The organism is uncultured Sphingomonas sp. (genome assembly GCF_913777625.1).
GTDB lineage: Bacteria > Pseudomonadota > Alphaproteobacteria > Sphingomonadales > Sphingomonadaceae > Sphingomonas.
The window spans coordinates 1-110,769 of sequence record NZ_CAJYTI010000039.1; the positions used below are offsets into that span (position 1 = coordinate 1).

General features: G+C 68.2%; 116 protein-coding genes and 2 tRNA genes (1 of these 118 only partly in view). 34 read left to right on the plus strand and 84 right to left on the minus strand.

Features of this window, described 5'->3' with window-relative positions; translation table 11 throughout:
• Positions 1-140: 140 nt before the first annotated feature.
• Positions 141-1,148 (plus strand): asparagine synthase-related protein, encoded by a 1,008-nt coding sequence (locus QZ814_RS17310; RefSeq protein ID WP_294334813.1) that lies wholly within the window; start codon positions 141-143, stop codon positions 1,146-1,148.
• Between the two features lie 198 nt (positions 1,149-1,346).
• On the opposite strand, the gene QZ814_RS17315 is transcribed toward QZ814_RS17310, so the two are convergent.
• The 9 genes from QZ814_RS17315 to QZ814_RS17350 form a co-directional block, all read right to left on the minus strand.
• Positions 1,347-2,882 (minus strand): Fic family protein, encoded by a 1,536-nt coding sequence (locus QZ814_RS17315; RefSeq protein WP_294334580.1) that lies wholly within the window; start codon positions 2,880-2,882, stop codon positions 1,347-1,349.
• 307 nt (positions 2,883-3,189) lie between these two features.
• Entirely contained in the window at positions 3,190-5,310 is a 2,121-nt protein-coding gene (locus tag QZ814_RS17320) for an Atxe2 family lasso peptide isopeptidase (protein ID WP_294334581.1), read from the minus strand.
• On the minus strand, positions 5,304-7,787 hold the full coding sequence (locus QZ814_RS17325; protein WP_294334584.1) for a TonB-dependent receptor: 2,484 nt from the start codon (positions 7,785-7,787) through the stop codon (positions 5,304-5,306). The genes QZ814_RS17320 and QZ814_RS17325 overlap by 7 nt, the downstream gene beginning before the upstream one ends.
• 166 nt (positions 7,788-7,953) lie before the next feature.
• Entirely contained in the window at positions 7,954-8,964 is a 1,011-nt protein-coding gene (locus tag QZ814_RS17330; RefSeq protein ID WP_294334587.1) for a FecR domain-containing protein, read from the minus strand.
• Positions 8,957-9,637, minus strand: coding sequence for a sigma-70 family RNA polymerase sigma factor (locus QZ814_RS17335; protein WP_365898918.1), 681 nt, complete (start codon positions 9,635-9,637; stop codon positions 8,957-8,959). Before QZ814_RS17335 ends, QZ814_RS17330 begins: the two co-directional genes overlap by 8 nt.
• 240 nt (positions 9,638-9,877) lie before the next feature.
• Positions 9,878-10,195 (minus strand): DNA-binding transcriptional regulator, encoded by a 318-nt coding sequence (locus QZ814_RS17340; protein ID WP_294334589.1) that lies wholly within the window; start codon positions 10,193-10,195, stop codon positions 9,878-9,880.
• A gap of 46 nt (positions 10,196-10,241) precedes the next feature.
• On the minus strand, positions 10,242-10,394 hold the full coding sequence (locus QZ814_RS19225) for a type II toxin-antitoxin system RelE/ParE family toxin (RefSeq protein WP_365898921.1): 153 nt from the start codon (positions 10,392-10,394) through the stop codon (positions 10,242-10,244).
• 12 nt (positions 10,395-10,406) lie between these two features.
• Entirely contained in the window at positions 10,407-11,735 is a 1,329-nt protein-coding gene (locus QZ814_RS17345) for an integrase arm-type DNA-binding domain-containing protein (RefSeq protein WP_294334591.1), read from the minus strand.
• Positions 11,736-11,899: 164 nt separating this feature from the next.
• Positions 11,900-11,992, minus strand: a tRNA-Ser gene (locus QZ814_RS17350).
• A gap of 161 nt (positions 11,993-12,153) precedes the next feature.
• Here QZ814_RS17350 and QZ814_RS17355 point away from each other — a divergent pair.
• On the plus strand, positions 12,154-12,936 hold the full coding sequence (locus QZ814_RS17355; protein ID WP_294334594.1) for a DUF1134 domain-containing protein: 783 nt from the start codon (positions 12,154-12,156) through the stop codon (positions 12,934-12,936).
• A 43-nt stretch (positions 12,937-12,979) separates the two neighbouring features.
• Here the strand turns inward: QZ814_RS17355 and QZ814_RS17360 are convergent, their stop codons facing one another.
• Entirely contained in the window at positions 12,980-14,305 is a 1,326-nt protein-coding gene (locus QZ814_RS17360) for a dihydroorotase (RefSeq protein ID WP_294334595.1), read from the minus strand.
• A 46-nt stretch (positions 14,306-14,351) separates the two neighbouring features.
• On the opposite strand from QZ814_RS17360, the gene QZ814_RS17365 reads away from it, so the two are divergent.
• The gene (locus tag QZ814_RS17365; protein ID WP_294334815.1) at positions 14,352-15,083 is read left to right on the plus strand and encodes a folate-binding protein; all 732 of its coding nucleotides are present in this window, start codon (positions 14,352-14,354) and stop codon (positions 15,081-15,083) included.
• A 6-nt stretch (positions 15,084-15,089) separates the two neighbouring features.
• Here QZ814_RS17365 and QZ814_RS17370 read toward each other — a convergent pair whose 3' ends face one another.
• The 21 genes from QZ814_RS17370 to QZ814_RS17470 all read right to left on the minus strand — a co-directional run bounded on the left by QZ814_RS17370 (position 15,090) and on the right by QZ814_RS17470 (position 30,837).
• Entirely contained in the window at positions 15,090-15,512 is a 423-nt protein-coding gene (locus tag QZ814_RS17370; protein ID WP_294334597.1) for a GNAT family N-acetyltransferase, read from the minus strand.
• Between the two features lie 121 nt (positions 15,513-15,633).
• Entirely contained in the window at positions 15,634-16,758 is a 1,125-nt protein-coding gene (locus QZ814_RS17375; RefSeq protein WP_294334600.1) for an OmpA family protein, read from the minus strand.
• Positions 16,759-16,859: 101 nt separating this feature from the next.
• Positions 16,860-17,366 (minus strand): DUF2793 domain-containing protein, encoded by a 507-nt coding sequence (locus tag QZ814_RS17380; RefSeq protein WP_294334601.1) that lies wholly within the window; start codon positions 17,364-17,366, stop codon positions 16,860-16,862.
• Positions 17,363-19,528, minus strand: a complete 2,166-nt coding sequence (locus QZ814_RS17385) for a phage tail protein (protein ID WP_294334602.1) — start codon at positions 19,526-19,528, stop codon at positions 17,363-17,365. Before QZ814_RS17385 ends, QZ814_RS17380 begins: the two co-directional genes overlap by 4 nt.
• Positions 19,528-19,914 carry a peptidoglycan endopeptidase gene (locus QZ814_RS17390; protein WP_294334604.1) on the minus strand — a complete coding sequence of 129 codons (387 nt, stop codon included), beginning with the start codon at positions 19,912-19,914 and terminating at the stop codon, positions 19,528-19,530. The genes QZ814_RS17385 and QZ814_RS17390 overlap by 1 nt, the downstream gene beginning before the upstream one ends.
• Complete coding sequence (locus QZ814_RS17395) at positions 19,911-20,717, minus strand: DUF2163 domain-containing protein (protein ID WP_294334606.1); 807 nt, start codon at positions 20,715-20,717, stop codon at positions 19,911-19,913. Before QZ814_RS17395 ends, QZ814_RS17390 begins: the two co-directional genes overlap by 4 nt.
• Positions 20,714-22,972 carry a DUF2460 domain-containing protein gene (locus QZ814_RS17400; protein WP_294334608.1) on the minus strand — a complete coding sequence of 753 codons (2,259 nt, stop codon included), beginning with the start codon at positions 22,970-22,972 and terminating at the stop codon, positions 20,714-20,716. The genes QZ814_RS17395 and QZ814_RS17400 overlap by 4 nt, the downstream gene beginning before the upstream one ends.
• Positions 22,972-23,529, minus strand: a complete 558-nt coding sequence (locus QZ814_RS17405) for a tail tape measure protein (RefSeq protein ID WP_294334611.1) — start codon at positions 23,527-23,529, stop codon at positions 22,972-22,974. Before QZ814_RS17405 ends, QZ814_RS17400 begins: the two co-directional genes overlap by 1 nt.
• Positions 23,522-23,713, minus strand: coding sequence for a phage tail assembly chaperone (locus tag QZ814_RS17410; protein ID WP_294334613.1), 192 nt, complete (start codon positions 23,711-23,713; stop codon positions 23,522-23,524). The genes QZ814_RS17405 and QZ814_RS17410 overlap by 8 nt, the downstream gene beginning before the upstream one ends.
• Complete coding sequence (locus QZ814_RS17415) at positions 23,713-24,027, minus strand: GTA-gp10 family protein (protein ID WP_294334616.1); 315 nt, start codon at positions 24,025-24,027, stop codon at positions 23,713-23,715. The genes QZ814_RS17410 and QZ814_RS17415 overlap by 1 nt, the downstream gene beginning before the upstream one ends.
• Complete coding sequence (locus QZ814_RS17420) at positions 24,024-24,431, minus strand: phage major tail protein, TP901-1 family (RefSeq protein ID WP_294334619.1); 408 nt, start codon at positions 24,429-24,431, stop codon at positions 24,024-24,026. Before QZ814_RS17420 ends, QZ814_RS17415 begins: the two co-directional genes overlap by 4 nt.
• Before the next feature lie 52 nt (positions 24,432-24,483).
• Positions 24,484-24,888 carry a DUF3168 domain-containing protein gene (locus QZ814_RS17425; protein ID WP_294334621.1) on the minus strand — a complete coding sequence of 135 codons (405 nt, stop codon included), beginning with the start codon at positions 24,886-24,888 and terminating at the stop codon, positions 24,484-24,486.
• Positions 24,885-25,094, minus strand: a complete 210-nt coding sequence (locus QZ814_RS17430; protein WP_294334624.1) for a hypothetical protein — start codon at positions 25,092-25,094, stop codon at positions 24,885-24,887. Before QZ814_RS17430 ends, QZ814_RS17425 begins: the two co-directional genes overlap by 4 nt.
• On the minus strand, positions 25,079-25,642 hold the full coding sequence (locus QZ814_RS17435) for a hypothetical protein (protein ID WP_294334626.1): 564 nt from the start codon (positions 25,640-25,642) through the stop codon (positions 25,079-25,081). Before QZ814_RS17435 ends, QZ814_RS17430 begins: the two co-directional genes overlap by 16 nt.
• A gap of 59 nt (positions 25,643-25,701) precedes the next feature.
• Positions 25,702-26,673: a phage major capsid protein gene (locus tag QZ814_RS17440; RefSeq protein ID WP_294334816.1), complete on the minus strand. Its 972-nt coding sequence runs from the start codon at positions 26,671-26,673 to the stop codon at positions 25,702-25,704.
• Between the two features lie 87 nt (positions 26,674-26,760).
• Entirely contained in the window at positions 26,761-27,129 is a 369-nt protein-coding gene (locus QZ814_RS17445) for an HK97 family phage prohead protease (protein ID WP_294334628.1), read from the minus strand.
• Positions 27,126-27,434 (minus strand): DUF6127 family protein, encoded by a 309-nt coding sequence (locus QZ814_RS17450; protein WP_294334630.1) that lies wholly within the window; start codon positions 27,432-27,434, stop codon positions 27,126-27,128. The genes QZ814_RS17445 and QZ814_RS17450 overlap by 4 nt, the downstream gene beginning before the upstream one ends.
• A complete protein-coding gene (locus tag QZ814_RS17455; RefSeq protein ID WP_294334633.1) occupies positions 27,431-28,531 on the minus strand; it encodes a phage portal protein in 1,101 nt (366 codons plus the stop codon). Before QZ814_RS17455 ends, QZ814_RS17450 begins: the two co-directional genes overlap by 4 nt.
• Positions 28,528-28,803 carry a hypothetical protein gene (locus tag QZ814_RS17460; RefSeq protein ID WP_294334634.1) on the minus strand — a complete coding sequence of 92 codons (276 nt, stop codon included), beginning with the start codon at positions 28,801-28,803 and terminating at the stop codon, positions 28,528-28,530. Before QZ814_RS17460 ends, QZ814_RS17455 begins: the two co-directional genes overlap by 4 nt.
• Positions 28,804-29,017: 214 nt before the next feature.
• Positions 29,018-30,337, minus strand: coding sequence for a terminase family protein (locus QZ814_RS17465; protein ID WP_294334637.1), 1,320 nt, complete (start codon positions 30,335-30,337; stop codon positions 29,018-29,020).
• Positions 30,334-30,837, minus strand: coding sequence for a hypothetical protein (locus QZ814_RS17470; RefSeq protein WP_294334639.1), 504 nt, complete (start codon positions 30,835-30,837; stop codon positions 30,334-30,336). Before QZ814_RS17470 ends, QZ814_RS17465 begins: the two co-directional genes overlap by 4 nt.
• A gap of 691 nt (positions 30,838-31,528) precedes the next feature.
• On the opposite strand from QZ814_RS17470, the gene QZ814_RS17475 reads away from it, so the two are divergent.
• Both QZ814_RS17475 and QZ814_RS17480 read left to right on the plus strand, forming a co-directional pair.
• Positions 31,529-33,616 carry an ATP-binding protein gene (locus QZ814_RS17475; RefSeq protein ID WP_294334642.1) on the plus strand — a complete coding sequence of 696 codons (2,088 nt, stop codon included), beginning with the start codon at positions 31,529-31,531 and terminating at the stop codon, positions 33,614-33,616.
• A 421-nt stretch (positions 33,617-34,037) separates the two neighbouring features.
• Entirely contained in the window at positions 34,038-34,556 is a 519-nt protein-coding gene (locus tag QZ814_RS17480) for a PEPxxWA-CTERM sorting domain-containing protein (protein WP_294334644.1), read from the plus strand.
• Between the two features lie 119 nt (positions 34,557-34,675).
• Here QZ814_RS17480 and dapF read toward each other — a convergent pair whose 3' ends face one another.
• Positions 34,676-35,623: a diaminopimelate epimerase gene (gene dapF, locus QZ814_RS17485; RefSeq protein ID WP_294334647.1), complete on the minus strand. Its 948-nt coding sequence runs from the start codon at positions 35,621-35,623 to the stop codon at positions 34,676-34,678.
• A 33-nt stretch (positions 35,624-35,656) separates the two neighbouring features.
• Complete coding sequence (locus tag QZ814_RS17490; RefSeq protein ID WP_294334649.1) at positions 35,657-36,322, minus strand: glutathione S-transferase family protein; 666 nt, start codon at positions 36,320-36,322, stop codon at positions 35,657-35,659.
• Between the two features lie 102 nt (positions 36,323-36,424).
• Between QZ814_RS17490 and QZ814_RS17495 the strand changes: the two genes are divergently transcribed.
• A complete protein-coding gene (locus QZ814_RS17495) occupies positions 36,425-38,917 on the plus strand; it encodes a DUF2339 domain-containing protein (protein ID WP_294334651.1) in 2,493 nt (830 codons plus the stop codon).
• On the opposite strand, the gene QZ814_RS17500 is transcribed toward QZ814_RS17495, so the two are convergent.
• Positions 38,910-39,353, minus strand: coding sequence for a DUF6456 domain-containing protein (locus tag QZ814_RS17500; RefSeq protein WP_294334653.1), 444 nt, complete (start codon positions 39,351-39,353; stop codon positions 38,910-38,912). The two genes, QZ814_RS17495 and QZ814_RS17500, sit on opposite strands and share 8 nt — an antisense overlap.
• An 89-nt stretch (positions 39,354-39,442) precedes the next feature.
• On the opposite strand from QZ814_RS17500, the gene QZ814_RS17505 reads away from it, so the two are divergent.
• The 4 genes from QZ814_RS17505 to epsC all read left to right on the plus strand — a co-directional run bounded on the left by QZ814_RS17505 (position 39,443) and on the right by epsC (position 42,822).
• Positions 39,443-40,006, plus strand: a complete 564-nt coding sequence (locus QZ814_RS17505) for a helix-turn-helix transcriptional regulator (protein ID WP_294334656.1) — start codon at positions 39,443-39,445, stop codon at positions 40,004-40,006.
• 69 nt (positions 40,007-40,075) lie between these two features.
• Positions 40,076-40,441: a hypothetical protein gene (locus QZ814_RS17510; RefSeq protein WP_294334658.1), complete on the plus strand. Its 366-nt coding sequence runs from the start codon at positions 40,076-40,078 to the stop codon at positions 40,439-40,441.
• Between the two features lie 127 nt (positions 40,442-40,568).
• The gene (locus tag QZ814_RS17515; RefSeq protein ID WP_294334661.1) at positions 40,569-41,867 is read left to right on the plus strand and encodes a dicarboxylate/amino acid:cation symporter; all 1,299 of its coding nucleotides are present in this window, start codon (positions 40,569-40,571) and stop codon (positions 41,865-41,867) included.
• Between the two features lie 4 nt (positions 41,868-41,871).
• Entirely contained in the window at positions 41,872-42,822 is a 951-nt protein-coding gene (gene epsC, locus QZ814_RS17520; RefSeq protein WP_294334663.1) for a serine O-acetyltransferase EpsC, read from the plus strand.
• A 9-nt stretch (positions 42,823-42,831) separates the two neighbouring features.
• On the opposite strand, the gene QZ814_RS17525 is transcribed toward epsC, so the two are convergent.
• The 8 genes from QZ814_RS17525 to QZ814_RS17560 all read right to left on the minus strand — a co-directional run bounded on the left by QZ814_RS17525 (position 42,832) and on the right by QZ814_RS17560 (position 48,474).
• Positions 42,832-42,907: transfer RNA gene (locus tag QZ814_RS17525), tRNA-Val, on the minus strand.
• A 61-nt stretch (positions 42,908-42,968) separates the two neighbouring features.
• The gene (locus tag QZ814_RS17530) at positions 42,969-43,913 is read right to left on the minus strand and encodes a hypothetical protein (RefSeq protein WP_294334665.1); all 945 of its coding nucleotides are present in this window, start codon (positions 43,911-43,913) and stop codon (positions 42,969-42,971) included.
• 140 nt (positions 43,914-44,053) lie between these two features.
• Positions 44,054-44,929: a hypothetical protein gene (locus tag QZ814_RS17535; RefSeq protein ID WP_294334668.1), complete on the minus strand. Its 876-nt coding sequence runs from the start codon at positions 44,927-44,929 to the stop codon at positions 44,054-44,056.
• 12 nt (positions 44,930-44,941) lie between these two features.
• Entirely contained in the window at positions 44,942-46,417 is a 1,476-nt protein-coding gene (locus tag QZ814_RS17540) for an NAD(P)(+) transhydrogenase (Re/Si-specific) subunit beta (RefSeq protein WP_294334670.1), read from the minus strand.
• A gap of 2 nt (positions 46,418-46,419) precedes the next feature.
• Positions 46,420-46,713, minus strand: a complete 294-nt coding sequence (locus tag QZ814_RS17545) for a proton-translocating transhydrogenase family protein (RefSeq protein WP_093297885.1) — start codon at positions 46,711-46,713, stop codon at positions 46,420-46,422.
• A 3-nt stretch (positions 46,714-46,716) separates the two neighbouring features.
• Positions 46,717-47,217: an endonuclease domain-containing protein gene (locus QZ814_RS17550; RefSeq protein WP_294334675.1), complete on the minus strand. Its 501-nt coding sequence runs from the start codon at positions 47,215-47,217 to the stop codon at positions 46,717-46,719.
• Complete coding sequence (locus QZ814_RS17555) at positions 47,214-48,335, minus strand: NAD(P) transhydrogenase subunit alpha (RefSeq protein WP_294334677.1); 1,122 nt, start codon at positions 48,333-48,335, stop codon at positions 47,214-47,216. The genes QZ814_RS17550 and QZ814_RS17555 overlap by 4 nt, the downstream gene beginning before the upstream one ends.
• 1 nt (position 48,336) lies before the next feature.
• Entirely contained in the window at positions 48,337-48,474 is a 138-nt protein-coding gene (locus QZ814_RS17560; protein WP_294334678.1) for an aa3-type cytochrome c oxidase subunit IV, read from the minus strand.
• Positions 48,475-48,635: 161 nt separating this feature from the next.
• On the opposite strand from QZ814_RS17560, the gene QZ814_RS17565 reads away from it, so the two are divergent.
• Positions 48,636-50,063, plus strand: coding sequence for a sigma-54 dependent transcriptional regulator (locus tag QZ814_RS17565; RefSeq protein ID WP_294334679.1), 1,428 nt, complete (start codon positions 48,636-48,638; stop codon positions 50,061-50,063).
• Here QZ814_RS17565 and folP read toward each other — a convergent pair.
• The 8 genes from folP to glmM all read right to left on the minus strand — a co-directional run bounded on the left by folP (position 50,048) and on the right by glmM (position 57,169).
• The gene (folP, locus tag QZ814_RS17570; protein ID WP_294334680.1) at positions 50,048-51,145 is read right to left on the minus strand and encodes a dihydropteroate synthase; all 1,098 of its coding nucleotides are present in this window, start codon (positions 51,143-51,145) and stop codon (positions 50,048-50,050) included. The two genes, QZ814_RS17565 and folP, sit on opposite strands and share 16 nt — an antisense overlap.
• Before the next feature lie 97 nt (positions 51,146-51,242).
• Complete coding sequence (locus QZ814_RS17575) at positions 51,243-52,373, minus strand: site-specific DNA-methyltransferase (RefSeq protein WP_294334681.1); 1,131 nt, start codon at positions 52,371-52,373, stop codon at positions 51,243-51,245.
• A gap of 251 nt (positions 52,374-52,624) precedes the next feature.
• Positions 52,625-53,194: a hypothetical protein gene (locus tag QZ814_RS17580; protein ID WP_294334682.1), complete on the minus strand. Its 570-nt coding sequence runs from the start codon at positions 53,192-53,194 to the stop codon at positions 52,625-52,627.
• 233 nt (positions 53,195-53,427) lie between these two features.
• A complete protein-coding gene (locus QZ814_RS17585; protein ID WP_294334683.1) occupies positions 53,428-54,054 on the minus strand; it encodes a ribonuclease HII in 627 nt (208 codons plus the stop codon).
• Positions 54,047-55,207: a bifunctional hydroxymethylpyrimidine kinase/phosphomethylpyrimidine kinase gene (gene thiD, locus QZ814_RS17590; protein WP_294334685.1), complete on the minus strand. Its 1,161-nt coding sequence runs from the start codon at positions 55,205-55,207 to the stop codon at positions 54,047-54,049. Before thiD ends, QZ814_RS17585 begins: the two co-directional genes overlap by 8 nt.
• 4 nt (positions 55,208-55,211) lie before the next feature.
• Positions 55,212-55,436, minus strand: a complete 225-nt coding sequence (locus QZ814_RS17595; protein WP_294334686.1) for a DUF1272 domain-containing protein — start codon at positions 55,434-55,436, stop codon at positions 55,212-55,214.
• 42 nt (positions 55,437-55,478) lie between these two features.
• Positions 55,479-55,763, minus strand: coding sequence for a hypothetical protein (locus QZ814_RS17600; protein WP_294334690.1), 285 nt, complete (start codon positions 55,761-55,763; stop codon positions 55,479-55,481).
• 65 nt (positions 55,764-55,828) lie between these two features.
• Positions 55,829-57,169 carry a phosphoglucosamine mutase gene (glmM, locus tag QZ814_RS17605; RefSeq protein WP_294334691.1) on the minus strand — a complete coding sequence of 447 codons (1,341 nt, stop codon included), beginning with the start codon at positions 57,167-57,169 and terminating at the stop codon, positions 55,829-55,831.
• Positions 57,170-57,240: 71 nt separating this feature from the next.
• Between glmM and QZ814_RS17610 the strand changes: the two genes are divergently transcribed.
• Complete coding sequence (locus tag QZ814_RS17610; RefSeq protein ID WP_294334693.1) at positions 57,241-58,482, plus strand: cation:dicarboxylase symporter family transporter; 1,242 nt, start codon at positions 57,241-57,243, stop codon at positions 58,480-58,482.
• A gap of 3 nt (positions 58,483-58,485) precedes the next feature.
• On the opposite strand, the gene QZ814_RS17615 is transcribed toward QZ814_RS17610, so the two are convergent.
• From QZ814_RS17615 to pgi, 5 genes are all read right to left on the minus strand, one after another.
• A complete protein-coding gene (locus QZ814_RS17615) occupies positions 58,486-59,229 on the minus strand; it encodes a hypothetical protein (protein WP_294334695.1) in 744 nt (247 codons plus the stop codon).
• The gene (locus tag QZ814_RS17620; protein ID WP_294334698.1) at positions 59,226-59,387 is read right to left on the minus strand and encodes a hypothetical protein; all 162 of its coding nucleotides are present in this window, start codon (positions 59,385-59,387) and stop codon (positions 59,226-59,228) included. Before QZ814_RS17620 ends, QZ814_RS17615 begins: the two co-directional genes overlap by 4 nt.
• A 54-nt stretch (positions 59,388-59,441) precedes the next feature.
• The gene (gorA, locus tag QZ814_RS17625; protein WP_294334701.1) at positions 59,442-60,788 is read right to left on the minus strand and encodes a glutathione-disulfide reductase; all 1,347 of its coding nucleotides are present in this window, start codon (positions 60,786-60,788) and stop codon (positions 59,442-59,444) included.
• A 228-nt stretch (positions 60,789-61,016) separates the two neighbouring features.
• Positions 61,017-61,322, minus strand: coding sequence for an alkylphosphonate utilization protein (locus QZ814_RS17630; RefSeq protein ID WP_294334703.1), 306 nt, complete (start codon positions 61,320-61,322; stop codon positions 61,017-61,019).
• Positions 61,319-62,815 carry a glucose-6-phosphate isomerase gene (pgi, locus tag QZ814_RS17635; protein WP_294334705.1) on the minus strand — a complete coding sequence of 499 codons (1,497 nt, stop codon included), beginning with the start codon at positions 62,813-62,815 and terminating at the stop codon, positions 61,319-61,321. The genes QZ814_RS17630 and pgi overlap by 4 nt, the downstream gene beginning before the upstream one ends.
• 105 nt (positions 62,816-62,920) lie before the next feature.
• On the opposite strand from pgi, the gene lepB reads away from it, so the two are divergent.
• The 3 genes from lepB (at position 62,921) to era (ending at position 66,004) form a co-directional block, all read left to right on the plus strand.
• A complete protein-coding gene (gene lepB, locus QZ814_RS17640; protein WP_294334708.1) occupies positions 62,921-63,784 on the plus strand; it encodes a signal peptidase I in 864 nt (287 codons plus the stop codon).
• 2 nt (positions 63,785-63,786) lie between these two features.
• A complete protein-coding gene (rnc, locus tag QZ814_RS17645) occupies positions 63,787-64,455 on the plus strand; it encodes a ribonuclease III (protein ID WP_294334710.1) in 669 nt (222 codons plus the stop codon).
• 640 nt (positions 64,456-65,095) lie between these two features.
• The gene (gene era / locus QZ814_RS17650) at positions 65,096-66,004 is read left to right on the plus strand and encodes a GTPase Era (RefSeq protein ID WP_294334711.1); all 909 of its coding nucleotides are present in this window, start codon (positions 65,096-65,098) and stop codon (positions 66,002-66,004) included.
• A 135-nt stretch (positions 66,005-66,139) separates the two neighbouring features.
• Here the strand turns inward: era and QZ814_RS17655 are convergent, their stop codons facing one another.
• From QZ814_RS17655 to QZ814_RS17670, 4 genes are all read right to left on the minus strand, one after another.
• Positions 66,140-69,064, minus strand: coding sequence for a TonB-dependent receptor (locus QZ814_RS17655; RefSeq protein WP_294334713.1), 2,925 nt, complete (start codon positions 69,062-69,064; stop codon positions 66,140-66,142).
• Positions 69,065-69,326: 262 nt separating this feature from the next.
• Positions 69,327-70,025, minus strand: coding sequence for a DUF6250 domain-containing protein (locus QZ814_RS17660; protein WP_294334715.1), 699 nt, complete (start codon positions 70,023-70,025; stop codon positions 69,327-69,329).
• 170 nt (positions 70,026-70,195) lie between these two features.
• Entirely contained in the window at positions 70,196-70,912 is a 717-nt protein-coding gene (locus QZ814_RS17665; protein WP_294334716.1) for a DOPA 4,5-dioxygenase family protein, read from the minus strand.
• A 35-nt stretch (positions 70,913-70,947) separates the two neighbouring features.
• Positions 70,948-71,466, minus strand: a complete 519-nt coding sequence (locus QZ814_RS17670) for a thioredoxin family protein (protein ID WP_294334717.1) — start codon at positions 71,464-71,466, stop codon at positions 70,948-70,950.
• Positions 71,467-71,735: 269 nt separating this feature from the next.
• Here QZ814_RS17670 and QZ814_RS17675 point away from each other — a divergent pair, with 269 nt between their 5' ends.
• From QZ814_RS17675 to QZ814_RS17690, 4 genes are all read left to right on the plus strand, one after another.
• Positions 71,736-72,377: a peroxiredoxin gene (locus QZ814_RS17675; RefSeq protein WP_294334718.1), complete on the plus strand. Its 642-nt coding sequence runs from the start codon at positions 71,736-71,738 to the stop codon at positions 72,375-72,377.
• A 4-nt stretch (positions 72,378-72,381) separates the two neighbouring features.
• On the plus strand, positions 72,382-73,182 hold the full coding sequence (locus tag QZ814_RS17680) for a gamma-glutamyl-gamma-aminobutyrate hydrolase family protein (protein WP_294334719.1): 801 nt from the start codon (positions 72,382-72,384) through the stop codon (positions 73,180-73,182).
• A gap of 129 nt (positions 73,183-73,311) precedes the next feature.
• Positions 73,312-73,710 (plus strand): DUF1801 domain-containing protein, encoded by a 399-nt coding sequence (locus QZ814_RS17685; RefSeq protein ID WP_294334720.1) that lies wholly within the window; start codon positions 73,312-73,314, stop codon positions 73,708-73,710.
• Entirely contained in the window at positions 73,707-74,804 is a 1,098-nt protein-coding gene (locus QZ814_RS17690; RefSeq protein ID WP_294334721.1) for an FUSC family protein, read from the plus strand. Before QZ814_RS17685 ends, QZ814_RS17690 begins: the two co-directional genes overlap by 4 nt.
• Here QZ814_RS17690 and QZ814_RS17695 read toward each other — a convergent pair.
• The 6 genes from QZ814_RS17695 to petA all read right to left on the minus strand — a co-directional run bounded on the left by QZ814_RS17695 (position 74,758) and on the right by petA (position 79,669).
• The gene (locus tag QZ814_RS17695; protein WP_294334722.1) at positions 74,758-75,906 is read right to left on the minus strand and encodes an AAA family ATPase; all 1,149 of its coding nucleotides are present in this window, start codon (positions 75,904-75,906) and stop codon (positions 74,758-74,760) included. The two genes, QZ814_RS17690 and QZ814_RS17695, sit on opposite strands and share 47 nt — an antisense overlap.
• A gap of 55 nt (positions 75,907-75,961) precedes the next feature.
• Entirely contained in the window at positions 75,962-76,303 is a 342-nt protein-coding gene (locus QZ814_RS17700) for a hypothetical protein (protein WP_294334723.1), read from the minus strand.
• Between the two features lie 86 nt (positions 76,304-76,389).
• Positions 76,390-76,932: an adenine phosphoribosyltransferase gene (locus QZ814_RS17705; RefSeq protein WP_294334817.1), complete on the minus strand. Its 543-nt coding sequence runs from the start codon at positions 76,930-76,932 to the stop codon at positions 76,390-76,392.
• Positions 76,932-77,768 (minus strand): cytochrome c1, encoded by an 837-nt coding sequence (locus tag QZ814_RS17710; protein ID WP_294334724.1) that lies wholly within the window; start codon positions 77,766-77,768, stop codon positions 76,932-76,934. The genes QZ814_RS17705 and QZ814_RS17710 overlap by 1 nt, the downstream gene beginning before the upstream one ends.
• A 14-nt stretch (positions 77,769-77,782) precedes the next feature.
• Positions 77,783-79,072, minus strand: a complete 1,290-nt coding sequence (locus tag QZ814_RS17715; RefSeq protein WP_294334725.1) for a cytochrome b N-terminal domain-containing protein — start codon at positions 79,070-79,072, stop codon at positions 77,783-77,785.
• Positions 79,073-79,084: 12 nt separating this feature from the next.
• Positions 79,085-79,669, minus strand: coding sequence for a ubiquinol-cytochrome c reductase iron-sulfur subunit (gene petA / locus QZ814_RS17720; protein WP_294334728.1), 585 nt, complete (start codon positions 79,667-79,669; stop codon positions 79,085-79,087).
• 204 nt (positions 79,670-79,873) lie between these two features.
• On the opposite strand from petA, the gene QZ814_RS17725 reads away from it, so the two are divergent.
• The 3 genes from QZ814_RS17725 to QZ814_RS17735 are packed head-to-tail and all read left to right on the plus strand — an operon-like array spanning position 79,874 to position 81,757.
• Positions 79,874-80,317, plus strand: coding sequence for a tRNA (cytidine(34)-2'-O)-methyltransferase (locus QZ814_RS17725; RefSeq protein ID WP_294334818.1), 444 nt, complete (start codon positions 79,874-79,876; stop codon positions 80,315-80,317).
• The gene (gene hemF / locus QZ814_RS17730) at positions 80,314-81,156 is read left to right on the plus strand and encodes an oxygen-dependent coproporphyrinogen oxidase (protein ID WP_294334730.1); all 843 of its coding nucleotides are present in this window, start codon (positions 80,314-80,316) and stop codon (positions 81,154-81,156) included. Before QZ814_RS17725 ends, hemF begins: the two co-directional genes overlap by 4 nt.
• Positions 81,157-81,160: 4 nt before the next feature.
• Positions 81,161-81,757, plus strand: coding sequence for a GNAT family N-acetyltransferase (locus tag QZ814_RS17735; protein WP_294334735.1), 597 nt, complete (start codon positions 81,161-81,163; stop codon positions 81,755-81,757).
• On the opposite strand, the gene QZ814_RS17740 is transcribed toward QZ814_RS17735, so the two are convergent.
• The gene (locus QZ814_RS17740) at positions 81,724-82,467 is read right to left on the minus strand and encodes a hypothetical protein (RefSeq protein WP_294334736.1); all 744 of its coding nucleotides are present in this window, start codon (positions 82,465-82,467) and stop codon (positions 81,724-81,726) included. The two genes, QZ814_RS17735 and QZ814_RS17740, sit on opposite strands and share 34 nt — an antisense overlap.
• Positions 82,464-83,309: a hypothetical protein gene (locus QZ814_RS17745; protein WP_294334737.1), complete on the minus strand. Its 846-nt coding sequence runs from the start codon at positions 83,307-83,309 to the stop codon at positions 82,464-82,466. The genes QZ814_RS17740 and QZ814_RS17745 overlap by 4 nt, the downstream gene beginning before the upstream one ends.
• Before the next feature lie 131 nt (positions 83,310-83,440).
• Here QZ814_RS17745 and lipB point away from each other — a divergent pair, with 131 nt between their 5' ends.
• The 3 genes from lipB to QZ814_RS17760 all read left to right on the plus strand — a co-directional run bounded on the left by lipB (position 83,441) and on the right by QZ814_RS17760 (position 85,269).
• Positions 83,441-84,085 (plus strand): lipoyl(octanoyl) transferase LipB, encoded by a 645-nt coding sequence (gene lipB / locus QZ814_RS17750; RefSeq protein WP_294334740.1) that lies wholly within the window; start codon positions 83,441-83,443, stop codon positions 84,083-84,085.
• 104 nt (positions 84,086-84,189) lie between these two features.
• Positions 84,190-84,411: a hypothetical protein gene (locus QZ814_RS17755; RefSeq protein ID WP_294334742.1), complete on the plus strand. Its 222-nt coding sequence runs from the start codon at positions 84,190-84,192 to the stop codon at positions 84,409-84,411.
• A 204-nt stretch (positions 84,412-84,615) separates the two neighbouring features.
• Positions 84,616-85,269, plus strand: coding sequence for a hypothetical protein (locus QZ814_RS17760; protein WP_294334744.1), 654 nt, complete (start codon positions 84,616-84,618; stop codon positions 85,267-85,269).
• A gap of 47 nt (positions 85,270-85,316) precedes the next feature.
• On the opposite strand, the gene queE is transcribed toward QZ814_RS17760, so the two are convergent.
• The 8 genes from queE to QZ814_RS17800 form a co-directional block, all read right to left on the minus strand.
• Entirely contained in the window at positions 85,317-85,949 is a 633-nt protein-coding gene (queE, locus tag QZ814_RS17765) for a 7-carboxy-7-deazaguanine synthase (protein WP_294334745.1), read from the minus strand.
• On the minus strand, positions 85,946-86,629 hold the full coding sequence (gene queC / locus QZ814_RS17770; protein ID WP_294334748.1) for a 7-cyano-7-deazaguanine synthase QueC: 684 nt from the start codon (positions 86,627-86,629) through the stop codon (positions 85,946-85,948). Before queC ends, queE begins: the two co-directional genes overlap by 4 nt.
• Positions 86,630-86,787: 158 nt before the next feature.
• Positions 86,788-87,216, minus strand: a complete 429-nt coding sequence (locus tag QZ814_RS17775) for a DUF3617 family protein (protein ID WP_294334751.1) — start codon at positions 87,214-87,216, stop codon at positions 86,788-86,790.
• An 80-nt stretch (positions 87,217-87,296) separates the two neighbouring features.
• Positions 87,297-88,223: an Hsp33 family molecular chaperone HslO gene (locus QZ814_RS17780; protein ID WP_294334753.1), complete on the minus strand. Its 927-nt coding sequence runs from the start codon at positions 88,221-88,223 to the stop codon at positions 87,297-87,299.
• A gap of 239 nt (positions 88,224-88,462) precedes the next feature.
• Positions 88,463-88,591, minus strand: coding sequence for a hypothetical protein (locus QZ814_RS17785; RefSeq protein ID WP_294334755.1), 129 nt, complete (start codon positions 88,589-88,591; stop codon positions 88,463-88,465).
• Between the two features lie 48 nt (positions 88,592-88,639).
• The gene (locus QZ814_RS17790) at positions 88,640-88,981 is read right to left on the minus strand and encodes a DUF6481 family protein (protein WP_294334757.1); all 342 of its coding nucleotides are present in this window, start codon (positions 88,979-88,981) and stop codon (positions 88,640-88,642) included.
• Between the two features lie 4 nt (positions 88,982-88,985).
• Entirely contained in the window at positions 88,986-89,204 is a 219-nt protein-coding gene (locus tag QZ814_RS17795; RefSeq protein WP_125977924.1) for a hypothetical protein, read from the minus strand.
• Between the two features lie 89 nt (positions 89,205-89,293).
• Positions 89,294-89,500: a cold-shock protein gene (locus tag QZ814_RS17800; RefSeq protein ID WP_093294641.1), complete on the minus strand. Its 207-nt coding sequence runs from the start codon at positions 89,498-89,500 to the stop codon at positions 89,294-89,296.
• A gap of 330 nt (positions 89,501-89,830) precedes the next feature.
• Between QZ814_RS17800 and QZ814_RS17805 the strand changes: the two genes are divergently transcribed.
• A complete protein-coding gene (locus QZ814_RS17805; protein ID WP_294334765.1) occupies positions 89,831-90,613 on the plus strand; it encodes a hypothetical protein in 783 nt (260 codons plus the stop codon).
• 146 nt (positions 90,614-90,759) lie between these two features.
• Here QZ814_RS17805 and argF read toward each other — a convergent pair whose 3' ends face one another.
• The 5 genes from argF to QZ814_RS17830 form a co-directional block, all read right to left on the minus strand.
• Positions 90,760-91,677, minus strand: a complete 918-nt coding sequence (argF, locus tag QZ814_RS17810; protein WP_294334768.1) for an ornithine carbamoyltransferase — start codon at positions 91,675-91,677, stop codon at positions 90,760-90,762.
• A gap of 148 nt (positions 91,678-91,825) precedes the next feature.
• The gene (locus QZ814_RS17815; protein WP_294334771.1) at positions 91,826-93,022 is read right to left on the minus strand and encodes an aspartate aminotransferase family protein; all 1,197 of its coding nucleotides are present in this window, start codon (positions 93,020-93,022) and stop codon (positions 91,826-91,828) included.
• Positions 93,023-93,153: 131 nt separating this feature from the next.
• On the minus strand, positions 93,154-94,572 hold the full coding sequence (locus QZ814_RS17820) for a patatin-like phospholipase family protein (protein ID WP_294334773.1): 1,419 nt from the start codon (positions 94,570-94,572) through the stop codon (positions 93,154-93,156).
• 68 nt (positions 94,573-94,640) lie between these two features.
• Positions 94,641-96,005: an HD domain-containing phosphohydrolase gene (locus QZ814_RS17825; RefSeq protein WP_294334776.1), complete on the minus strand. Its 1,365-nt coding sequence runs from the start codon at positions 96,003-96,005 to the stop codon at positions 94,641-94,643.
• 62 nt (positions 96,006-96,067) lie between these two features.
• Complete coding sequence (locus QZ814_RS17830; RefSeq protein WP_294334778.1) at positions 96,068-96,907, minus strand: ABC transporter permease; 840 nt, start codon at positions 96,905-96,907, stop codon at positions 96,068-96,070.
• Between the two features lie 52 nt (positions 96,908-96,959).
• Between QZ814_RS17830 and QZ814_RS17835 the strand changes: the two genes are divergently transcribed.
• The 3 genes from QZ814_RS17835 (at position 96,960) to QZ814_RS17845 (ending at position 101,201) form a co-directional block, all read left to right on the plus strand.
• Positions 96,960-97,673, plus strand: coding sequence for a GcrA family cell cycle regulator (locus tag QZ814_RS17835; protein ID WP_294334779.1), 714 nt, complete (start codon positions 96,960-96,962; stop codon positions 97,671-97,673).
• 214 nt (positions 97,674-97,887) lie between these two features.
• Positions 97,888-99,864: a DNA topoisomerase IV subunit B gene (gene parE, locus QZ814_RS17840; RefSeq protein ID WP_294334782.1), complete on the plus strand. Its 1,977-nt coding sequence runs from the start codon at positions 97,888-97,890 to the stop codon at positions 99,862-99,864.
• 131 nt (positions 99,865-99,995) lie between these two features.
• Positions 99,996-101,201 (plus strand): hypothetical protein, encoded by a 1,206-nt coding sequence (locus tag QZ814_RS17845; protein WP_294334785.1) that lies wholly within the window; start codon positions 99,996-99,998, stop codon positions 101,199-101,201.
• Between the two features lie 7 nt (positions 101,202-101,208).
• On the opposite strand, the gene QZ814_RS17850 is transcribed toward QZ814_RS17845, so the two are convergent.
• Positions 101,209-103,263, minus strand: coding sequence for a TonB-dependent siderophore receptor (locus QZ814_RS17850; RefSeq protein ID WP_294334787.1), 2,055 nt, complete (start codon positions 103,261-103,263; stop codon positions 101,209-101,211).
• A 49-nt stretch (positions 103,264-103,312) separates the two neighbouring features.
• Here QZ814_RS17850 and QZ814_RS17855 point away from each other — a divergent pair, with 49 nt between their 5' ends.
• Positions 103,313-104,470, plus strand: a complete 1,158-nt coding sequence (locus QZ814_RS17855) for a heparan-alpha-glucosaminide N-acetyltransferase domain-containing protein (RefSeq protein WP_294334789.1) — start codon at positions 103,313-103,315, stop codon at positions 104,468-104,470.
• Here the strand turns inward: QZ814_RS17855 and QZ814_RS17860 are convergent.
• The 3 genes from QZ814_RS17860 to QZ814_RS17870 are packed head-to-tail and all read right to left on the minus strand — an operon-like array spanning position 104,465 to position 106,090.
• Positions 104,465-104,725: a hypothetical protein gene (locus QZ814_RS17860; protein WP_294334790.1), complete on the minus strand. Its 261-nt coding sequence runs from the start codon at positions 104,723-104,725 to the stop codon at positions 104,465-104,467. The two genes, QZ814_RS17855 and QZ814_RS17860, sit on opposite strands and share 6 nt — an antisense overlap.
• Complete coding sequence (locus tag QZ814_RS17865; protein ID WP_294334791.1) at positions 104,704-105,273, minus strand: GNAT family protein; 570 nt, start codon at positions 105,271-105,273, stop codon at positions 104,704-104,706. Before QZ814_RS17865 ends, QZ814_RS17860 begins: the two co-directional genes overlap by 22 nt.
• Complete coding sequence (locus tag QZ814_RS17870; RefSeq protein ID WP_294334792.1) at positions 105,260-106,090, minus strand: TIGR00266 family protein; 831 nt, start codon at positions 106,088-106,090, stop codon at positions 105,260-105,262. The genes QZ814_RS17865 and QZ814_RS17870 overlap by 14 nt, the downstream gene beginning before the upstream one ends.
• 292 nt (positions 106,091-106,382) lie before the next feature.
• Here QZ814_RS17870 and QZ814_RS17875 point away from each other — a divergent pair, with 292 nt between their 5' ends.
• The 4 genes from QZ814_RS17875 to QZ814_RS17890 form a co-directional block, all read left to right on the plus strand.
• Positions 106,383-107,882, plus strand: a complete 1,500-nt coding sequence (locus QZ814_RS17875) for a CoA-acylating methylmalonate-semialdehyde dehydrogenase (RefSeq protein ID WP_294334793.1) — start codon at positions 106,383-106,385, stop codon at positions 107,880-107,882.
• A 187-nt stretch (positions 107,883-108,069) separates the two neighbouring features.
• On the plus strand, positions 108,070-109,215 hold the full coding sequence (locus QZ814_RS17880; protein ID WP_294334795.1) for an acyl-CoA dehydrogenase family protein: 1,146 nt from the start codon (positions 108,070-108,072) through the stop codon (positions 109,213-109,215).
• A gap of 292 nt (positions 109,216-109,507) precedes the next feature.
• Entirely contained in the window at positions 109,508-110,548 is a 1,041-nt protein-coding gene (locus QZ814_RS17885; RefSeq protein ID WP_294334819.1) for an enoyl-CoA hydratase/isomerase family protein, read from the plus strand.
• A 12-nt stretch (positions 110,549-110,560) separates the two neighbouring features.
• Positions 110,561-110,769: the 5' end (the start) of an enoyl-CoA hydratase gene (locus QZ814_RS17890; protein WP_294334797.1), read on the plus strand. The gene runs 568 nt beyond the window's last position; 209 of the gene's 777 nt are visible here — the first part of the coding sequence; its start codon is at positions 110,561-110,563; the stop codon falls past the right edge of the window.

Genomic DNA, 110,769 nt, shown 5'->3' on the forward strand with positions numbered 1-110,769 from the left:
CGCCAGAGACGACGATGATGCCAGCGTGGCCGCTCGGCTCCGCTGCGCTCCGCCTCCCGTCCACGCTGGCATCCGAGGCGCGTATCAACTAACTATACAACCGGACCGGACATCGCGGGCAGTCCAGCCTCGATTCGGCGATTGTCGCCTCCAGTCTCAAAGGGATGCGCGCGGACGTCATCGGCCTCAACCTTGTCGGAGACGATGCGGCAAGCGATGAGCGCCACTATGCGGCGCTGGCTGCCCAAGCGGCGAGTATCGACCTGCAGACCCGCCGCTTCGAGCTAGCGCGCATCGATGTCCGTAGCTCCGGCGCGGCGCATATGCCCTATCCGGTGCATCGCTGCTTCACCCAGGCGCAGGACGCGATCGCTGCGGAGATGGCGGCGGAATGGGGCGCTGACCGCGTCATCGACGGCGGCGGTGGCGACAATGTCTTCTTCGCGTCGCGTACTGTCGCCATCCTCGCCGACTGCCTCGCAACGCGGGGGCCGAACCGCAGCTTCTGGGACGCGGCGCGCGTGCTAGGCGATCTCGGACAGGCAGGAATCTGGACGCTGGCCTGGCGTGCGGCCCATCGCGCGTGGTTCCGCTCGCCTGCCCCGCGTCAGGCGCCGGCGATCGACTTTCTCTCGGACGCTGCGCGTGCCATCGTCCGCGACACACCGGCGCATTCCTGGTTCCTGCCGCCGCCCGGTATCCTGCCAGGCCGGGCGGCACATGTCGCATTGCTGGTTCCGGCGCAGAACCTGGTCGAAGCGGTCAACGCCCTGGCACCGCAGCATGCGGTCTCGCCGCTGGTCTCGCAGCCCGTCGTCGAGGCGTGCCTGCGCATCCCGAGCTGGCATTGGCTGGCACCGGGCCGAGACCGGGCGGTGGCGCGTCGCGCCTTCGAACCCGATCTCCCCGCAGCGATTGTCTCGCGCCGTTCGAAAGGCACGCCCACCGGCTTCGTCGCGACGATCTTCGACCGGCATCGGCCCGTCATCCGCGATATGCTGCTCGGCGGCCGCCTGGCCGCGTTGGGCCTGATCGACACGGGCAAGCTCGCCGAGGCACTCTCGTTGCCCGGCCCGGTGCGCGGCCTGCGCTTCGTGCGGATGATGGAACTCGTCGATGCCGAAGCGTGGGCAGCCGCCCAAGGCTGAAGACTGTTCGCGAACGCCAATCTGTCCCGCAGGACGCCGGACGGGGCAATGATGACGATCATCCGAGGGGGATATGCTGCCGTTTACGGATCACGAATTGAGGATGACAAAGGCTGGTCTGGCCTATCGCTTCCGCAGCACCGAACGGTTCCGAGCAACGGTGGCGCAGAAGATTCAGAGACGCGGCTGGGGTGCAGATCAATCCAAAAAGCTGAACGCATATGCTTGCTCGACTGCCGCGACTTCGTCGTCGTCGAGCGCAGCGAACTCGCGGGTCCGGGCGCGCCCGGACAGCCTGCCCTCGTTTTGTGCGAGGAAGCCGCGGAGCAGCTCGACCTGCGCGGCCGGCATATCCACGATCTGCTGAATGCGGTCGCTGAAGCGTTCGAAGCTCTCGAGGAAGCGTATCTCCTCCGGCATATCCTGCTCGATGACTTGCTCGACACAGGCGTAGAGAAACTCGGCATGCCGGGTCGTGTCAAAGAAGCGATAGAAGTCCGCAGTGTCGTTCAGCACGCGGAGATTGCCGTCCCCCGTCGGTTCCCAGCTGATGCACGGAAGCAGCGGCGCCGAATAGGATTCAAGCACCGCGCGATACTCGGCGATCCTGCGGTAGATGGCCACGCTCACAGGGAAAATCAGGCCGGGCGGATTAAAGTGCGCAAGCGCAAGCGCGTGGTGAAACAGCCACCGATGGAGGCGCCCGTTCCCGTCGACATAGGGATGGATATAGACGAAGCCGAACGCCAGGCAGGCAGCGGCTGCGACGGGGTCCATGCCGCCGCGAATGGCCCGCTCCGCATAGGCGATCACCCCTTGCAGCAGCGATTGCAGATCCTCGGCCCGCGCGCTGATGTGATCCGGGATGGGCATCTGCGTGTCGCGGTCATGGACCCCGACAAAGCCCCCTTCCTCGCGCAAGCCAAGACGCACGAAACGGTCATCGCCGATCACGATGCGTTGCAGGCGGTCGAATTCGGCAAGACTCAGCGGGCGCGTACCTGCTTGGGCGATCGCCTGCCCCCAGCGCGTTGCGCGGGTGCCTGACGGACGTTCCCCCTCGATCGCAAACGAAGACTTGGAATCGTTGAGCAGCAGGAACGCCGCCGCGCGCGCCAGCAAATCGGGCCGGACGCGACCGGCGGTTTCGCGCGCGCGCACATCGAATTGCCGCGCACGATAGGCGTCAAGCGCCTCGGTTCTGCGCACCATCGGACAGAAGCCAGGCGTTCCAGGCAGATTGTTGATGACCCTGTGCCGGGGCGAAGCTTCGCCCTTCGGGAGCGCGAGCTGGAGCGCCGGGTCCACGACGTCGACCGCACGGACCTTCCCAGCGTCGGGGAGTTCAAGCTTGGTTCCGGTGAGCCACTCGTACAGGAACCAGATTCGCCGCGCATAGGCGCCGGTCGGACTGGCCTCGACGATGGCAGCAATCTCTGCGGGCGGGACGGTACTGAACAGCCTCGCAAGAACAGCTAGATTAAGCCCTTCGTAGCGAAGCGCGAAGGTCAGCTGCGCGGCAAGCTCGAAGGCCGGCGCGTGACGCGGTGTAAGCATACGCCACTGGTCGCTGGAGAGCGGATGGTGCCGTTCGGCAATCGCTGTAAATCGGTCAGCAAGCGGAACCGCAAGATCGAAGCGTTCGATTAGGGCCGCGTAGCCGGCGAGAATGCCGGGCTCCGGCAAAGGAAGCGTGCGAAATTCGATCACCGGCTGTGAAAGCCATTCACGCATCCCAAATTCCTGTGAAAACCATCCTGGCAGCAGCTCGTGCTTCGCGAGAAGCATTCACAGCCTGCGAAATCCTATCACAGATCGACCAATTTGCGAAATTCATTCTCGGACAGCTGGTCTGGGCATGATAATGGCATCCTTCCAACTGAGCCTCTGGGGGAAACACTCGTCAGGAAGGAGCACTCGCCCTTTCCCGTGAACAGCCTCCCGAGAACATGCGAAAAATCGGGCAGAATCGCAGCTGAAGCGAGCAGAAGATTTTACAGCAAGAAATCGAAATTCGTCGACGAGCAGAGGGCACTTGCGCCTATCGAGTCGGCTTCGGCGGAAGCGTCGGCGGAGAGCCCGACCGCAGGGCGCGCCACCGGGCATATTGCGGGGCCTTGGCCACGTCGGGATCCTCCCGGTCCTGCAACCAGAAGGAGAACCAGTCGAGCGTGCGCGCATAGACGGCACGGCGATGAATCGGCTGCCACTTCACATGGTATTCGTCCGGGTAGACGTACATCTCCACCGGCTTGTTCTGCTCATGGAGGGCGCCAAAGGCTTCGAGCGCCAGTCGGAATTCATTGTCGGCAAGTTGCATCAGAAGCGGCGTATCGACGCGGGTGGCATTACGTGCCAGCGACATGTCACGCCAGAAAGCGGGATTGTCGTGGGTCGCTGGCGGATACCCCATGCCGCGCAACCATTCCGCCCAGGCGATCCCGCCATAGGTCGCGGTCGTATTGGGCTCCATGCAGCAGCTGCTGAGCGCGGCCGCAGCAAAGGCTTTGCTGTTGATCAGTGCGAACGCAACCGTGGTCGCGCCATCGCTGAGGCCGGTAATGCCGACGCGTTTGGGGTCGGCATAGCCTTGCTCCACAGCCATATGGACGCCGGCAAGTACCGACGACAAAAGGCTGCGGCGCTCGCCCCAATCCTTCTGGTTGGCGGCGTTGATGTCGTACCAGGTCTTGAGCTGGGGAAAGGCTGCAGCGAAAAAGCTCGGGCGTTCGGTGCTCAGCACGGCGATGCCGCGCTGGGCGAGCAGAAAGATCGGATACTCGTTGCCGGTACCGCCCCGCAAAAATCCGTCGCTGTGATACTGGACGACCACCATCGGCAGCCGCGTGCCGGGCGTGTAGCCAGGCGGGAGGACAAGATCGCCCCATGCCTCCAGCCCGAGATCGTTGCGCCACTTGAGACGGCGGACGGGGCCTAGACGGACACTGGCGAACTCGGGATTGGGATCGAAGATCGTTCGGGTAGCGCCCGTTACAGTGTTGATCGCGACCACCTTTCGCGGTGTGCTGCTATCCTCGCGCGTGCAGACCAGTTCGATACCGGCCATAACGCACCCGTGCAGCACATCAGTGGTGCGAAAAATGACAGCGGGAGGCGCGCCGCCTGGCTGCCAGCGATAGAGCGCCATGGCTTCCTTCGCCCACCCCTCACGACGCAAAAAGAGAACCGAATCGCCCTGCCACCAGAGCGAGAGGATACCGCCAGCACAAGCTTCCGCATCGCAGCGCTGCCTGCCGAGGCCGCCGGTTACGACCAATCGGGCAGGTGCGAGCGGCGAACTGTCCTGGCGCTCGAGCAGGGCTTTGCTACCGTCGGGCCCGACCGCCATTGGTTCGACGGGCATGTCGGCCGGAGCAGCTTGCGCGAGCGCAGCCTGGTCTGCCGGGTCCGCAGGCAGAATCGCGCCGGTGCGCAGATCGACCGCGTTTGTATCCAGAAGGTCGGTCGCGGGCATCAACGGTCGCGCCGAAATCTCCGGCGACACCCTGCGGTCGTAGAGCCATCCCGACTGACCCTCGCGATCGAGCGCCGCCTCCGTGTCGGCCGTCCCCTTCCGCGTTCCATAGAGCAACCGGGATCCATCGCTGCTCCACGCCACCGCTTCGACATCGACGGCGGCGTGCGTGACGGCACGCGCGCCACTGCCGTCCGCCTCCGCCACCCACCCCTGGGTTACGCTGGCATCACGCCGCAGATAGGCGATCCGGCGCCCGTCGGGCGACCAGACCGGCACGATCGTGCGGGTGGCGCCGCTCGGCAGATAATGGCCCCGCTGCACATCCAGGATCGTGATAAGCGCACCGCCCCGGTCAACCACACGCGGTGGTCCCTTCCCGGTCAGCCCGCTCACCACCACCACCCGGCAATAGCTGTTCGTGGCGAGATCGGCGCGGTTGACGATATAGGCGATACGGCTGCCGTCGGGGGACAGCGCGAACGGACTGGGTCCACTGAAGGATGCCGAATCGGGATCGCCGATTTCGCGGAGCTCGATAAGGTCTGCTGCCGTGAGGTCACGGGCTGCCGGGCGGATGCTGTCGTCCCCCGGCAGGGCCTGCTCGCAGCGCGACCAGGCGGTGGTCGGAAGCAGCGCACACCAGAGCGCAGCAACGAAACGCAGACAGAAGACCGGGCTCACCATGTGCGGGTGATCCCGAACGCGATCAGTCGGCCGACGGGTGAATAATTAGTCGAATCATAGGGCGTGTCATAGGGAATCGCGGTGGTGATCGGGTCCGGCTTGGCGTTGAACAGATTCTGCACCGACAGGCTGAACTCGAGACCGCCGAGCGGCGTACCGGGAGCAACCCGGTAGCGCGTGGTCAGGTCGAGCGTGGTCATCGACCCGATCCGCGGGGCCAGCGACGACCGCGTGTCGCGAACCATGCCGATATAATTCGCGTTTGCCGCCAGGGTGAGGCCACCACCGGTCCACGCCGCCGCCATCTGGCCCCGCCAATGGGGCGGATTGAAGATGCTGCCCGCAAGGTCATAGACGGGCTGGCTGGCGCTGAGCTGCTGGTCGCTTTCGAGATAGGCGAGGTCGAACGACAGGCGCAGATGTTGATCCCGTGCGATCGCTGCACTGTAGCTCGCCAGCACGTCGATGCCCCGCGCACGCTGCCGCCCGGCATTGAGGTTGGCATCGTCGACGATGGCGACGACGTTCGCAGGATCATAGGAAACGCCGGTAACGTTGAGGAACGTGCCCGCGCTGGCGATCGCCGCGGCCTGCGTTGCGGCACTGGGATTAATGATGATCTGGTCCCGATAGATCGGATTGCTGAGTGCCTGGGCAAGCAGCGTGATCGGCGCGACGATGCGGTCACGATACTGCACGTCGAAGTAACTGATCTCGAGGCTCGCTCCCGGCAGAACGCGGGGATGGAGTGCGAGAGTGCTCGACCAGGTCGTCGCCTTTTCTGGCTTTAGATCGGGATTGCCGCCCAGGATCAGGATCGCTCCCGCCGTCGCAGGCGTGCCGGTCGCGCCTAGCGATCGGGGCGGAAACAGATAGACGGCGCGCGGCTGATATTGCTGGTAGAGCGTCGGCGCGCGAAACGAGGTGCCCCAGCTTCCCTTCACGCTGATGTCGCGTGTTACCGCCCAGGACAGGCCGAGCTTCGGCGTCGCCACGTCGCCGATATCGGGGTAGCGCTCGTAGCGTAGCGCGGCGCTCGCATCGAGCCTGGTTACGAAGGGCAGATTCGGGGCCGGACCGATCAGCGGCAGGCTCAGCTCGCCAAAAGCGAACCAGTTATCCTGCGAGGCGGCCGTGTTGACCGCGCTCCCCGTCCCGACGAACCGCCGGAAGGCGATATCGCGATAGCCGCCGCCGACCGCGAGCTTGGCGATACCACCCGGCAGGCTGAAGAGATTGCCATTCGCATTGACCTCAAGCGACTTGGCGGTGTTGCGGTAGAAACTCGGACCGGAATCGCTGCAGACCGAGGCGGCGCACTCGAGCTGGTGATAGTCCACGCGCTCCTTGCCATAGGTACCGCCGAGCGCGATCTGCCAGCCGTCGAACCGGTCGAGCGTCAGCGTCGGCGCGACGCCGAAGGACTTGTCGACGGACGAAAAGGTTGCTTTGCCCTGATCGAGATTGCCGCCCGCGACCGTCGGGAAGGTCAGGTCGCTCCAGCGGATATTGTACAGCCCGTCGAGCGAGAAGGTCAGGCCGCCGCCCAGGTCCTGATGCCCGCTGGCGACGACGCTGTGGTGACGAAGTGCAGGAAACAGGTCGAGCCCCGGCGAGCGGCTGGCCGCATAGGATCGCTCCCCCGCGCGGATGGCGGTGTTGCTCCCATATTCATAGGCGGCAAACAGCCCCCCGGAGGCCCAGGTGCGTCCAGCAAGCGCGCCATATTGCTGCTGGAAGTCACCGACGTCGGTGGTGCCGGCGAGGCGTGCGCTGGTTTCCAGCCCATCATAATCGTGCCGCAGGATAATGTTGGCGACGCCAGCGACGGCATCCGAGCCGTAGATCGCCGAGGCACCGTCCGGAACAATCTCGATGCGATCAAGCGCAGCGACCGGGATGCCCGACACGTCAACGCTCTGCCGGACCGCCGTATAGGCGAGACGATGCCCATTGAGCAGCGTCAGGGTCGCGTCGCTGCCAAGGCCACGCAGATTGAGGGAAGATCCGCCACCGACATCGACACCACTGGCAGAGGGTACGTTCATGCCGATGCCAGGATTCTGTCCCCCGCCGAAACTCTGCGGAATACCGCGAACCACGTCACCCAGGCCGAGCTGACCGGAATCGCGAATTTCTTCCTGGCCGATCCGGACGATGGGTGACGCAATCGCGGCACCCCGCAACCGGCTACCGGTGACGACGATGTCCTGCGGATCGCTTGCGGTGCCAGTGTCGCGATTCCCGCGGGCTTGCCGCACGGCAAATCCACCCTCGACTTGCGTGAAGACCAGTCCGGACGCGTCGAGCAGAATACGGAGCGCCTCCTCCGGCGTATAGGAGCCGTGCAGCGCAGGCGCCTGCCGCGCCGCTACGTCTTCGCTCGCCGCCAGCACCGTCACACCGGACTGCAGCGCCAGCGCCTTGAGCGACTCGCCAAGCGCCTGGGCCGGCAGGTCGAAAGCAACGCGTCGCACCACCTGCGCCCCCACGACCGAGGGAGCCACAATCAGCGCCACAACGGCGCCGCCATGCAGCCAGTTTTTCGCGTGAAACCGCACCATTCTCTTTTGCCTCCCCTTGGCCACGACGTGGCTGCTCGGACGGGGAGACGCCGGGGGAGGAAAATCCCCGACAACATTTTTAGCGCGGTGCGATCGCTCCCTGTGGCCCCGGGCGCAACAGCAGGAGACCAGGGTCGGATCGGTCGATGCCGAGGTGGAAGGTCACTGCCACCGCATGGGCGAATGCTTCGGGGTTATGCACCTGGAACGCCCCGGTTGCTGTCAGCCGTGACAGGCGCGTATCCGCCAGGCGCAGCTGCACATGGTTGTAGCGGTTGATGGCCTCCACGGCTTGGCCAAGCGGCGTGTTGTCGAGCACCAGCATGCCGGATACCCAGCGCGCTTCTCCTGCCACCGCAGGCCCGGGCGCAGCCGTGTCGTCCAGTGCCGCAGCCTGACCCGCGACCAGCGTGCGGGCTTGTCCGGCTTTTCCACCCGCCCTGCGCATCCAGTCGACATGGCCTTCCAGTACGGCAATGGTCGGAGTGCGGCCGATGACACTAACGTCGAAAACGGTGCTACCCGCAGCGAGGGTGCCGCCGGGCACGGCAACGACAAGGGGGCGGTTGCCGTCGCGCATAACGCGAAAGCGGGCGCGGCCGCGCTCAAGGGACACCCGCCGCTCGCCAGATGACAGCGTGACCTCTATACGCGTGCCGGTATCGAGGGTCAGTTGCGATCCGTCGGCGAGCGCGATCGTCCTGATTTCGCCGCGCGGGGTCTCGTAGGTTGTGGCTTTGGCCGCGGCGATCCATTCGACAGGTGAACCGTAGCGGAGCAGGCCAGCCGTCCCGATGCCGAGCGCGGCAATGATGCCGACCGTGGCGGCAGCCATATGCGTGCTGTGCCGCATCAGGAAAGGCGCGGGCATAAGCTTTCGGTTGCTGGCTACCGCACTGCTGGCAAGCTGGGCGCTGTCGCGCCAGTTTCGCTCCGCCTGTTGATAGGCGATGCCGTGACGACGATCTGCGGAAATCCAGGCAACAAAAGCCTGCTCGACCGTCGGGCTGGCGCCGCCCTGGCGACGCATCAGCCATTCCCCAGCGGCATCATGGATACGCTGCGGAATGGGCTTCTTTTTGTCAGTCATGGCGGCGGAGATGCCGTCCAAGCTGCTTGATCGCCCGGCTCATCTGCTTTTCCACCCCTCGCACGCTCAGCCCCGTCTGTTCCGCGATTTCCGCGTAACTATAGCCGTCGAGCCGGCAAGCGAGAAATATCTGTCGCGTAAGGGGCTTCAAGCGGAGGACGGCCTGTTCGATCCGCGCAAGCCGGTCGCGCGCCTCCAGAGCGGCCATCGGATCGCCGCCGCTGATATCGACATCGTCGATCGACACATGCTGGGCTTGAGAGGCGCGCCCGGCGGCGCGAGCATGGTCCAGCAGAAGATTGTTCGCCGCCTCGCGCAAATAAGCACCCGGCGCGTCGAGCGTGACCGCCTCCTTTCGCTCGCGCGCGACGAGGCGGACGAATACCTGCTGGACTATATCCTCGGCGCGATCCTCAGCCGCGCGGCGGTGCAGAAACCGCAACAGACCCGGTCGCTCGGCTCGATAGAGCGTGTCCGCAACCGTCACGGGGGCCACCCGGTCATGGTCGGGTGGCAGCGGGTCGCCTTCCTCCAGCGGTAGGCGGACAGGACCTAGCGCGGCGCGCACGTCGCGGGGCGCCTTGCACTGACCTTCGCGCGGGATCGCATCGCTTCCACCTCCTCGCAATCTGCGAGGCGATGCCGGCGAAAGCCGGGTGTTGAGAACATGCACGAGAACATGCGCCGACGCCTTTGGCCGCGAACGGCTTGGACATGCGCGTGGGCCACCCGGCTGCAGGATGGCAGATCAGTTCAGTCTCGCACGAGGTTCTCACGCCTCGGCGCCATGCATTCACGGCGCCGGCACAGAGTACCTCTCGCTCGCCAAGACGCAAGCCCCGCGTAAATTGCAGCAAATTAGGGATATTCTTGGCTGATTGCTTTTCGAAAGTCGTACCGACGGGCGCCAACCTCAGGCCACGCCCTCCAGTCCCTTGCGCTGGATGATCGACAGGAGCCGTAGCGCGGGACCACCAGGCTTCTTCTTGCCGCGTTCCCAATCAGAGACGAGGTTCTTCGATACGTTGAGATAGCGGGCAAACACAGGCTGCGAGACGTGCTGCGCCTCCCGTATCGCCTTGATCTCTTCAGGCTGCAAGGGTGTTGCAGGCGCGAGGCACGCCTCGTCGAACTCCCGCAGGGTCTGCTTGCCGATAGCACCTGCCTCGTGAAGCCCTTCCATCATTTCGTGAACGGCGGCGAGCGCTTCGCTCTTATAGATTCTGGGCATCGTCCTTCACCTAGAACAATCTTCCTGCGCGCACCTCGCTGTCGAGCTATGCCTGCGTCAGCTCGAGATCGATCTTGGCGGCCTGTTTATATACCCGCAGTTCGACCGCACTCAGATTAGCTTTGTCGCTCTTGGCAAAACCAAAGGCAAATACGGCCCGATCTTCCTGACGAAAGAAGACCAGCGTAGGAAAGCGCACCCGACGCTGCAGCTACTGAACCAGCCGGAGCTTTGGCCGTGCAGATGGCGGGGATATGGAGGGTCGCTTGAACGGGTTGGCCTTGCTGGGAAGGGGCAGCAGCGCATCCGGCTGCACCAGACCTTCCGACAGCATTCCCGCCCAGAGTTCCGCCAGTTCGCGCCGCCGCTCCATATAGGCCGCGCGATTGTATGCGCCCTCCACCTTGTTTGTCGGGATATGCGCCAGCATCAGGTCGATTACGGCGCGATCATCCGGTCGCCCATGTTTCTTGGCCCATTCGTTCATGATCGTCGAGAACGCGGCGCGGAAGCCATGGGGCACATGGCGCCCGTGATACCCCGCCCGGTTGAGCAAATACCCCAAGGCGTTCTCGCTCATCGGACGGTGCGCCTGACGATTGCCCGGAAAAACGAGCTTGCCTTGGCCGCTCAGTTTCCATGCTGCACGCAGGACCGCGACGCTTTGCGGGGCAAGCGGTACGAGATGATCACCACCGATTTCATCCTTGCGGTCGCGGTCCCCCTTCATGCGCGCGGCGGGAATGCGCCAGAGCGGCGCTTCGCCGTCAAGATCTTCGAATTCTGCCCATGCGGCCCCGCGCAGCTCACCCGGGCGAACGGCCGTAAGCGCGATGAGACGCAGCGCCAGCCGGGTTATCGGCCGGGCAAAGTCGTCGTCCACGACCGCCAGCATCTTGCGAAGCTCGGCGATGTCGGTGATGGCCGGCTGGCGTCCGCGTTTCGGCATCGGCTTCAGCGCTGCTCCGACCTTTTCCGAAGGATCGGCCTCCGCGATACCGCTGGCGATCGCATAGGCGTAGATCGCCGAGATGCGCTGCCGGATCCGCTTGGCGGTCTCGATGGCCGATCGCTGCTCGATCGCGCGAAGGACCTCGAGCAATTTGGGTGGTGTGATTGCCGTGATCGGGAGCGAGCCGATCGCCGGGAAAATGTCGCGCTCCAGCGACCGGATCACATCGGCGGCATGCACCTTCGCCCATTGCGGCGCGTTGATCGCGTGCCACTCACGCGCAACCTTCTCGAACGTGTTGCGTGACGCCTCGACATTGGCCTTGATCTTGAGCTTCTTCTCGACGCTGGGGTCGAGGCCTTCAGCGAGCAACCGGCGCGCGTTGTCCCGCTTCTCACGAGCAGCAACCAGGGTGACGAGGGGGTAAGGCCCGAACGACAGGGTTTTCTCTTTCCCGTCGAATTTGAATTTCATTCGCCAGAGCTTCGATCCCTGCGGCGACACGTAGAGGTAGAGCTGATGTGCGTCTGCGAGTTTGTAGCCCTTCAGCTCCGGCTTCGCGGTGCGGATTCTGGCGTCGGTCAACATGGCGGTCGGATACCCCATTTCTGAGACCCGATACCCCATTTCCATACCCCGTGATGCGCGGACGGGTACGGACCGTTAGGAACGGGCCGAATGGGTAAACCCTCGATTTTCTGCGGATTTTGTCAATCCCAGTGCACTGCTGCGAACCCCTGGGAACGGGCATCTGGCGGAGACGGAGGGATTCGAACCCTCGGTACGAGTAATCCCCGTACGGCGGTTTAGCAAACCGCTGGTTTCAGCCACTCACCCACGTCTCCGGAAGCGCCGAGGACGAGCCCTATAACGGGCAGTTCGCCGGCAATCAACGGGGATAACCACCCGAACGCGAAATCGAGTCGATCGAGCGCCCATTCATTGCCCCGACAGGCCGGCGCCCCTAGGATATCCGTCGAAAAGCAGCAGGGTTCGGGAAAAATTGATGATGCGATCGGGTTGGTTCACGCTTCTGGCAGTCGCCCTGGCCGGGCTGGGCACTGTGCCCGCTGCGGCGCAGATGACGACGATCGACCCCAATACCGCGATCGATTCGGACCTGAAGACGCCGCCTGCCCAGCGGAGCACCACCCCGCCGCCGGACGTGCAGGCACCGCCGCAGCCGCAGGACCAGCAATCCTATCCGCCGGCGGACAGCGCCGCGCCCCCACCGCCCGCCCCGGCGCAACCCACCAGCCCCGCCGCGGCCGATCCGGCCGCGACGACCGCCCGCCAGGCAGCCACGGACACGTTCGAGAAGGACGATCTGCTCGCCGCTGCCGAGGGCGTGTTCGGCAAGGGCGCCTCGGGGCTCGCCAAGCTGCTCGAGGACATTCTCAAAGACCAGGGCAAGCCCAACGCCTATATCGCCGGCAGCGAGGCCTCGGGCGCGATCGGCGTCGGCCTGCGCTACGGCAAGGGCGAGATGTTCCACAAGATCGAGGGCCAGCGCCCGGTCTACTGGACCGGGCCGTCGATCGGCTTCGACCTCGGCGGCGACGCCAATAAGGTGTTCGTGCTGGTCTACAATCTCTACGACAGCCAGGACCTGTACAAGCGCTTCCCGCAGGGCGAGGGCCATGCCTATTTCGTCGGCGGCTTCTCGGCATCCTATCTGCGCCGCGGCGACATCGTGCTGATCCCGGTGCGGCTGGGCGTCGGCTGGCGGCTTGGCGTCAACGCCGGCTATATGAAGTTCAGCGAAAAGCAGCGCTGGCTGCCCTTCTGAGCGAAGCCGGGCGGGGCCGCATCGACAGCCCCGCCCTGCCCCCTCAACCGAATTCGACGGCTTCGAACTTCACCGGCTCACCGATCGCCTGATCGGCGAGCTGGGCTTCCCACATCACCCGGTGGCCCCGGATGATCGTGCCGACCGGGCGGCCAGTCAGTTCCATGTCCGTGAAGGGCGACCAGCCGCAGCGCGAGGCCAGCCAGGCCTCGTCGACAGTCCAGCGCGCCTTGAGATCAACCACCGTGAAGTCCGCGTCATAGCCGGGCACGATGCGGCCCTTGCCGACCAGGCCGAAGATCCGCTGCGGGCCGGCGCTGGTCAGGTCGATCAGCCGCTGCAGCGTCAGCCGGCCTTCCGCGACGTGGTTGAGCATCAGCGGCAGCAGCGTCTGCACGCCCGGCATGCCGCTGGGGCTATCGGGATAGGCCTTGGCCTTTTCCTCCAGCGTGTGCGGCGCATGGTCCGAGCCGACCACGTCCGGCACGCCCTGGCGCAGCCAGTGCCACAGGCCGTCGCGGTGCGCGCCCGAGCGGATCGGCGGGTTCATCTGCGCGAAGGTGCCGATGCGCGGATAGGCGTCCTCGCCCGCCAGCGTGAGGTGCTGGGGCGTCACCTCGCAGGTAGCGATGTCCTTGTTCTTCCCGAGCAGCTCCAGCTCCGCGGGCGTGGTGACGTGGAGCACGTGGATCCGCCGCCGCGCCGCGCGCGCCAGGCGCAGGATGCGCCGGGTGGCGAGGATCGCACTCTCGTCGTCGCGCCACACCGGGTGCGAGGAAGGATCGCCGGGAACGCGTTCGCCCAGCCGGTCCTGCATGCGGAACTCGTCCTCGGCATGGATGGCGACCCGGCGATGCCCGGACGCGAGCACGCGCGCGAGGTTGGCGTCGTCCGAAACCAACAGGTCGCCGGTCGAGGCGCCCATGAAGATCTTCACGCCCGCCGTGCCCGGCAGCCGCTCCAGCTCCGCCAGATGCTCGGCATTGTGGTTGGTCGCGCCGACATAGAAGGCGTGATCGCACCACATGCGGTGATGCGCGCGCTGCAGCTTGTCGGCCACGGCATCGGCGCTGTCGGTATTCGGCTTGGTGTTCGGCATCTCGAACACGGCCGTCACGCCGCCAAGCACCGCCGAGCGGCTGCCGCTCTCCAGGTCCTCCTTGTACTCGAGCCCGGGTTCGCGGAAGTGCACCTGGCTGTCGATCACGCCGGGCAGCACGTCCAGCCCGGTGCAGTCGATCGTCTCGCCGGCATCGCCGACATCGCCGATCGCGACGATCTTGCCGCCGGAGACCCCGACATCGACATGCGCCGGGCCGCTGGGAAGATGCACGCGACCGCCGCGCAGCTTGAGTTCGACATTCGCCATGGCTTTGCCTCTTTCGTGAGCGTTGGCCGCGTCCTACCTGTTCGCCATGGACGATACCAGCACCTGGCTCGACGATCGTGCGCTGCTGCGCCTCTCCGGCGACGATGTTCGCGGCTTCCTGCAGGGCCTGCTGACGCAGGATCTGGCCCGCGTGGCGCCCGGCGCGCCACAATGGGCAGGGCTGCTCACGCCGCAGGGCAAGGCGCTGTTCGATTTCCTGCTCTGGGCAGCGGGCGACGTGGTCCTGATCGATTGCGAAGCCTCGGCACGCGACGCGCTCGCCCGGAGATTGACCCTCTACCGGCTGCGCCGTGCGATCACGATCGAGCCGGTCGCTGGTGGGGTGCACTGGTCGCGGACGCCGCAGGAGGGCGCCATCGCCGATCCCCGCCTTGCGGCGCTCGGCTATCGCTGGCTGGGGGCGGCGGAGGGCGTGAGCGCAGCAGCGGCGTGGCGCGCGCATCGCCTGTCGCTCGGCGTGGTCGAGGGCGCGGAGGAACTGGGGAGCGACAAGACCTTGTGGCTCGAATGCAATGCCGAGGAACTCAACGGCGTCAGCTTCACCAAGGGCTGCTATGTCGGCCAGGAAAACACCGCGCGAATGCATTACCGCGCCAAGGTCAACCGGCGGCTGGTCGTGGTTCCAATCGGTGAGGGGAGCGATCGCACCCGGGTGATCTATCCGGAGTTCCGCCGAATGGTCGAACTGCGGCGGGTCGAGGCGCTGGGGAACGCGCTGATACCGGACTGGCTGGCTGCCGCACTGGCAGCCGGCTGAGTGCCGCTAGGCAAGGCGCTTCTGCAGGAAGAAGCGCTGGTGCCCCGGGGGAAAATCATCGATCTGGCCGTAGAGCGTGAAGCCGAGCTTCTCGTAGAAGCCGCGCGCCTGAAAGGAGAAGGTGTCGAGCCAGATGCCGACACAGCCTTGCGCTCGCGCGATCTGCTCGGCGCGCGCCATCAGCGCGGTTCCATGGTCGGCGCCGCGATACGCCTCGGGCACCGCCAGATATTCGACGAACAGCCAGCCATAGGAACACCGCCCCCAGAGCCCGCCGACGCGCGCGCCGCGCACGTCGGCCAGGAGGATCGCGACGGGCCGGGAACAAGCGTCGCCGGCATGGGCGACATTATGAGCCCGCAGCGGCGCGAGGACCGCCTCGCGATCGCTGTCGTCGGGCATGTCGGGAACGATGAGGGTCAGCGTCATGGCTCGACCACGATGCGGCGCATCGCCACGCGTCGCAAGATGACGGCACGATCCCGCAAAAAGAAAGGGAGGCCGGTTGCCCGGCCTCCCCTCTTTTCCATCCCTTGCGGGCGGGCAGGTCTTACTGACCCGAACCCGGACCGTAGGTGATTTCCACGCGACGGTTCTGCAGCTCGCGAACGCCGTCGGCGGTCTGAACGCGCGGGCGGCTCTCGCCGAACGCTTCCGTGGTGATCACGCCGGTCGGCACGCCCTTGCCGGTGAAGTAAGCCTTCACCGAGTCGGCGCGACGCTGCGACAGACCAACGTTGTAGCTCGCCGAGCCCGAACGGTCGGCGTGGCCGGCCAGAACGACCTGGGTGTTGTTGCAATCCGCATAGTTGCTGATCGCATTGTCCAGGATGCTCGCTGCTTCCGGCGTGATGTCCGACTTGTTCCAGTCGAAGAACACGATGTACGGCCCAGGCGTGCAAACCTTGGCTTCCGGAGCCGGGGGCGGCGGCGGCGGCGGGGCCGGCTCAGCAACCGGAGCCGGGGGCGGCGGCGGCGGCGGCGGGGTCGGAGCCGGTTCCGGCGCGCCGAAGTTGTAGGTCAGGCCGACCAGCAGGCTGTGCGAACGATAGCGGCCCTTCCACTGGTTGCCACCAATGTCGGTCAGCTTCACGTCCGGCGCGTTGAAGAAGCGATACTTCAGCGACACGTCGACGTTCTTGTTGATCGGTGCACGCACACCGGCGATTGCCTGCCATGCGAACACAGTGTCGGAGTCGTTGACGGTGTCAGCCGGACCCGAGACGCGCAGACGATCCTTGATGCGAGCGACACCCGCACCACCACCAACGAAGCCCTGAAGCCCGTTGTCTTCACCGAAATCGAGCAGGCCGTTGATCATGAACGAGAGCGCCGACGTGCTGCCGCTCGCCTGTTCATAGTTACCCGCGGGCGCCGGGAGCGCATTGGTCGCGATCGGAACGCTGGTGCGCGCGCTGTCGACGCGAGCGCGACGATAGCTGACTTCCGCTTCCGCACGGAACGGACCGAAGTCATACCCGATGTTACCACCAACGTCATAACCAACGTGGTTGTTCTGCGTCACAACATCCTTGCTGGCGCCGACGTCGAAGTGAATGTCCTCGACGAGCATCGCGCCGCCTTCAACACCCACATACCACGCGTCGTCGCGGGCGAGGGCGGGCGTGCTCAGCGCGGTCGTGGCGAGCGCCAAAGTGACGGCAAGCTTCCGCATCATAATCCCCTTTCATGGTCGTCCATACGGACAGGCCAAACTCACTACTCAAACCAAAGTTTCGGCGCAAGCGCACAAAACCGCGGACTGTTGCACAAACGTCACAGGTTGGATGCTTCGATCAACCCATGCCGGCGCAACGTTTGCAGAACCGCGGTGATGGCCACTCTAGCCTCCGCGTCAACCGTTACCCCGCCCGTCGGTTCCGCGACATTCGGCTGTTGCGGGCCAACTAGCTGACGTCCCTCGATAAAAAGTCTTCCATAGGTTCTACCGTGGTACCATGACCCCTGCGAGAACAGGGCGAACGACGCCTCGGCAGCGATCCAGATGCGCATGCCTTCGACGGGTGCGACGAACCGCCAGCCGCCTTCCGTCCATGCGGCGATCGCCCCGGCCGCTAACGCCCAGGCACCCTGCGGAGCGCTGGCGACCAGCCAGCACTGCCCGATTTGCGGCGCTGCGGGAGGCGCAGGCGCTTCGGCGAGGACACTCGCCTGCGTGGCGATGTCGAGTCGCACCAGCGCCTCGTTATGCGTCATTTCCTTTTGCGCCTGACCGGGTTCGAGCAGCGGCAGCGCCAGCCTGGGGGTGGGGGAAGCGGTCATCGATGGTCTCCAAGTGCGGGAAGAAGCAGTTCCGCGGCGGGCGACAGGCCGTGCGTACCGACCTGCCGCACCCGGACACGCCATGGCAGATGCCGGTCGACACCGCTGAGCAGCACGGAGGGCTCGTCGGAGCGCAGTGTTCGGCGCTCGCTGCCGCGTTCCAGGTCGATCTGGTACTGCTCGCTTTCCTCGCCGAGCGGCGCATCCACACCGTCACGCCAGTCCCAGCCAATCCTGCTGCGCCGCACCCAGGACAGCCGCGTGCCGTCGCCCTCCGGCGTTGCGCTCAGATGCACCGGCGACGGCGGCAGCAGCGAGATGCCGCCCACCGCCGCGACCACCGGAGCGGCATCCACGGGGTCATCGACGCCCTGCGCCAGCAGCGCAATCGTCGAGCCAAGGGACGTGCTCAGATCGAGCGTCTTGAGCGCTGCGCGTTCCAGGAGGACGAAGCGATCGCCGGGTTGCGCCGTCCCGATCGCCGACTCGGTGCCTCGCCGGCCTCGCCAAAGCTGCGACAGGCGCCAGCGCGTCCCGCCCAACGGCTCGGCGACGCCGAACTGCAGCAGCTCCTCCCCCAGCATTGCGAGGTTCGCGCCGGCGCCCCGCGCCGCTTCGTCCGCGGACAGGAGCAGCATCGCCGGATGGGCGAGTTCCACTTCGGCGATGCTCGCGTGATCCGCCAGGGCCGCGCGGCCCGTCCCCGGCGGCATGCGAACGGTGCCGAGAACGGCCGGATAGGCAGTCTCCCCCTGCGCGTGCCAGGTCGTGCCGCCATCGTTGCTCGCAAGCAGCGCGGCACGGCGCCAGCCGCTGCCGGTCCCGGCCGCTGCGACGACGACGCGGGGCACGGCCGCAAGGTCGTCGTCCAGGGGGGGGAGTTCGAAGGGCGCGAGAACCGTTCGCCCCCGAACGCTGTCCGGCGCGGCAACCGCTCGGCCGGCGCTGGCCGGCCCTGCCGCGGGCGCATCGGCGATCGGCACACATTCTAGCTTCACCACCATCTTCTCGAGCGCCCAGCGGTCGACCCGCCATTGGCCGGGCACGCCCTCGATCGTGATCCGCGCACCGGGCGCCACCGCAAGGGCGTCCCAGCCGAGCGTCAACGTACGCCGTTCTCGGACCCGGTCGGCGCGGGCGAGCGCATCCGCCGCCATCGCCTTGGCGGCATCGGCATCGAGCACCGCCGGCAGATCGACCCGAGTCTCTCGCCCCCCCTCTCCCGGCCGGCGCGCCTGCTGCACGCCCGCCTGATAGTCGCGCGCCGGATCATAATAGCCGACGCTGAGCCGCCGCGGCGTGGAGTCCGGCGCGGCTACCGATCGGCTGTCGCGCGCGCCGCGTACGCCCTCGCCGGCAGCGCCCCCATCGGGGAGCATCCGCGCCGTGCCCGCGCCCGAAACCAGCGCGAGGCCGTCGCCGTCATCGCACAGCCAGCCGCCGCTGGCGGTGCAGAGCGCGTCCAAGGTCGTCCGCACGCTGTCCTGCGTTGAAAAGCCGTGGAGCACGGTCGTCAGCCCCCCTGCGGCCAGGGGCGCCACGCGCGCGGCGATGCTGCCGGCGGAAACCGGCGCCGGATCGGCGATCACCTCGAAGCTGAGCTGCGGCAGACGATTGCCGAAGCTCGCCAGCTCCAGATCCTCGAACACCGCATAGGCGAGCCCGCGATGCGCCGGCGCGCGCTCCGCTCCCTCGATCGCGGCGATCAGCGGGTCGACCGCCTGATCCTCGCTGCCGTCGTGCAGCCGGAAACCGGTGCGGACCTTGAAGTCCCCGGCCGCGCCGCGCAGCAGCTGCCCGTCCGCCCAGATCCGTCCTACCTGCACAATCGGCCGGCTCGACAGCGCGACCGCGAAGGACGCGGTATAGCTGTACGAAGTGGTGAAAGGTTGCCCCTTGCCGCCGCTCTGCGTTGCGCGATGCTCGACCAGATCGGTCGCCCAGATCACGCACCCCGCCACACGGATCGTGCCGAACAGCTGCGGTATGGCGGTTCCGTAGCTCGAGGTCTGCACGCGCAGATCGGCGAGCCTCGCGCCTTCGCGCGTGGCCGGCTTGAACAGCAACTGGCGATCGATCGCTCCGCCGATCAGACCGCCCAGCTGCGCGCCGAACGGGCCGCCGATCAGCCCGCCCGCCACCGTGAGCACCATCGTCGCCATCAGTCGTCCTCCTCGAGACGCCAGCAGCCGAGCACCGGCCAGGGCGCCGACCCCGGGCGCTCGACCACCTGCCGCGCGATCGCATCGGCGTGAACGATCCCATCCTTGCTGCGGATCGCCAGATGCAATTGCCCCGGCCCGCTCCGGCACAGCAGCAGATCCCCGGGCCGGGGGTCTGCCACTTCGCGCAACCCCGCCGCCCGCAGCCCCGCCATCACGCGCGCAGCGTCACCGGTACGCAGTCGATAATCGCGCGGCGCCGGTCGCCCGAGCGCCAGCGCCGCCAGCCCGACACAATCGAGCCCGTCCGCCAGCGTGCGCCCTTGCGGCCGGAACGGCGCACCGATCGCACCGCGCGCGCGGGCCAGCACCGCCGCGCCGCTCATGCGCCGGGGTACCGGGTCAGAAGATCGGTGCCGGGCAGGAACGGCTCTCCCCGGAAATTGACGGCGTTGCCGAAGCGGCTTGCACAGGTCTCCAGCCGGCCGTCGCAACCCTCGCTCAGCTCGACCAGCGCGCCGGCGCCCTCGAACCGCGGCGGTCGGCGCAGCGTCACCCGGTCGCCGTCGGAAACAGCAATCGCATCCTCCAGCCCGCTGTTCGGGCCACCGAACCAGCGCAGCCGGCCGCCGCCATAGGCATTGGCCTCCGGCTCAGCGCGATCCAGCCGCACCACCGCGTCCTCCACCGACAGTACCCGCGCGAACCGCCGCCGCCCCGCCATCGCCACCCGGCAGCGCGCATCGCCGAGCTGCGCCCGGCAATCGGGCGAGGTCGCTTCGGCCGCCGGTCCATCGAAGGCGGCCGTACGTCCGCGCAGTTCGGCGGTAATCGCCCCGTCCCGCGTCTCGATCGCGCCGATCGTGCCTTCGCCGAGCGGCACCTGCGCGCCCGGTGCGGTCCAGTCGGTCGCGAACAGTGCAACGCGTGCGCCGTCCCAGCGACCGGCCAGCAGATCGGCTTCCGCAATCGCATCGCTCGCCAGCATGCCGTGCACGTCCATGCTGTCTGCCTCCAGCGAGGCGGTGCGCTCGACCGCGCTCGGCGTCATGCCCGGCGCGGCGCGGTAGAGCAGCCCATCGATCAGCAGGTCGCGGTCATGCGCGGTCAGCCCGATCGTCACGCCGTCGCGCCGCTCGATCCGCCAGCACAGGGTGACGGTGGTGAGGGCTCCCTCCAGCCAGCTCATTCGCGGATCTCCACCAGCGGCACCGAGGCGGCCGCCCCGGCGAGGAAGGTCGCACGGCTCACCCGCAGCTGGTCCTCGGCGAAGCGCACCGGCACGTCGAACACGAACGACGCTGTCACCTGCACCCCGGCCGCGGGCGGCACATCGAGCGTCACCATCCCGCCCTCCCCAAGCGAGAAAGCGGTCGTCGCGACCCCGTTCAACTTGAGCGCGACCGTGCCCGCCACCGGGCGGGTGATCCGTCGCACGCTTTCGCCATAGATCTTCACCAGCTGGAAACGCGCATTGGTGCCGTCACCGACCCCGATCACCGCATCCTTCGCGTCGAAGTCGAACGGATCGCGCAGACGGAAGCCCCTTGCCGGCCCCATGCGCGCCCGGAAGAAGCCGAGCAGCGCGGCAATGTCCGCCTCGGAACGGACGCCAGGGCCGACATCATAATGCGTACGCGCCTCGGCCCATGCTGCGTTGCGGCGCTCGGCGCCCCCGGCGCTGGTGACGATCGCGGTGGAAAGCTCGGGCGCCACCTCCGCCTCGCGGCCCAGCGCGATCGGGAAGAGCACATCGTCGAAGGGGTTCATGTCCGCCTCCTGGTCGAAATGAATGAAGCCATCGCGCGCTACCTGGGGAAGCGCCCAGACAAAGGTCGCCGCCACGCCGCGGGCGCGCCCGCGCGCCGCTGCCTCGGCGATCGCCTGCCACTGCGCCTTGTCCGCGCTGCGCAGCACGAAGCCGGCGAGATAGTGCTGCTGCGCCGCCGGATAGCCGAGCCGCGCCGTCGCCGCCGCCACGGCCTTGTCGGATGCTGCTGCATTGCCGGCCGCCGCCCAGTCATAATCCTCCAGCTGGAGCACATCGAACGCGGGCGCGGCCCAGCCGATCGGCAGATTGGCGCGCTTGAGTTCGGGCATCGCGGGATCGAGCACCGTCGGCAGATAGGCGAGCAGCAGCACGCGGGCGCCCGGCGCCGCCGCCTTCACCGCGTCGCGCAGCGCCAGCGTCGACTTCGCGAGCAGGGCACCCGCCGCCTCCAGCACCTTGGTATCGACCCCGCCCCGCACATTCTGTGGCGCCGGATTGCCCAGCGCCGCGCGCGTCGCCGCGTCATGGATGCACAGCCGACCATCGACCATCACCCACCACCAGGGCTCGCCGATCTGGAACTGCACCGCCAGCCCCGCGCCTTTCGCGATTGCCACAAAGGCCAGCGCCACCGCCCGCAGATAGCTCATCGCGCCGCCATGGGCGGGCGAGAGCAGGGTCGAAGGCGGGCTCCAGCCGGTCAACGCCGGGCTGCCATCGGCGGCGCGCTGCTTCCAGTCGCCCCAGACATGCTGGTCGAGCAGCTCATAGCTGAGCGACCAGATCACGCCATAGCCAAGCGCCTTGGCGCGGGCTGCGAAATCCTGGTGCCAGGCGGTGCACGCCCGGTTGAGCGCGCCTCCGGCCAGGCTGACATAGAAGCCGTCCCCCAGCGGTTCGAGCCGCAGATAATGGCTCATCCCCACATAATGGAGAATGTCGCCGCGATAGCCGAGCTGCAGCATGGCGCGCAGCAAGCGTGCCGGCGTCTGATTATAGGCATCGTCATAACCGGTCGCGATCGACAGGCCGTGTTCGGACACCACCACCTCGCCGATCGCCAGCACCGACCCCGGCCCGTCACAGACGATGTCGGTCAGCTCGACCCAGGCTTCGGCACCCGTGCCCAGCGGAGTCGTGTCCCCCGCCGCATAGCCGGGCGGCACCAGCGAGATGAACATCCGGTCGATATCGCCCGCCCATACCGGATCGGCCTCGCCCGGCAGCAGGAAGCCGCCCGCCACCTCGGCGAAATCGATCGCGACCACGGCATCCTCGGGGCTGCCCTGCGCATGGTTCCACAGGCGTACATACCAGGCGCGCGCCGTGCCGCTTTCGTCGCGCCCCTCGATCGTCAGCACCGGTCCGTTGACCGCATCGAGTGGGACCACGCCCGAGGAGCGCCAGCGAAACCGCAGCCGGCAGCCGCGAAAATCGTGATCCGTCGCATAGGCGAGCAGCGGATGGTCCCAGCGATCCGCCGCCTCCCAGATCAGCCCGGCGAGATCGCCGCGTCGCTGGAAGACGAGATCGACCCGCAGCGCGTCGGGCGCGGTGGTGACCACGCTCGCCATCATCGGCCGGGGGAAATCGATCGTCCAATACACGGGATCGAACCGGCTGATCACGCCGGCGGCCTGATCGCGGCGCTGATCGGCGAGCCACCAGCCCATCAGTCGAGCCCCGACAGCGCCGCGCGCACCGCGCGGGCGACCTGGCGGCTCGATTGCGCCAGCGCCTGGGGCGCATCGCCGGCGCTTGCGTTGACGGTGATCGCCACGCGCACGTCGCGCCCGCCGCCCTGGGCGGGTACCGCCACCTGCCCCGCGCTGGTCGGCACGAACAACTCGGGGCCGCGCTCGCCGACCAGATAGGGTCGGCCGGGGCTCACCGGGCCGCCGGTCGCCCGCCCCGGCAGGCCGAGCAGCCCGCCGAGCAGCGATACCAGCCCACCCCCGCCGCCTCGGCCGCCCACCGAGGGAAAGGCGATTCCCGTCGCCGCCTTGGCGATCTCTTCCATCACCCGGATGGCGACGGTGGCGAGATCGTCAAAGCCCAGTTTGCCCGAGCGCGCGGCGCGCAGCAGCGTCGCCTCGATCGAGCGCCCCGCCCGATCGGCACCACCGGCCAGCGGCCCTTCCAGCGCCCCGCGCATCGCATCCACGTCGCGCGCGAAGCCCGTGGTGTCGGCACGCACCGACACCACCAGCTGTTCGATTTCCTCATCCATCGGGAAACTGCTCCTGCAATCGTGCGATCAGATCGGCGCTCGGCGGAGCGGGCGCGTCGCCCGCCGCCGCCGTCACCAGCGCGGCGAGTTCGGCCGGGGTCGCCCGCCAAAACCGGTCGGGGCTCCAGCCAAAGGCGAGGCCTGCGAGGCCCGCCAGCCGCCGAGCGGAATCGGCGAAGTGCATCACCGCCCGCCGAGAATCTGGCCGAGCAGCGCCTTGAGCGCCGGGGTTGCAGCCGCCAACCCTGCCTGGACCACGCCCTCGGCAAAGACCTCGCGAGTCAGCCCCTCGGGCGGTGCTTTGAGGCAGTGCCAGAACAGCGCGACCAGCTCACTCAGCGCCAGCCGCCCGCCCGCCGCGCGCTCGACCAGCGCGAACAGCGGGCCCAGCTCGGCTTCGGCAGCGACCAGCGCCGCGAAGCTCGGGCGCAGCACGAGGCTGACCCCGCCGACCCGCAGTTCCGCCTCGCCGCGCACCGGATTCGCCGTGCCGGTCATGCGCTCACCACCGGGCCGGAGCTTTCCAGGCTCAGCGTATAGCTGCGCTCGCCGTTGAAATCCCCGGCATAGTCGAGCCGGGTGACCAGGAAACGTCCCGTCATCGTCTCGCCGCTCTCGAAGCTCAGCCGATAATCGTCGAGCGTGCCGGCCAGCGCATTGGCCTTCACCCGCACCTCCGCCGCCGATCCGGTGAACACGCCCGCCGCGGACACGCTCACCGACCGCACCCCGGCGCCGGACAGCAGCTCGCGCCAGCCGCCGGAATCCTTGCTGGTGATCGCCACCGCCTCGCCGTTCACCGAAAGCTGCGTCGTCCGCAGCCCCGCGACGGTTGCGTAAACCAACGGCGTCGCGCCATTGCCCACCTTGAGCAGAAAGGCGCTGCCCTTCTCTGCCGCCATATTGCTTCTCCTAACTGTCGAGATTTCCAGCCCCTCCTCCCATGAGGAGGAGCTAAGGTCCGGTTCGCAGCATCCGCACGCGGTGCTCGACGATCGCCGTCACATTGGTTTCGTCCTCCGCGACCAGCCGGGTGCGCAGGAACACGCTGCTCGCGACCTGCCAGCCACCGGCGAGCGCCGCCGGCATGTCGGCAATTGTCGCCTCCACCAGCTCCGCCAGCCCCCGCACCCGTTTCCGCGCCTGGGCGCTGTCCTTCACCAGCACCGCGATCCGCACCTCACGGCCGTCCTGGTCCTTGGTGCTCCAGTCGGTCAGCACCGGATCGTCGACCAGGAGATAGGGCCGCGGGGTGCGGTGAGACGGGGCATCGAAGATGCCGTTGACCTGCGCCACCAGCGCCGCCTGCCCGGCCAGCGCCGCGCGCACCGCGCCGGTGATTGCCTCCTGCGGATTCATCGCAGCAGCCCTCCCAGCCAGCGCAATCCCGGATCGGCGAGCCAGCGCCGCCACAGCCTGCGCCCCGACACGGTGACGCGGGTGCCGTCGACGGACACCGATACCCCCGGCACCGCCTCACGCACCTGCTCGCCCAGCCGCGTCGCCGCGGCGCCGGCGGCCCGTCGCCCGATCGCGTCAGCGCGCGCGTTCAGCTGCTCCAGCATGATCGCCGTACTCCCGCCATCAGCTGCAGCCGCCGCCAGGGCCGCCAGAAGGCAGCCACGGCGGCCGGCGGCGTGCCACCGTCGCCGCGCCCCTCGATCAGATGCGCGGCGAGCAGCACCGCGCCTTGCGCCAGCGGCGATGGCAGTTGCGCCCACCCCGCCGCCGCGCCGGCGGTGAAGGTCACGCGCACGCGCCCGACCTCGCCGAGCGCCAGCCGCACCCAGCCCTCGCCACGCGCATCGAGGTCGATCGCATACCCCGCCACCGACAAGGGCGTGGCGACGCCATCCGCATCGACGGTCTCGATCGCACCGATCGCCGTTACCGGCGCCACCGGCAGCCGTTGCCAATCGGGCGAGCGCATAAGCCAGGCCTGCCAGTCGCGGGCGATCCAGGCGGTGCCGGTGAAGGCCTCGCCCAGCGTGAGCGCGGTCTGCACGGCCTGGACCAGCGCCGCATCGTCGGCGCTGGTCTCGATCCGCAGATAGGCCTTCACGCCCGCGCAGCCGTCTGCGATCGCCGCCGCCGGAAAGGGCGGTGCGTCCATGGTTGTTCTCCCATACAAGATGGGCGCGGGCGCCCCCGGGCCCCGCGCCCTGCCCCGGCTCAGTTGGCGGCGAACTTCAGCAGCTTGATCGCCTCCGAATTGCTCACCATGCCGCCCAGCCGCTTGGTCGCGTAGAAATGGACGAAGGGCTTGTTCGAATAGGGATCGCGCAGGATCTGCGTCTCGCCGCGCTCGGCGATCAGATAGCCCGCCTGGAAATTGCCGAAGGCGATCGACAGGCTGTTCGCGGCGATGTCCGGCATGTCCTCGGCCTCGACCACCGGATAGCCGAGCAACGTCGCCGGCTGGCTGGCGGAAAGCCCCGGCTGCCACAGCATCTCGCCCTGCGCGGTCTTGAACTTGCGGATCTTGGCAAGCGTCGCCGAATTCATCACCCAGCTCGCGCCCTGGCGGTACGGCGCGCGCAGCGCCTGCACCAGGTCGATCAGCTTCTCGTCGGGATTGGCGGCGAAGGCGCCCGCCGCACCGCTCGCCAGATATTGCAACGTGCCGAAGGCGCGCGTCGCGTCCGTGGCGGTCGAGGTCGGCGATGCGAGGAAGCCCTTGGGCTGGTTCACGCCGGTGCCGCTCACGAACGCCGTGCCCTCGGACTGGGCGAACTCGCGGGCGATCTCGCCGGCCAGCCAGCTCTCCACATCGAACATCGCGTCGTCGAGCATCGCCTGGCTCGCCGCCGGATTGGCGTAGAGTTCGCCGAACGGCGGCGCGATTTCGTTGAAGGTCGGCGTGGCGGTGATCGGCCGCGCCGCGGTCTCGGACGCCCAGCCGCTGTCGAAGCCGCTGCTCGCCACCAGCTTGCGGTAGCCGCTGGTCCCCACCTTCACCACATTGGCGATCGCACGGATCGGCGAGATCGCCTGCAGCGTCACGTCGATCTGCGCATCGATCTCGCGCGGCACCGCAAAGCCGCCCTCGGCGCCGCTATTGCCGGACAGCGCCTTGGTCTCGACCCCGCCGCGCAGATAGCCGTCGAACGCCGCGCTCGCCGCAGGCCTGCCGCCCGCCAGCATCGGCCGCACCGGCGGCAGCGCCGCCTGCTCGAAGCTCGTTTCCAGTTCGTCCATCGTCATCTCCCACGCCAGAAAGGTTGGAAAGGTTCAGGCGACCGCGTGCACGCGGGCGAGCGGCTGCATCGGCTCCGCCACCAGGCTCACCTCGATCAGCTGGAGCGCGGTCAGTTCGCGCACCCGGCCGCCCCGCGCGGCGCGCACCCGGTAGCCGAACGACAGCCCCGCCACCGCGCCGCCCGCGACCAGCGCCGCCAGCCGCGAATCCTCGACCCGGCCGATCACGCGCAGTCCGCGCGCATCCTCGCCGATCGCCTCGATCGTGCCGACGGGCTTGCCGCCATGCTGCCAAAGGAGGGGTACCGGCCCCACCGGCCCGAAGGCCCCTGCGCGCACCACGTCGCCGCCGCGATCGACGGCGTCGAACACCGCCGCATAGCCGGCGAAGCGGACGCTCATTTCAGCCAGCCGGGAAAGCCCAGCCGCATCGCCAGCAGCACCAGCACCAGCGCCGCCAGGGTGCGGCCCAGCCACTGCATCACCGCCTTGATCATCGACTTCTTGGCATCGCGCCACGCGCCGAGCAGCTCGCGCAGCTCGGTCATGTCCTTGGCGGCGCCGCTGTCTTCCAGCCCAAGCCGGGCGAGCGCGCGGTTCGCACCCGCCGTACCCGCCTCCTCGGCAATGGCGCGCAGCGTGGTCAGCTCCGCGCCTTCATTCTCGGCCTGTGCGATCAGCTCGGCCAGCATCGATCCATCGGTCATGACAACCCCACCAGCTTGCGTTTCTCTTCGTCGGTCAGGAAGGCGGCGGCGCTGACCTGCTGCCACAGCCGCTCACGGTCCTCGGCGAGCGCGGTCACCCGGTCGAGGTCGACCGTCAGCGTCGCCTCGGGGAACCAGGAGCCAAGCCCCTGCGCGATGCCGTCCAGCAGATGCCCGGCCATCGGCAGGATCGCCTGCCGCCACAGCGCGCGATTGGCCTCGCGGTAATTGGCATAGGCAGCGTCGCCCGGCAGGCCGAGCAGCATCGGCGGCACGCCGAACGCCAGTGCGATCTCCCGCGCCGCCGCCGCCTTCAGCCCCACGAAATCCATGTCGGCGGGCGTCAGGCTCATCGCCTGCCATTTGAGCCCGCCCTCGAGCAGCATCGGGCGCCCGGCATTGGCGGCGCCCGCGAACCCGGCCTCCATCTCGTCCTTCAGCCGGGCGAACTGGTCGGGCGCCAGCGCCGAGCCGTCGCCGGGATCATAGACCAGCGCACCGCTCGGCCGCGCGGCATTGTCGAGCAGCGCCTTGTTCCACCGCGTCGCGGCGTTGTGGATCGCGATCGCGCCGGTCGCCGCGTCCAGGCAGCCCAGGCCATAATGGTCGTCGGCCGGATGGAAGGCGCGCAGATGCAGGATCTGCGGCCGCCCGCCATCGTCGGCCGCCAGCCGGGTGACGTGCTCGCCCACCCGGTAGCGATAGGCGATCGGCCAGCCATTGGCGTCCGGCTCCACCGTCACCCGCTCGGGGCGCAGCGCATAGAGCGCCTGGAGCTGCCCCGCGCCATCGGTGAGCAGCTGGACATAGCCGTTGCCGTGCAGCAGCAGCTGCGCCGCCAGCGTCTCGAGCAGCCGCTGCCCGCCCGAGGGCGCCGCGATCAGCGCCACCAATGCCGGATCGGAGCCCGCGAGCGGCGCCGCGCCCACGCCTTCGGCGACAAGCCGCACCGCGCGCTGGGCGACCGGATTCTGGCAATAGCCTTCGCGCAGCTGCATCTCATAGCTGCGCGGCCAGTCGCCGAGGCTGCCCCAGCCGCCGCGTGCCAGTGCCGGCCGCTGGCCCTCGCGCGCGGCCTTGCGCCCGAACCACTTCATCGCGCCAGCTCCGAGGGGCGGAGCCTGCCGTCGTGATCGAGGTCGCGGGCCCAATAGGCGGCGCTGAGCGCAGCGCGCATGCCATCCCAGAAGCCGCCCTGGAGGGTGGCCGTCGGAAAGGCGCGTTCGACCAGCGCCTGCACTTCGGCCGCGTCCAGCGCCCCGTCGCCATTCCGATCGCCCGCCACCACCAGGCCGGTGCCCACCGCCAACCCGGTCCGCGCATCGAGCGCGCACGCGCCCGTCAGCAGGGCGAGCAGCCCTGCAGCCATGCAGTTTCGCATTGGATGTCTCCTGTACCTTTAGAAACCCTTCCCTTTCAGGAGCGGCAGGTGAACCGCGCCCCGCGAGGTTCAGGTCCGCCTGGGAGGCGGACCGACCGGACGCTGGGTTGGGGTGGGGCCATGTCTCCCCGAGACCAACCGACGTTCTGGAATCCCTCCACCCCCAAACCCCTCCTCCAGGGAGGAGGGGCTAAGGAATTGTTCACACCACCCGCACCGCCGCGCGGCCGCGCCGGCCGAGCAACAATTCGGTCGCCGCCCATACCAGCGCATCGGCGCGATCCGGCGAAAGGCCGGGACCCTGATAGCCGCCCGCCGCCTGCAGCCCGGCCATCTCCTCCTCCAGCGCCGGGAAGGCCGCCGCGTGCCACAGCACGCCCTTTTCGTAGAGCAGCGCCACTGGCTCGGCCCGCGCGCTCTTGCCGCGGCTGGCATGGACGAGGCGGATCGGCAGCGCGGTATCCGCTGCGCGCAGCACGCTTTCCACCATCGCCCCGCCCTGGTTCTTTTCCGCCACCACGCATTCCGCCTCGAACCGCGCGGCGCAGTCTGCCACCGCCGCCGCCCAGCCTTCGGGGCTGAGCCCCGCGACGCTGGCATCGGCGAGCACATAGCCTTGCCCGTCCGCGCCGAGCCCGACCGCAACGATGCCGCAGGCATCGCCCTCGGTGCCGGCGGGCGGGTCGACCCCGATCACCACCCGCTCCAGCCGCGCAGGCGCCGCGCGCCGCTGCCGCTCGATCAGTCCGCGCGGCCACAAGGCGCCGGGGACGTCGTCGATCAGTTCGCCGTCCAGTTCCTGCCGGCCGAGCCGCGTGCCCGCATAATCGACCAGCATCGCCTCGACGAAGCTGGCCGGCAGGTGGAGATTGTCGCGGGTCCGCCCGCGCGTCTCGTGCACCCCCGGCATCGCCATCACGCGGCGCATCAGCTTCACCGGGCGCGGCGTCGTCGTCACCACCACGCGCGGCTGCGGGCCGCGCCGCAAGCCCATCATCAGATTGTCCCAGGCGCTGTCGGCCGCGCCGCTCCGCCATTTGGCGAGCTCGTCGCACCAGGCAAAGTCGTGCTCGGGCCCGCGCAGCTTTTCCGGCGCCTCCGCCGAATAGACAAAGGCCCGCGCGCCCGATCCGAACACCAGCTCGCCGCGCGCCGGATGCCAGCCGATCGTCTCCAGCTCCCGCGCCACCGCGAGCAAACCCGCCGGGCCCTCAACCATCACCCTGCGGACTTCGTCGACCGTCGCGCCGACCAGCGCGATCCGCGCGCCGGCCTGCTCGCGTGCCATCTGGCTCACCCATTCCGACCCGGCCCGCGTCTTGCCGAAGCCACGCCCGGCGCGGATCAGCCAGATCCGCCAATCCCCCTCCGGCCAGAACTGCCCCTCATGCGCCCAGCGCCACCAGGCCTCGTTGAAGAAGCGCAGATGCGCGCGCGACATCTCCCGGACCAGCGCCACGCGTTCCCCACGCGGGGCAAGCGCCAGCCTCGCCAGTGCGTCGTCGGCATCGGCGGGGGTCATCGCTGCGCCTCACGCTCGGCGGCAAGCCGCCGGGCGAGCGCATCGAGCTTCTTGTTGAGCGCAGCCTCGGCCTCCTCGCGGCTGACCCGAACCACCCCGCCCCGCGGCGTGGGGGTCCGGTTCTCCACCGTGCCGCGGTGCATCCGCAGCAGATCCATCGCCAGCTTGGCATCGAACGGCCCCGCGGACGGCAGCGCGCCATCGCTGCCGCCTTCCTCGAGAGGATGCGGGGCGGCGAGTTGGGCGAGCAGTTGCTCCTCCAGCCGCTCATAGCCGGTGAGGATCGCGCCCCGCCATGCCGCGGCGAAATCGGGATGCTGCCGCCGTCGCCGATAGGCGGAGCGATGATCTACGCCGGCATGGCGGCACGCGCCCAGCACGTTGCAGGTCGCCGCCAGCATGTCGAGGAACGCGTTTTCCTGCTCCTCGGTCCAGGCATGGGCCGGCAGCTTGCGCTTCTGCAGACGACGGTTGGTCGCCTTGCCGATCACATCCGTCATGGCACCTCTTCCGAAAACACGAACGGGCCGCGGCACGCACATGCCCGGCCCGTTCCAGCGGAGCCGCTCGGCGCGACTCGCAATTCTTCAGCGTTCCTGTTTTGTGCCACACCAGCGTCACGATGTCAAGGGTAATTAACCGATATGGTTCGCAGCCCGACCCTGCGCGTCCCATAGTGAGTATTACGGAAATGTACGGATGCGGGAGGGATAGTCGTGCAGTAAAGAAGCGGTGTCGGAGGAAATATGAAAACGATATCATCATATTTCACCGACCGCGGAGAACAAAGTTTCGCACAGCCTCTAGAGCACGTATTTTACCGGATAGAAGACAAGCAGTTAACCATCTTGTGCAGATGGATTTGCCCGCATAGAGGCACGGCGCCCGAGCTGTATCCCGGTGCCCCCGCACAACAGTATCGCGTTCCCAATGCGCCGACAGAGAGGGCGGCGCATGCGGAAATCGGAGCTTCAGGCCTTCATCGTTGCCCATGCACCCGGTGTGCCTCGCTCGAGGCGCAGCCGGCCGCTGGCGTTCCGGAGACTTGCATTGCCGATTTTTAGGGTTTCCTCGCGCATTTCTTTTTCGCGACTGGTTCGGCCGGTCCGTCGTGGCGGCCGTCAACGCCGCCGCTCCTGGTCGCTGCGCCGGCAGCATTTGCCAAGCGCCGCCCGCTTCTCCGGTCCGGGCATGCCTGCCATGCCGATGCACCGCGGCTTTCGCTACCCCGTGCATCGTCCGACGCTGGGGCCGTTGCGCCCCATCCTGCTGTCCATCGCCATCGGCGCCACGGTCGTCGCGGCCCTGCTGTGGAGCGCCGGCGAGCAGATGCTGGCCCAGGCCCGCGCCGATGCGCTGGCCGCCGCCACGCGCGAGAACGCCAACCGCGCGATCGCCTATGAGCAGTTCGTCGCCCGGACGCTGGACAGCGCGCGATTGGCGATCGACCATTATGCCGATCGGTTTCGCACGATCACGCCCATGCCCGGGCATGGCACGCCGCCGCAGTTGCTCGACGATGCGATCGCCAGGAACCGGCTGTTCGCCTCGGTAGCGGTGGCCGACGCCGCGGGCGTGGTACGCTGGGCCTCGGTGCCCGGGCTGCCGGTGCTCAACTTCGCCGACCATCCGATCTTTCGCGACCTTCGCGCCGATCGTTCGGGCCGGATGACGATCAGCGTTCCGGAAATCAGCCCGTTCGTGCATCGCCCGCTGATATCGATCAGCCGCGCCATTCGCGATGCGGACGGGCGCTTCCGCGGGGTTGTCGTCGTGCGCATTCCGGTCGAGCGGTTCGTCGACTTCAACCAGGGCGCCATGACCCGTCCGCTCGACGTGATCTCGGTGATCCGGCTGGACGGCATCACCCTGGCGCGCCGCACCGGCGCGAAGATCAGCTATGGGGAGAATCTGGCGGGCAAGCTGCCGATGCGCCACCAGCTGGCCGAGCCCAACGGCACCTATGTCGGCCCCAGCGCCTTTACCGGCATCCGCCGCGTGTTCAGCCACCGCCGCCTGAGCGACTATGGCATCTTCGTCACCACCGGCACCGCCGAGCGCGACATCCTGGCCGGCGAGGAAGCGCGATCGATCCGCGCGCGCGGGATCACGCTGGGCATCACGCTCGCGATCATGCTTTTTGCCGGGCTCGCGATGTTCGCGTTGCGCCGCCGGGAAAAGGCCGCACGCGACCTGGCCGGCACCAACGACCGGCTGCACGAGGCGCAGCGGATCGGCGGCATCGGCGACTGGGAGTATGACCTGAGCAGCGATCGTCTGGTGCTGTCGGACCAGCTCTGCCGGATGTACGATCGGGCACCGGCGGACGACATGGTCGATGGCCGTACCGCGCTTGCCGTGCTGCCTTCGCAGGACCGACGGCAGCTGCTCGCCGCGATCCGCACCGCGATCAGCACCCGGCGCCCGCAAAGCTGCGACGTGACGGCACGAACCGGCAAGCGCCACCCATCGCACCGGCGCATCCGCATCGCCCCCATCGTCGAAGCCGACGGGTCGATCACGACGCTGATGGGCACCGATCAGGACATCAACGCCGAAACGGCCCATGCCGCGCTCCGCGACGAGATTGCCCATGGCGCCCGCGTGCAGGCGATGAACATCATGGCGGCGACGATCGCCCATGAAATCGCGCAGCCGCTCACCGCCGCGTCCAACTATCTCGCTGCGGCGACCCTCGGCGGGGACCGGCAGGGCGACCTGCTCGACAAGGCGCGCGCGCAGATCGGGCTGGCCCATGGCATCATGCAGCGCGCGCGCGACATGGCGGCAAACCGGCGGACCGGCAGCGCAGCGCGGATCGCCGAGGCGGTGGACGACGCGCTCTCGCTGCTGCGCGCGTCGATGCCCGGCTGCACGGCCGACTTCAGCGTCGATCTCGATGCCCAGGCGCCCTGGGTCGCAGCGGACAAGGTGCAGGTGCAACAGGTGCTGCTCAACCTGCTGCGCAATTCGGTGCAGGCGATCGGCAAGCACCGGGATGCGAAGATCGTCATCGCCAGCGCGCAGCTGCCGGACGGCACCGTGCAGCTCTCGGTCACCGATAACGGACCCGGAATCCGCGCGCCGGACGCGATTTTCACGCCCTTCGCCTCGTCGCGTCCGGCATTGGGGCTTGGCCTGGGGCTGTCGATCTGCCGCACCATCGTCGAATCCTATGGCGGCCAGATCTGCGCCGATGCCGGCAGGACCGGCGGTGCCCGGCTCAGCTTCACCCTGCCGGGATTAGCCTTCGCCGGCACCCCGTCCGAATTCGCCTGACCGTAGTCGAGCCGGTCCGGCGCGGGAGACCGCCCCGGGCGCGCCGGCGGACGCCAACGACGGGTCCGCCTGCCACGGCAGCAATTGTCGCCGAGAGGGTCGTTGAAGCGGCGGCGACAGCAGCTGCGTTGGCGCCCTTTCATCGGGCTTCCTGGTTCCCGCTAACCGCAAACACCCAAACAATAATATTGCGTGTGTGCGCCGTTGCCATACGCCGCGAAGCTCCCGCCGAGCAAAAATGAAGACCTTCAAGTATTCACAATCATTTGACTCCGAAACAATGGTTAGCTTAGCAAAAATAGGCAGGACAATTTGGCTGTCCGGGCCAGGTCATCATTGCAATCTGGGGTTACATCACATGCGATATATTCTGCCTGCTGCCGCTATTGCGGCGGCAATCACCATGCCTGCGCAACAGGCCTTGGCACAAACCACGACCAACGTAAGTCTTCCCAACTACGATACCTGGGGCGGCGGCGGTTTTGCTGAGCTCGGCTCTGTCGCCCTTCACAAGGGCGAAGCGGTTCTAAACCTGTCGAGCATCGCGACGGTCGTGGACCAGGGCTGGGGCTATCAGGATCCCTCGAACGGCCTGCTGCTCGGGCTCGCCGTCGACAGCAACTATGTCTGGGCGGTGATCGCGGCCGGCAGCGACCACTCGGTGCAGACGATCCACTTCACCGCCGGCACGCAGGATCTCACCGCGTTGAACACGGCCCTTCAGGCAGTGGATTGGGCGAGCAATCCGAACGTGCGGATCGCGGCGATCGGCAATTCCTGGGGCTATCCGGGCTGGGAGCTGCACGTCTCCGACGCCTCCTTCTCCGTCACCACCGCGTCGGGCGTGCCTGAACCGGCGAGCTGGGGGATGCTGCTGGTCGGCTTCGGTCTGCTGGGCGCAACGATCCGCAGCCGCAAGACGAGCGTTCGCTACGCCTGAGCGAACCGCCGAAGCATCTGTGCGCAAAAAGGGGCGTCCGCCACGGCGGATGCCCCTTCCTTGTTCCGGGGGACCGGCCGCAGCAGCAGCGCGGGCTGCGCTCGCAAGGGCGAGGTCGCCTAGCGCGCCAGTCCGGCGAGCAGCGCGCCCCAGGCAGCGCGCTCGTCGTCCCGTGCGCGCACCACCTGCGCCCCGGCCAGGGTGCCGGCGGCGAAATCCACAGTCACGATCCGCTCTTCCTCGAACGTCGCATTGCCACTCAGCGTCACCCGCGTATCGGCGTCGGCCTGGCCGCGTACCATGCCGCCGCGGTTGAACACCTGCACCGTCTCCCCGAACCGGGTACGGCCGGTAAGCGCCGCGCTCAGCACCGATGCCGCCATCGCGCTGCCGCAGCTGTCGGTCAGCCCCACGCCGCGCTCGAAGGTGCGCACGAACAGGCTCGACGGGCCGCGCACCTCGACGAAGGAGACGTTGGCGCGCGCCGGCAGCAGCGCCGGACGGCCCTCGCACCAGCGGCCCAGCGACACCAGCTCCTCCTCGTCCACCGTATCGACGAAGGTGACGAGATGCGGGTTCGGCATCGCCACCGCGGTGAAGGCGCGCGGGCTCGGCAGGCCGGCGATGGCGGCGTCGATCACCTGCGCGGGCGCGCCGACCAGGCCGACATCGGCAGCGCGCGTCGAGTTGGGGCCGACCAGGGTGCGGATCGTCGCCACGCCCGGCGCGATCTCCGGATCACGCGCGACATCGGCGGAACTCGTCTTCAGCTTCACCTGCGCGGCATCGATCCCCAGCAGGTCGAAGCCGAGCCGCGCGGTGCAGCGCAGCCCGTTGAGGCAGGTCTCGGCCTCCGACCCGTCCGAATTCCACATCCGCATGCCGAAGGCGTGGGTATCGTCGCCCGGCACCAGCGCCAGCAGACCGTCGCCGCCAACCGGCCCGGCGCGATCGGCGAGCAGGCGGGCGAGCGTCGCCCATTCCGGCTCGCCAAGCGCCAGCGCGCGGGCGTCGATCAGCGGGAAGTCGTTTCCCGAACCATGGCATTTGAGGAAGGATATGCGCATGGCCGCCCATCTAGGGAAGGCACGGCGCTTTGGCTATGCCGCACGCGGCACCCCGCCGCCCATCGCCGCCACCTGCGCGCGATCGCGCTCCAGGATCGTCGCAAAGCTCGGGCGGGCGTGGATCGCGTCGACATAGGCCGCGGTGCGGGGATAGCGCGCCGCGTCCACGCAGACGCCGATGCAGCCCAGCGTCGCCAGCGGGCTCGCCACCGCGATGTCGGCCAGGGTGAGCCGGTCCTCGACCAGGAAGCCGCTTTCGGGAATCGTCCGCTCGAGATAGTCGAAGATCGGCGGCAACTGCTCGGTCTCGGCCTGATCGGCGGCGGCGTGGTCGCACGGCAGTTTCATCACCCGCGGCTTGACGAAGCGGTTCCCGAAAATCGCGCCGCCCGCCGCCATCATCAGCGTATCCGCCATCTCGTCGAACCAGATGGTGCGGGCGCGGGCCTGGGCCTCGACCGGGATAAGGTTCGGCTCGGGAAACTTCGCCTCGAGATAGGTGACGATCGCGGTCGAATCGGAAATCGTGAAGTCGCCGTCGCGAAAGCCCGGCATCTTGCCGAACGGGCTGGCGGCGCGAAATTCGGGATCCGGGCTACCCGGCCCCGCGAATTTCAGCTGCAGTTCCAGCCCCTTCTCCGCGCCGAACACCATGCATTTACGAACGTACGGCGACAAGGTTGAGCCATAGACGATCATCGACCACTCCTCTCCATGCAAGGTCCCTCGAATAGCCGATTTTGCGCCGGGCCGCGCGTCCTTTGCGCGACAGCGCGTGCCGAACGTGCAAGGCTGGGGACGATGACCGGATATCTGTTCCTGCTGCTCGCCTGCTGCGCCGCCACTGCCTTCGCCGTACTCAAGCGCCGGATCGACCGGCTGGAGCGCGACATGGAGGCGATGGAAATCCGGATCGCTCGCCTGCAGGCACCGGAAGAAACGGCCCCCAGCCGCATGCGCGCGCCGGCCCGCGTGGCGGCGGCCACTCGGCCCGAACCGACTCCGGACGAACCGACAGCGATCGAGACACCGCCGCCTCCTGCGACGGAGCCCCCTGCGGTCCCCGCACCCGAGCCGCGCGCGCCGTTCGAACTGCCCCGCCTCAATTTCGAGACGCTGGTCGGCGGGCGGCTGCCGATCTGGATCGGCGGCGTGGCGCTGGTGCTCGCCGGCTTCTTCCTTGTCCGCTACTCGATCGAGCAGGGGCTGCTGGGCCCCGCCGCGCGGACCGGCATCGCCGCACTGTTCGGCCTCGCCCTGGTTGCGGCAAGCGAGGTCGTCCGCCGTCTCCCCGCCACCCGCGACGACGCGCGGTTGGGTCAGGCGCTGGCCGGTGCCGGGATCGCCAGCCTCTATGGCACGCTGTACATGGCGGCGGCGCTCTATCACCTGATCGCGCCGCTGCCCGCCTTCGCCGCAGTGGTGCTGGTGACGCTGGGCGCGCTCGCCCTGTCGCTCCGCCATGGACCGCCGACCGCGATCATGGCGCTGCTCGGCGGCTTCCTTGCGCCGCTGGTCGCGGGGTTCGCGGCGGCGGGGATCGGCCCGCTGCTCGTCTATCTCGGCCTGTTCGTCGCCGCGCTGTTCGGCCTGGCGGTGCATCGGCGCTGGGGCTGGCTCGCCTTCGCGGCGAGCTTCGCCGGCCTTGCCTGGGCGCAATTCCTGATCGCGGTGGTGGGCGGCCATGGCAACCTTGCCTCGATTGGCGGCTTCACCATGCTGCTGGCCGGCGGGGCGAGCGCCGTCCTGCCCGCCGCCGGCATCCGCAATCGCTGGCTGCGGCTGCTGCCGCTGCTGGCGGGCATGCTCCAGCTGGTGGCGATCGTGCCGGGACTGGACTTCGGGCCGCTCGCCTGGAGCTTCTACCTTGTCCTCGCTGCCGCGACGCTGATCCTCGCCTGGCGCGATCCGGTCTATCTGCCCGGCGCGTTTGCGAGCGTCGCGCTGCTGCTGGCACTCGAAGCGCTGGCACTCGCCTCGCCCCATCGCGGTGCGACACCGATCGCGGCCATCGTCGCGACGGCACTATTTGCCGGCACCGGCCAATGGCTCTGGGCGCGCGGCCGCAGCTGGGTGACCTTGGCGCTGCTCGGCGCCGGCGGCCCGGTGCTGGTCGCGCATGCGTTCGCCGCCGATCTGCTGCCGGCGGCGCTCTGGGGCCTGCTCGAAGCGCTTGCCGCCGCGGCCTGCGCCCGCCTCGCCTGGCAGCTGCGGCGCGAGCCGGAGGATCCCGCGCTCACCGCCGCGACGCTCGCAACCGCCTTGCTCGCCGCCGTCGCACTCGCCCAGTTCGTGCCGCATGGCTGGCTGTCGGTGCCGCTGGCGATCGTGCTCGGGGGGCTCGCGCTCTGGGCCCGGCGGGTGCGCGCGCCGAGCCTGTTCGTGCTGCCCCTGCTCCCACTGCTCGCCGCGCTGGTCGCCGCCGGCCCGGCGCTGCTGGCATGGGTGGACACGATCGGTAGCGCGCTGTCCGGCGACCATCTCCCCTACCGCCATCTGCCCGCCGTCGCTGATCTGCTGAGGACGCTCGCCTTGCCGATCGCCGCGGCGCTGGCCTTCCTGGTCGACCCGCGCGACTTCGGCCGTGCCCGCCCCGCTGCGGCGGCGATCGCAGGCACCGCCGGTGTGCTGCTGCTCTACACCCTAGCCAAGCAGCCGCTGGCGATCGCGACGCCGGAGCGGTTCCTCGCCTGGGGCTTCCTCGAACGCGCGTTGCTGACCCAGGCGCTGCTTGCGGCCGGTTGGAGCCTGCTGCGCAGCGCGCGGCTGCCGCGCCTCGGCCAGGCGCTGCTGGTCCTCGGTCTCGCGAGGCTGCTCTGCTTCGACCTGTTGCTGCTCGATCCCGCGCTGGTTACCCAGGCTGCCGGTCCGGCGCTGGCGCTGCACCTGGCACTGGCCGCCTTCTGGTGCTGGACCCTGCCGCGCCTGCGGATTCCCGCCGCGCTGGGCAGCATCGCCGCAGCACTCGCGGGCGTACGCTGGCTTGCGCACGGCACCCTGCTCACCGGGCCGATCGGCAGCTTCGAAAATGGCGGCTATTCGGCGGCACTGCTGGTGCTCGCCCTTGCCTGGCTGTGGCGCGGAATCGCCGCCGGCGCGCACGATCTTCGCATCGCAGGGCTGGGGCTGCTGACCATCACCACCTTCAAGGTGTTCCTGGTCGACGCCGCCGCATTGGACGGATTGCTGCGGATCCTCTCCTTCCTGGGACTGGGCGTGGCGCTGATCGCGATCGGCTGGGCGTATAGCCGCTTCCTTGCGCGCCCCGCCGCCGAGGCCCCGCCCGTCAGCTGAGTCGATAGTGATCCGCCACCCGGTCCAGCGCGAGGCACAGCACCAGCTTGCCCGCGCGCGCCGGCCAGCCCAGGCCCTTCTCGGCGGCGCTCAGGCCCTCGCCCGCGCATACCACCCGCCACAGAATGTCGGAGAGCCCGCTGCCCACCGCGGCGATCGCGGCATCGAAGCGGCGCTTGGCAGCGATCTGCGCCATCGTCGGATCCATCGGCTCGGGCGCCGCCCGCCGCCCGCCCTCGCGCGGCGCAGGGTCCCAGCGCATCGTTACGCGCGGGCCCAGGGACGCCATCTCGAAATCGCCGCGCAGCCGCTCGCCCGCCTCATATTGCCGCGCATCGACATGCCCGCGCGACCGTAGCCAGTCGAGCGGCGACTCGGCCAGGTTCACCGTCACACCGCGGCCCTTGCCCGTCGGCCGCTCTGCCAGCTCGCGCATCGTTGATCTCCTTTTGTTCCTGCACGAATCCCTTGCCACGCGGGCCCATCTGTAGGAAAGAAGAAAACCGATTTGGTTAGGAGCAGGCCATGATCACTGCCATTCGCGAAGTCCGCCGCGCCAAAGGCCTCACCCTCGACGATGTCGCCCGGCGCTGCGTGCCGCCGACCACGGCGCAGACCATCGGCCGCCTCGAAACCGGCACCCGCACCGTCTCGGTCGCCTGGCTCAACCGGATCGCGGCCGCGCTGGAGGTCGATGCCGCCGATCTCGTCCAGCTGCCCGATCGCCCGGACATTCCCGTCGCCGCGCTGCTCGAGGCCGACGGCGCGCACGCCCCCCGCCGCCCGGCGACGCTGGTCGCGCCACGCCCCGAAGCGGGCACCGTCGCCATCGCGGTGGAGGCGAGCATCGGCGAGTACCGCGCCGGCGACGCGATCTGGTGCGAGCGCCTCGCCCCGGCCGAGTTCGGCCGCGCGCTCAACCGCGACGTGCTGGTGCCACGCCCGGCCGGTCGCTTCCTGTTCGGCCGGCTGATCGGCCGCGAAGGCGATCGGCTGCAGCTGCTGCCCCCGGGTGCCGGCGGACGCCAGCAGGTCGTCACCGACCCCGCCTGGATCGCCGTCGCCGTCCGGCTGGTGCGCGCGCTATAGGCATTGTTACGCCCTTGCCCGCGGCCCGTGTTGCGCGCAAAATGCTGCGCAACAGGAGGGAACAAGACCATGAAGAAACTGGCTCTCATCGCGACCGCCGCCATCCTCGGTGTCGCCGCCCCGGCGTTCGCCGACGACTGGGATTTCATGCTGGTGAACAACACCGGCAAGGTGATCGAGAAGATCGAGGTCGCACCCGCGGGCACCACCAACTGGGCGGAAAACAAGGTCGACCCGGAACTCAAGAAGGATCCCAAGATCAAGGTCGGCGGCAAGACCACCGTCCACTTCGACAAGGGCGTCCAGTGCAAATATGACGTGCGGGCGACCTTCGAGGACAAGAGCACGAGCGTCTGGTCGGGTTACAATGCCTGTGACAACAGCTATCTGACGATCAGCTTCACCGGCGACAAGCCGACTTTCAAGGCGAATTGACGGGGCGTGCCGGGCCGCCCGCTGCGGCTACCCGGCCCAAGCCGGCCCGAACCGGCTGAAAGCAAATCTTTGTTCTCCTAGTACGCTACTGGGATATTTTGGCAGCTCGACAAGGAGCTGCCCGCGCATGGCCACCGCCGCCACCCCCCGTTTCCGTTTTCCCTTCACCTGGCAGGTGCTGCTCGGCATGGCCGCCGGTCTCGCGCTCGGCTTCATCGTCCGTGCGACCGGACAGGCAGCGCTGGGCGAGACGCTGCACACCCTAGGCCAGATCTTCGTCCAGCTGCTCAAGGCGCTGGTGCCGCCTCTGGTGTTCACCGCCATCGTCGCCTCGATCGCCGCGCTGCGCGATCTGGACAACGCCGCCAAGCTCGTTGCCCGCACGCTGTTCTGGTTCGCCGCGACCGCGCTGATCGCGGTGCTGATCGGCATCGCGCTCGGCCTTCTGCTCCAGCCCGGCCTGCACGCCGGCATCGCCGCCAGCGCGGCCAGGGCGCCGTCGAGCACCGGCTCCTGGCTCGATTTCCTGAAGGGCGTGGTGCCCGCCAACTTCCTCGGGCTCACGGCGTCCACCAGCCTCAAGGACGGCGTCGCCACCACCGGGCTGTCGTTCAACGTTCTCCAGATCATCGTCGCGGCGATCGCGATCGGTGCGGCGGCGGTGCGCGTGGGCGAGGCGGGCAGCGCCTTCCTCCAGTTCAACGCCTCGGCGCTGGTGATCTTCCGCCGGCTGCTCCGCTGGGTGATCGCACTGACGCCGATCGGCACCGCCGCGCTGATCGGCGATGCAGTGGTCCGCTATGGCTGGGATGCGCTCTCGGCGCTCGGCGCCTATGCCGTCGCCATCTATATCGGACTCGGGCTGGTGCTGCTGGTCGTCTACCCCGCCCTGCTCGTCGCCAACGGCCTCAACCCCTTGCGCTTCTTCGCCACCGCCTGGCCGGCGATCCAGCTCGGCTTCGTCTCGCGCTCCTCGGTCGGCACGCTGCCGGTGACCGAGGAGGTGGTCGAGCGGCTCGGCGTCCCGGCCGCCTACGCCGCCTTCGCGGTGCCGCTGGGGGCGACCACCAAGATGGACGGCTGCGCGGCGATCTACCCCGCCATCTCGGCGATCTTCGTCGCCCAGTTCTTCGGCGTGCCGCTGCACCTGGCGGACTATGGCCTGATCGCCTTCGTCGCGGTGGTCGGCTCGGCCGCGACCGCCGGCCTCACCGGCGCGACGGTGATGCTCACCCTCACCTTGTCGACCCTCGGCCTGCCGCTCGAAGGTGCCGGGCTGCTGCTCGCGATCGACCCGATCCTCGACATGGGCCGTACCGCGGTGAACGTCGCCGGCCAGGCACTGGTGCCGACCATCGTCGCGCGCCAGAGCGGCCTGCTCGCCCCGGATGCGCTCGGCACGCCGGCCCGTGCTGCCACGGCCTGACGCGATGGTATCCGGTCACCCCTTCGCCGGCGAGATTGCGGATGCGGTCTCGGCGCTCAACACGGTCCGCTCCGCCTGGCGCGAACGCCGCGCCGAACATCGCGGCCTGTCGCGCTTCCCCGCGCCGACCGATCTTGCCCGCTTTGTCGAGCATGTCGCCGCCGCCCTGTTCCCCACCCGCCTCGGCGGCTTTCGCGGCGGCATCGCCCGCGAGGATGATTTCGTCGCCGAACAGCTGGGCCAGGCCCTCGCCATCCTGCGCGAACAGCTTGCCGCCGAGTTCGACTATTGGCAGCTCCACAGCGCCACCCCGTTCGAAAGCGACCAGCCCGACCTGCTTGTCCGACTGTTCGCCGCCGCGCTGCCGGAGATCCGCACGCTGCTCGACGAGGATGTCGATGCCGCGTTCGTCGGCGACCCCGCCGCGCGCAGCGTCGACGAGATCCTGATCAGCTACCCCGGCGCACTGGCGATCCTTCATTACCGCATCGCCCACCAGCTGCACGAGCTGGGCGCGGTGATCGTCGCGCGCATCCTCTCCGAGCTCGCCAATGCCCGCACCGGCATCGACATCCACCCGGCCGCGACGATCGGCCCGAGCTTCTTCATCGACCATGGCACCGGCGTGGTGATCGGCGAGACCACGATCATCGGCCGCAACGTGCGGCTCTATCAGCACGTCACCCTCGGCGCGCGCAGCCCGCTGGGGCTGGCACCGGCCGGCCCGCGCAGCCGCTATGCCCGCCATCCGATCATCGAGGACGATGTGATCATCTATGCAGGCGCCACGATCCTCGGCCGGGTGACGATCGGCCGCGGCAGCACGATCGGCGGCAATGTCTGGCTGCTCGACGACGTGCCGCCGCACAGCATGCTGGTACAGCCGGCCGCCGTGCCGCTGTACGGCGATGCCCAGAACAACATGACGGCGCGCCTCGCCGTACATCGCGATTGAGAAGGGAAATGGTGGGCGGTGACGGGCTCGAACCGCCGACCCTCTCGGTGTAAACGAGATGCTCTACCAACTGAGCTAACCGCCCGCGCGCCCGGTGGGCGACTGCGTGGAAGGCCGATGCCAAAGCTTTGCGCGAAGGGCAAGCCTCAAACGAGCGTCAGCCCCGCCCGCTTCACCGCGCCGATATAGCGCAGCATCCCCTGCCGGGCAGTGTCACTCAGCCCGATATAGGCGCGGCGCCGGTCGCTGGGGTCGGCCTTGCGATCGAACAGGCCGGCTTCGCTGAGCGTGCCGATCCAGCGCAGCGCCGTGGTGGGCGGCACCGCCGCCGCGATGCACAGGCTGGAGACCGAGATCTGGCGATGCTCGAGATCGGCGGCGAACAGATCGAGCAGCATGTCCCAGGCCGGGTCGGCGAACAGGTCGCCGTCGAAGAATTCCGACCGCATCCGCCGCGCCCGAATCGCCCGCCGTATCTCGTTCGCATTCGTCTCGACGCCATCGGCCTCCGCCGCGAAGGCGAAGGCCGACGTGCGTACCGTGGCCGTGGCATCGCTCAGTTCGGTGCGGGTCAGCCGGGCGAGCGAGTCGGCGATGCGGGCGACCTCCTCCTGGAAGCGCCGCATCCGCAACACCTCCTCGTCGCGCATGCCGTCATGCAGTCGGACGACGGACGGGCGCCCGGCGAACAAGGCCGCGGTCAGGCGATCGGCCTCGCTCGGGCTACATTGCAGCATCGCCGTGGCAGGCAGCAGCGCGGCCGCGAGATCGATATGCGCGGGTGGCACCGTCGCGATCAGCGACACGCCGCGCGCCTCCACCAGCGCGCCGAGCCGGGCGAGCAGCGGCTCGAGCAGCGCCTCCTCGATCCCGTCGGTCTCGAGGATCACCAGCTGGACCCCGTCGAGCAGGGCAATCTCCCGCAGCGCCTCCGCAGCATCGAGCGGCGCACGAAGGCGAAAGCCCGCCAGCGTGGCGGTACGCTGTGCCAGATCCCGCGCCGGTCCGGCCGCAGCAATGACCAGCGCTACGTCACGGTCGAAATCATAGGTGATGGGCGTTGCGTCGCCCAGACTCGGCAGCTCGTACATGCTTCGCCCCCTGGTTCGGCATCTGTTCCCCCACAGATGCCGCATTGCTCCGAAACGGCGGAGTCGCACTTCCTCCATTTCGGAGCCAATAGGTCGACTATAGCGCAGAAATTCGCAAGGTGGAGCGAAGTATCGTTTGCTCAGCGCTGCCGACGAAGATCTTCGATCTGCCCGTCCTTGAGCCCCAGCATCATGCGTGCGGCGCTGGCGAGCGTCGCGGTGTTCAGAACAAAGCTCAGCGCCATCAGCACCAGCAGCCCGACGACCAGAACAAGCTGCGCTAAAATCGGCAAATTCTTGGCGGCGATGACCAGCATCAGCAGCGTCTGCACAATTGCCGTGCCGTTCAGCCCGCTCTGGGCAAGCAGCGCCAGGGTCGGCAGAAAGAACAGCGCCAGCAACGCCAGCCCTGCGGTGCACAGCAGCAGCGCGATCACCGCAAATGCCCCGAAGATGGACCAGAAATGCCCGCGCGACTGCGCCCAGGCCTCGTCCACGGTGATCGCCTCGTAAAGATAGGTGAGCGGCAGCGCGATGGCGAGCCGGGTCTGCACGAACACGAACGCGGCAAGCTCCGCCACGAACAGCAGCGCCGCGAGCAGCTGCCGTGCGCTTTCGTTTGGCAGCAGCCAGCCGAGCAGCCCGAGCACGAAGCCATTGGCCAGCGCCAGCAGGAACAGCACCACGCCGCTGCCGATCGTCAGCATTGCCAGCAGCGCGAACACCCGCAGCTCGTTGGCGCCGAGCCGCAGATAGAAGGCGCCGCGCTTGTAGGGATGCAGCGTGGCGCGGGTCGCCGCGGTGATCAGCACGGCGATCAAGGCGATCGTCAGTGTCTGGGTGAGCAGCGCCGGAAGCAGCGCTGCCGCCACGCCGTCGGGGGCGGCCGGCGCGATCGCGATCCGCAACAGCCCGATCGCGAAGATGCCGGCGAGGTAGAGGATCGACCAGACCAGCACCGATAACGGGTGCTGCCGCAGCAGGCGGAACGCGCCGCCTAATATCGATCCGATCACCCCATCCCCCGATCAGTCCAGCGACTTGACGATTTCTTCCACCATCTTCTTAGCATCGGCGAGCAGCATCATCGTGTTGTCGCGGTAGAAAACCTCGTTGTCGACGCCGGCATAGCCGACGCCGCCCATGCTGCGCTTGACGAACAGCACGGTCTTGGCCTTCTCCACGTCGAGCACCGGCATGCCATAGATCGGCGAGGACTTGTCAGTCTTGGCGGCCGGGTTGGTCACGTCGTTGGCGCCGATCACGAAGGCAACGTCGGTCTGGGCGAACTCCGAGTTGATGTCCTCCAGCTCGAACACCTCGTCATAGGGGACGTTGGCCTCGGCGAGCAGCACGTTCATGTGGCCCGGCATGCGGCCCGCGACCGGATGGATCGCATACTTCACCCGCACGCCGTGCGCCTTCAGCTTGTCCGCCATCTCGCGCAGCACGTGCTGGGCCTGTGCCACCGCCATGCCGTAGCCGGGCACGATGATCACCTGCTCGGCCTGGCTCATCAGGAACGCCGCGTCCTCGGCCGAGCCGCGCTTCCACGGGCGGTCGACCGCTGCCGCCGCCCCCGCGCCGCCGCCCGCATCGCCGCCGAACCCGCCGGCGATCACGCTGAGGAAGCTGCGGTTCATCGCCTTGCACATGATGTAGCTGAGGATTGCGCCCGAGCTGCCGACCAGCGCGCCGGTGATGATCATCGCGGAGTTGTGCAGCGTGAAGCCCATCGCCGCCGCCGCCCAGCCCGAATAGCTGTTGAGCATCGAGACGACGACCGGCATGTCCGCGCCGCCGATGGGGATGATCAGCAGGAAGCCGATGACGAAGCTCAGCGCGGTCACGGTCCAGAAGATCCAGGGGCTCTGGTCCTGGGTGAAATAGCCGACCAGGCCGAGAATCGCGGCGAGCAGCCCCAGGTTGATCACGTGGCGCGCGGGCAGCAGGATCGGCTTGCCGCCCATATTGCCGTTGAGCTTGAGGAACGCGATCACCGATCCCGAGAAGGTGATCGCGCCGATCGCGACGCCCAGGCCCATCTCGATGCGGCTCTGGAGGAAGATCACGCCGTCGCTGGCGATGCCGAACGCGCCGGGATTGAGGAAGGCAGCACCCGCGACCAGCACGGCGGCCAGACCGACCAGCGAGTGGAAGGCGGCGACCAGCTGCGGCATCGCGGTCATCGCGATCCGGCGCGCCGTGACGATGCCGATCGCCGCACCGATGCCGATCGCGGCGAGCAGCTCGACCAGGGTCAGCGTGTCGAGCACCGGGGTGCCGTAATTCTCGCAAATGGCGCCCGTCGGGCAGGGCGGTGCGATGCGCGGGACGTGGGTGACGAGCGTGGTCACCACCGCGATCGTCATGCCGATCATGCCGGCGCGGTTGCCGCGCTGGCTGGTGGCGGGGCTCGACAGTCCTCGCAATGCAAGGATGAAGCAGACGCCGGCGACGAGATAGGCCAGCGCCGCCCAGGGGTTTTGCGCGATGCTCTCCATGCTCAGCGAACCTTCTTCTTGTACATGGCGAGCATCCGCGCGGTCACCGCGAACCCTCCGAAGATGTTGATGCTGGCCAGCACCACCGCGAGCAGGCCGAGCCATTTCGAGGTCTCCCCCGCGCCGCCCAGGCTGCCCGCCGCAGCGGCGATCAGCGCGCCGACGATGATCACCGAGGAGATGGCGTTGGTCACCGCCATCAGGGGGGTGTGCAGGGCCGGGGTTACCGACCAGACGACGTAATAGCCGACGAAGCACGCCAGCACGAAGACCGACAGGATCGAGATGAAGTCCATGATCTACTCCTGATCCGCGCGGCGCTGCGCGGAAAGATCCTCCCCGGAACGGGGAGGGGGACCAGCCGCAGGCTGGTGGAGGGGGAGCCCGGCAAGGGACGCAATCGAGGACGCTACTGCGTCCGCGTCCTGCAAGATCTCCGCCGCATCGATACGCAGAACTCGGTAGCCGTTCCCGGCCAGAAACTGATCCCTGCGGCAGTCATGCGCGATCGCCGCGGGGGATGCATGCACCTGGCCGTCTACCTCGATCACCAGCCGCAGCGCGGCGATGTAGAAGTCGACGACATAGGGGCCGATCGGGTGCTGGTTGCGCACCCGCGCGCCCAAGGCATTTCGCCGCAGCCGCTGCCATAGCAACACCTCGGGCAGACTGAGCCGCCGCCGCTGCCGCCGCGCCAGCGCAACGTCGGGCCGGATCGCCCGCTTCGCTCCCCCTCCACCGCGCTGCGCGCGGTCCCCCTCCCCGTGCAGGGGAGGATCGGGGAGCGCCACCGGTGTCACGACAACAGCCTCTCGTGCACCACCTTGCCGCCCTGCGTCACCCGCACGGCGTTGCCGATTTCCTCGTCGAGCACCGGCCTGCCCGCGTCCTTGTCCCAGAAAGCCGAGAGGAAGTTGAACAGGTTGCACGCGAACAGCGCCGACGAGTCCGCCGCCAGCCGGCTCGGCACGTTGCGATGGCCGACGATCTTCACGCCGTGGCGCAGGACGATCTCGCCCGGCACCGAGCCCTCGACATTGCCACCCTGCTCCACCGCCAGGTCGACGATCACGCTGCCCGCCCGCATCGCCGCGATCTGCGTGTCGCTGATCAGCCGCGGCGCCGCGCGGCCGGGGATCAGCGCGGTGGTGATCACGATGTCCTGCTTGGCGATGTGCGCGGAGACCAGCTCGGCTTGCGCCGCCTTGTACGCGTCGCTCATCTCGGTGGCATAACCGCCCGAACCTTCGCCCTCGATGCCTGCGACATTCTCGACGAAGATCGGCTTGGCGCCGAGCGAGAGGATCTGCTCCTTGGTCGCCGAGCGCACGTCGGTGGCGGAGACCTGCGCCCCCAGCCGCCGCGCGGTGGCGATCGCCTGGAGCCCGGCGACGCCCACCCCCATCACGAACACCTTGGCGGCGCTCACCGTGCCGGCCGCGGTCATCATCATCGGAAAGGCGCGGTCATATTCGGCGGCGGCATCGAGCACCGCCTTGTAGCCGGCGAGGTTCGACTGGGAGGACAGGATGTCCATCGACTGGGCGCGGGTGATTCGCGGCATGAACTCCATCGCCAGCGCCTCGAGCCCCAGCGCCGCATAGCGATCGAGTCGCGCGCGCTCGCCGAACGGGTTGAGCCCCGCGACCAGCCAGGCGCCCGACTTGATGCCCGCCAAGCTGTCCGGATCCGGCCCCTGCACCGCCAGCACGATATCGGCATCGGCCAGCACTTCCGCGCGCGACGCGACGGTCGCTCCCGCATCGCGATAGGCGTCGTCGCTGTAGGAAGCCGCCTGCCCTGCCCCGGCCTCCACCGCCACCAAAGCCTTCACACTCATGAATTTCTTGACCGTTTCGGGCGTAGCCGCGACACGTCGTTCGGCAGAAGCCGTCTCTTTCAATACCGCGATCTTCACGTCAGCGTGCGATCAGGAAGACGACGAACCCAGCGATGAGGAACACAGCCACCGTGCCCCACTTCATCAGCGCAGTGAAACCCTGGAAGGTTTCGACATGAGCCTGGATCTCGCCGGCGCTTTCACCTGTTTCAGCCATGGAAGTGCTCCTCTCCTAAGGTGCTCGATGTCTTATACCGCTGCTTCGCGCACCCTCAACCCCGACGCCGCAAGAACGGGTTTGTGCAGGCTTAAGCCGAACTTTACGCATCTGCTTTAATCGATGCGGCTCGAAACGGGACAAGTGGGACTGGAGTCGGCATGACGCGCAACGGGCAGCGCCTTCTATTGCTGATCGATTCGGAGCCGGCGCAACGACGTCTGGTCGCCGCGATTGCGTCGCGTCGCAGCTGGCGCACGCTGTTCGCCGATGATGCGGAGAGCGCGCTCGCGACGCTCGGCACGCCGGACGGCATGGCTGTCGACGCGATCCTTCTCGATCATCCCGAATCGGACGACGATGCCACCGCGCTGATCGCCGACCTGCGCGCCCGCCGCCCGCATCTGCCGATCCTGGTGCTCGCCGCCAACGGCTCGGTCGCGGCCGCGGTCGGCGCGATGCGCGCCGGCGCCAGCGACTTCCTGGTCAAGCCGATCGCCGGCGAACGCCTGCTCGCCGCGCTGGAAAGCGCGATGGGCGGCACCAGCGCCGGCGAACTCCGCCCCCTCACCGAGAAGCTCACCGCCAATCTCGGCTTCAGCGACATTGTCGGCTCCGCCCCGCAGTTCCGCGCCGCGCTGGCGGTTGCCGCCAAGGCCGCCCGCGCCCGCGTGCCGGTGCTGATCGAAGGCGAGACCGGCGTCGGCAAGCATGTGGTGGCCGAAGCCATCCACAGCGCCTCGCCGCGCGCCCGCAAGGACCTGGTCTGCGTCACCTGCGGGTCGATCTCGGCAAACCTCGTCGAATCCGAATTGTTCGGCCATGAGGAAGGCGCCTTCACCGGCGCGTTCGAGCGCAAGATCGGCAAGCTGCAGGAAGCGGACGGCGGCACCATCTTCCTCGACGAAGTGAGCGAGATGCCGCTCGAGGCACAGGTCAAGTTGCTGCGCCTGCTGCAGACCGGCGAGATCCAGTCGCTCGGCGCGCGCCATCCGCGCGAGGTCGACGTCCGCGTGATCGCGGCGAGCAACGTGCCGCTGCTCGGCGAGGTCGAGGCCGGACGCTTCCGCGAGGACCTCTATTACCGCCTCAACGTCGTGCAGGTCACGATCCCGCCCTTGCGCGAGCGCGCCGGCGACATCCCCGCGCTGATCCGCCACCTGCTCGCCCGCATCGGCGAGCAGCCGGGGCTGCGCTCGCTGGGCATCAGCGACGAGGCGCTGCAGCTGCTCACCGCCTATGACTGGCCGGGTAACGTCCGCCAGCTGCAGAACGTGCTGTTTCGCGCCGCCGTGCTCTGCGACGAGGAAGGGCTGACGCGCGACGACTTCCCGCAGATCGCCCAGCTGGCATCCGGCCGCCCGTCCACGACCGCGTCGGCGACGGGCCATTCGGGCGCGGCGGGCATCACCCTGTTCCGCCCGGACGGCAATCTGCGCCCGCTCGACGAGATCGAGGCGGACGTGATTCGCCTCGCCATCGGCCATTATCGCGGGCGGATGACCGAAGTCGCCCGCCGCCTCGGCATCGGCCGCTCGACGCTCTACCGCAAGCTCGGCGAACTGGGGATCGATCAGACCGCGGCGTGAGGCGCGGTGAGCGCGGCGTCCTGCATGCCGCGCCACACCCGAAGCGCCTGGACGGTCTCGAAGGCATCGTGGACGCGCAGCAGCTGCACGCCCAGGCTCACGCCCTTCAGCGCCAGCGCCAGCGATCCGCCGAGCCGCTGTTCGGCCGGCGCCTCGTTGGCGAGCGCGCCGACGATCCGCTTGCGGCTCGCGCCCAGCAGGATCGGGCAGCCGATCCCGTGGAACAGCGCCAGCCCGTTCATCAGCGCGAGATTGTCGGCCAGCGACTTGCCGAAGCCGATGCCGGGATCGATCACGATCTTCGCCCGGTCCACGCCCGCGGCGACCACGGCGTCCACCCGTGCCTCCAGCCAGTCGTAGATCTCGATCAGCGGATCGGCGTACCCGCCCCCGCCCTTGGCACCGCGCTTCGGGTCGGCGGCGTGCATCAGCACCACCGGGCAGCCGGCGCGCGCCACCACCTCCAGCGCGCGGTCGTCGTAGAGCAGCGCCGACACGTCGTTGACGATGTGTGCGCCCGCCGCGAGCGCCGCCTCCATCACCGCGGCCTTGCGCGTGTCGATCGAGACCGCGGCGCCACTCGCCGCCAGCCGTTCGATCACCGGCACGACGCGGGCGATCTCGTCGCCCTCCCAGACGGTTTCGGCACCCGGCCGGGTGGATTCGCCGCCGACATCGAGGATCGCGGCGCCCGCGATGCCCATGTCGACGCCCGATTGCGCCGCGGCGGCGGGATCGCCGAGATGCTTGCCGCCGTCGGAAAAGCTGTCCGGCGTCATGTTGAGGATCGCCATCACCTGCGGCTGGTCGAAGCGCAGCGTGCGGGTGCCGAGGGTCAGCGGCGCGCGAGGGGCGGTGATGCGCCGGGCGGTCGAGGCGAGGCGGGGGTGCGCCTCGACCTCGGCGACAGAGAGGGTGCGCTGGAGAATGCGCCTGCCATTCTCCACCACGATCAGTTCATAGGCAGAGAACCAGAGCAGCCCGCCCGCCAACCGCGCGACCTCGCCGTCTCGGCCGGCGGGTGTGTCGACGAACTGGATCGGCCGGAGATACGGACGGGCGGCGGAGGGGAGGTCGAGCATGTCGCCGTGCTACCGGGCGAACGCCGGCGAAGGAAGCGCACATCCGCCCCCAAGCGCAGCCCTCCCCCCTTGCGGGGGAAGGGGGAGGAGAAGAAGCTTAAGGCTGCGTCGCGAGCAGGTAGGTCTGGCGCAGCGCGTCGATCGGCTTGAGGGCGCCCTGGTCCTCGTAATGCCAGAAGGTCCAGCCGTTGCAGCTCGGCGCGCCCTGCAGCGTGGCACCCAGCTTGTGGATCGAACCCGCCTGCCCGTCGCAGCTGAGCGAGCCGTCCGCCCCCACCGTCGCCCGCCAGCGCGCCTTGTGGTCGCTGAGCACGGTGCCGGGCGCCAGATAGCCGTTCTCGACCAGCTGGCCGAACGCCACGCGCGGCGCGGCCTTGGGGGCCTGCATCGTCTGCAGCGCGCTCTCGTCGAGCGGGAGCGCCGCGGCGATGCGCTCCAGCGCCGCTTCCACGTACACGCCCTCGCGATCGATGCCGATCCAGCGCCGGCCGAGGCGTTTGGCCACAGCACCCGTGGTGCCGGTGCCGAAGAACGGATCGAGCACCACGTCGCCCGGCTTGGTGCAGGACAGCAGCACGCGGTACAGCAGCGCCTCGGGCTTCTGGGTCGGGTGGACCTTGGTGCCGTTCTTCTTCAGCCGCTCCTGCCCGCTGCAGATCGGGAATTCCCAGTCGCTGCGCATCTGCAGTTCGTCGTTGAGCGTCTTCATCGAGCGATAGTTGAAGGTGTAGCGCGACTTCTCGCCCTTCGACGCCCAGATCAGCGTTTCGTGCGCGTTGGTGAATCGGGTGCCCTTGAAGTTGGGCATCGGGTTGGCCTTGCGCCAGATGATGTCGTTGAGGATCCAGAAGCCGAGGTCCTGGATCGCCGAGCCGACCTTGAAGATGTTGTGATAGCTGCCGATCACCCAGATCGTGCCATCGTCCTTCAGGATGCGACGCGCCTGCGCCAGCCATTCGCGCGTGAACTTGTCATAGGCCGCGAGGCTGTCGAACTTGTCCCACTCGTCGGTCACCGCGTCGACATGGCTGCCGTCGGGACGGTTGAGGTCGCCGCCCAGCTGCAGATTGTACGGCGGATCCGCGAAGATCATGTCGATCGACTTGTCGGGCAGACCGCGCATCGCCTCGATGCAGTCCTGGCGCAGGATCGTGTCCAGCGGCAGCACGGCCGGCGCCTGCTTCGCGACGCGCGCACCCGCCCGTTTGACCTTCTCCAGCACGCCCATGAATCATTGCCCCTTCGCTCAAAAGGCACCCCTATTCGGGGCCGAGCGACTCCTCCGTCAAGAGGGGGGATCGCCGGGCGGTGACCCGAAGCAGGTACTTGGCACGGCGGAACATTTCGGCACCCGCCATATCTTGAGTCAAGAAGTTATCCACAGGCCCAAGCGCTGGTAGGTGTGGCCCGAAAGACTCAGTTTCGGTTTCGTGAAAATTTTCCCGGCCTGTGGATAAGCTGGAACGTTCCGCAAACGATTCAACCGATCGCGATGGCCTCGCCGCCGCGTGCGACGCTCGCCGCGAGCCGCGCGCGTGCCTGCGGAAACAGCCCCATTTCGTACAGCGCCTGGGCCTCGCGACCGAACCATTCGGCCTCCCCGCCGAATCGGATGCGCGCCGCGACGCACAGCGCCACGCGGACCTCCCAGCTGGTGCCCTGCGCCTGGATCGCGGCCCGGATCGCCTTGCGGCTAGGGCGCTGGCCCAGCATGTCGGAAGGGAGCCGGCACGCCAGCGCGCGGGTACGCCACGGTGCGATCTCGCCGAGATCGGCAAAGTCGCTGCCCAGCACCGGATCGCGCAGCGTCTCGAGGAAGGCGACGTGCAGCGGGTGCGCAGGATCGCTCAGGCGGGCATCGTCGTCGAAGCGGAAGCGGATCGCCCCCAGCCCACGCGATTCGGCATAGCGGACCATCGCCGCCATCTCGTGGAAGCTCGCCGGTCCCACGATCGCCTCACGAAGAAGCTCGGCCAGCACCGGGTCGTGGCGCGGTGCCGGCTGGAACCCGCCGGTCGATCCCCGCATGATGCTGCCCAGATATGCCATGCCTGCTTTCCTCCCGCTGCGATCCTTGCATTGTAGGACGGCGGCGCAGGCGTGCGGGGCACTAGGCAAAATTTGCCGGGTGGAGGATAGCCGCAGCCCCCTCCCCAGCCCGTCATCCCGGCGAAAGCCGGGATCCATTGGGGTCTACGGCGCGGCTCTTGCTGCAGCGGAGCGGCGAATGGATTCCGGCTTTCGCCGGAATGACGGAGGTAAGAAACCGATGGTCCGGGAGATCATTCCGCCGCGATCGGCCCGAAATCGAGATGCGCCTGCGCGACCGGCGCGAAGCTGCGGCGGTGGTGCGGCGTCGGCCCGAGCGACCGCAGCGCCGCCTGGTGCGCCTTGCCGCCATAGCCCTTGTTCGACGCCCAGCCATAGCCGGGGAACTGTGCGTCCAGCTCCACCATCATGCAGTCACGCCGGTGCTTGGCGACGATCGAGGCTGCCGCGATCGACAGGCACAGCGCGTCGCCGCTGACCACCGCCTCGCTGCGATGGTGCCATTTCGGGCAGCGATTGCCGTCGACCAGCACGAAGGCGGGCGGGAAGCCCAAGGCCTCCACCGCGCGCGTCATCGCCAGCATCGTCGCCCAGAGGATGTTGAGCCGGTCGATCTCCTCGACGCTGGCGATCCCCACCCCCACCTGCGCGCAGGCGAGCAGTTCCTCGCACAGCCGGGCCCGCTTGGCCGCAGTCAGCGCCTTCGAGTCGTTGATCCCTTCGGGGATGCAGTCCGGGTCCAGTACCACGGCCGCTGCGACCACCGGCCCGGCCAGCGGGCCGCGCCCGGCTTCGTCCACCCCGGCGACCGGGCCGGCATGGCGCTGGAAATAGCGGGTCTCGTAGCTAAGGTCAGGCATCGTCCTCGATCCGCCATGGCGGAAAGCGGCGCATCTCGCCAGCCTGATAGAGACGCACCGCGTTGCCGGCGGGATCGCGCAACCGCGCCTCGCGCCAGCCCCATTTCTCGTCCCTGGGCTCCTGCTCGAAGCGGAAGCCCTGCTGCTGGAGATAGGCGACGGTCACGTCGAGGTCGCCGCATTCGAAATAGACGACCGGTGCGGTATATTGCTCGTCGGTCGCGATCGAGAAGGTCGCGCCGCCCTCGGTCTCGAACCGGGCGTAGCGAGGAGACGCCCGCACCACCTGCCGCAAGCCGAGCAGCCGGTAGAAGCGCTCGCTGGCCGCCAGGTCCTGCGCCGGCACCGTCACCTGGTTCAGCATCGGCTCGAAGAAGCTCATGTTGAGGTCGAGGCGCACCGCCTGCTGCGCCATCGGGCCATGGCCGCGCCCCAGCACCTCGGCCTCCCGCATCGCGATCCGCACGAAGCGGCGCGCCCGGCTCACCGCCTCGGGCAGGTCCCACTCGCAGGCAAGGCCGCAGGCGATCGCCGAGGCGAGCGTGCAGCCGGTGCCATGGTCGTTTTCGCTATCGATCCTGGGATCGCGCCATTCGATCTGCGGCGGGTCCTCGGGATCGGCGGAATAGAGCGTATCGACCACCTCGGGTCCTTCGCCATGGCCGCCCTTGACCAGCACCGCGCAGCGATGCGCGGCGACGATTTCCTGCGGGTCGCGGCCGAACACTTCCAGCTCGGGCAGGTTGGGCGTGATCACCGTGGCGCGATCCATCAGCCGCTCGAACGCCGCGACGGTCGCCTCGTCGGCGAGCCGGGCGCCGCTGGTCGCGACCATCACCGGATCGAACACCACCGGGACACCGGGCAGTTCGGTCAGCCGCTCGGCCACCGCCAGCGCGGTGCGAGCGGAACCGATCATGCCGATCTTCACCGCGTCGACGCCGATGTCGCGCACGACCGAATCGATCTGCGCAATCACCATGTCGGTCGGCACGGGGTGCACCGCCTGCACGCCCACGGTGTTCTGCGCGGTGATCGCGGTGACCGCAGTCATCGCATGGCCGCCGAGCATGGTGACGGTCTTGATGTCGGCCTGGATCCCGGCGCCGCCGCCGGAATCCGAGCCTGCGATGATCAGCACGCGTGCGCCCATGGCCTTATCCCTTGTGCTTGCGCTCGGTGGATGCGGGGTGTCGCTTCAGCGCATCGCCGACCCGGGCGGGACGGTCGAGCAGTTCGCCGCCGCAATTGGGGCAGCGCTCGTCGAGGTCGTCCGCGCATTCGGCGCAGAAGGTACACTCGAACGAGCAGATGAACGCGCCGCCGGCATCGGCCGGAAGATCGGTGCCGCAGCGTTCGCAATCAGGCCGCATCTCCAGCATCGGCGAACCTTTAGCCAGCTTGCCGCGCGTGGCAAGCGCCGCTCAGCGCGGCGGGTTGAACGCGACGATCAGCACCGCGATCAGCAGCGCGCCCAGACCGCAGAGAAAGGCCTTGTCGGCGATGTCCTCCGTCCGCGTCGCCTCGGGCGAGCGGATCGCGAGATAGGAGAGCAGGCAGCTCACCGCGAAGAACAGGCATGCGCCCACCGCCACTTCGTCCGCCATCGTCTTGTCGGCGATCTTGGTGAGCTTGAGGCCGGTGATGATGAGCAGCGCGATGCCGAGCAAGTTCGACGCGGCGCCCAGAATGTGCGGAGAGCGATCCATGCGAGCCCTTTTCGGTTGCGATGGCTGAACGCGAGCGAAACGCCCGCCATCGGCCGCCGGCGGGATTACCCCGCCGCCACGCGCACGGCGTCGCAGATCCGGTCGACCACCGTTTCCACCTGCGCCCTGTCGTCGCCCTCGGCCATCACCCGGATCACCGGCTCGGTGCCCGAGGCGCGAATCACCAGGCGGCCGCGACCCTTGAGCTCGGCCTCGGCGGCGGCGATCACGTCCTTGACGCGGTCGTCCTCCAGCGGCTTGCCGCCGGCGAAGCGGACATTCTTGAGCAGCTGGGGCAGCGGCTCGAAGCGGTGGAGCACCTCGCTCGCCGGCGCGCCGGCGCGCACGATCTCGGCCAGCACCTGCAGCGCCGCGACCAGCCCGTCACCGGTGGTGGCGTAGTCGGAGAGGATGATGTGCCCGCTCTGCTCGCCGCCGACATTATAGCCGGAGCCGCGCATCTTCTCGAGCACATAGCGGTCGCCCACCTTGGTGCGCACCAGGCCCAGCCCTTGGGCGGACAGATGCCGCTCCAGCCCCAGGTTCGACATCACGGTGGCGACCAGCCCCCCGCCGGCGAGCTTGCCCTGCCGCGCCCAGCCGGTGGCGATCAGCGCCATCAGCTGGTCGCCGTCGATCACGGTGCCGGTCTCGTCGACGACGATCAGCCGGTCGGCATCGCCGTCCAGCGCGATGCCCAGCGCCGCGCCCGAGCCGACCACCGTCTCGCTCAGCACCTGCGGTGCGGTCGAGCCGACGCCGTCGTTGATGTTCTTGCCGTTGGGGCTGACGCCGATCGACACGACCTCCGCGCCCAGCTCCCACAGCGCCGAGGGGGCAACCTGATAGGCCGCGCCATTGGCGCAATCGACCACCACCTTGAGGCCGTCGAGCGTCAGGTCCGACGGGAAGGTCGACTTGGCGAAGTGGATGTACCGGCCGCGCGCGTCCTCGACGCGGCGGGCGCGGCCGATATCGGCGGAGGCCGCCAGCGGCACGTCGCCGTCGATCAGCGCCTCGATCGCCTCTTCATCGGCGTCGGAGAGCTTGAACCCGTCCGGCCCGAACAGCTTGATGCCGTTGTCGAAATAGGGGTTGTGGCTGGCCGAGATCATCACGCCCAGATCGGCGCGCATCGAATGGGTCAGCATCGCGACTGCCGGAGTCGGCATCGGCCCCACCAGCACCACGTCCATGCCGACGCTGGTGAAGCCGGCAACCATCGCATTTTCCAGCATGTAGCCGGAAAGCCGGGTGTCCTTGCCGATCACCACGCGGTGACGGTGGTCGCCGCGGCGGAAATGCGCGCCGGCGGCCATGCCCACCTTCATCGCCATCGCCGCGGTCATCGGGGAGAGGTTGGTCGCGCCGCGGATGCCGTCGGTGCCGAAATATTTTCTTGCCATGTCTCTCGTTCTCGCGCCCTTGTGGCGTTGTATGCGCGCCGTGATAGCGGCGAAAACCTCAAAGGGCGAGCATGTCGCAACCTACCCGTATTCTTCTTTCCCTGCTGGCCGGGCTCGCGGTCGGTGCAGCGCTGGCAGCTTTCTCCCCCAGCGCCGGCCTCACCGCCGCCGCCTGGGCGCAGCCGGTGGGCCAGGCCTGGCTCAATGCGCTGCAGATGACGATCGTGCCGCTGGTCGTCGCGCTGCTGATCACGGGCGTCACCGCCACCGCCGAGGCCGCCGCGGCCGGGCGCCTCGCCGGCCGGGCGATCGCGCTCTACGTCACGCTGCTGTTCTGCTCGGCGCTGATCGCCGCGGTGCTGACGCCGCTGTTCCTCCAGATCGCGCCGTTGCCGCAGGAATCCGCCGCGAGCCTGCGCGCCGCGCTCACCGGCGCCGAGAAGATCGGCCCGGTGCCGCCGCTCGGCGAATTCCTCGCCGCGATCATCCCGGCCAACATCGTCAAGGCGGCGGCGGAGAATGCGTTCCTGTCGCTGATCATCTTCGCGCTCGTCTTCGCCTTCGCGATCACCCGCGTCGCGGCGGAATCGCGCGCGCTGCTCGTCAACTTCTTCGTCGCGGTGCGCGACGTGATGCTGGTGGTGATCGACTGGGTGCTGTGGATCGGCCCCATCGGCGTGTTCGCGCTGGCGCTGGTCGTCGGTGCCAAGGCGGGCACCGGCGCGTTCGGGGCACTGCTCCACTATATCCTGATCGTCTCGGCGGTCGGCCTGGTCGTGACGCTGTTCGCCTATCCCGCCGCCGTGCTCGGCGGCCGGATCGGCCTGGCCCGCATGTTCCGCGCGGCGCTGCCCAGCCAGGCCGTGGCGCTCAGCACCCAGTCGTCGCTCGCCACCCTGCCGGTGATGATCGAGGGTGCCGAGGAGGTCGGCGTGCCGGTCGCGGTATCGGGCGTGACGATGCCGCTGGCGGTGGCGATCTTCCGCTCGACCGGCCCCGCGATGAACTTCGCGGTCGCCATCTATGTCGCCGAATGGTTCGGCGTGCCGCTCCACGTCACCACGCTGCTGGTCGGCGCCGTCGTCGCGATGCTGACCTCGCTGGGCTCCGTGAGCCTGCCGGGCACGGTGAGCTATGTCAGCGCGATCTCGCCGGTCGCCGCGACGATCGGCGCGCCGATCACCCCGCTGGGGCTGCTGGTCGCGGTGGAGACGCTGCCGGACATCATGCGCACCGTCGGCAACGTCACCTGGGACCTGGCGACGACGATCTGGCTGTCGCGCAAGGCCGAAGCACCGGCGGCCGCGGAATAGGCATCAAGCCTCGGGCGGACGATCGGGTACGCGGAAAACCTCCAGCGCCACGTTGACGATGTTGCCCGCCTCCAGCTGGAGGAGCGGGATCGGCGCCCGATCGGCGTCGATCCGCTCCACCTTGTCCGCTTCGATGCGCACGAGGAAACGGTCGCACCGGCTGAGCACCAGCATCTTGATGGCGCGATATTCGTCGAGCGCGATGTTTTCGACCACGCCTTCATAGGCGACATTGGCGCCGCCATGCTCCAGCGTGGTGACGACATAGGCCATGATGAACCGGTCGGCGGGACGGGCGCGATCGACCAGGCGCTTCAGCCAGCCGAAGCTCATCGTCTCGCGCAGCTCGCGCACCCAGCGCCAGCCGCTCGCATGATAGCCGAGCGCGCCGACCACCGCCGCAGGCAGCAGCAGCGCGACCAGCCAGGCAAGAAAGGCGAGATCGGTCGCCCGGCCCGCCGAGCGCCCGTTGGTGAGGATCACCCGATAGACGTTGGGATCGAAGGCCACGGCAACGCAGCGCGCGCTCCAGCTGCACCATCCGGCCTGCAGCACGAACAGCGAAGCGAGCAGGATGTGCCCCAGCAACGCGCCGAACACGACAAGGATCAGGCTGACGGTAGAGCCGGGCTTTTCGGGGGCCTGCGCGATCAGGTCCGATCGCTCTCCCGCACGCAAGCCCGCCCACAAGGCGAGCCCTGGTGCCAGCAACAGCAGCACCAGGAACAGCGTGTAGCTGAAGCTCATGCCTGTTTAGGCTGCTTCTCCGCACGGGGCGCGTCGCTCAGCCGCACCACATAAACGCCGTCTTCGAAGCGGGCGGCCTTGCGGGCGGCCTGCCAGCTGCCGAAACGATCGTACACGGCATTGGCCGTGGCGATGGACTTGTCGCTGTTCACGCGCATGCGGGCCTCCGGCGACCGATATAGATCGCCGCAACCCGCGCGGCAACCGTGCCGCTATTTCAGCAGCACCAGTTCCTCGGCCATGGTCGGGTGGAGCGCGACGGTGGCGTCGAACGCGTCCTTGGTCAGCCCCGCCTTCACCGCCACGGCCGCGGCCTGCAGGATCTCCGGCGCGTCCGGCCCGATCATGTGCAGGCCGACGACCTTGCCGGTCACCCCGTCGCAGATCATCTTATAGAGCGCCCGCTCGTGCCGCCCGGCGAGCACGTTCTTCATCGCCCGGAAGTCCGAGGTATAGACCTTGACCGAGCCGAGCGTGTTGCGCGCCTCGCCCTCGGTCATGCCCACCGAAGCGATCGGCGGGTGGCTGAACACCGCGCTCGGGATGCAGTGATAATCGACCTGGTGCGGCTTGCCGCCGAACAGCGTGTCGGCAAAGGCCTGCCCCTCGCGGATCGCCACCGGCGTCAGCTGCACGCGATCGGTCACGTCGCCCACCGCATAGATGCTCTCGACCGTGCTGCGATTGTCGGCATCCACCTTCACCGCGCCGCGCGCGTTCAGTTCGACGCCGACCGTCTCGAGGCCCAGACCCTGGGTGTTGGGCACGCGGCCGGTGGCGAACAGCACGCAGTCCACCTCGATCGGATCATGGCCGCTCATCGAGACCAGCAGGCTGCCATCGGCCTGCTTCTCGATCTTCTCGAACTCGGCGAAGAAGCGGAACTCGATTCCCTTGGTCATCGAGATCTGGAGCAGCCGGTCGCGCACCTGCGCATCATAGCCGCGCAGGATCACGTCGGTACGGTTGACCAGCGTCACCTTCGAGCCGAACTCGTTGAAGATGCCCGCAAACTCGTTGGCGATATAGCCGCCGCCGGCGATCAGCACGCGCTTGGGCAGCGTCTCAAGGTGGAAGACCTCGTTCGAGGTGATGCCATGCTCGCTGCCCGGGAAGCTCGGCACGTGCGGATGCGCGCCGGTGGCGATCAGGATCGTCTTGGCGCTGACCACCTTGCCGCTCGCCAGGGTCACCTCGTTGGGGCCGGTGATCGTGGCGCGCTCGTGGAAGATCGTGACGCCGTTATTCTCCAGCCCCTGGGTGTAGAGACCGTTGAGGCGATCCACGTCCGCCAGCACATTGTCGCGCAGGGTCGGCCAGTGGAAATGACAGTCGGGCACGTCCCAGCCGAAGCGGCGGGCGTCCTTCAGATCCTCGGCGAAATGGGCGCCGAAGATGAGCAGCTTCTTCGGCACGCAGCCGCGGATCACGCAGGTGCCGCCGACGCGATACTCCTCCGCCACCGCAACCTTGGCGCCGTACGCCGCCGACATGCGCGAGGCACGCGTGCCGCCGGAGCCTGCGCCGATCACGAACAGGTCGAAGTCATAGTCGGACATGGGGCACTCCGGAGGTGTGTCGGCGCAGAAGGCCGGGAGAAGGGGTCGAAGGGAAGATAGGGTGTCGACGGGCAAAACAAGAGTGCGGGCGCTCTCGCCATCGCTCCCCTCCCGCTTGCGGGAGGGGTCGGGGGAGGGGATGGCCGAGTTGCGGACTGCGCCGTTACGGCAAGCGCCGCCACGTCGGCCCCTCCCCTAGCCCCTCCCGCAAGCGGGAGGGGAGCTGGCTCACCGCTTGCGGACGAACTCCGCGCGCAGGACGAGGCCCTTGATACCGTCGAACTTGCAGTCGATCTCCTGCGCGTCGCCGGTCAGGCGGATCGACTTGATCAGCGTGCCGCGCTTGAGCGTCTGGCCGGCACCCTTCACGGTCAGGTCCTTGATCAGCGTCACCTGGTCGCCGTCCTGCAGCAGGTTGCCGACCGAGTCGCGCACTTCCACCGTATCGGCCGCTGCGGCCTTGGCCGCAGCTTCGGCGGCGGGGACCCACTCCCCGCTCGCCTCGTCATACACATAGTCGTCGTCGCCGCTCATGCGCCAAATGCCCTTTGAATCAGATCGTTGGTGGAGGGATCGAAGTCGAGCCCGCCCTTGTCGGCCGCCTTGGCCATTTCCTTGCCCAGCTCGACGCCGAACTGGTCGAACGGGTTGATGCCGAGCAGCACCGCGTTCACGAACACGCGGTGTTCGTAGAAGGCGATCAGCGCGCCCAGCGTGCGCGGGTCGAGGCTGTCGAGCAGCAGCGTCGACGACGGACGATCACCCGGATAGCTGCGCGCGGGATCCTCATGGCCCTTGCCCGCCATCAGCGCCGCACCCTGCGCGAACATGTTGAGCAGCAGCTGGCGGTGATGCTCGGGCGCAAGCGCATCGCCCGCCTCGATGACGCCGACGAATTCGAGCGGCACCAGGTGCGTGCCCTGATGGAGCAGCTGGAACACCGCATGCTGCGCATCGGTGCCGACGCCGCCCCAGGTGATCGCCGAGGTCGGGTAGGTCACCACCTCGCCCTCCGCCGTGACGCGCTTGCCGTTCGATTCCATCTCGAGCTGCTGGAGATAGCTCGGCAGCAGCTTCAGCCGCTCGTCATAGGCGAAGGTCGCGCGGGTCTCGCAGCCGCGCGCCTGGGTGTAATAAAGGTCCGCGAACGCCGCGAGCGCCGGCGCGTTCTGCGCCAGATCGGTCAGGCGGAAATGGCGGTCCATCTCGGCCGCGCCTTCGAGCAGCTCCTCGAACGCGTCCCATCCCAGCGCCAGCGCCGCCGGGAAGCCAATCGACGACCAGAGCGAATAGCGGCCGCCGACGCTCTCGAAGAACGGCAGCACCCGCGTCTCGTCGACGCCCCATTCCACCGCCTTATCGGGCGAGGCGGTCAGCGCGACCACCTGGCCATAGGGATCCTCGACGCCGCCCTCGGCCATCCAGGCGAGCGCGCTCTGGGCGTTGAGCATGGTCTCGGTGGTGGTGAAGGTCTTGCTGGCGATCACCAGCAGCGTCGCCTGCGGATCGAACACGTCCATCGCGTTTTCGAGCGCCACGCCGTCGACATTGGAGACGATCGCCACGTCGTAGCGGTCCATGTCGCGACCCAGCGCATCGACCAGCAGGTCCGGCCCCAGCGCGGAGCCGCCGATGCCGATATGGAGGATGTGGCGGATCGGCCCCAGCGCCTCGGCCTCGATCGCGTCGATCAGCCCGCGCATCCGCGCGTGCTGGCTGCGGGCGCGAGCAACGCTCTCGGGCGCGCCTTCATAGCGCTCGGCGGTGTGCTCGGCGGCACGGCCTTCGGTGACGTTGACCACCTCGCCCGCGAACAGCGCGTCGCGCTTGTCGGCGAAGTCCATCTGCTGCGCCAGCGCGGCGAAGGCGGAGACGGCCTCCGGCGTCAGGTGCGTCTTCGACCAGTCGAAATGGATGCCGGCAACATCGGCGCTCAGCCGCGACAGCCGATCGGCATCGGCAGCGAACAGATCGGTCAGTTTCGCGGCGGGGAGGGATTGGATCGGCGTCCAGTCGGGCAAGGCCATGTTCATCTCCTTGGTGGCAGGGCTCCCCCTATCGTCCCGCACCGGCCCATTCCAGCCTCATTCCACCGCTTGACCTCCCCGCCGCGCCCTAGCAGAGCAGTGCCCATGGATACGCCCGCCTCCACCGAACCCGTCGCCTCGCGCCCCGAAAACGTGCAAGCGCCCGCCGCGAAGCCGGAAAAGCCCAAATCGGAGTGGCGCGATCTCGCGACCTTCCTGCTCAAGCTGGCGCTGATCGTGTTCGTGGTGCGCAGCTTCATCTTCTCGCCGTTCAGCATTCCCAGCGAGTCGATGCTGCCGCGGCTGCTGATCGGCGACTATCTGTTCATCACCAAGTGGAACTACGGCTATTCCAAGCACTCGCTGCCGTGGAGCCTGCCGCTGATCCCGGGCCGCATCTTCCCGGGCACGCCCGCACGCGGCGACGTAGTGGTGTTCAAGGCGCCCAACCACAATGGCGAGGACTGGATCAAGCGCGTCATCGGCCTGCCCGGCGACACGATCGAGATGGTCAACGGCCAGGTGATCCTCAACGGCAAGCCGGTGCCCAAGCAGCGCATCGCCGATTTCGTGCTGCCGATCACGCCGAACTTCACCCACTGCCCGACGCAGTTCCAGACCGCGGACGCCAAGGGCGCGCCGATCTGCCGCATCCCGCAGTTCCGCGAGACGCTGCCGAACGGCAAGCAGTATAACGTGCTCGACCAGGACAATCTGCCGCAGGACAATACCCAGGTGTACACCGTCCCCGCCGGCCATGTGTTCCTGATGGGCGACAATCGCGACAACTCCACCGACAGCCGCTTCCAGCAGCCGCCCTATGGGAACGGCATCGGCTTCGTGCCGATCGAGAATATCGAGGGGAAGGCGGTCGTGAACTTCTGGTCGACCGACGGCGGCGCCAACTGGCTGCTCCCCTGGACCTGGTTCACCGCGGCGCGGTGGAGCCGGATCGGAGAAGGCTTCTGAGCGTGCCCGATCTGGGCGGCTGGGTCGCGAAGACCTTCGGCCGCCCCGCCAAAGACCTGGCCGCTTTCCAACGCGCGCTGACCCATGGCAGCCAGGCCGCCGGCAACTACCAGCGGCTCGAATTTCTCGGCGACCGGGTGCTCGGCCTGATCGTCGCCGAATGGCTGTTCGAACGGTTTCCGGAGGAGCCGGAAGGCGCGCTTTCCCGCCGTCTCAATTCGCTGGTCACCGGCCCGGTCTGCGCCGATGTCGCGCGCGAGCTGGGCGTGGTGCCGCATCTCCGCCTCGGCAAGCAGGCGCGCGACGACGGTGCGGCGGACAGCGACAATGTGCTGGGCGACGTGATGGAGGCGCTGATCGGCGCCTTCTACCGCGAGGCAGGGCTCGATGCGGCGCGTAGCTTCGTGCGCAAAGCTTGGGGCAACCGGATCGACGAACACGCCAAGGCGCCCAAGCATCCCAAGTCGGCGCTCCAGGAATGGGCCGCGGCGCGCAACCGCCGCCCGCCGGAATATGAGATCGTCGACCGCTCCGGTCCCAACCACGCGCCGCGTTTCACCGTGAAGGTGTCGATCGGCAAGCTCGCCGAAGCGAGTGCCGAGGGCAGCAACAAGCAGGAAGCGGAGACCGCGGCAGCGGCGGCGCTGCTGGCGAAGCTGGGTAGTGCCTAGGATCGATTCGATCCCACCCTCTTCGAAAGGGAAAGGTGTATCAAGCGTCTTGGCAGAAAATCAGTCGACGGGACCGTTCGACAAGATATTCTCTCTCAAATCCTGATATCGCAGTCGCAATCGGTCAAATTATCGAATATCCGTTAGACCACCAGTTTATCGTTATATCTTTATTGACACCGTTGCTTATGTCCATCCCATGGATAACGATGACTGCAGATCCTGGCCCAGTGCAAAATGAATCAACGTACGAAAAATACCCGATAGACTTTAGGCGGACGTTGATATCGCGCCTTTCACGTGCTGATATACTGTGGCTAAAAGCGCTCAGCTTACCAACGGTGACAGCGCCTCGTTGCCAGAAAACCTCTGATATGATCTCATCCCCGCTAACGCATTTTGTCGCATTTCGGACGGAATGAGCAACTGGAGGCGGCGTGAATTCGTCGGAAACTTTAGGAGGCGCAGTCTGCACCAACAATGCCGACATCAATAGCGTGACGTATGGCACAGATTGCTCCTTAGAATTTTGACTGCCTTCTAGCTCGATTATACGAACCAGTCGGCAAGCGCTGCAAGGTAGCGCTTGATGAGCATAGGAGCTTTGCCCCATCCCCATCCCCCAGTACAACCGGAACCCATGACCGAACCCACCCCCCAACAATCCTGCGGCGTCGTCGCGATCCTCGGTGCTCCCAATGCCGGCAAGTCGACGTTGGTCAATGCGCTGGTCGGCCAGAAGGTCGCCATCGTCAGCCCAAAGGCACAGACCACCCGCGCCCGCGTGATGGGCATCGCCATCGAGGGTGACACCCAGATCATCCTGGTCGACACCCCCGGCATCTTCGAGCCCGAGCGCCGGCTCGATCGCGCGATGGTCGCCGCCGCCTGGGACGGCACCGACGGCGCCGACCTGGTCGCGCTGGTGGTGGACGGCAAGGGCGGCATCGGCCCCAAGGTCCATGCGGTGATCGACAGCCTGCGCGGCCGCAAGGGGCGCAAGATCCTGATCCTCAACAAGGTCGACATCGCCGACAAGCCCCGCCTGCTCGGCCATGCCGCCAAGCTCAACGAGGCGCTGCCGTTCGACGAGACCTATTTCGTCTCGGCCCAGACCGGCGACGGCGTGCCCGAACTCAAGGCCGCGCTCGCCAAGGCGATGCCGCAGGAGGAATGGCATTTCCCCGAGGACCAGGTCTCCGACGCGACCGATCGGATGCTGGCCGCCGAGGTGACGCGCGAACAGCTCTACCTCCAGCTCCACGCCGAGCTGCCCTATGCCAGCGCGATCGAGACCGAGAAATACAGCGAGCGCGAGGACGGATCGGTCGAGATCCACCAGCAGATCCTCGTCGCACGCGATACCCAGCGCGCCATCGTGCTCGGCAAGGGCGGCCAGCGCCTCAAGGAAATCGGCAGCCGCGCGCGTGCCGAGCTCTCCAAGCTGCTCGGCGTGCCGGTGCACCTGTACCTGCACGTCAAGGTCAATCCGAAGTGGGAAGAGGATCGCGGCCTCTATCGCGAGATCGGGCTCGACTGGGTCGACTGACCTCCCGCTTCCGAACCAACGAAAAGGCCGCGGCTCAGGTGCGCACGCGGCCTTTTTCTTGCGCCTTGCAGCGCGGGCAAAAAAAGAGCGGCACTCCGAAGAGTGCCGCTCCATGATCGCTCGATCCGGCTGGGATCAGAACTTAACGGTCGCGCCCACGTACAGCATGCGGCCGTACAGGTCGTAGGTGTCCGCCACCGTCTGGGTGCCCGGCCAGGTGACCGGGTTGGTGTCCCCGAACACCGGCGGCTTGGTGTCGAGCAGGTTGTTGACGCCGGCATACAGCTCCATCTGCTGCTTGCCGCCGACGATCACCTTGCCCTGCAGGTTGTGGTAGACATAGGCCGAGATCCGCGTCGGCGTCGTGGTGCCGTCGAGGTTGTCGTACAGCGGGCCGAGATAGTCGGCACGATAGTTCAGCTGGAACTTCGGGGTGCTCAGCGTCAGGTTGGCGACACCGCGATCCTTGAAGCCCGAGCCGAGACGGCCGCAGCTATAGCAATCGGCCTGGCCGAGCTCGTTCTGCACCGGACCACCCGGGAACGGCGTCTGCTCCTGCTTGAAGCGATGGTTGTACTGCACGTCGATGTCCAGCCGCGCGAAGCCCAGCGGCACCATGTAGCGGCCCTCGATGTCGAGACCCGAGACCAGGAACGAACCGGTGTTCAGGTTGACGGCGTTGACGCGGGTGATGAAGCCGTTGCTGTCGCGGATCACGTTGTTGCAGAACAGCGGGTTACCCGTCTCCAGGCACTGCGTGATCGAAACCTGCTGGCCGATGATGCCGATCGCGTTCTTCACCTTGATGTGGTAATAGTCCGCAGTCAGGCTGAAGTTCTTGAAGAACGTCGGCGTGATCACCGCACCCAGGGTGATCGTGTCGGCGGTTTCCTGCTTCAGATTGCGGTTGCCGCCCACCAGGCCGTCGATCGACTGGATCTGCGCCGTGGTGTAGGTGAACGATCCCTGCGAGGCGATGGTGGCCGCCCGGCCCGGAATATTGGCGCAGGCCGCCGGAATCTTCGCGTTGGACGTATCGCACAGATCGTTGATCGACGGGAAGGTCTGGCTCACCGACGAGAAGAGTTCGCCGATGTTCGGCGCGCGGGTCGCACGCGAATAGACGCCGCGGAAACGGATGTCGGCCGTCGGCGCATAGGTGGCACCGCCCTTGAAGCTCCACACGCCGCCGACGGTCGAGTAGTCGGCATAGCGCGCGGCGCCTTCCAGGCCGAGATACTTGATGCCCGCACGATCTTCCACGATCGGCGCGTTGACCTCGACAAAGCCTTCCTTGACGTTGAAGCTGCCCTGGGTGTTGCTCAGCTGGTTGCCCGAGCTGAGGCCCGCCTGGGTGAACGGATCATAGACCTCGGTGCTCTTCTCGTGGCGATATTCGCCGCCGAACGAGATCGCCACCGGGCCGCCCCACAGCGAGAACAGGTCGCCGCTGACGCTGCCGGACACCACGTCCTGGTTGACCTTCGCCAGGTAATCGAAGGCGACGTTCGAGCCGTTGACCAGCTGCACGGTGTTGCCGTCGGTCAGCGTGACCGTACGGGTCGGGCCGGTATAGGTCTGCAGGAACTTGGCCGCTGCCGGCGTGACGGTGTTGAAGCCGAAGATGTTGAGCGGAACGCAGCCGGCCGCGCGCGCCGTCGCATCCGAGCAGCGCACCTGGCCGTCGGGACCCAGCTCGTTGCTCAGCGCCGCACCATAGTTCGGCGTGTAGATCGCCTGCGCGGTGGTGTGGTCGCGACTTTCCGAATGCTCGTAATAGATGTCGTACGACCAGTTGGTGCCGAGCTCGAACTGGCCCTTCGCGCCGATCACGCCGCGATAGAAATCGCGCTCGTTGTTGTTGCTGCGGCTGAAGATGTCGTTCGAACGACGGCGGAACTGGATCACGTTGGTGCCGTTGGCGAGCGCCGCGGCGCGGATCGCGTCGGGCACATAGGGGCTGGTGATCGGAATGCCGGCATAGGCCGAACCGTCGAAGTTCAGCGCCGCACCCGGGCCCGAGTTGCCGATCGCCGACGGCTCGAGCGAGGCGTTCGAGTTGGTGTGGGTGTACTGGCCCTGGGCGTAGAGCTTGAACGCATCCGAGAAATCGTAATGCGCCAGCAGCGCGCCCTGGTAGCGCTCGACGGGCACCGACAGCAGGCGGTCGCCGTTGCGGTTGTAGCCGTCGATGTTCGCGCTCTGATAGCCCTTCAGGTTGTTGGCGCCATCGAAGGTGAAGGTGCGCCCCGAGGTCGGGGAGAAGGCCGACTGGTTCGGGTTGCTGACGTCGAACAGGCCCTGCGCCGCATAGGTGCTGCGGTTCGGCATGTCGTTCGCCGAGAAGCTGCGGTTGCGCGACGGCAGGCCGTGATCATTGTCGTAGCTGAAGTTCGCGGTCACGTTGCCGCGGCCCTCGCCGAAATTATGGCCGGCGGTCACCGAGACATACTGGCGCGGCGCGTCGCCCTTGTCCGACACGGTGTTCTGCGCACGGACGCGCACGCCCTGGAAGTCGTTCTTGAGAACGAAGTTGACCACGCCAGCGATCGCTTCCGAACCATAGACCGCCGAGGCGCCGCCGGTGACGACGTCGACGCGCTGGATCAGGTCGGTCGGGATGTTGTTGACGTCCACCGCCGAGGTGCCGGCGATGCCGAGCGTACGGCGGCCGTCGATCAGCACCAGCGTGCGCGACGAGCCGAGGTTGCGCAGGTTGACCGTTGCGGTGCCGTTGCCGGTGCTCGAGAAGTTCGAGCTGGTGCGGCTGACGTTCTGGCCCACCGACGGCAGCGTGGCGAGCACGTCCTGGATGTTCGACGCGCCGGTCTGCTCGATCCGCTCGGCGGTGACGACCGCGACGGGCGTCGAGGCCTGGAGGTCGGGGCGCGCGATGCGCGAGCCGGTGACGACGATTTCGGTGCTGCCGGTCTGCTGGCCGTCCTGGCCGGTCGCGGTGGCGGACTGATCCTGGGCCGCAGCGGGGGTGACGAACAGCACCGCGGCACCGATCCCCGCGAGCGCCGTACCGGCGCGCAGGGCATATGCGATACGAGACATTACTCTACTATCCTTTACAGCGCGCCGACGCCGCTCCGATTACGGCGAGGACGCGTACTCCACTCTCTGCGTCTAGCCGCAGGCGGCGACACATCGCGTCCGGATGACCAGACCCGACAGGGCTGTAAAGAAGCGCGGGCCCGATTTGCGGCAATTTAACTACAGCTGTGGCCCTGCCACCACAGCGTGCAATATGGCATCGTATCAAGGAAACGCGTCGGAAATATCGGGGTGATCCGACGACACGAACGGGCCGCCGCGCTCAGTCCAGCGCACGCACGGTGAAGGCACGCACCCGCAAATGACTGGCGGTGGTGCGCAGGCCGAACCGCCCCGCGCGGTAGGGCGCCGGATCGTGGAAATCGAACAGCGTCCGGCCGTCGCGGGCGAAGGTGATCCGCGCGTCCTCGGCGGTCAGCCGCAGATGCTGCCACGCATTGGCGACGAGCAGGTCCGCCCGCGCCCGCCGGTCATTCTCCGGGAGCAGCGGCCGGTCGCCGCTCCGCCCGGTATAGCGCCGAAAGCGCGTGGTGCTGTTGGTATTGCCGCCGAGCCCGACATAATAGGTCTCCAGCGTGTCATACGCCTCGAAGCGGCCGTCGCGCGGCCGCGCCAGCAGGTCGCCGCCGGGCGCAGCGGGATCAAGCGCCATCCAGAAGCAGTTCGCATCGCTCACCCGGTCGAACGGGCCGCCGGCGGAGACGGCCTGCAGATCATAGTCGATCGCGATCCGGCCGGAGAGCAGCGGCCGGAACCACAGGGTCAATCCCGCCGGCGCGACGATCTCCAGCACGCCGTCCCGCGCGGTGACCGAGGCGGGTTGCTCGGCCTCGATCGCCCATTGGCCGAGCCCGTGTCGGAAATCATCGCCGGCGAGGGTGCGGACGCGCGGCTCCCCCTTCCCCGCGCCCGCACCGACCAGCGCGGCGATCCCGGCCAGGACCTCGCGACGCGCCGGCATCACCGCCCGCCCACCTTGCGGTCATTGGGCCGGCGGCTGCGTGCTGGTGTCGTTCTGGCCATGAAGCGCCTCCGCCCGTTTCCCGGTTTCGATGCCCCCAGGGTAGCGCGATGCACGCCGGCGATCGAGACCGTCGCCAGGCGCCTGCCGATCGCGGCGAACCGCTCCGGTCAGACCTCCAGCGGACGGGTCGGGCGGATGTTGGGGTAGATCCGTTCGATCGGCTCCGCACCGGGCTCGCCGGCCTTCTTCCAGTTGAAGGCATTGACCGGCTGCGAACGGTTCACCCACAGCGTGTAGTAGAGATGGTCGGCGCGGGGATCGTCGGTGTTGGGATGCAGCAGGATGGTCAGCCCCAGGCTGTTCAGCTGCAGCCACGGCACCACCACCGGCAGCAGATCGTTGGTGAAGCCGAAATAGAAGGACGGCGTCACGTGCGGCCCGCGCGGCGTCAGGTTCCAGTTGCCGAGCTCGACCGGGAAGCGCTCGATCACCCATTGCCGCAGGCGCGCGGCCTTGGGGTAATTGTCCTCGTCGAAATAGATGTGCGCATGATAGCTCGTCACCGCCGTGTAGGGGCGCGGGCGCTCCGGCAGACCGTCGCCGCCCTCGGGGCGGGTGCTGTGCGGACGCGTCGCCGACTCGAGCGCGGTCTTGTCGCCCCAGGGGCTGTTGCCGATGGCGCGCGGCGGCACGATCGGCCGGAAGTCGGGATCCCCCAGCGCGGCCTGGGTCTGGGCCTGCGCGGCCCCTGCCGCCACGCCCGTCGCGGCCAGACCGGCGGCGGCCAGCGTGGAGCCGGTGATCAGCCCGCGCCGGGTGGGCGCCAGCAGATCGGCCCAGGCCTGGTCCTCGCGGGTGTTCGGAACGATGGGCGCTTCGTGCATGCTTCCCCCCGGAAACGCGTGATCGGACAGGTGCCTCAGCGGGTCCACTGTGCCAGCCAGTCGGCCAGCGCCTGGGGCGTGAGGCTGCGGGCGTCGGCGAGGGCGGAGACGCGGCCCCCGTTCAGCAGCTTGTCGGTCTTGGGGTCGACGATCAGCAGTGCCGGCACGCCCTCCGGCCGCGACCCCGCGCCATAGCGGGCCGGGATGGCGAGGTTGCGGTCGAACCGGCCGATATCGACGGTCACCACCTCATAATGCCGCTCGACCCAGGGCTTGAGCTTCGGCAGCTCGATCGTGCCGGCGAGCAGGCGGCAATCCAGGCACCAGTTGCCGCCCAGATCGATCAGCAGCAGCTTGTGGCGCTTCAGCGCCCGCGCCTTCGCCGCCCGCACCGCGGCTTCGGCATCGGCCTTCTCGTCATAGGGCAGCGGCAGCGGCTTGGGCAGCGCCTCGAAGCTGGCGACGCCGAGCGCGGGCGCCCGGTCCGGCGCGGGCGCGGCGGCAGGAAGAACGAGCGAGCAGGCAAGCAGGGCGGCGGCAGCGGAGAGGCGCATCGGAACTCCGTGGGTCTCGCGCCGGACGGCGCGCGGTGGAGCAGGCATATTCCCATTATGAGAGTGGGATTTTGAACCAACAAAAACTCCTGCACCCTGCAAGCCTGGCTTTCGCCCCTGCCGCAACAGCATGGAGCCGCGGGTCCCGCCGAAGCCGTTTCGCGCAGCGCCGGGCCCGGCTTTCGCGCGCTCAACAATTTCTTGGCTCGAAATCCCATCTATAAGGAAGAGATTGGTTCCTGCCGGCGGTCGGCCACAGGAGGATTCACATGTCGCTGAAGATTCTCGACACTTTCCCGGACTTCACCCAGGAATCGACGCAGGGCCCGCTCAACTTCTACAGCTGGGCGGGCGACAGCTGGGTGGTACTGTTCTCGCACCCCAAGGATTTCACGCCGGTCTGCACCACGGAGCTCGGCGCGGTCGCCAGGCTCAAGCCCGCATTCGACAAGCGGAACGTCAAGGTGATCGGCCTGTCGGTCGACGCGGTCGCGCAGCACCTCGCCTGGGCCGGCGATATCGAGCGGACGCAAGGCACCGCGCTCAACTTCCCGCTGATCGCCGATGTCGATCGCCGCGTGGCGACGCTGCTCGACCTGATCCACCCCAACGCCTCGGACACGAACACCGTGCGCAGCGTGTTCGTGGTCGATCCCGCCAAGCGCGTGCGGCTCACCCTCACCTATCCCGCCTCGACCGGCCGCAACTTCGACGAGCTGCTCCGCACGATCGACAGCCTCCAGCTCACCGACGCGCACAAGGTCGCGACCCCGGCGGACTGGCGCCAGGGCGACGACGTGATCCTCCTGCCCTCGCTCGATACCGCGGCGGCCAAGGCGCTGTTCCCGGCGGGCTGGACCGAACACACCCCCTATCTGCGCACCGTGCCGCAGCCCGACGTGGCGGACTGAGCGCATGGCCCGCTTCGTCCGCCGCGATCCCGCCCCGGCCGCCCGGCGGCCGGTGATCGGCGTGCTCTGCTGCAACGAGCTGACCGACCGGCCGATCCAGGCGGTCGCCAGCCGGTTCATCGAGCCGCTGTCGCGGATCGCGGGGGCGACGGTGCTGCTGGTGCCGGCGCTGGTGGAGGTCGCCGATGTCGCGGCGCTCACCGGGCGGTTGGACGGACTGCTGCTCACCGGATCGCGCTCGGACGTCGAGCCGCATCATTATGGCGGCCGCGCGGTGCCGGAATCGCGTGCCGATCCGCAGCGCGATCGCGTCGCGCTGGCGCTGGCCGAGCGGATGATCGAGAGCGGGCGGCCGGTGTTCGGCATCTGCCGCGGCCTCCAGGAAATCAACGTGCTGTTCGGCGGGTCGCTGCGCCGGGACCTGGGCGAGGCGCATCACCGCGCCGGCGACCTGCCGTTCGAGGCGCTGTTCGAGCATCGGCACGACGTGACGCTGACGCCCGGCGGCCTGCTCGGCGGCCGCGTGCAAGACGCGCGGATCCAGGTCAATTCGGTGCACCGCGAGGGCATCGACCGGCTGGGCGACGGCCTCACCGTCGAGGCGCTGTCGCCCGAGGATGGGCTGGTCGAGGCGATCTCCGCCCGGCCGTGCGGCGGCGAGGTGCTGGCGGTGCAATGGCATCCCGAATGGGAAGGCGCGCGTACGCCCGCGGACCGGCGCTTCTTCGAGCGGATCGGCGGCGCGCTCCACCACGGCGTCGAGGCCGCGCGCGGCTTTCCGGCACCGCCCCGCCTGGGGCACTGACCGGCAGCCGGGGGCGGCACTGCCGTCGCCGCCGTCCGCCGAAGCAACTGGAGCGGTACACCGCGCTCTGCTATGCCTCGCGCGCACCAAGGCGGGCCCTCCGGCCGCGCCGCTCGGGGGGACCGGACGATGCCCGCCACGACCTTTCCAACACCTTCGGCAGAGATCGACGCCCATATCGCCGCGCTGGCAGACTGGCGGGGAGACCTGCTAGCCCGGCTGCGCCGCTGGATCCACGACGCCCTGCCCGACGTGGTGGAAGACGTGAAATGGCGCAAGCCGAGCAACCCGGGCGGTGTTCCGGTCTGGTCGCACGGCGGCATCCTCTGCACCGGCGAAGTGTACAAGGACAAGGTCAAGCTCACCTTCGCGCGGGGCGCGGCGCTGCCCGATCCGGCAGGGCTGTTCAACGCCAGCCTCGACGCCGGCACCCGCCGCGCGATCGACCTGCGCGCCGACAGCCGGCTCGACGCGGCGGCGTTCCAGACGCTGATCCGGGCGGCTGCGGCGGCCAATCGCGGCGGATGAGCGGCACCAATCGCGCCGGGCAGCTGGCCCGGGCCGTCCTGGCGATCGACCGGACGGCGCCGCCTGCGCCCCGCGCGCTCGCCATCGGGGCGCTCGGCATGGGCGTGCCGGTCGCTGCCGGCCTGCTCCTCGGCCAGCCACATGCCGGGTTCCTGATCGGGCTGGGCGCGGTGCTGCTCGCCGGCGGGCCCGCCGAGCCAGGGACCGAGACCAGCGGCGGCACGGGCGCCCGCCTGGTGGGGATGGCGCTGCCGGCGCTCGCCGCGGTGGCCGCCGCCACGCTGCTCGCCCGGCTGCCGGCACCCGATACCGCCCGCATCCTGCTGATCACCATCGCGGCACTGGCGGTGAACCATAGCCGCCCGCTCGCCGCGGCGGCGATCCGCTTCAACATCTATCTGGTGCTCGGCGGCAGCCTGCTCGACGGTGGACCCGGCCATGGCGGCAGCGCGGCGCTGATCTTCGGCCTGGGTGCGCTGTGGAACATCCTGCTGCGGCTGCTGCTCGACAAGGGGCGTCCGGCAGCGCCGGCTGCAGCGCCCGCACGTCGCGCGCCGACACCGGCCCAGCGCCGCACCTATTTCCGGCGGCAGATCCGCACGCTCGCCGGCTGGCAATTCCCGCTCCGCCTGGCGATCGGGCTCGGGATCGCCAGCCTGCTCCGCCACGCCTTCCCGGCGCACCATTATTACTGGATCGTGCTGACCGTTGCCTTGCTGACCGAGGTGCGAATCGAGCCGCTGCCGACCAAGACGCTCCAGCGGCTGCTCGGCACGCTGGGTGGAGTGGCGCTCGCCTGGCTGCTGTTCGCGCTCGCCTCCGGGCCGGTGGCGCTGGGGATCGTCGCCGCGATCCTCGCCGCGCTGGTGGCGGTGGCGCGGGCAAGAAGCTACCTCCTGTACGCAATCCTCTCGGCGCCGCTGATCCTGTTGGTACTCGACCTCGGCAAGCCCGTCGCTGCGGGGCTGCTGATCGACCGGCTCGTCGCCACCCTCGCCGCCGGGGCGATCGTCGTCGCGCTCAACCTGCTGTTCGAGCGGCTGCCGCTCACCGCGCCGGCCACGCCCAGGCGGGCGCCGCCGTCTGGGAGGTAAGCGTCTCGCCCCATTCCTTGCGCAATTCGATCACCAGCGTGTCCGCCGCACGCTCCAGCGCCTCGACCAGCGCGGTTGCGTGCGACACGACGATCAGCTGGCAGCGCCGCGACGCCGCCACCAGCAACCGGGCGAGCGGATCGAGCAGATCCGGGTGCAGGCTCGCCTCGGGCTCGTTGAGGATCATCAGTTCGGGCGGGCGCGGCGAGAGCAGCGCGGCGGCCAACAGCAGATAGCGCAGCGTGCCATCCGACAGCTCCGCCGCCACCAGCGGCCGCAGCAGGCCGGGCTGCTGCATCTCGACTTCGAACCGTTCGCCCACCGCCAGCGTGGCGCCGTCGAACGCGTCGGCGACGGTCTCGCGCAACATCTCGGCCTCGCCGATCTCGAAAATAGTCTCGATGGCCGCGCCGAGATCGGATCCGTCGCTTGCCAGCACCGGCGTGCGCGTGCCGATCTGCGAGCGGCGCGCCGGCGCGTCCCGGTCGGTGCGCAGATCGTCGTAGAAGCGCCAGCCGCGCATCCGCTCGCGCAGGGCCAGCATCTCGAACCCGTCTGCCGCATCCGCGCAGTGCATCATCATGCTGTCATAGGCGGGAAGATCGCTGAACCGCGCCCGCCATTCGCCGGTCTCGCGATCGCGCAGCCGCACGCGCTGGCCGTTGCGGTCGGCGAAGGCATTGTTTCGGCCCAACGTCTGCCCAGTCCACATGCTCTCCGCCTTGATCTCGGGGTCGTGCCCGAACCGCGTCCGCGAAGGGATGGGCAGGCCGAGATCGATCGCATAGCCGAAATCCTCCGCGGCGAAGCCCAGCTTCAGGCTGACCCGATCGTCGCGCACGGTCCCCTGCACCGGGTACCGCCCGCTGCGCATGTCCCGGCTGATCTTCTCGGGTCCCGCCCAGAGGGTGGAGGCAAGTCCGCCTTCTGCCGCCAAGGATGCAATCGCCCGTCCCTGCGCGACCTCGGACAGCAGCCGCAATGCGCGGTACAGGCTGGACTTGCCGCTGCCGTTCGGGCCGGTGATGACGTTGAGCGGCCCCAGCGCCAGCCGCACGTCGCGCAGCGATCGATATCCGGAAACGGCGAGCGTCGTCAGCATTAGCCCAGCCTATCGGGCGGCGCGCTCCGTCGCCAGCCCGATGGGCGGGTCGCGATCAGCGCCGGTGCCAGCCGCCGCCGCCGCGGCGCCCGCGGAAGTCATGCCAGTTGTTGCGCCAGTGCGAGTCGCCCCGCCAGCCGCCGCGGCGCTGTTCCCAATAGGCGCGCTGGCCGTCGCTCCAGGCATGGCGGTGGCGATAGCGATCGTACACATAGATGCCGGTGCCGGGGTAGTAATAGTCGTCGTACCAGCCCCAGTACGGGCTGCCCCAGCCGGCATTGTAGCCGACCGCGACGCGCGATCCGCCATAGCCATAGCCGTCGTCCGCACAGCCGCCCAGTGCCGCCGCGCTGCCGAGCAGCACCGCGCCGATCATCGCCTTCACACCCATGTGCATGGTCACGCTCCTATACAGGAGGCGCGCGGCACGGCGTCGGCCGCGCCCCTCGGAGCGTAAAGGGATGGAACCCGTTGGGGTTCCGGTCAATGCCCCTCGAAGGCGACCAGCGCGGAGACCGTGACGCCGTCGCTGCGCAGCGCGTCGGCACCGCCCAGATCGGGCAGGTCGACGACGAAGGCGGCCTGCACCACCTCCGCCCCCACCTTGCGCAGCAGCCGTACCGCCGCGCGGGCGGTGCCGCCGGTGGCGATCAGGTCGTCGACCAGCAGCACGCGGGCGCCGGGCGCCACCGCATCGGCATGGATGGCGATCCGGTCGGTGCCATATTCCAGCGCATAATCCTCGGCGACCGTGGCGCCGGGCAGCTTGCCGTCCTTGCGGATGAGCAGCACGCCGGTGCCGAGCTGCATCGCCAGCGCCGCGCCGAACAGGAACCCGCGCGCCTCGACGCCCGCCACCAGATCGATCGTGCCGTCCACCTGCGCCGCCATCCGGTCGATGGTGAGCCGCAGCCCCTCGCCATCGAGCAGCAGCGTGGTGATGTCGCGAAACAGGATCCCCGGCTTCGGAAAGTCGGGGATCGTGCGGATGCGACTGCGAATGTCTTCGTTCTGGTAGAGGTCCATCAATGCTTCATGCCGCGCCAAACCGTGAGGTACGCGCCATAGGCGAGCCCGGTGGCAAACAGCAAGAAGATCACGACCGCCACGCCCGCCTGGTGGCGCGTCTGCAGCGTCGGCTCGGCGGTCCAGACGAGGAAGGCGGAGACGTCCTTGGCCATCTGATCGACGGTGCCGCGCGTGCCGTCGTCGAACTTGACCTGGTCGTCGCTCACCAGCGGCGGCGGCATCGCGATGTTGAGATTGGCGAAATAGGGATTGAAGTGCATGCCCTCGGGCGTCTTCATCGCCTCGGGGAAGCGCGCGGCCACGGCCGGATCGGGCTTCTCGCCATAGCCGGTCAGCAGCGAATGGACATAGGCCGCGCCGTCATGCCGCGCCTTGGTGATCAGGCTGAGGTCCGGCGGGTTGCCGGTGCCGGCATAATAGACCTTGGGAATACGATCGGAGGGGATGTTGTCGCGCTCGCCCCAGGTGCCGGCCTTCTCGTCGAACACCGGCTGCTTGACCGCCCATTCCTTGGCGATCTTCTTCACCTGGGCGTCGCTATAGCCCAAGTCCTTCAGGTTGCGGAACGCGATCAGGTGCAGCGAGTGGCAGGTCGAGCAGACCTCCTTGTACACCTTGAACCCGCGCTGGAGCTGGGCGGTGTCGAACTTACCGAGCGGCCCGTTCGAGGGGAGGTCCAGTTCCTTGGGATGCTTGTGCAGCGCCTGTTCGGCGGTCTGCTTCGGCGGCTCCTTGATCAGGCCGGTGATCGTCCCGAGCAGCGCCAGCATGAGCACGAAGACGAAGCCGAGGCCGATCAGGAACTTGATCGAGCGGAAGAAGATCGACGTCATGGTCCCCGGCCCCCTTATGCCGTCGCCGCGGTGGCGGTGATGCGCGAGCCGCCTTCATTCCCCAGCACCGCCTCGGTGATCGAGTTGGGCAGCGGGCGCGGCGTCTCGATCCGCGAGATGATCGGCACGATGATCAGGAAGTGCGCGAAATAATAGGCTGCGGCGATCTGGCTGGTGATCACGTACACCGGCTCCGCGGGCGACCCGCCGCACCAGCCGAGGATCAGCACATCGGCGACCAGCACCCAGAACGCGACGCGGTACATCGGCCGGTAATGGGCCGAGCGGACCGGCGAGCGATCGAGCCAGGGCAGGAAGAACAGGAGCAGGATCGAGCCGAACATCGCCAGCACGCCCCACAGCTTCGCCGGCAGGATGAAGTCCGCGGTGAAGGCGCGCAGGATCGCGTAGAAGGGCCAGAAATACCATTCGGGCACGATGTGCGCGGGCGTCGAGAGCGGGTTGGCCGGGATGTAGTTGTCCGGATGGCCCAGATAATCCGGGTAGAAGAAGATCAGCGTCGAGAACAGGATCAGGAAGATGCCCACCCCGAAGCCGTCCTTGGCGGTGTAATAGGGGTGGAAGGGCACCGTATCCTGCTCGCCCTTCACTTCCACGCCGGTCGGGTTGTTCGAGCCGGGAATGTGCAGCGCCCAGATGTGCAGGATGATTACGCCCGCGATCACGAAGGGCAGCAGATAGTGGAGCGAGAAGAAGCGGTTGAGCGCGGCATCGTCCGGCGCATAGCCACCGAGCAGCCAGACGCGGATCCAGTCGCCGACCACGGGTATCGCCGAGAAGAAGCCGGTGATCACCTGCGCCCCCCAGAAGCTCATCTGCCCCCAGGGGAGCACATAGCCCATGAAGGCGGTGGCCATCATCAACAGGAAGATCACCACGCCGAGCAGCCACACCATCTCGCGCGGTGCCTTGTACGATCCGTAGTGGAGACCGCGGAAGATGTGGATGTACACCACGATGAAGAACATGCTGGCGCCGTTGGCGTGGGCGAAGCGCAGGAACCAGCCCGCGTTCACGTCGCGCATGATCGTGCCGTTCACCGACTCGAAGGCGCCGGCGGCCGAGCTGTGGAAATGCATCGCCAGCACGATGCCGGTGACGATCTGAATTACCAGCGAAAGCCCGGCAAGAATGCCGAAGTTCCAGAAGTAGTTCAGGTTGCGCGGCACCGGATAGCCGGCGCCGATCGCGTTATAGACGAACCGCGGTAGCGGCAGCCGATCGTCCACCCATTTCATCACCGGGTTTTTCGGCTCGTAATGGCGCGCCCAGGGAAAGCTCATCCAGGTCTCTCCTCACCCGACCGTGACGACAGTGTCGGACGTGAAATTATATTTTGGTACTTCGAGATTCTTCGGCGCCGGCCCCTGGCGGATACGGCCGGCGGTATCATAGGCCGATCCGTGGCACGGGCAGAAATAGCCGCCGAACGGACCGCGGCTCTCGCCCTCGCCCGCGCCCAGCGGCACGCAGCCGAGATGGGTGCACACGCCCAGCGTGATCAGCCAGTTCTTGTGGCCTTCCTTGGTGCGCTGCTCCAGCGTCTGCGGATCGCGCAGGCTCGAGACCGGCACCGCCTCGGCCTGGGCGATTTCCGCCGGCGTGAGGTTGCGGACGAACAAGGGCTGCTTGCGGAAGCTGGCCTTGATCGCCTGCCCCGGCTCGATCGCCGCGAGATTGACCTCGGTGGTCGACTGCGCGAGCACGTCGGCCGAGGGATTCATCGAGTTGACGAGCGGCAGCACCACCACGCCTGCGCCCACCGCCGCGACGGCGGGGGCTGCGTAGAGGAGATAATCGCGACGACGGGGATTCTCGAGGATTTCGCCGCCAGGGCCTACGGTCTGTTCGGGAGTAACGCCTTCTTCAAACGTTGCCATGCTCTAGCCCTTGCACTTCGGAACACTTCCGCGAAAGAGCCGCGGAGAGAGGAACGCGGACGAAACGAAGCCCAGTGCCTGCCGGTTACCCGGCGGCTGATACAAGTTTGATAGACGGCGCAATGCTGCTTTGCCAACAGGGTTTTTCATATTCTCGTCTCCAAGGCCTTAATGTTGCACTGCAAAATGACTTCCGGCTCCACAATTCGCATTGCGTTGTTCCAGCCTGAAATTGCTGGAAATGTCGGCACGATCTTGCGGCTGGCCGCCTGCATGGGGGTGGCCGTCGACCTGATCGAGCCTATGGGTTTTCCCTGGGGCGATCGGGCACGAAAGCGGGCGGCGATGGACTATGCGCCCGAGACGCTCCGCCATGCCGACTGGGGCGCGTTCGAGGCGCGCGTACCCGGCCGGCTGGTGCTCTTCACCACCCGCGGCGGCATTCGCCTGCCGGAGGCGCAGTTCGAGCCCGGCGACACGCTGCTGTTCGGCGCCGAGAGCAGCGGCGTGCCGGATTTTGTGCACATGCGAGCGAATGCTGCAGTGCGAATACCGTTACGGCCCGAGGTCCGCTCCTTGAACCTCGCCGTCGCAACGGGCATCGGGCTCGCCGAGGCGCTACGCCAGACGGAAGGATTCCCGCAGTGAACGAGCTCGACGACCAGCAGCAGCGCGCCCGTACCTGGTTCGAGGGCCTGCGCGATTCGATCTGCGCCGAATTCGAGGCGATCGAGCGCGAGGCCGGCTCCGACGCGGTGTTCGACTATCTCGCCTGGGACCGTACCGATGCGAGCGGCGCCCCCGGCGGCGGCGGCGTGCGCGGCGTGATGAAGGGGCGGGTGTTCGAGAAGGTCGGCGTCAACGTCTCGACCGTCGGTGGCGCCTTCGAGGGCGAGTTCGCCAAGACGATCCACGGCGCGGGCGAGGACCCGACCTTCTTCGCCACCGGAATCAGCCTCGTCGCGCACATGGCCAACCCGCATGTGCCCGCGGCGCACATGAACACGCGCTTCCTCACCACCACCAAGCGCTGGTTCGGCGGCGGCGCCGATCTCAACCCGCCGCTCCCCTATGCGGAGGACACCGCCGACTTCCATGCCCGGCTGCAGGCCGCGTGCGACGCCCATGACGCGGGCTACTATCCCCGCTTCAAGAAATGGGCGGACGACTATTTCTACATCCCGCACCGCCAGGTGCATCGCGGCGTCGGCGGCATCTTCTACGATCATCTGGAGGGCGACTGGGAGGCGGATTTCGCCTTCACCCAGGATGTCGGCCGCGCCTTTCTCGACGTCTATCCCCGGCTGGTGCGCCGGCGGATGGACCAGCCGTTCGACGATGCCGATCGCCAGCGCCAGCTCGAATGGCGCGGCCGCTATGCCGAGTTCAACCTGATCTACGATCGCGGCACGCTGTTCGGCCTCAAGACCGGCGGCAATGTCGATGCGATCCTGATGAGCCTGCCGCCCATGGCCGCCTGGAGCTGAGCCCATGGGGCTGCTGCCGGTCGCCAGCGATCACCTCGCCACCATCGTCACCGCGCTGGAGATGCGCGAACGGCCGCGGCCCCGGCCGATGCCGCCCTCGCCCTTCCGGCTGGTCCATTGGCCGGCCCCGGCCAGCGACAAGTATCGCGCGCTGTTCCGGCGGGTGGGCGGGCCCTGGCTGTGGTTCTCGCGGCTGGTGATGGAGGAGGCGCGGCTGCGGACGATCCTCGAGGATCCGGCGGTGATGGTCTACGCGGTCGTCGATCGTGCCGGCGTCGAGGTCGGCATGCTGGAGCTCGACTTCCGCACGCCCGCGACCTGCGAGCTTTCCTATGTCGGGCTGGTGCCCGAAATCACCGGCCAGGGCCATGGCAGCTGGCTGATGGCGCAGGCGCTCGCTTTTGCCTGGCGCAAGGATGTCGCGCGGGTGTGGGTGCACACCTGCACGCTCGATCACCCGGCCGCGCTCGGCTTCTACCGCCGCCACGGCTTCGTGCCCTATCAGCGGACGATCGAGACCTTCCCCGATCCGCGGCTGATCGGCGTGCTACCGGCCGAGGCCGCGCCTCACGTCCCGTGTCTGGGCTCGGTCGCGCGATAGGCGGCGACACGCAGCACGACGAGCGCGGCCCAGATCAGCGCGCCGACGACCGACAGCACCAGATAGCCGATCAGCTCCGCCGCCGTGCCGCCACCCGCCGCCCCCGCGATCAGGCCGGTAGCGATGCTGGCCACGCCGATCGCGACGAAGCCGATAACGAACACCGCCGCGGCCGCCAGCAGCAGCAGCACCCAGTTCACCCCGGCGCTGCGTACCCAGCCCTGCCGGAACGCCTGGATCAGCCCGGCCTCGGGCCGCGCGGCATAGGCAGGCGCGGCCAGCCAGGTCCGCGCAAACAGGAACACGCCCGGGGCAAGGAACAGCGAGAGGCCCAGCTGCACCGCCAGGCTCACCACCAGCTCGAGGATCAGGAACGGGAACAATCGCCGCAGCGCCAGCGCCAGCACCTGCCCCAGCGTCTGGCCGTTCCCCTGCAGATACAGGCTGAGCAGCGCGAACAGTCCATAGTCGAAGCCGAGATAGGCCAGCGCCAGCGGCACCAGATTCGCCTGGACGAAGCGATCGTAGAAGCTGCGCAGCGCCGCCTGGTTGGCAAGGTCCTGCAGCTGCGCGACATGCGGCGCCATCAGCAGCACCACGCCGAGCAGCGGCACCAGGAAGAACATGCCGGCGACCGGCAGCACCAGCGCGCGCTCGCGCTGCCAGAGCTGCTGGGCGTCGGCGAACAGGCCGGCCAGGCGAAGGGTCATGCGGCGGTCGCCGCTTCGGCCGAAAGCGCGGCGTACAGCTTGCCCTGGAACGCGGCGAGCAGGACGATGATCAGCGTCTGCACGATTGCCTGGACGAGCAGGGTAAGGCCGATCGCCAGCGTCAGCGTGCCGGCCGGCCCGGCGCCGAACAGCAGGGTGAAGACACTGCCGAACACCGTCTGCGCGGCCAGCTGGGCGATGCCGGCGATCACGAAGAACAGCAGCAGCGTGCCGAACACCCGCCAGCCATGGCGACGCGTCAGCACCCAGGACCGCCGCACTGCGCCGAACAGCAGCCCTTCCCGCAGCACCACTGGTCCCAGCAGCGTGAGGCGAACGAACACGGCGGATAGCAGCGGCGTGAGCGCGAGGAGATACAGACCAATCAGACCGCCCGTCTGCGCATCAATCGTCGGCCGCGAAGCAATCGTCCCCTGTGCAGTCGCGCCGACGAAGATCTGGGTGAGGTCATAGCCGCGCACCCCGAGCAGGATCGGGATCGGCAGGAACAGCAGCGCCGCGGCCGCCCCGACGCCGATCGAGACCAGCAGCACCGCCGGCAACCGGCGGCGGGCGAGCGCCACCGCGGCGGCCCGGCTCTCGGGATCGATCGCCCAGGCGGTGACCGCCAGCGACCCCCACATCGACACGATCGACAGCAGCACCGCCAGCGCCATGGTCAGGATGCGGATGCCGGGCCCCGCGCCGAGCACCAGCGGCGGCAGGCTCGTGCTGAGCAGCGTCGGCAGCGCGATCGCGCCCAGCGCGATCGGCGACAGCGCCCCGACCCGTTCGCCGGCAAATTCCGCCGCGCGTTCCCACACGGTTCCCAGTTTCGCCATGTCGTCTGTATCCTTGCGAGAGAGGCACCGGGTGTTAGCCGCGCCCCCTCCCCTTGCCAATGCTTGCCTTGCCGGCGCTTGCCTTGCCAGCGCTTGCCTTGAACGCCGGAAGGGCGCAATCGGCGGCCATCATGCAGGAATCCATCGAATGGCGGGTCGAGCCCCGGCCGATCGACTATGCCGAGGCCCATGCCGCCATGGAGGCGCGCGCCGCCGCCGTCACCGCGCGGACGGCGCAGGAACTGGTCTGGCTGCTCGAACATCCGCCGGTCTACACCGCCGGCACCAGCGCCGATCCCGCCGAAATGCTCGATCCGCGCTTCCCCGTGCATCGCACCGGGCGCGGCGGCCGTTACACCTATCACGGCCCCGGCCAGCGCATCGGCTATGTCGTGCTCGACCTGCGCGAGCGGCTGCGCGACGTCCGCAACTATGTCCACGCCATCGAAGGCTGGGTGATCGCGGCGCTCGGCGCATGCGACATCGAGGCATTCCGCGCGCCCGGCCGCATCGGCATCTGGACGCTCGACCAGGGCGTGGAGGCCAAGATCGGCGCGATCGGGGTGCGGATCCGGCAATGGGTGACGCTGCACGGCTTCGCGATCAACCTCGATCCCGATCTGAACCACTTTACCGGCATCGTCCCGTGCGGAATCGCCGAATTTCCCGTCACCAGCGCTGCCAAACTGGGCAAGCCGATTGCGCCAGAGCGTTTCGACGCCGCCCTGCAGGCCACATTTTTGCCATTTTTGGACGCTCTGGATCGCGCGGGATAAATTCGAGTCTTGAGGGTGTCCCCCGAACCGTCTAATGTCCAGCACGGTTTGGGTATTAACGGCGTACAACCGTCGTCCAAATCCATTATCTAGGGAGCTATTACATGCGTGCAGTCCTTTCGAAGATCGTTGCTGGCTCGATGATCGCCGGTGCGGCCCTCCTGGCCTCGGCTTGCAGCAGCAACACCGAGACCAGCGTCAACAACACCACCGAAGTGGTGGCTCCGGAGAACGTCGTCGACGCTTCGGTCACCAACGTTGACACCGCTGCTCCGGCTGAGAACGCCGCTGACAACGCGACCATGAACGCTTCGAACGCGATGTAATCATCGCGCTTCGGCGTGTTACGAAGGGGCCGTCCGGGCGACCGGGCGGCCCTTTTCGTTTCGGGGCCGTACCCTGCCACGGTCCGTCGCATATCCGCCCGGCGCGAAAAAAGGGGCTTGGGCCGCGAATCGAAACGCCCTAACGAGCATTCCTCATGGCGTAATCAAGAGGACGGGATGCTCGCTCGGCGTATCACTTTGGGCATGATGGCCCTCGCGGGAATGTGCGTTTCGGCGCCGGCTTCGGCGCAGTTTTTCTTCAAATCGGTGGATCTCTCGGGGCCGCCGGCAACCGGCAACGAGCCCGGGATCATCGGCCCCGCCCTGCCGGGCGCCAGCCCGGTCGAGCTGCGCGCGGCGCTGGTGTGGAATCTGCGGGCGGCACTCAACGTCGCTGCATTGCAATGTCAGTTCGAGCCGACGCTACTGACGCTCGACCATTACAATGCCTTGCTCGAAGACCACGAAGTCGAGCTGAAAAATTCTTATGATACGCTAGAGAAATATTTCACTAGAATCGCGAAGACGAAAAAGGCCGGCCAGACCGAGCTCGATCGCTTCGGCACCCGTGTCTATTCCAGCTTTTCCACTGTCTCTGGTCAGCTGTCTTTCTGCCAGACGGCTGCCTCAATCGGCCATGACGCGGTCTACGCGCCACGCGGCAAGCTTGGGGATCTGGCAGCGGCCCGCATGAGCGAATTGCGTAACAGCCTGAAGGCCTGGGGCGAACAATATTTCCGCACCCGGCGCGTCACCTTCGTCTGGCCCGTCCTGCGCCCGCTGCCGCCGTTCGGCAACGACAAATGCTGGCGCAACGACGCGTATGACGCGCGCAAATGCGGTCGGCTCGACCGGTAACCGATTCAGGGGTGGCCGCCGCGCCACCCCTTTTTCGTGGGAAACGGCTAGCGCAGGCCCAGCATCTTGTGGGTCTGCAGCGTCAGCCGCCAGCGCGGCCGCGCCATCGCCAGCGCGATCGCGGCGCGGGTATTCGCCTCGGCCTCAGCGCTGTCCATCGGCTGGATCAGGAAATGGGCGAAGTCCCAGCCCTCGATCGCCGCCAGGTCGGTGCCCGGCTGCGGCCAGACCAGCTTGAGCTCGTCGCCGCTCCGCTGCACGACCTCGCTGCCCGCCTTGGGGCTGATGCACACCCAGTCGATGCCGGGATGCACCGGCAGCGTGCCGTTGCTCTCGATCGCGATGCGGAAGCCGCGCGCGTGGAGTGCGTCCACCAGCGCGTCGTCCACCTGCAGCATCGGCTCGCCGCCGGTGAGCACCACGAAGCGCGCCTCGCGGCCGGGGCCCCAATGGCCTTCCACCGCGTCGAGCAGCGCCGCCGCATCCTCGAACCGGCCGCCGCCGAGCCCGTCCATCCCGACGAAATCGGTGTCGCAGAAGCGGCACACGGCGGTCGCGCGATCCTCTTCACGCCCCGACCACAGGTTGCAGCCGGCGAAGCGGACGAACACCGCCCGCGCGCCGGCGTTCACGCCCTCCCCCTGCAGGGTGAGGAACATTTCCTTGACCGCGTAGCTCATGACTGGATGGCATAGCGGGTCGGATCGGGCAGCCCGGCTTCCTCGAACCCCCGCGACCGCAGCCGGCAGCTGTCGCACAGCCCGCAGTGCAGCCCCTCCGGCGTCGGATCGTAGCAGGACCAGCTCATGCCGGCATCAAGCCCCAGCCGCGCCGCCTCGCGGACGATGTCCGCCTTGGTCATGGTCTGGAGCGGCGCCTGGATGCGGAAGGGATGCCCCTCCACGCCCGCCTTGGTGGCGAGCTCGGCCAGCTTCTCGAAGCCGGCGATGAATTCGGGCCGGCAATCGGGATAGCCCGAATAATCGAGCGCGTTGACGCCGATATACAGGTCGCGCGCGCCCGCCGCCTCGGCCCAGCCGAGCGCGAGGCTGAGGAAGATCGTGTTGCGCGCCGGCACATAGGTGATGGGAATGTCGGTGCCGACGCCGGTCTTGGGCACCTCTATATCGGCGGTGAGCGCGGAGCCGCCGAACGCGCGCAGGTCGAGCGGCAGCACGACATGGCGCTCGGCGCCGAGCATGGCGGCAATCTTCGCGGCCGCGTCCAGTTCCACCTTGTGGCGCTGGTTATAGTCGATCGAGAGCGCGAGCAGGCGATGGCCGTCCTCGCGGGCACGCGCGGCCGACACCATCGAATCGAGTCCGCCCGAAACCAGGGCAATGGCAATGCTTTGAGTCATCGGCGCCCTCTAGTCCTTTCCGCCGCGAAAAAAAATGGCCGCCCCCGAAGGGACGGCCTGGAAAGGATAGAAATGGGAAAACCAAAGCCAGAGAGAGACACCTCCCTGGGACCCCTTCCTTCTACCCGCGATCCGTTAACGAATGGTAACCAAGCACCTCAGGAACAGTCACCGATACGCCTGGCGTCATAGGTTTCCGAAAAGGGCTGGCCGTCGATCACGCCCTGCATCTCCACCGTCACCTGGCGCGGCGTATCGGTGGTGATCCGGGTGAGCATGGTGCCGTGGCCGGTACAGGTGCTGCGCACCGTCGCGCGGCTGGCGGCGCTTTCCAGTACCATGTTCTGGCAGGGCGTGGTGACGTTCTCGGGGCGGAGGATCTGGTAGGGATCGCGCACGCACATGGTGCGCTCGGCGCCCTCGCTGTCCCGGACCGCCCATTTGCCCTTCTGAATGATGTTGAGCGCCGGCACGTCGACGCTGCGGACCGCCGCCGCCCCCGGCCGCTGCTGGGCAGAGGCGCCCGCTGTCATCACGCCCAGTCCGGCCATCGCGACCAGACACACCCACGCCACTCGTTTGTTCACCCGTCGAAACTCCGCTCGCACGGCGGCGCCGCTCCCACGACACCGTCCGCAGCCGACGATATCGTAGGAGGATTACGGCTTTACAACGACGGCGGAACGAAATCGGCGAGCGCCACCGGGAACTGCTTCGAGCAGAAGGCGCAATCGACCTTGATCACGCCGCCCTCGTCGGCCATCGCCGCGCGCTCTTCCTCGGGGAACTTGGCGAGCACCTGCTGGATATAGTCCGCCCCGCAGCGGCAGCCGCGCGACAGGTCATGCCCGGCGAGCATGCGCACCTCGCTCTCCTCGTTGAACAGCCGCCACACGAGGCCCTCCAGCGGAATCGTCGGATCGGCCAGCTCGTCGGCGCCCATCGTGCCGCCCAGCGCCTCGACATGCTGCCATTCGGGATGGTCGAGCCGCACGTGCAGCCGCTCGCGTCCCACCTCGCCCTCGGGCAGATGCTGGAGGAACAGACCGCCGGCGATCGTCTTGCCGGTCGCCTTGTCCTTGCGCACGCCGAGCCGCACCAGCGTCGGGATCTGCTCCGACTGGAGGAAATAGCTCTGCGCCGCCTCGGCGATCGAGGCGCCTTCCAGCGGCACGATGCCCTGATAGCGCTCCCTGGTGGCCGCCTGGTCGAAGGTCACCGCCAGATAGCCGCCGTTGAACAGCGCCGAGAGCGACGGGTTCTTGCCGAGCCGGCTAAGCCGCGTGGCGTCGAACTGCACATAGCCGCGCAGCTCGCCATTCTTGTAGTCGCACACCATCAGGCTGACGATGCCGCGCTGGGTCTGCGCCTGCAGCGTCATCTGCCCCTCGGCATCCTTGAGCGTGCTGCCGAGCAGCGCGGTGAGGGTCAGCGCCTCGGCCAGCAGCTTCTCGATCGGCGCGGGATAGGCATGGGCCGAGAGGATCTCGTTCAGCACCGGCCCCAGCCGCGCGACGCGGCCGCGGACATGGCGCTCGGGAATGGCAAAGCCGGTCACGCGATCGAGATCGGCGGCGGGAACGGGGTGAGTCACGATACGTCTCCGGCATTCGTTTGCGGCCGCGAGAAGTCCGGGTGACTCCGCGCGTTCCGACGAACGCATTTTCTGGGTTCGGAGGTGTAAATAGGGGTTTGGCGGCCGGAAACAATGTGGGCCGTACCGGCAGCCCGCCGCCGCAGCAGCAGCGACGCCGCGCGCGGGGCTGCGCCCGGCAACGGCTTGGGCGCGTCGCCGCATACGACAAGGGGAGCGCCTGCGCGCTCCCCTGTTCGTCAGGACTTCAGCGTGGTCATCTCGACCGGCTTGCCCTTGGTGCTGGGATTGGACGCGTTCTGCTTCGGCGCCTTTTCGGCCTTCGGCTTGCGCGCTTCCTTGTTCGACTTCTTCTGGCCCTTGGCCATGGCTACTCCTGTGGCTTGCGCCGTCGCGACCCGGTGGTCGCGATCGGATCAGCGGGCGCGCTTGGCGTTCTTGCGTGCTGCATAGCGCGCGTCGCGCGCAGCCTTGCGATCCGCCTCGGTGGGTACCGGGACGGCCGCGGCGGCTTCTATCGCCCGGATCGCTTCTGCCTTGCTCTCGCGCTTGGCGGCGGCAAGTGCCTCGCGCTCGGCGAGGGCCGCTGCACGCTTTTCGGCATTGGCCGTTTCGGCCGCCCGGCGACGCTCCCTGGCCGCTGCCAAGGCATCGGCATCGGCGACGGGCCTTGCCCGCAGCATCGCCAGCGCCCGGCTCTTCGCCGAAGCCGACGCGCGCGCGCGCTCCTGAAATCCCGGAGCGGTATAGGCTACCATGCTGTTACAGCCTCCCCATGCGCGTCGGCACGCGGACGACGGCGCCGGTGATGACCTTGCTGCCATAGGCCTTGGCGATGATCGCCGTATCGGCGGCGCTGTTCATCACCACGCGGGTGCCGCCGGACTGCAGCGTCTCGATCGCGCTGATGACGATGCTGCGCTTGGCGCAGGTCGCGACGACATGCTCCTTCGCGGCGCTGACATTGATTGCTCTGGACATGCTGTTCTCCGTTTCCTGAAGCAGGGGGTTCCCGCTCGATCCGAATGGAAACGGGCGGGCATTTGCATGCCCGCCCGATCCGCGGTGGTTCAGGCCGACTGAAGATTGACGGCCGAGGTCTTGCCCCGACGGTCCGTCTCCAGCTCGTAGGAAACGCGCTGGTCCTTATCGAGCGTGTGCATGCCTGCGCGCTCGACGGCCGAGATGTGGACGAAGGCGTCGCCGCCGCCGGTTTCCGGCGCGATAAAGCCGTAGCCCTTGTCGTTATTGAAGAATTTCACGGTTCCGGTGATCATATGGGCATCCTTTGTCCCAGGCATGACGGGCATGCGCCAACAGCGGCGCATCCCGGCTTCGGTGAGGCTAGAAAGGGACAAAGGGAGGAGCCTAAGCGGCCCAATATCCGTCGCATGCGACGTCAGCGCTATTCATATGGGATGACCGGCGGGGATTGTTAGGGTGTGCCGCATGTTTTTTGCAGCGCCCCGCCGATTATTTGGAAGTTCGAGCGGGTGCGGCGCTCTGTGCCGTCCATCTCTGCCTCTGGCGGGCGCCAATAGGGAAGACCTACGTGGTTTCACGGTGCGATCCAGGCCATGGTGCGCATCTCCCTCTATGAAGGGAATATGAAGCTCTCCGCCGTCTCCTTCTCCGCCCTGGCGTCGATGGCGCCGCCGCGCAGTACCGCCACGGGCGCGCCGACGGGCGCCCCGACCGACGCAGCACCCTCCCGGCAGGAGGAGATGGCCGCGCGCAAGTTGCAGCAGGCGAAGGATGCCGTCGCTACCTTGAAGACGATCAAGACCACGACCAGCGACGACCAGAAGGCGCGCGCAGCGCAGAAGGTGAAGGAGCTCAAGGCGCGGCTCCAGGCGCTCAAGATGATCTATGCGGGCGACCCCAAGAAGCTGGCCAGGCTCGCCGCGCAGATCGCCCGCGAGCTTGCCGCTGCGGTGCGGAGCTATACCAGCGCCGGCGGCGGCGCCGGCGATCTCGGCGGAGCCGATGCGAGCGAAGGCGCGGCCGGCGGCACGGCGGCGGGGGAAGCCCCGACCGACGCGGGCGAACCGGACGCCGCCAAAAGCGCGGCGCCTGAAGCGGCCGCGCCGGAGCCGGCGCAGCCGGACGCCGACGCCGACGAGTCCAAGGCCGAGGTGCCTGGCACTCGCCCATCGACCGGCGACCAGCGCGCCACCGGGACGGCGCGCGACAAGGCCGACGAGGACTTCAAGAACGAGGCGCGGGACCTTGCCCGCGCGCTCAAGGCTGCGCTCCGCCGCAAGCATGCGAAGCACCAGGACGACGACGGAGACCAGCGCTCGGGGGCGCTGGCGCTGGCATCGGTCGATCAGGCGCTGGGCGCGCTGCCGATGTCCGATGTCGGCGTCGCGGCACTGGCGGGGATCTGACGCCCGCATATCCTCCCCCGCCAGGGGGAGGTGGCGCGCAACGCGCGACGGAGGGCGAGGTCAGCGACCAACCAGCCGCCGTGCGTCCTCCCCCTCCGTCAGGCTGCGCGTGACACCTCCCCCTGGGGGGGAGAATTAGGAGACTCTCAGATCTGCCCGAAGCACCAGCGCAGGACCGACTTCTGCGCGTGCAGCCGGTTCTCCGCCTCGGGCCAGATCAGCGACTGCGGCCCGTCGATCACCGCGTCGGTCACTTCCTCGCCGCGGTGCGCGGGCAGGCAGTGGAGGAAGCGGGCGTCGGGCTTGGCGGCGGCCATCAACGCCGCATCGACCTGAAAGGGCATCATCGCCTTGAGCTTGGTCTCGGCATGCGCCTGGCCCATCGAGATCCAGGTATCGGTGACGAGGATGTCGGCGCCTTCCACCGCCTCGCGCGCGGTGCCGACGACGCGGGCGCGGCCCTTGCCCTTCGCGACGTCCGCATCGCTCGGCTGATAGCCCTGCGGGCAGGCGGCGACGACGTCGAACTGCATCAGCCCGGCCGCCTCCATGATCGAGGCGAGCACGTTGTTGCCGTCGCCCAGCCAGGCGACCTTGAGGCCCGGCAGCGCCTTGCCGCTCTCGAGGATGGTCAGCAGGTCCGCCATGATCTGGCACGGGTGCGAGGCGTCGGTGAGGCCGTTGATCACCGGCACCGTCGCGTATTTCGCCATGTCGAGCACCTTCTGGTGGTCGTCGGTGCGGATCATGATCGCGTCGACATAGCCGGAAAGCACGCGGGCGGTATCCGCAATGCTTTCGCCGCGGCCGAGCTGCATCGACCCTGCGTCCATCACGATGCTGGTGCCGCCCAATTGGCGGATCGCCATGTCGAACGAAACGCGGGTGCGGGTGCTGTTCTTCTCGAAGATCATCGCGAGGACGTGGCCGGCGAGCGGGGCGTCGGCATCGGCCTTGCCCTTGGGCCAGCCGGCACGGGCCTGCTTGCGGGCCATCGCGTCGCCCAGCATCGCCGCGATCGCGTCGGGCCCGGCATCGGTGAGATCGATAAAGTGGCGGGTCATAACATCCTCCCCGGCACGGGGAGGGGGACCGCGACGCGGAGCGTCGGGGTGGAGGGGGGTCTCCACCAGCGACGCCCTTTGCGGAAATCCCCCTCCACCATGCTTCGCATGGTCCCCCTCCCCGTCCCGGGGAGGATCGGTTGAGTCCTCAGGCCGCGGCGGGCACCGCGAAGCTGCGCGCGCCGGCGCTCAGCTTGTCGATCGCCTCGGCGATGTGGCTTTCGTCGATCACCAGCGGCGGCAGCACGCGGAACACGTTCTCGCCCGCCGCCACGGTCAGCAGCCCGTGATGGTCGCGCAGATGGGCGACGAAGTCGCGGCTCACCACCGTGTCCTTCATCTTGATGCCGAGCATCAGCCCCTTGCCGCGAATCTCCTCGAACAGGTGATCATGGTTGGGGATCATCTGCTCGAAGGCCTGGCGCAGCCGCTCGCCCATGCGGGTGACATGCTCGAGGAAGCCTGGCTCCTCCATCACGTCGAGCACCGCCATGCCGGCGGCCATGCCCAGCGGGTTGCCGCCATAGGTGGAACCGTGCGTGCCGGCGACCATGCCCTTGGCCGCTTCCTCGGTGGCGAGGCAGGCGCCGAGCGGGAAGCCGCCGCCGATGCCCTTGGCCGAGGTCATGATGTCCGGCGTGATGCCGTAATGCTCATAGGCCCACATCTTGCCGGTCCGGCCATAGCCGCACTGGATCTCGTCGAGGATCAGCAGCAGGCCGTGCGCGTCGCACGCCTTGCGCAGGCCCTGGATGAACTCGGGCTTGCCCGCGGTCATGCCGCCCTCGCCCTGGATCGTCTCGACCAGGAAGCCGGCGGTCTCGCCGTCGATCTTGGCGAGCGCACCTTCCAGATCGTTGAACGGCACATAGTCGAAGCCCGGCAGCAGCGGCTCGAACCCGTCGCGCATCTTGCCCTGGTCGGTCGCCGAGATCGCGCCCAGCGAGCGGCCGTGAAAGGCGTTCTTGAACGTGATCAGCTTGTGCCGCTGCGGGTTGCCGTTGACGTAATGATAGCGCCGCGCGACCTTGATCGCGCACTCGATCGCCTCGACGCCCGAGTTGGTGAAGAACACCGTGTCGGCGAAGCTGTGCTTCAGGATGCGCTCGGCCAGCGCCTCGCCCTGGGGCGAGCCGTAGAGGTTCGACACGTGCATCAGCGTGGCGGCTTGGTCGGCGATCGCCTTCACCAGATGCGGGTGGCCATGGCCCAGCGCGTTGACGGCGATACCGGCGGCGAAGTCGAGATAGCGTTCCCCTCGTTCCCCGATCAGGTAGCAGCCCTCGCCTCGCACCGGCCGCACACCGCACCGCGGGTAGACGGGCATGAGCGGGGTGATGGTCATGGGAACAATACTCCTTACGAGAAAAAGGGTAGGAAAACTCCAGAAACGCAAAAGGGCGACCTATCCGGGCCGCCCTCTCGCATAATTAGAGCCGGTTGGCCCCGCAGGTCAACCTGCCTTTATGGCGGTGCCTAGGGCTGTGCCGGCACCCGGTGGTTCCATTGCTGGGTGACGCCCCGGCTGCGGCCGTAATCGGCGGTGCAGGCCATATACCAGGGATAGAATTGCATCGGCTTGGCCAGGGCGTCGATCGCCTGCCACTGGGCGCAGGTCTTGCCGTTGAAGACATGGTCGTCGGGCTGCTCGCCGCCCGGCGCCGCCGTGAGCGACGCCATCCGCAGCCAGCCATAGCGCAGCCCCAGCTCCTCCACCTGCGCGGCGGAGAAGCTGTAGACCTGTGTCTCGAGCAGATCGACCGCGCGCAGCGCCGCCGTCACCGCCGACCAGCGCTGCATCGGCGCACCGTCGCTGGTCCAGGTGCCGGGGTTCATCGAGGTGTTGACCATCAGCGTGATCTCCGCCGTGCCGCCCGAGCCCGCAGCTTCGAATGCGCGGAGCTGCGGCTGGAGGAACATGCCGAAGCGCGCGCCGCCATCCATGTACATCTCGGTCGTCGCCGGGTTCTGCAGCGTCACCGGCGGCACGCCGGGCGGGACCGAGGACGACGCGAGCAGCGCATCGACATAGCAGCCATGGATCCGCTCCTCGTCCGCCACCGACAGGCTGTGCGACGCCATCGGCGCGACCAGCGCGGTCAGGTCGATCGAATAGGCCTTGCCGTCGTCGAGATTGCTGACGCCGACGAGCAGCCGGCGATTCTTCTGCCCCTCCTCCGCGACGAGACGCAGCGTCTCGAGGCTCATGATCTTGAGCAGCCGGGCGCGCAGCGGTCCGAAGGTCGCGCTCGATCCTCGGAGCACCGCCCCCAGCCCGGCGCCGCCGGCGCGCACGCGCAGCAGATCGGCTTCCTTGAGGATCGAATAGGCGAGCACGAGATCGCCGACATTGGAGGTGCCGGGTTTCACCACGAAGCCGGTATCGCCTTCCTGCCCGGACAGCGGTCCGTCGACCCAGGCCGGATAGTCGCGGTCGCCCGGCACCCGCTGGTTGGCGAGGAACAGCAGCGTGCTCTGCAGCGATCCGGTGCTGACGCCGGTGACGATATCCCAGCTGGGCAGCGCCCCCGCCTGCGCCTGGCCGTAGAAGAAGCCCGCGCCGAACGCGCCGTGCTGGCCCCCGCCGCTCAGCGCGAGGAACCGGTCGGGCTCGACGGCCAAGGCCCTCAGCTCGGGCGTTGCGGCGAGCGGCCCCCGTTTGCTCCGCCGGCGCGCGCGCAGCGCGTCGGCCAGCGGGTCGTCCGTCGGAGCACCGGCGCGCAGCAAGGCGTTTTCGGTGGCAGGGTGCCGCAGTCGCGCCTGCCATTCGGGCGTCACGTCGATCGGCCGCATCGCATAGTTGCAGCCCTGGATCGGCTTGGGACGCGGCTGGCTGCAAGCGGCCAGCGACAGTCCTGCTGCCGCAAACAGCGCCAAGGAACGCAGCAATTTCATGGTATTCCCCCGTTTCTCGGCACCCGCCCCCGCGAGTCCCGGACCGCTATCTTAGCGCGAAACGGTTTTTACTTCGTAACGATTTCGCTGAGCGCGGCGAAACAGTCGCCGTCGATCGCCTTGCCCACCTCGCCCGCCATGATGCCCAGCGCCTTCTCCACCGGCATGGCGGCGCGATAGGGGCGATCGGCGGTGAGCGCGTCGTAAAAGTCGCATACGGTGATGATCCGCGCCTCGCGGGCGATCAGCATCGCGTCGAGCCCCAGCGGATAGCCGCGCCCGTCCAGCCGCTCGTGATGCGCGCCCGCCACCGCCGCCATGTCGCGCAAGGGACCGATCCGCGAGAGGATGGCGGTGGTGTGCGCGGCATGGCTGCGCATCTCCTCCCATTCGCCGTCGTCGAGCTTGCCGGGCTTTTCGAGCACCCGGCTGCTCACCGCCAGCTTGCCGACATCGTGGAGCATCGCGCCGCGCTTGAGCGTCCGCAGGTCCGCGCCGCCCAGCCCCATCGCCGCGCCCAGCGCCCCGGCATAATAGCCTACCCGGCCCGAATGCCCGCCCGTATAGGGGCTCTTGGCGTCGATCACCGCGCCGAACGCCGCGGCAATGTCGTCGAGATAGTCCTCGTCCACCGCGACGCGCTGTTCCGCGGGCTCGAAGGCGCGGACGCGTGTTTCGAGAGCGGGGTGGGTGACCTCTGCCCAGAAGGCGGGATCGCGGGCGAGCGCGACGAAGCATTGCGCCAGTGCCGGCTCGAACCAGCTGCCCGATCGCGCGCGGACTTCCTCGATCGCGGCGTCCGCCCCGGCGGCGGCGTGGAACACGTCGGCGATCTGGGCGAGCAGCGCGAGGCGCGCCGCCAGCGGAATCGCGTCGCCGCGCAGGCGCAGCGGCTTGCCGGTGCCGTCCCAATGCTCGTCGAGCCCGGCGATCGCCTGCGCTACCGGCTCGGGAAAGCGGAGCTGGCGGGCGATGTCCGCGCCGCGGGTGCAGCGCGTCTGGATCAGGTCGGTGACGACGGCATTGCCGTCGCGCAGGATGGCGAGGATCGCCTTGGCCCGGGCGCCGAGCGGATGCCCGCGTCCCGTGCGGCGGAACACATAGTTGAGCGTCGGCGCGAGGCCGACCGCGAGCAGCTTGTGCTCCTGCTTCACCTGGCGGTCGTCGGCCAGATACAGCTCGGCGATCCGCGCGGCGTTGCTGCTGCAGCCCAGATCCTTGAGCAGCGTGGCGTAGTAGATCGTGCGTCGCTCTGCGGCCGGCAGCTTCAGCGCCACCGCCATGCGGCTGGCGATCCAGCAGGCGCGCAGCGCATGCCCCTCGGGCTGCCCCTCGGTCAGGTCGAGCGCGTAGGAAAAGGCGCCGAGAATTTCCGCCAGCGAGGTGGTGCCGTCGCTGCTTGTGTCGAACTGGCCGGCGTGCTGATGGAGCATGGATGCGCTTCCTCTGGGAAGCCCAAGCCCTTAGCCTGCAGCCGCTTAAGCCTTGGTTTCGCTCAGCTCTTAATTTTCCAGCCGCGCCGCAGCAGCCCGTAGCAGAACAGCCCCAGCACCACGTCGAGCGCCAGGATCACGAGGCTGCCGACGAGGATCGGCGAATCGGCGACGCCGAGGAAGCCGTAGCGGAAGCCGGAGATGATGTAGAAGAACGGGTTGGCATGGCTGATCGCGCGGAACACCGGCGAGAGATTCTCGACCGAGTAGAAGGTGCCCGAGAGCAGCGCGAGCGGCGCCACCACGAAGTTGGTCACCGCCGCGGCATGGTCGAACTTCTCCGCCCAGATCGAGGTCATCACCCCCATCAGCGCGAGGAACAGCGAGCCGAGAAAGCCGAACCACAGCACCGCCCAGAAATGTGCCGGGAAGACGTGGACGCCCCACAGCGCCATCGCCAGCCACACCGTGCCGCCGACGCAGAAGGCGCGCGTCACCGATCCGCCGGCAAGCGCCGCCAGCATCTCGCCGGTCGACAGCGGCGGCATCAGATAGTCGACGATCGTCCCCTGGATCTTGCCGACCAGCAGCGAGAAGCTGGCATTGGCGAAGGCGTTCTGCAGCATCCCCATCACGATCAGGCCGGGCGCGATGAAATCGGCGTAATGAATCGAGACACCGTCGAGCGTCACCATGCGCCCGCCGCCACCCAGCGCGACGGTGAAGATCACCAGATACAGCAGGGTCGTGACCGCCGGCGCCCACACCGTCTGGAGCTGCACCTTGAAGAAACGGCGCACCTCCTTGATATAGAGGGTGCGCAAGCCTCCCCAGTTGACGTTGCGAATCACCGGAACGCCCGGCTCGGGAAGCTGTGAACCGATTTCGGGGTGGCTGCTCATGGCGCGATCGCGTACCCGCTGACGCCGCCGCCCGCAAGACGAAGGAACCGAAGTGAGCTGGACCGACGAGCGTATCGAAACGCTGAAGAAGATGTGGGACAGCGGCCTGACCGCGACGCAGATCGCCGAGGAACTGGGCGGCGTGTCGCGCAACGCGGTGATCGGCAAGGCCCACCGCCTCGGCCTCCCCTCGCGTCCCTCGCCGGTAAAGGCCAACGAAGCCAAGGCCGCCGCGGCCGCCAATGCGGCACCCGCCGCGCCGGCCGAGCCCAAGCCCGCGCCTGCGCCCAAGCCCGCCCCGGCCGCGCCGCGCGCCCAGGCCGAGGCGCCCGCCCCGGCACCCCGCGCCGCCGCCCCCGCGCCAGCCGCGCCGGCCCCGATCGACGACGAGGACGACGCCGAGCCGGCGGCCCCCCGCGCGCCGCAGCCGGTGCTGCGCTCGGTCGGCCCGGGCGGCTTTATCCGCCAGAATCCGGGCGAACAGGCCCCGCCGATCGCGCCCGCCCCGCCGCGCCGCCTGGTCCCCGCCAAGCCGAGCGAGGCGATCGCCGGCAAGACGACTCTGCTCGATCTCAACGACAAGATCTGCAAATGGCCGCTCGGCCATCCCGGCGAGCCGGACTTCCACTTCTGCGGCGACAAGGTGAACCCGGGCTTCCCCTATTGCGTCGAGCATTGCGGCCACGCCTATCAGGCGCAGCTCCCCCGCCGCGACCGTCGCCCGGCGCCGACCATGCCGTTCGGCGGCACCCCGCGGCCGCGGTGATTATCTAAGTTCCTCCCCGGAACGGGGAGGGGGACCAAGACGCGTGGCGGCTTGGTGGAGGGGGATCGCCGCAGGCGAGTCCGATGCGGACACCCCCCTCCACCACCGCCTTCGGCGGCGGTCCCCCTCCCCGTGCCGGGGAGGATCTATATGCTACCCTGCCGCGCGTAGCCCCGCCTTGCGCGGCAGGCCCCGCACCCCCTATACGTTCCGCATGTCCGAAGATCTCTTCGCTGCGCCCTCCGTCCCCTCCGGCACCTATGACGCCTCGTCGATCGAGGTTCTCGAGGGTCTGGAGCCGGTGCGGCGCCGGCCGGGCATGTATATCGGCGGCACCGACGAGCGTGCGCTCCACCATCTCGCCGCCGAAATCCTCGACAACGCGATGGACGAGGCGGTCGCAGGGCACGCCAACCGGATCGAGGTGACGCTGGCCGCGCCCAACCGCATCACCGTCGTCGACAATGGCCGCGGCATGCCGGTCGATCCCCATCCGCGCTTCCCGGACAAGTCGGCGCTCGAGGTGATTCTCTCGATGCTTCACTCGGGCGGCAAATTCTCGGGCAAGGCCTATGCCACCTCTGGCGGCCTGCACGGCGTCGGCATCTCGGTGGTCAACGCGCTGTCAGTGGACACGGTGGTCGAGGTGGCGCGCGACAAGCAGCTCTATCGCCAGCGCTTCAGCCAGGGCCAGACGCTGGGCCCGCTGGAGAAGCTCGGCGGCACCCCCAACCGGCGCGGCACCAGCGTCGCCTTCACCCCCGATCCCGAGATCTTCGGCGAGATGCTGTTCAAGCCGGCGCGGCTGTACAAGCTCGCCCGCTCCAAGGCCTATCTGTTCGCCGGCGTCGAGATCCGCTGGAAGTGCGATCCGTCGCTGATCACCGACGACACGCCCGCCGAGGCGGTGTTCCAGTTCCCCGGCGGCCTCGCCGATCATCTGAAGGAGCAGGTGGGAACACGCGAATGCGCCACCGCCGATTTCTTCGCGGGCACCCAGGAATTCCCTGATTCGCAGGGCCGCGTCGAATGGGCCGTCGCCTGGCCGCTGTGGAGCGACGGCAGCTTCAGCTGGTATTGCAACACCATCCCCACCCCCGATGGCGGCACCCACGAACAGGGCCTGCGCCAGGCACTGGTGCGGAGTCTCCGCAGCTTCGCCGATCTGGTCGGCAACAAGAAGGCCAAGGATCTCAGCCCGGACGACGTCGTCACCGGGTCCGAGGTGATGCTCTCGGTGTTCATCCGCGAGCCGCAGTTCCAGAGCCAGACCAAGGACCGCCTGACCAGCCCCGAGGCGACCGCGCTCGTCGAAAAGGCGGTGCGCGACCATTTCGACCATTTCCTCACCGACAATATGGAGCGCGGCAAGGCGCTGCTCGGCTATGTGCTGGAGCGGATGGACGATCGCCTGCGCCGCAAGCAGGAGCGCGAGGTCAAGCGCAAGTCGGCCACCTCGGGCCGCAAGCTGCGCCTGCCGGGCAAGCTCACCGACTGTTCGGCCGACAGCCCCGAGGGCACCGAGCTGTTCATCGTCGAGGGCGATTCGGCCGGCGGCTCGGCCAAGCAGGCGCGCGACCGCAAGACCCAGGCGATCCTGCCGATCCGCGGCAAGATCCTCAACGTGGCGAGCGCGACCTCGGCCAAGATCCTCGCCAACCAGGAAATCGCCGACCTGATTCAGGCGCTGGGCTGCGGCACCCGCAAGGACTGCGACGCGACCCAGCTGCGCTACGAACGCATCATCATCATGACCGACGCCGATGTCGACGGCGCGCATATCGCGACGCTGTTGATGACCTTCTTCTTCCAGGAAATGCCGGACCTGGTGCGCAAGGGGCATCTCTACCTCGCCCAGCCGCCGCTCTACCGGCTGACGGTGGGATCGAAGAGCCTCTATGCCCGCGACGACGCGCACCGCATCGAGATCGAGAAGACCGCGTTCAAGGGCAAGAAGGTGGAAGTCAGCCGGTTCAAGGGTCTCGGCGAGATGAACCCGAACCAGCTCAAGGAAACCACCATGGATCCCAAGACGCGCGGGATGCTGCGCGTGACGCTGCCGCAGGAATATGAGGAGCGTGCCGGCGTGAAGGACCTGGTGGACCGGCTGATGGGCAACAATCCCGCCCACCGCTTCGCGTTCATCCAGGAAAATGCGGCGCGGCTCGACGACGAGGTGATCGACGCCTGAGGCCCGGCAACTGCCGGAGAGCTTGACCGGTACTGGTCGGGACGGCCCCGGACCGCCTCCCCCGAGCCCTCGACATGAAGGCATGTCGCGGGCTATTCTTGCGCCCATACGCGTTCAGGGGAATCGGTATCATGCGTCTACTGGGGATGACGGCAATCGCGGCAGCCGCACTCGCCGCGCCGGCATCTGCGCAGGACGCGCAGCAGGGCGCGCAGCAGGGCGCGGAGATCGTCGTCACCGGCTCGCCGCTCGACGAAACCGCCCGCCGCCTGGCCGCATGCCTGGAGCGTCATTGTCCGCCGAAGGAAGATATCGACGCGTCGCTCGCCCATGCCGAGAACCAGTTCGTCGCCGGCGACTATGCCGGGGCTCGCAGCACGCTGTCCAAGTCGGTCCGCCGCAACGAAGGCTATCGCCGTACGCTGCCGGTGGAAGTCTCCGATCTCCAGCGCGCCTATGGCCGCATGATCGACGTGGGCGGCCGGCCCGATAGCGGGCGGATCGTCCAGATCGATTCGCTCGACAGCCTGAAAGCCGGGCTCGATCCCAAGGATCGCCGGGTGTTCCTGCAGCGGACGCTGGTGGCGGATCAGTTCGCCCAGAACGGCCGCCCACGCGCCGCCGAGGACATCTACGTCAAGGTCGAACGCGAGGCCGCGGCGGCGGGCTTGCCGCAGGTTTCGGCCTATGCGCTGCTGCGGCGGGCGAGCCTGCTGGGGGCGCTTGCGACGTACCAGCCCGAATACAAGTCACGCTATCATGCCCTGCTCGATCGGCTGGAGACGCTGCCGGGCGACGACATGCTCCAGTTCCGCCTCTCCGCCACGGTACTTCGGGCAGCGGATGCGGCACGGCGCCACGACGATGCGGGACTCGATTCGATCGTCGCGGGCATCGACGCGCGCCAGTTCCCGCGTCCCTATCTGCTGTACGCGCCGACGATCCTGATCGGCGATATCGGCCCCAGCAAGATGCCGCTGAGCGGCGCACCGATCCCGCCCCATTGGGCGGACTTCCGCATCACCATCCGGCCGGACGGGCGGGTGGAGAGCGCGGAGATCCTCCGCCAGACGCCGGACCTCGAGAAGCGCTGGATCCGCAAGATCAACGAGAGCGTGCTGCACCGGCGGTACACGCCCTATACGCCGGGTGCGGGTGCCGCGCTGGCCACCCGCATCGAGCGGTTCTCCTTCGTCCAGGACTGGTCGAACAACGACGGGCCGCAGTCGAACGGCTCGCGGATTCGCGGGCAGAAAGCGGACATCCGCCTAGCCTGGATGGACCTGACGCCCCCGGATGCCCAGCCCTCCCCGCCGCCCAAGGGCGCGGGGAGCTGAGCGCGCCTCAATAGGCGATCCGTACCGATCCGCGTACGGTGCGCGGGGCACCGGGGTAGACCCAGAGGCTGCTGTACGAGCTCATCGCATAGCGCGCATCGAACAGGTTATCGGCCTCCAGCCGCACGCTCACGCGGCGCGAGAAGGCATATTCCGCCGCAGCCTTCGCCTTGACATAGGCCGGGAGCGTGAGCCCGCTGCCGTCGATCGCGCCGGTGCGGTCGCCGACATAGGCGAGGCCGCCGCTCACCGACGGTCCCCGCCCGTCCGCATCGAGGAAGCGACCGAGCAGGAACACGGTGCCCGCATGCGCCGGCACGTCGAGGACCCGGTCGGTCGCGAAGCTGCGGTCGAGCGTGCGGGCATGGGTCCAGGCATAGTTGGCGACGAGTTGCCAGTGGCGGGCGAGCTTCACCGATCCGTCGAATTCGATGCCATGGCTCTTCAGCCGGCCGACCGGCGCGTTGAAATTGGGATCGACCGGATCGTTGGTCAGGATGTTGCGCTTCTCGATGGCGAACCAGCTGACCGACACCTCCACCCCCGGCAGCCGCGCCGAGGCACCCAGCTCATAGCCCTTCCCCATTTCCGGCGCGAAGCCGGCGCCGGTGCGCCCGGTGCCGGAGTTGAGCACGAAGTTCTCGCCCCAATTGGCATGCAGCGCGAAACGCGGATCGAGCCGATAGTGCGCGCCGACCCGGAAGTTGACCGGATCATCCACCGCGCGGCCCACCGCGCCGGTACGGTTGTTGGTGATGCGCTGGCGATAGGGATCGTAGCGCACCGCCCCGCTCAGCGTCAGCCGATCGGTCACTTCCCACAGGTCCTGCGCATAGAGCGTCGCCGCCCAGCGCTTCTCGCGATTGTCGGTGAAGGGCGCGAGCGGCAGCGCGGTGGCGCCATAGACCGGCGCGAACACGTCGATCGCATAGGGCGCCGCGGCGCTGGGGCTGCGGCGGAGCAGCAGCTCGTGATAGTCGAGCACATAGCCCTTAACGCCGACGCTCAGCTGGTGGCGGGCGACCCGGCCGGTCAGCTCCATCCGCGCCGAGACGTCGTCCACCGTATAGCCGCGCTGGCGGCGCTGACGCCACAGGCTGGTGCCGACCAGCCGCGACTGGTCCGCCGAGAAGCCGTTCAGCGATCCCGTCCGCCACGCCACGCCGCCGTTCAGCGCCCAGCCGCCGCCCAGCACCACTTCGCCGGTCAACTGGTGGCGTTCGTTGCGGAAGCGGGTGACGCCGTTCGCCGGCTCGCCGAAATAGCGGTTGCGCGGCAGGGCGTTGGCGTCGCCGGCGATGGCAGGGATGCCGCGATCGAACGGGGTGTCGAATCGGGTGATCTCGCCGACATAGGTGAGCCGCACGCCATCGGACGGCCGCCAGGTGACCGAGGGCGCGATCGTCCGCCGCTGGAGCGAGACGAAATCGCGCCAGCCGTCGCTGTTCTCCACCGCGCCGGCCAGACGCACCGCCAGCGTGCCGGTGATCGGCTGGGTGAGGTCCAGTTCGGCGCGCTTGGTGTTGAACGAACCATAGGTGAGCGTCGCGCTACCCGTTGCGGTGGTCCCCGGCGTCTTGCTGACCAGATTCACCCGGCCGCCCGGATCGGCATCGCCGAACAGCGCGCCCATCGGCCCTTTCAGCAGCTCGATCCGCTCGGTCGTGGCGGGATCGCGCGGCGGCGCCATGCCGCGGTTGGCGAGGAAACCGTCGACATAATATTCCGCGCCGCCGTCGGGCGTTCCCAGAAAGCCGCGGATCGCGAAATTATCCATCACGCCACCGCGGTTGTTCTGGTTGCTGACCCCACTGACCAGCTCCAGCGCGTCCGCCAGGCGATAGCTGCCGGCGGCGGTCAGCAGGTCCCGCTCCAGCACCCGGCTCGATTGCGACATGCGCTCGGTCGCCGGATCGGCGGACAGCGTGCGGTCGGGCTTCTTCGCTGCGGTGCCGAGCACGACAATGTCCTGGCCGGCCGCATCGGCCTCGGGATCGCGCTCGTCGGCGGCGGCGGGAAGGATCGCGCCCAGCGAAAGCAAGGCGGCCGTGGCGAGTGTCACGCGCAAAATGGGTTGCCCTTTGTGTAATGTTGTATCATTGCGCTGCAATATGAAGCAGACATTGTCAACCGGTGACAGCGCCTCGCCCCGCCCCCGCATCCGCTCGATCGACGCCCTGCGCGGGCTGGTGATGCTGCTGATGCTGGTCGATCACACCCGCGAATCCTTTTATTCGACGGTGCCGGTACCCGATCCGCTGGGCACGGACACGCCGACTGCGCTGTTCCTCACCCGGCTGACCGCGCATTTCTGCGCGCCGGTGTTCGTGCTGCTCACCGGGCTCGGCGCTTGGCTCTATGCCGAGACGCGCGGCGGCGCCGCGGCGGCGTCGGACTTTCTGTGGAAGCGCGGGCTGTTCCTGGTCGTGCTGGAACTGACGCTGGTCAACTTCGCCTGGGGCTTCGATTTCACCCCGCCGATGCTCTATTTGCAGGTGATCTGGGCGATCGGGCTGGCGATGCTCGCGCTGGCGGTGCTGGTCCACCTGCCGCGCCCGGCACTGATCGCGATCGGGCTGGGAATCGTGCTGGGGCACAATCTGCTCGACGGCGTGCACGTGGCGCGCGAACCGGGTCATGCGATATGGGCAGTGCTGCACGAGCGCACCGTCTTCGACCTGCCCTGGGGCCAGCGCCTGCGGATCAGCTATCCGCTGCTGCCGTGGATCGGGGTCATCGCGCTCGGCTATGCGCTCGGACCCTGGTTCGCCGCAACGATGGGCGGGACGACGCGGCGACGCCGGCTGGTGCGGCTCGGCCTTGCCGCGCTGGCGCTGTTCGTGCTGCTGCGCGCGACCAACGTCTATGGTGACCTCCACCCCTGGCGGGCGGGCGCGGACGCGCTCGGCACCGCGCTCCAGTTCGTCAACCTCACCAAATACCCGCCTTCGGCCGATTTCCTGCTGGCGACACTGGGCGTGGGGCTGATCATGCTCGCCGCGTTCGAGCGGCTGCCCGACCGCGCCGCCGCGCTGCTGGCGGTACTGGGCGGGGCGCCGCTGTTCTTCTACCTGCTCCACCTCTACCTGCTGGGCGGGCTGAACCAGCTGGGCCGCCTGTTGCTGGGCGTGCCGGGGCCGGTGAGCGTCCCCAATGTCGCCGCGCTGTGGCTGCTCGCGGCGACGCTGGCAGTCCCCTGCTGGTTCGCCACCCGCGCCTTCGGCCGGATCAAGCGGCGGAGCAGCGCCTGGTGGATGCGCTACCTATAGGTCGCCGCGCATCCGCCGCTGGTGGTATTTCACCCGTACGGTGACGCCCAGCACCATCAGGAAGAAGGCGAGGCCCAGCACCGCCGCCGGCACCGCGACGGGCATCGGCAGCACCCGGGCCCGGAGCGCCGCCAGCAGCGCGCCGAGCACCGCCAGCCACACCGCCCCCATCCGCAGCGGCCGCGCGATCTGCTTCAGCTCGGCCTTGTAGGCGGCGCGCTCGGCGGGATCGTTCAGGTTCGGCGGGGTCGGCATGTCCAGTCTTCCTTGAGCAGCCCGTAGAGCGTCGTGTCGCGGATGCCGATATGGGTCTCCCATTCGGCCCGCAGCACGCCCTCCAGCCGGAAGCCCAGCCGCTCGAGCAGCCGGCGCGAATACACATTGTCCGGGTCCGTGTCCGCAAAAACCCGCCGATAGTTCTCGGCCAGGAAGAGCTGGTCGAGCACCAATGTCAGCGCCTCGGCGGCGATGCCCTTCCCCCAATGCGGCCGGGCGAGCAGATAGCCGATCTCGCTAACCTGCGCGCGCTTCTCGTTGACCGCGACGAAGCCGATCGCGGCATCGTCTCCGGCCAGCGTGATCGCCCAGTGGCGCCAGTCCTCGTCGTCATCCTCGGCGAACCATGCGCGGGTCTGCGCCAGATCGGCATGGGGCGCGTGGCTCCACCAGCGCATCAGCTCGGCATCGGCATAAGCCGGGTGGAGCGCGTCCGCATCCTCGGCGACGAGCGGGCGCAGCCGCAGCCGTTCGCTGGTCAGGACGGGCGTGTCGGGCGCGTCGCCCGCGGGCTCAGCGATTGCCACCGATGAAATCACCCAGCCCGCCCAGCACCGATCCCTCGCCGCGATTATGGCCGCCGCCATTGGCCGCCGCGAGCATCCGCCCCGCCAGCCGCGCAAAGGGCAGCGATTGGATCCACACTTTGCCCGGGCCCCGCAGCCGGGCGAAGAACACGCCCTCGCCGCCGAAGAGCATGCTGCGCACCCCGCCGACCGAGACGAGGTCGAAGTCCACCGACGGCGTCAGCGCCGCGAGGCAGCCGGTATCGACATGGAGCTCCTCGCCCGGGGCGAGTTCGCGCTCGACGATCGCGCCGCCCATATGGACGAACACCCAGCCATCGCCGTCGAGCCGCTGCATGATGAAGCCCTCGCCGCCGAACAAGCCGGTCATCACGCGGCGCTGGAAGGCGATGCCCATCTGCACGCCCTTGGCGGCGGCGAGGAAGGCATCCTTCTGGCAGATCAGCGTGCCGCCGATATCGGCGAGGCGCAGCGGCACGATCGCGCCGGGCGTCGGCGCGGCAAAGGCGACGCGCGCCTTGCCGCTGCCCTGGTGCGTGAACACGGTGGTGAACAGCCCCTCGCCGGTGACCAGCCTTTTGCCGGCGCCGAGCAGCTTGTCCATGAAGCCGCCGCCGGCGTTGCTGCCGTCGCCGAACACGGTCTGCATGGTGACGGGCGCATCCTTCCACACCATCGCGCCGGCCTCGGCCACCGCGCTCTCGCCGGGATCGAGCTCGATCTCGACGAACTGGAGCTCCTGGCCCTTGATCTCGAAATCGATGTCGTCGGCATAGCCGTCGCGGCGCGTGTGCGACCAGGGGCTCATCGGCGGCATGACTCTCTCCTGCATGTGGTGCAGCGGCGTACTACACCAAAGACCTTTGGTCGCGAAAGCCTCCGCCACCCGCGCGCCGTCATTCCCGCGAAGGCGGGAATCCATTTGCCAGGACGCCGGGGATTGCGCCGCAGCGTTCCCACCAATGGATCCCCGCCTGCGCGGGGATGACGCGAGAGGGTAGGTCAACCCGTCCCGAACGCCCGGGGTGACATCGCAAAGGCGCTGTGCCATTGCGCAATTTAATTACAACAGATGAGTCGGCGTTCAGCCGATCCGCAGGAGAGTAGCAATGCGTGTCATCGACCATGTGATCGCAGGAGCGGAAGGGGCCGGTGCCGGCCGCCGCTCGGACGTTTTCGACCCCAATAGCGGCGCCGTGCAGGCGCAGGTGACGCTGGGCACCGCCGCCGATCTCGACCGCGCCATCGCCGCCGCGATGGCGGCGCAGCCGGGCTGGGCCGCGACCAACCCGCAGCGCCGTGCCCGCGTGATGTTCCGCTTCAAGGAACTGGTCGAGGCGAACATGGACGCGCTCGCCCATATGCTCTCCTCCGAGCACGGCAAGGTGATCGCGGACTCGAAGGGCGACATCCAGCGCGGGCTCGAGGTGATCGAGTTCGCCTGCGGCATCCCCCACGCGCTCAAGGGCGAGTACACCCAGGGCGCCGGCCCGGGCATCGACGTCTATTCGATGCGGATGCCGCTCGGCATCGGCGCGGGGATCACCCCGTTCAACTTCCCGGCGATGATCCCGATGTGGATGTTCGGGGTGGCGATCGCCTGCGGCAATGCGTTCATCCTCAAGCCCTCCGAGCGCGACCCTTCGGTGCCGGTCCGCCTCGCCGAGCTGATGCTGGAGGCGGGTGCACCGGAAGGCATCCTGCAGGTGGTGCAGGGCGACAAGGAAATGGTCGACGCGATCCTCGACCACCCCGCGATCGGCGCGGTGAGCTTTGTCGGCTCGTCGGACATCGCCCATTATGTCTATCAGCGCGGCGTCGCAGCCGGGAAGCGCGTCCAGGCGATGGGCGGCGCCAAGAACCACGGCATCGTCATGCCCGACGCCGATCTCGACCAGGTGGTGGCCGATCTCTCCGGCGCAGCGTTCGGCTCGGCCGGCGAGCGCTGCATGGCGCTGCCGGTGGTGGTGCCGGTCGGCGACAAGACCGCCGATGCGCTCCGCGAAAAGCTGATCCCGGCGATCGAGGCGCTGCGGGTGGGTGTCTCCACCGATGCCGAGGCGCAGTACGGCCCGGTGGTCAACGCCGCGCACAAGGCCCGCGTCGAGAACTGGATCCAGACCGGCGTCGACGAAGGCGCCGAGCTGGTGATCGACGGCCGCGGCTTCCAGCTGCAGGGGCATGAGCAGGGCTTCTTCATCGGCCCGTCGCTGTTCGACCGCGTGACGCCGGCGATGAAGAGCTACCAGGAGGAGATCTTCGGCCCGGTCCTCCAGATCGTCCGCGCCCCCGATTTCGAGACCGCGCTGCGCCTGCCGAGCGAGCACCAGTACGGCAACGGCGTCGCGATCTTCACCCGCAACGGCCATGCCGCGCGCGAGTTCGCGGCGCGGGTCAATGTCGGCATGGTCGGCATCAACGTGCCGATCCCGGTGCCGGTGGCGTATCACAGCTTTGGCGGCTGGAAGCGCTCGGCCTTCGGCGACGTCAACCAGCACGGCATGGAAGGCGTCCGCTTCTGGACCAAGGTGAAGACCGTCACCCAGCGCTGGCCCGACGGCGGCGTAGGCGACGCGGCCAACGCCTTCGTCATTCCGACCATGGGGTGATGGGGGTGGTGGGCCTCCTCTCGATCCTCCCCGGCACGGGGAGGGGGACCGCGCGGCGCAGCCGCGTGGTGGAGGGGGACCTCCGCACCGAACTCCCTCGCTGCACTCCCCCTCCACCATTCGCTGCGCGAATGGTCCCCCTCCCCGTTTCGGGGAGGATCTTCCCAGATCCAACACGGCTGAACCCATGACCCACCAGTTCGACCTCACCGACGACCAGCGCCAGATCCAGGAGATGGCGCAGAAGTTCACCGCCGATGCGATCACCCCGCATGCGGCCGAATGGGACGAGAAGCACCTCTTCCCGCGCGAGACGATCAAGGCCGCCGCCGAGCTCGGCTTCGCGGCGATCTACGTGTCCGAAGAGTCCGGCGGCATCGGTCTCGGCCGGCTCGAATCGGCGCTGATCTTCGAGGCGATGTCCTATGGCTGCCCCTCGACCTCCGCGTTCATCTCGATCCACAACATGGCCGCCTGGATGATCGACCGGTTCGGCAGCCAGACGGTCAAGGACAAGTATCTTCCCAGCCTGGTCACCATGGACCGGCTGGCGAGCTACTGCCTCACCGAGCCGGGCTCGGGCTCGGACGCCGCCGCGCTCAAGACCCGCGCGGTGCGCGACGGCGACCATTATGTCGTCAACGGCTCGAAGCAGTTCATCTCGGGCGGCGGCGCAAACGACCTCTACCTCACCATGGTCCGCACCGGCGAGGACGGCCCCAAGGGCATTTCCTGCCTCGCGATCGAGAAGGACATGCCGGGCGTCAGCTTCGGCGCGCAGGAGCGCAAGCTCGGCTGGCACAGCCAACCGACCGCGCAAGTGATCCTCGACAATGTCCGCGTGCCTGCCGAGAACCTGATCGGTGTCGAGGGCGAAGGCTTCCGCATCGCGATGATGGGCCTCGACGGCGGCCGCCTCAATATCGGCGCCTGCTCGCTGGGCGGCGCGCAGCGCTGCCTCGACGAGACGATCCGCTACACCCAGGAGCGCCGCCAGTTCGGCAAGGCGATCGCCGACTTCCAGAACACCCAGTTCCTGCTCGCCGACATGGCGACCGAGCTGGAGGCGGCGCGCGCCCTGCTCTACCTCGCCGCCGCCAAGGTGACCGCCGGCACGCCGGACAAGACCCGTTTCGCCGCGATGGCCAAGCGGCTGGCGACCGACACCGGCTCGGCAGTCGTGGACCGCGCGCTGCAGCTGCATGGCGGCTATGGCTACCTGATGGACTATCCGATCGAGCGCTTCTGGCGGGATCTCCGCGTCCACTCGATCCTCGAGGGCACCAACCAGGTGATGCGGATGATCGTCGGCCGCGACCTGCTGAAGGACTGACGCGGAAAATGCTTTCCTACACCAGCATGTTTATGCTTCGTTCCGCCGCGTGCGCGGCAGCCATTGGGGAGGAAGCCGGGTTGATGTCGCTTTCCCGGAACTTTCGGAACTTTCGGGGCCCCGGAGATACCCTGCTTCCCCGCTACTCCCGCCGTCATCCCCGCGAAGGCGGGGATCCATTGGCGCTGATGTTGAGGCTCCTTCCCCCAGCGCACAGGCGAATGGATTCCCGCCTTCACGGGAATGACGAGGGTCTGTTGGAGCGCGTTGGTTTTGAAATCGCTCGGGGAGGATTGTGATGGACCTCCTCACCGCCATCGAAGGCCCGGTCGCCCGTCTCCGCCTCAACCGCCCCAAGGCACTGCACGCGCTCAACACCGCGATGTGCCGGGCGATGCTCGACGCGCTCGACGCGTGGGAGCAGGATGACGCCGTCCACATCGTGCTGCTCGACCATGCCGAGGGCCGCGGCTTCTGCGCGGGCGGCGACATCCGCATGATCGCCGAGAGCGGCGCGAGCGACGGTGCCGAAGCCGCCGACTTCTTCCGCCTCGAATACCGCCTCAACCACCGGCTGTTCACCTATTCCAAGCCGATCGTCGCGTTCGCCGACGGCATCGTGATGGGCGGCGGCGTCGGCATCTCGCAGCCGGCGCGCTACCGCGTCGCGACCGAGAACACCAAGTTCGCCATGCCCGAAACCGGCATCGGCCTGTTCCCGGACGTCGGCGGAGGCTGGTATCTCTCCCGCCTGCCCGGGCGGATGGGCGAATATCTCGCGCTGACCGGCCACCGGCTCGACGGCGCCGAATGCCTCGCGCTCGGCCTCGCCACCCAGTACCTGCCCGCCGAGGCGCTGGACTCCGCCAAGGCGCAGATCGCCACCGCCCCCGACAAGGTGCTGGCGATCCTCACCGACCTGTCGATCGAGCCGCCGATCGCGAAGATCCTCGCGCACTATGCCGAGATCGACCGGCTGTTCGCCGGCGAGACGGTGGAGGAGATCTTCGCCGCGCTGGAGGCAGAAGGCAGCGACTGGGCGACCGCCACGCTTGCCACGCTGCGCACCAAGTCGCCCCAGGCCTGCAAAGTCTCGCTGCGGATCGTCCGCGAGGGGCGCACCATGCCCGATTTCGCCGCCGAGATGGCGCAGGAATATGCCGTCGCCACCCGCGTCTGCCGCCTGCCCGATTTCGCCGAGGGCGTGCGCGCGGTGATCGTCGACAAGGACCATGCCCCGCGCTGGTCGCCAGCCACGCCGGAAGCGGTGGACAGCGCCGCGATCGACGCCATCTTCGCGCCCTTGGCCGCAGACGCGGCCTGGGCGCCCTGAACGGAGAAGCCCATGTCTTCCTACGAAACCCTCCTCGTCGAAGCGCGCGGCGCGGTCACGCTGATCACGCTCAATCGCCCCAAGGCGCTCAATGCGCTCAACAGCCAGGTGCTGCGCGAACTGCTCGACGTGATGCGCGCCTTCGATACCGACCCGGCGCAGGGCTGCGCGGTGCTGACCGGCAGCGAAAAGGCGTTCGCGGCCGGCGCCGACATCAAGGA

Bases quoted from the DNA above. Each gene is read 5' to 3' on its own strand.
- QZ814_RS17405 (WP_294334611.1), bottom strand. From the start codon at position 23,529: ATGGATGAGGAAATCGAACAGCTGGTGGTGTCGGTGCGTGCCGACACC.
- QZ814_RS17435 (WP_294334626.1), bottom strand. From the start codon at position 25,642: ATGGACGCACCGCCCTTTCCGGCGGCGGCGATCGCAGACGGCTGCGCG.
- QZ814_RS17715 (WP_294334725.1), bottom strand. From the start codon at position 79,072: ATGAGCTTTCCCTGGGCGCGCCATTACGAGCCGAAAAACCCGGTGATG.
- QZ814_RS17600 (WP_294334690.1), bottom strand. From the start codon at position 55,763: ATGGATCGCTCTCCGCACATTCTGGGCGCCGCGTCGAACTTGCTCGGC.
- QZ814_RS17455 (WP_294334633.1), bottom strand. From the start codon at position 28,531: ATGAAGTGGTTCGGGCGCAAGGCCGCGCGCGAGGGCCAGCGGCCGGCA.
- thiD (WP_294334685.1), bottom strand. From the start codon at position 55,207: ATGGGCGCACGCGTGCTGATCATCGCAGGCTCGGATTCCGGCGGCGGC.
- QZ814_RS17830 (WP_294334778.1), bottom strand. From the start codon at position 96,907: ATGAGCAGCCACCCCGAAATCGGTTCACAGCTTCCCGAGCCGGGCGTT.
- QZ814_RS17690 (WP_294334721.1), top strand. From the start codon at position 73,707: ATGAGCGGCACCAATCGCGCCGGGCAGCTGGCCCGGGCCGTCCTGGCG.
- QZ814_RS17330 (WP_294334587.1), bottom strand. From the start codon at position 8,964: ATGACTGACAAAAAGAAGCCCATTCCGCAGCGTATCCATGATGCCGCT.
- QZ814_RS17595 (WP_294334686.1), bottom strand. From the start codon at position 55,436: ATGCTGGAGATGCGGCCTGATTGCGAACGCTGCGGCACCGATCTTCCG.
- QZ814_RS17390 (WP_294334604.1), bottom strand. From the start codon at position 19,914: ATGAGCGGCGCGGCGGTGCTGGCCCGCGCGCGCGGTGCGATCGGTGCG.
- lipB (WP_294334740.1), top strand. From the start codon at position 83,441: ATGCAGGAATCCATCGAATGGCGGGTCGAGCCCCGGCCGATCGACTAT.
- epsC (WP_294334663.1), top strand. From the start codon at position 41,872: ATGGTATCCGGTCACCCCTTCGCCGGCGAGATTGCGGATGCGGTCTCG.
- QZ814_RS17785 (WP_294334755.1), bottom strand. From the start codon at position 88,591: ATGGCCAAGGGCCAGAAGAAGTCGAACAAGGAAGCGCGCAAGCCGAAG.
- QZ814_RS17400 (WP_294334608.1), bottom strand. From the start codon at position 22,972: ATGGGCTGGTGGCTCGCCGATCAGCGCCGCGATCAGGCCGCCGGCGTG.
- QZ814_RS17540 (WP_294334670.1), bottom strand. From the start codon at position 46,417: ATGGAGAGCATCGCGCAAAACCCCTGGGCGGCGCTGGCCTATCTCGTC.
- QZ814_RS17685 (WP_294334720.1), top strand. From the start codon at position 73,312: ATGCCCGCCACGACCTTTCCAACACCTTCGGCAGAGATCGACGCCCAT.
- lepB (WP_294334708.1), top strand. From the start codon at position 62,921: ATGGATACGCCCGCCTCCACCGAACCCGTCGCCTCGCGCCCCGAAAAC.
- QZ814_RS17745 (WP_294334737.1), bottom strand. From the start codon at position 83,309: ATGGCGAAACTGGGAACCGTGTGGGAACGCGCGGCGGAATTTGCCGGC.
- QZ814_RS17670 (WP_294334717.1), bottom strand. From the start codon at position 71,466: ATGCGCCTCTCCGCTGCCGCCGCCCTGCTTGCCTGCTCGCTCGTTCTT.
- QZ814_RS17680 (WP_294334719.1), top strand. From the start codon at position 72,382: ATGGCCCGCTTCGTCCGCCGCGATCCCGCCCCGGCCGCCCGGCGGCCG.
- QZ814_RS17375 (WP_294334600.1), bottom strand. From the start codon at position 16,758: ATGCGGAAGCTTGCCGTCACTTTGGCGCTCGCCACGACCGCGCTGAGC.
- QZ814_RS17710 (WP_294334724.1), bottom strand. From the start codon at position 77,768: ATGACGTCGATCTTCTTCCGCTCGATCAAGTTCCTGATCGGCCTCGGC.
- QZ814_RS17495 (WP_294334651.1), top strand. From the start codon at position 36,425: ATGACCGGATATCTGTTCCTGCTGCTCGCCTGCTGCGCCGCCACTGCC.
- QZ814_RS17320 (WP_294334581.1), bottom strand. From the start codon at position 5,310: ATGGTGAGCCCGGTCTTCTGTCTGCGTTTCGTTGCTGCGCTCTGGTGT.
- QZ814_RS17800 (WP_093294641.1), bottom strand. From the start codon at position 89,500: ATGATCACCGGAACCGTGAAATTCTTCAATAACGACAAGGGCTACGGC.
- QZ814_RS17875 (WP_294334793.1), top strand. From the start codon at position 106,383: ATGCGTGTCATCGACCATGTGATCGCAGGAGCGGAAGGGGCCGGTGCC.
- gorA (WP_294334701.1), bottom strand. From the start codon at position 60,788: ATGTCCGACTATGACTTCGACCTGTTCGTGATCGGCGCAGGCTCCGGC.
- QZ814_RS17415 (WP_294334616.1), bottom strand. From the start codon at position 24,027: ATGACCGGCACGGCGAATCCGGTGCGCGGCGAGGCGGAACTGCGGGTC.
- QZ814_RS17470 (WP_294334639.1), bottom strand. From the start codon at position 30,837: ATGACGGATGTGATCGGCAAGGCGACCAACCGTCGTCTGCAGAAGCGC.
- QZ814_RS17805 (WP_294334765.1), top strand. From the start codon at position 89,831: ATGAAGCTCTCCGCCGTCTCCTTCTCCGCCCTGGCGTCGATGGCGCCG.
- QZ814_RS17660 (WP_294334715.1), bottom strand. From the start codon at position 70,025: ATGCCGGCGCGTCGCGAGGTCCTGGCCGGGATCGCCGCGCTGGTCGGT.
- QZ814_RS17815 (WP_294334771.1), bottom strand. From the start codon at position 93,022: ATGACCATCACCCCGCTCATGCCCGTCTACCCGCGGTGCGGTGTGCGG.
- QZ814_RS17315 (WP_294334580.1), bottom strand. From the start codon at position 2,882: ATGCGTGAATGGCTTTCACAGCCGGTGATCGAATTTCGCACGCTTCCT.
- QZ814_RS17460 (WP_294334634.1), bottom strand. From the start codon at position 28,803: ATGGCTGCAGGGCTGCTCGCCCTGCTGACGGGCGCGTGCGCGCTCGAT.
- QZ814_RS17515 (WP_294334661.1), top strand. From the start codon at position 40,569: ATGGCCACCGCCGCCACCCCCCGTTTCCGTTTTCCCTTCACCTGGCAG.
- QZ814_RS17855 (WP_294334789.1), top strand. From the start codon at position 103,313: ATGAAGCAGACATTGTCAACCGGTGACAGCGCCTCGCCCCGCCCCCGC.
- QZ814_RS17475 (WP_294334642.1), top strand. From the start codon at position 31,529: ATGCCTGCCATGCCGATGCACCGCGGCTTTCGCTACCCCGTGCATCGT.
- QZ814_RS17610 (WP_294334693.1), top strand. From the start codon at position 57,241: ATGTCGCAACCTACCCGTATTCTTCTTTCCCTGCTGGCCGGGCTCGCG.
- QZ814_RS17870 (WP_294334792.1), bottom strand. From the start codon at position 106,090: ATGCCGCCGATGAGCCCCTGGTCGCACACGCGCCGCGACGGCTATGCC.
- era (WP_294334711.1), top strand. From the start codon at position 65,096: ATGACCGAACCCACCCCCCAACAATCCTGCGGCGTCGTCGCGATCCTC.
- QZ814_RS17790 (WP_294334757.1), bottom strand. From the start codon at position 88,981: ATGGTAGCCTATACCGCTCCGGGATTTCAGGAGCGCGCGCGCGCGTCG.
- QZ814_RS17630 (WP_294334703.1), bottom strand. From the start codon at position 61,322: ATGAGCGGCGACGACGACTATGTGTATGACGAGGCGAGCGGGGAGTGG.
- QZ814_RS17820 (WP_294334773.1), bottom strand. From the start codon at position 94,572: ATGAAATTGCTGCGTTCCTTGGCGCTGTTTGCGGCAGCAGGACTGTCG.
- QZ814_RS17510 (WP_294334658.1), top strand. From the start codon at position 40,076: ATGAAGAAACTGGCTCTCATCGCGACCGCCGCCATCCTCGGTGTCGCC.
- QZ814_RS17665 (WP_294334716.1), bottom strand. From the start codon at position 70,912: ATGCACGAAGCGCCCATCGTTCCGAACACCCGCGAGGACCAGGCCTGG.
- QZ814_RS17380 (WP_294334601.1), bottom strand. From the start codon at position 17,366: ATGACCGCTTCCCCCACCCCCAGGCTGGCGCTGCCGCTGCTCGAACCC.
- queE (WP_294334745.1), bottom strand. From the start codon at position 85,949: ATGAGCTACGCGGTCAAGGAAATGTTCCTCACCCTGCAGGGGGAGGGC.
- QZ814_RS17580 (WP_294334682.1), bottom strand. From the start codon at position 53,194: ATGGCATATCTGGGCAGCATCATGCGGGGATCGACCGGCGGGTTCCAG.
- argF (WP_294334768.1), bottom strand. From the start codon at position 91,677: ATGACCCGCCACTTTATCGATCTCACCGATGCCGGGCCCGACGCGATC.
- QZ814_RS17845 (WP_294334785.1), top strand. From the start codon at position 99,996: ATGCGTCTACTGGGGATGACGGCAATCGCGGCAGCCGCACTCGCCGCG.
- QZ814_RS17735 (WP_294334735.1), top strand. From the start codon at position 81,161: ATGGGGCTGCTGCCGGTCGCCAGCGATCACCTCGCCACCATCGTCACC.
- glmM (WP_294334691.1), bottom strand. From the start codon at position 57,169: ATGGCAAGAAAATATTTCGGCACCGACGGCATCCGCGGCGCGACCAAC.
- QZ814_RS17880 (WP_294334795.1), top strand. From the start codon at position 108,070: ATGACCCACCAGTTCGACCTCACCGACGACCAGCGCCAGATCCAGGAG.
- QZ814_RS17425 (WP_294334621.1), bottom strand. From the start codon at position 24,888: ATGAATCCGCAGGAGGCAATCACCGGCGCGGTGCGCGCGGCGCTGGCC.
- QZ814_RS17700 (WP_294334723.1), bottom strand. From the start codon at position 76,303: ATGCACATGGGTGTGAAGGCGATGATCGGCGCGGTGCTGCTCGGCAGC.
- pgi (WP_294334705.1), bottom strand. From the start codon at position 62,815: ATGGCCTTGCCCGACTGGACGCCGATCCAATCCCTCCCCGCCGCGAAA.
- QZ814_RS17675 (WP_294334718.1), top strand. From the start codon at position 71,736: ATGTCGCTGAAGATTCTCGACACTTTCCCGGACTTCACCCAGGAATCG.
- QZ814_RS17370 (WP_294334597.1), bottom strand. From the start codon at position 15,512: ATGACGCTGACCCTCATCGTTCCCGACATGCCCGACGACAGCGATCGC.
- QZ814_RS17395 (WP_294334606.1), bottom strand. From the start codon at position 20,717: ATGAGCTGGCTGGAGGGAGCCCTCACCACCGTCACCCTGTGCTGGCGG.
- QZ814_RS17705 (WP_294334817.1), bottom strand. From the start codon at position 76,932: ATGGACCTCTACCAGAACGAAGACATTCGCAGTCGCATCCGCACGATC.
- QZ814_RS17655 (WP_294334713.1), bottom strand. From the start codon at position 69,064: ATGTCTCGTATCGCATATGCCCTGCGCGCCGGTACGGCGCTCGCGGGG.
- folP (WP_294334680.1), bottom strand. From the start codon at position 51,145: ATGCTCGACCTCCCCTCCGCCGCCCGTCCGTATCTCCGGCCGATCCAG.
- queC (WP_294334748.1), bottom strand. From the start codon at position 86,629: ATGACTCAAAGCATTGCCATTGCCCTGGTTTCGGGCGGACTCGATTCG.
- parE (WP_294334782.1), top strand. From the start codon at position 97,888: ATGTCCGAAGATCTCTTCGCTGCGCCCTCCGTCCCCTCCGGCACCTAT.
- QZ814_RS17410 (WP_294334613.1), bottom strand. From the start codon at position 23,713: ATGCACTTCGCCGATTCCGCTCGGCGGCTGGCGGGCCTCGCAGGCCTC.
- QZ814_RS17695 (WP_294334722.1), bottom strand. From the start codon at position 75,906: ATGCTGACGACGCTCGCCGTTTCCGGATATCGATCGCTGCGCGACGTG.
- QZ814_RS17575 (WP_294334681.1), bottom strand. From the start codon at position 52,373: ATGGGCGTGCTGGAGAAGGTCAAACGGGCGGGTGCGCGCGTCGCGAAG.
- QZ814_RS17860 (WP_294334790.1), bottom strand. From the start codon at position 104,725: ATGCCGACCCCGCCGAACCTGAACGATCCCGCCGAGCGCGCCGCCTAC.
- QZ814_RS17760 (WP_294334744.1), top strand. From the start codon at position 84,616: ATGATGGCCCTCGCGGGAATGTGCGTTTCGGCGCCGGCTTCGGCGCAG.
- QZ814_RS17505 (WP_294334656.1), top strand. From the start codon at position 39,443: ATGATCACTGCCATTCGCGAAGTCCGCCGCGCCAAAGGCCTCACCCTC.
- QZ814_RS17490 (WP_294334649.1), bottom strand. From the start codon at position 36,322: ATGATCGTCTATGGCTCAACCTTGTCGCCGTACGTTCGTAAATGCATG.
- QZ814_RS17430 (WP_294334624.1), bottom strand. From the start codon at position 25,094: ATGCTGGAGCAGCTGAACGCGCGCGCTGACGCGATCGGGCGACGGGCC.
- QZ814_RS17545 (WP_093297885.1), bottom strand. From the start codon at position 46,713: ATGGACTTCATCTCGATCCTGTCGGTCTTCGTGCTGGCGTGCTTCGTC.
- QZ814_RS17560 (WP_294334678.1), bottom strand. From the start codon at position 48,474: ATGGCTGAAACAGGTGAAAGCGCCGGCGAGATCCAGGCTCATGTCGAA.
- QZ814_RS17585 (WP_294334683.1), bottom strand. From the start codon at position 54,054: ATGCCTGACCTTAGCTACGAGACCCGCTATTTCCAGCGCCATGCCGGC.
- QZ814_RS17615 (WP_294334695.1), bottom strand. From the start codon at position 59,229: ATGAGCTTCAGCTACACGCTGTTCCTGGTGCTGCTGTTGCTGGCACCA.
- QZ814_RS17740 (WP_294334736.1), bottom strand. From the start codon at position 82,467: ATGACCCTTCGCCTGGCCGGCCTGTTCGCCGACGCCCAGCAGCTCTGG.
- QZ814_RS17620 (WP_294334698.1), bottom strand. From the start codon at position 59,387: ATGCGCGTGAACAGCGACAAGTCCATCGCCACGGCCAATGCCGTGTAC.
- QZ814_RS17345 (WP_294334591.1), bottom strand. From the start codon at position 11,735: ATGTTGACCGACGCCAGAATCCGCACCGCGAAGCCGGAGCTGAAGGGC.
- QZ814_RS17385 (WP_294334602.1), bottom strand. From the start codon at position 19,528: ATGGCGACGATGGTGCTCACGGTGGCGGGCGGGCTGATCGGCGGCCCG.
- QZ814_RS17795 (WP_125977924.1), bottom strand. From the start codon at position 89,204: ATGTCCAGAGCAATCAATGTCAGCGCCGCGAAGGAGCATGTCGTCGCG.
- QZ814_RS17420 (WP_294334619.1), bottom strand. From the start codon at position 24,431: ATGGCGGCAGAGAAGGGCAGCGCCTTTCTGCTCAAGGTGGGCAATGGC.
- QZ814_RS17340 (WP_294334589.1), bottom strand. From the start codon at position 10,195: ATGCCCAGAATCTATAAGAGCGAAGCGCTCGCCGCCGTTCACGAAATG.
- QZ814_RS17530 (WP_294334665.1), bottom strand. From the start codon at position 43,913: ATGTACGAGCTGCCGAGTCTGGGCGACGCAACGCCCATCACCTATGAT.
- QZ814_RS17355 (WP_294334594.1), top strand. From the start codon at position 12,154: ATGATGCGATCGGGTTGGTTCACGCTTCTGGCAGTCGCCCTGGCCGGG.
- QZ814_RS17755 (WP_294334742.1), top strand. From the start codon at position 84,190: ATGCGTGCAGTCCTTTCGAAGATCGTTGCTGGCTCGATGATCGCCGGT.
- QZ814_RS17360 (WP_294334595.1), bottom strand. From the start codon at position 14,305: ATGGCGAATGTCGAACTCAAGCTGCGCGGCGGTCGCGTGCATCTTCCC.
- petA (WP_294334728.1), bottom strand. From the start codon at position 79,669: ATGGCAACGTTTGAAGAAGGCGTTACTCCCGAACAGACCGTAGGCCCT.
- QZ814_RS17450 (WP_294334630.1), bottom strand. From the start codon at position 27,434: ATGACCGATGGATCGATGCTGGCCGAGCTGATCGCACAGGCCGAGAAT.
- dapF (WP_294334647.1), bottom strand. From the start codon at position 35,623: ATGCGCATATCCTTCCTCAAATGCCATGGTTCGGGAAACGACTTCCCG.
- QZ814_RS17365 (WP_294334815.1), top strand. From the start codon at position 14,352: ATGGACGATACCAGCACCTGGCTCGACGATCGTGCGCTGCTGCGCCTC.
- QZ814_RS17440 (WP_294334816.1), bottom strand. From the start codon at position 26,673: ATGCTGGCGGGCGGCAGGCCTGCGGCGAGCGCGGCGTTCGACGGCTAT.
- QZ814_RS17825 (WP_294334776.1), bottom strand. From the start codon at position 96,005: ATGCTCCATCAGCACGCCGGCCAGTTCGACACAAGCAGCGACGGCACC.
- QZ814_RS17565 (WP_294334679.1), top strand. From the start codon at position 48,636: ATGACGCGCAACGGGCAGCGCCTTCTATTGCTGATCGATTCGGAGCCG.
- QZ814_RS17445 (WP_294334628.1), bottom strand. From the start codon at position 27,129: ATGAGCGTCCGCTTCGCCGGCTATGCGGCGGTGTTCGACGCCGTCGAT.
- QZ814_RS17500 (WP_294334653.1), bottom strand. From the start codon at position 39,353: ATGCGCGAGCTGGCAGAGCGGCCGACGGGCAAGGGCCGCGGTGTGACG.
- QZ814_RS17465 (WP_294334637.1), bottom strand. From the start codon at position 30,337: ATGACCCCCGCCGATGCCGACGACGCACTGGCGAGGCTGGCGCTTGCC.